This window comes from Georhizobium sp. MAB10 (genome assembly GCF_045012825.1).
Classification (GTDB): Bacteria; Pseudomonadota; Alphaproteobacteria; order Rhizobiales; family Rhizobiaceae; genus Georhizobium; species Georhizobium profundi.
This window is the reverse complement of record NZ_CP118314.1, coordinates 2,536,845-2,650,387: the sequence shown is the minus strand read 5'-3', so window position 1 is coordinate 2,650,387 and position 113,543 is coordinate 2,536,845. Positions and strand designations below refer to the sequence as shown.

General features: G+C 61.6%; 116 protein-coding genes and 1 tRNA gene (2 of these 117 cut by a window edge). 74 read left to right on the top strand and 43 right to left on the bottom strand.

Annotated features, from left to right (window positions below):
* The 5 genes in view from glp to PU133_RS12570 are tightly spaced (at most 34 nt apart) and all read right to left on the bottom strand, a layout consistent with a single transcriptional unit that may run on beyond the window.
* A protein-coding gene (gene glp, locus PU133_RS12590; protein ID WP_404861983.1) for a gephyrin-like molybdotransferase Glp crosses the window boundary here: on the bottom strand, positions 1-147 show its beginning. 1,071 nt of this gene lie to the left of the window's left edge; only the first 147 of its 1,218 coding nucleotides appear in the window; its start codon is at positions 145-147; its stop codon lies off the left edge, out of view.
* A 2-nt stretch (positions 148-149) separates the two neighbouring features.
* A complete protein-coding gene (gene moaC, locus PU133_RS12585; protein WP_404861982.1) occupies positions 150-653 on the bottom strand; it encodes a cyclic pyranopterin monophosphate synthase MoaC in 504 nt (167 codons plus the stop codon).
* Entirely contained in the window at positions 650-1,474 is an 825-nt protein-coding gene (gene trpC, locus PU133_RS12580; RefSeq protein ID WP_404861981.1) for an indole-3-glycerol phosphate synthase TrpC, read from the bottom strand. The genes moaC and trpC overlap by 4 nt, the downstream gene beginning before the upstream one ends.
* A gap of 34 nt (positions 1,475-1,508) precedes the next feature.
* Positions 1,509-2,534 carry an anthranilate phosphoribosyltransferase gene (gene trpD, locus PU133_RS12575; RefSeq protein WP_404861980.1) on the bottom strand — a complete coding sequence of 342 codons (1,026 nt, stop codon included), beginning with the start codon at positions 2,532-2,534 and terminating at the stop codon, positions 1,509-1,511.
* A 24-nt stretch (positions 2,535-2,558) separates the two neighbouring features.
* A complete protein-coding gene (locus tag PU133_RS12570; RefSeq protein WP_404861979.1) occupies positions 2,559-4,439 on the bottom strand; it encodes a SurA N-terminal domain-containing protein in 1,881 nt (626 codons plus the stop codon).
* Between the two features lie 171 nt (positions 4,440-4,610).
* On the opposite strand from PU133_RS12570, the gene tpiA reads away from it, so the two are divergent.
* The 8 genes from tpiA (at position 4,611) to PU133_RS12530 (ending at position 12,192) form a co-directional block, all read left to right on the top strand.
* Complete coding sequence (tpiA, locus tag PU133_RS12565) at positions 4,611-5,375, top strand: triose-phosphate isomerase (RefSeq protein ID WP_404861978.1); 765 nt, start codon at positions 4,611-4,613, stop codon at positions 5,373-5,375.
* 117 nt (positions 5,376-5,492) lie between these two features.
* On the top strand, positions 5,493-6,032 hold the full coding sequence (gene secG, locus PU133_RS12560) for a preprotein translocase subunit SecG (protein ID WP_404861977.1): 540 nt from the start codon (positions 5,493-5,495) through the stop codon (positions 6,030-6,032).
* A gap of 155 nt (positions 6,033-6,187) precedes the next feature.
* Positions 6,188-7,816, top strand: coding sequence for a CTP synthase (locus PU133_RS12555; RefSeq protein ID WP_404861976.1), 1,629 nt, complete (start codon positions 6,188-6,190; stop codon positions 7,814-7,816).
* Positions 7,817-7,890: 74 nt separating this feature from the next.
* Positions 7,891-8,784, top strand: a complete 894-nt coding sequence (locus tag PU133_RS12550; protein WP_404861975.1) for a VOC family protein — start codon at positions 7,891-7,893, stop codon at positions 8,782-8,784.
* Positions 8,785-8,787: 3 nt separating this feature from the next.
* Positions 8,788-9,627 (top strand): 3-deoxy-8-phosphooctulonate synthase, encoded by an 840-nt coding sequence (gene kdsA / locus PU133_RS12545; protein ID WP_404861974.1) that lies wholly within the window; start codon positions 8,788-8,790, stop codon positions 9,625-9,627.
* 210 nt (positions 9,628-9,837) lie between these two features.
* A complete protein-coding gene (locus PU133_RS12540; protein ID WP_404861973.1) occupies positions 9,838-10,374 on the top strand; it encodes a DUF992 domain-containing protein in 537 nt (178 codons plus the stop codon).
* A gap of 126 nt (positions 10,375-10,500) precedes the next feature.
* Positions 10,501-11,775, top strand: a complete 1,275-nt coding sequence (gene eno, locus PU133_RS12535) for a phosphopyruvate hydratase (RefSeq protein WP_404861972.1) — start codon at positions 10,501-10,503, stop codon at positions 11,773-11,775.
* Between the two features lie 108 nt (positions 11,776-11,883).
* The gene (locus PU133_RS12530) at positions 11,884-12,192 is read left to right on the top strand and encodes a septum formation initiator family protein (RefSeq protein ID WP_126010462.1); all 309 of its coding nucleotides are present in this window, start codon (positions 11,884-11,886) and stop codon (positions 12,190-12,192) included.
* A gap of 74 nt (positions 12,193-12,266) precedes the next feature.
* On the opposite strand, the gene PU133_RS12525 is transcribed toward PU133_RS12530, so the two are convergent.
* Positions 12,267-12,845 (bottom strand): transglycosylase SLT domain-containing protein, encoded by a 579-nt coding sequence (locus PU133_RS12525; protein WP_404861971.1) that lies wholly within the window; start codon positions 12,843-12,845, stop codon positions 12,267-12,269.
* A 272-nt stretch (positions 12,846-13,117) separates the two neighbouring features.
* Positions 13,118-14,299 (bottom strand): cystathionine beta-lyase, encoded by a 1,182-nt coding sequence (locus PU133_RS12520; protein WP_404861970.1) that lies wholly within the window; start codon positions 14,297-14,299, stop codon positions 13,118-13,120.
* A gap of 298 nt (positions 14,300-14,597) precedes the next feature.
* Between PU133_RS12520 and PU133_RS12515 the strand changes: the two genes are divergently transcribed.
* The 4 genes from PU133_RS12515 to PU133_RS12500 all read left to right on the top strand — a co-directional run bounded on the left by PU133_RS12515 (position 14,598) and on the right by PU133_RS12500 (position 19,020).
* Positions 14,598-15,617 carry an amino acid ABC transporter substrate-binding protein gene (locus tag PU133_RS12515; RefSeq protein WP_404861969.1) on the top strand — a complete coding sequence of 340 codons (1,020 nt, stop codon included), beginning with the start codon at positions 14,598-14,600 and terminating at the stop codon, positions 15,615-15,617.
* Positions 15,618-15,842: 225 nt separating this feature from the next.
* Positions 15,843-17,042, top strand: coding sequence for an amino acid ABC transporter permease (locus tag PU133_RS12510; protein WP_404861968.1), 1,200 nt, complete (start codon positions 15,843-15,845; stop codon positions 17,040-17,042).
* A 19-nt stretch (positions 17,043-17,061) separates the two neighbouring features.
* On the top strand, positions 17,062-18,213 hold the full coding sequence (locus PU133_RS12505; protein WP_404861967.1) for an amino acid ABC transporter permease: 1,152 nt from the start codon (positions 17,062-17,064) through the stop codon (positions 18,211-18,213).
* An 18-nt stretch (positions 18,214-18,231) separates the two neighbouring features.
* A complete protein-coding gene (locus tag PU133_RS12500; RefSeq protein WP_126010456.1) occupies positions 18,232-19,020 on the top strand; it encodes an amino acid ABC transporter ATP-binding protein in 789 nt (262 codons plus the stop codon).
* 66 nt (positions 19,021-19,086) lie between these two features.
* Here the strand turns inward: PU133_RS12500 and PU133_RS12495 are convergent, their stop codons facing one another.
* Positions 19,087-20,253, bottom strand: a complete 1,167-nt coding sequence (locus tag PU133_RS12495; RefSeq protein WP_404861966.1) for an FAD-dependent monooxygenase — start codon at positions 20,251-20,253, stop codon at positions 19,087-19,089.
* Between the two features lie 15 nt (positions 20,254-20,268).
* Entirely contained in the window at positions 20,269-20,514 is a 246-nt protein-coding gene (locus PU133_RS12490) for a zinc-finger domain-containing protein (protein ID WP_404861965.1), read from the bottom strand.
* Between the two features lie 159 nt (positions 20,515-20,673).
* Between PU133_RS12490 and PU133_RS12485 the strand changes: the two genes are divergently transcribed.
* From PU133_RS12485 to PU133_RS12470, 4 genes are all read left to right on the top strand, one after another.
* Entirely contained in the window at positions 20,674-21,456 is a 783-nt protein-coding gene (locus PU133_RS12485) for an alpha/beta fold hydrolase (protein ID WP_404861964.1), read from the top strand.
* The gene (locus PU133_RS12480; RefSeq protein ID WP_404861963.1) at positions 21,453-22,334 is read left to right on the top strand and encodes an alpha/beta fold hydrolase; all 882 of its coding nucleotides are present in this window, start codon (positions 21,453-21,455) and stop codon (positions 22,332-22,334) included. The genes PU133_RS12485 and PU133_RS12480 overlap by 4 nt, the downstream gene beginning before the upstream one ends.
* Positions 22,335-22,502: 168 nt before the next feature.
* Positions 22,503-23,324 (top strand): serine O-acetyltransferase, encoded by an 822-nt coding sequence (gene cysE / locus PU133_RS12475; protein WP_126010451.1) that lies wholly within the window; start codon positions 22,503-22,505, stop codon positions 23,322-23,324.
* A gap of 186 nt (positions 23,325-23,510) precedes the next feature.
* Positions 23,511-23,714 (top strand): DUF3126 family protein, encoded by a 204-nt coding sequence (locus tag PU133_RS12470; RefSeq protein WP_126010450.1) that lies wholly within the window; start codon positions 23,511-23,513, stop codon positions 23,712-23,714.
* Between the two features lie 52 nt (positions 23,715-23,766).
* On the opposite strand, the gene PU133_RS12465 is transcribed toward PU133_RS12470, so the two are convergent.
* The gene (locus PU133_RS12465; protein WP_404861962.1) at positions 23,767-24,507 is read right to left on the bottom strand and encodes a hypothetical protein; all 741 of its coding nucleotides are present in this window, start codon (positions 24,505-24,507) and stop codon (positions 23,767-23,769) included.
* 127 nt (positions 24,508-24,634) lie between these two features.
* Here PU133_RS12465 and PU133_RS12460 point away from each other — a divergent pair, with 127 nt between their 5' ends.
* Positions 24,635-25,162: a gamma carbonic anhydrase family protein gene (locus PU133_RS12460; RefSeq protein WP_404861961.1), complete on the top strand. Its 528-nt coding sequence runs from the start codon at positions 24,635-24,637 to the stop codon at positions 25,160-25,162.
* Positions 25,163-25,247: 85 nt separating this feature from the next.
* Here the strand turns inward: PU133_RS12460 and PU133_RS12455 are convergent, their stop codons facing one another.
* Complete coding sequence (locus PU133_RS12455; RefSeq protein ID WP_404861960.1) at positions 25,248-25,859, bottom strand: transglutaminase-like cysteine peptidase; 612 nt, start codon at positions 25,857-25,859, stop codon at positions 25,248-25,250.
* 290 nt (positions 25,860-26,149) lie between these two features.
* Positions 26,150-26,761: a PilZ domain-containing protein gene (locus PU133_RS12450; protein ID WP_404861959.1), complete on the bottom strand. Its 612-nt coding sequence runs from the start codon at positions 26,759-26,761 to the stop codon at positions 26,150-26,152.
* A 251-nt stretch (positions 26,762-27,012) separates the two neighbouring features.
* On the opposite strand from PU133_RS12450, the gene PU133_RS12445 reads away from it, so the two are divergent.
* Both PU133_RS12445 and PU133_RS12440 read left to right on the top strand, forming a co-directional pair.
* The gene (locus PU133_RS12445) at positions 27,013-27,759 is read left to right on the top strand and encodes a rhomboid family intramembrane serine protease (protein ID WP_404861958.1); all 747 of its coding nucleotides are present in this window, start codon (positions 27,013-27,015) and stop codon (positions 27,757-27,759) included.
* Positions 27,760-27,874: 115 nt separating this feature from the next.
* Entirely contained in the window at positions 27,875-28,303 is a 429-nt protein-coding gene (locus tag PU133_RS12440; RefSeq protein ID WP_404861957.1) for a CBS domain-containing protein, read from the top strand.
* Between the two features lie 4 nt (positions 28,304-28,307).
* Here PU133_RS12440 and PU133_RS12435 read toward each other — a convergent pair whose 3' ends face one another.
* The 3 genes from PU133_RS12435 to PU133_RS12425 are packed head-to-tail and all read right to left on the bottom strand — an operon-like array spanning position 28,308 to position 30,611.
* Entirely contained in the window at positions 28,308-29,651 is a 1,344-nt protein-coding gene (locus tag PU133_RS12435; protein WP_404861956.1) for a sensor histidine kinase, read from the bottom strand.
* A gap of 1 nt (position 29,652) precedes the next feature.
* Entirely contained in the window at positions 29,653-30,321 is a 669-nt protein-coding gene (locus PU133_RS12430) for a response regulator (protein ID WP_404861955.1), read from the bottom strand.
* Positions 30,318-30,611: a PepSY domain-containing protein gene (locus PU133_RS12425; RefSeq protein ID WP_404861954.1), complete on the bottom strand. Its 294-nt coding sequence runs from the start codon at positions 30,609-30,611 to the stop codon at positions 30,318-30,320. Before PU133_RS12425 ends, PU133_RS12430 begins: the two co-directional genes overlap by 4 nt.
* Here PU133_RS12425 and PU133_RS12420 point away from each other — a divergent pair.
* From PU133_RS12420 to PU133_RS12405, 4 genes are all read left to right on the top strand, one after another.
* The gene (locus PU133_RS12420; RefSeq protein ID WP_404861953.1) at positions 30,610-31,818 is read left to right on the top strand and encodes a hypothetical protein; all 1,209 of its coding nucleotides are present in this window, start codon (positions 30,610-30,612) and stop codon (positions 31,816-31,818) included. The two genes, PU133_RS12425 and PU133_RS12420, sit on opposite strands and share 2 nt — an antisense overlap.
* A 333-nt stretch (positions 31,819-32,151) precedes the next feature.
* Complete coding sequence (locus PU133_RS12415) at positions 32,152-33,108, top strand: TAXI family TRAP transporter solute-binding subunit (RefSeq protein ID WP_404861952.1); 957 nt, start codon at positions 32,152-32,154, stop codon at positions 33,106-33,108.
* Positions 33,109-33,244: 136 nt separating this feature from the next.
* Positions 33,245-35,377: a TRAP transporter permease gene (locus tag PU133_RS12410; RefSeq protein ID WP_404861951.1), complete on the top strand. Its 2,133-nt coding sequence runs from the start codon at positions 33,245-33,247 to the stop codon at positions 35,375-35,377.
* Complete coding sequence (locus PU133_RS12405) at positions 35,374-35,766, top strand: DUF1850 domain-containing protein (RefSeq protein WP_404861950.1); 393 nt, start codon at positions 35,374-35,376, stop codon at positions 35,764-35,766. The genes PU133_RS12410 and PU133_RS12405 overlap by 4 nt, the downstream gene beginning before the upstream one ends.
* On the opposite strand, the gene PU133_RS12400 is transcribed toward PU133_RS12405, so the two are convergent.
* Positions 35,745-35,966: a hypothetical protein gene (locus PU133_RS12400; protein ID WP_126010437.1), complete on the bottom strand. Its 222-nt coding sequence runs from the start codon at positions 35,964-35,966 to the stop codon at positions 35,745-35,747. The two genes, PU133_RS12405 and PU133_RS12400, sit on opposite strands and share 22 nt — an antisense overlap.
* Positions 35,967-36,500: 534 nt before the next feature.
* Between PU133_RS12400 and pdhA the strand changes: the two genes are divergently transcribed.
* The 8 genes from pdhA (at position 36,501) to PU133_RS12360 (ending at position 44,391) form a co-directional block, all read left to right on the top strand.
* The gene (pdhA, locus tag PU133_RS12395) at positions 36,501-37,421 is read left to right on the top strand and encodes a pyruvate dehydrogenase (acetyl-transferring) E1 component subunit alpha (RefSeq protein ID WP_404864528.1); all 921 of its coding nucleotides are present in this window, start codon (positions 36,501-36,503) and stop codon (positions 37,419-37,421) included.
* A gap of 15 nt (positions 37,422-37,436) precedes the next feature.
* The gene (locus PU133_RS12390; protein WP_404861949.1) at positions 37,437-38,846 is read left to right on the top strand and encodes a pyruvate dehydrogenase complex E1 component subunit beta; all 1,410 of its coding nucleotides are present in this window, start codon (positions 37,437-37,439) and stop codon (positions 38,844-38,846) included.
* Between the two features lie 14 nt (positions 38,847-38,860).
* The gene (locus tag PU133_RS12385; protein ID WP_404861948.1) at positions 38,861-40,231 is read left to right on the top strand and encodes a pyruvate dehydrogenase complex dihydrolipoamide acetyltransferase; all 1,371 of its coding nucleotides are present in this window, start codon (positions 38,861-38,863) and stop codon (positions 40,229-40,231) included.
* A 7-nt stretch (positions 40,232-40,238) separates the two neighbouring features.
* Entirely contained in the window at positions 40,239-40,880 is a 642-nt protein-coding gene (locus PU133_RS12380) for an SGNH/GDSL hydrolase family protein (protein WP_404861947.1), read from the top strand.
* Between the two features lie 33 nt (positions 40,881-40,913).
* Positions 40,914-42,359 (top strand): dihydrolipoyl dehydrogenase, encoded by a 1,446-nt coding sequence (gene lpdA, locus PU133_RS12375; protein WP_404861946.1) that lies wholly within the window; start codon positions 40,914-40,916, stop codon positions 42,357-42,359.
* A gap of 104 nt (positions 42,360-42,463) precedes the next feature.
* A complete protein-coding gene (locus PU133_RS12370; RefSeq protein WP_126010431.1) occupies positions 42,464-42,718 on the top strand; it encodes a GlsB/YeaQ/YmgE family stress response membrane protein in 255 nt (84 codons plus the stop codon).
* 124 nt (positions 42,719-42,842) lie between these two features.
* Positions 42,843-43,811: a lipoyl synthase gene (gene lipA / locus PU133_RS12365; RefSeq protein ID WP_404861945.1), complete on the top strand. Its 969-nt coding sequence runs from the start codon at positions 42,843-42,845 to the stop codon at positions 43,809-43,811.
* 112 nt (positions 43,812-43,923) lie between these two features.
* Positions 43,924-44,391, top strand: coding sequence for a type II toxin-antitoxin system RatA family toxin (locus tag PU133_RS12360; protein WP_404861944.1), 468 nt, complete (start codon positions 43,924-43,926; stop codon positions 44,389-44,391).
* A gap of 12 nt (positions 44,392-44,403) precedes the next feature.
* On the opposite strand, the gene PU133_RS12355 is transcribed toward PU133_RS12360, so the two are convergent.
* From PU133_RS12355 to PU133_RS12335, 5 genes are all read right to left on the bottom strand, one after another.
* Positions 44,404-44,832: an HIT family protein gene (locus PU133_RS12355; RefSeq protein ID WP_404861943.1), complete on the bottom strand. Its 429-nt coding sequence runs from the start codon at positions 44,830-44,832 to the stop codon at positions 44,404-44,406.
* 94 nt (positions 44,833-44,926) lie between these two features.
* Complete coding sequence (locus PU133_RS12350) at positions 44,927-45,256, bottom strand: SMR family transporter (RefSeq protein ID WP_126010427.1); 330 nt, start codon at positions 45,254-45,256, stop codon at positions 44,927-44,929.
* Positions 45,257-45,324: 68 nt separating this feature from the next.
* Entirely contained in the window at positions 45,325-46,467 is a 1,143-nt protein-coding gene (locus PU133_RS12345; RefSeq protein ID WP_404864527.1) for a GNAT family N-acetyltransferase, read from the bottom strand.
* Between the two features lie 129 nt (positions 46,468-46,596).
* A complete protein-coding gene (locus PU133_RS12340; RefSeq protein ID WP_404861942.1) occupies positions 46,597-47,328 on the bottom strand; it encodes a glycerophosphodiester phosphodiesterase in 732 nt (243 codons plus the stop codon).
* Between the two features lie 30 nt (positions 47,329-47,358).
* Complete coding sequence (locus PU133_RS12335) at positions 47,359-47,826, bottom strand: RidA family protein (protein ID WP_404861941.1); 468 nt, start codon at positions 47,824-47,826, stop codon at positions 47,359-47,361.
* Between the two features lie 115 nt (positions 47,827-47,941).
* Here PU133_RS12335 and PU133_RS12330 point away from each other — a divergent pair, with 115 nt between their 5' ends.
* The gene (locus PU133_RS12330; protein WP_404861940.1) at positions 47,942-48,790 is read left to right on the top strand and encodes a cell envelope integrity EipB family protein; all 849 of its coding nucleotides are present in this window, start codon (positions 47,942-47,944) and stop codon (positions 48,788-48,790) included.
* A gap of 3 nt (positions 48,791-48,793) precedes the next feature.
* On the opposite strand, the gene PU133_RS12325 is transcribed toward PU133_RS12330, so the two are convergent.
* From PU133_RS12325 to PU133_RS12300, 6 genes are all read right to left on the bottom strand, one after another.
* Positions 48,794-49,555, bottom strand: coding sequence for a molybdopterin-dependent oxidoreductase (locus tag PU133_RS12325; protein ID WP_404861939.1), 762 nt, complete (start codon positions 49,553-49,555; stop codon positions 48,794-48,796).
* On the bottom strand, positions 49,552-50,391 hold the full coding sequence (locus PU133_RS12320; protein ID WP_404861938.1) for a cytochrome b/b6 domain-containing protein: 840 nt from the start codon (positions 50,389-50,391) through the stop codon (positions 49,552-49,554). The genes PU133_RS12325 and PU133_RS12320 overlap by 4 nt, the downstream gene beginning before the upstream one ends.
* 73 nt (positions 50,392-50,464) lie before the next feature.
* A complete protein-coding gene (locus PU133_RS12315; protein ID WP_404861937.1) occupies positions 50,465-50,845 on the bottom strand; it encodes a hypothetical protein in 381 nt (126 codons plus the stop codon).
* 173 nt (positions 50,846-51,018) lie between these two features.
* A complete protein-coding gene (locus tag PU133_RS12310) occupies positions 51,019-52,047 on the bottom strand; it encodes a sensor histidine kinase (RefSeq protein WP_404864526.1) in 1,029 nt (342 codons plus the stop codon).
* Between the two features lie 2 nt (positions 52,048-52,049).
* The gene (locus PU133_RS12305; RefSeq protein WP_126010421.1) at positions 52,050-52,496 is read right to left on the bottom strand and encodes a response regulator; all 447 of its coding nucleotides are present in this window, start codon (positions 52,494-52,496) and stop codon (positions 52,050-52,052) included.
* Entirely contained in the window at positions 52,493-53,986 is a 1,494-nt protein-coding gene (locus PU133_RS12300; protein WP_404861936.1) for a CHASE3 domain-containing protein, read from the bottom strand. Before PU133_RS12300 ends, PU133_RS12305 begins: the two co-directional genes overlap by 4 nt.
* Positions 53,987-54,305: 319 nt before the next feature.
* Between PU133_RS12300 and rpsB the strand changes: the two genes are divergently transcribed.
* From rpsB to gyrA, 14 genes are all read left to right on the top strand, one after another.
* Positions 54,306-55,094, top strand: a complete 789-nt coding sequence (rpsB, locus tag PU133_RS12295; protein ID WP_126010419.1) for a 30S ribosomal protein S2 — start codon at positions 54,306-54,308, stop codon at positions 55,092-55,094.
* A gap of 233 nt (positions 55,095-55,327) precedes the next feature.
* The gene (gene tsf / locus PU133_RS12290; RefSeq protein ID WP_404861935.1) at positions 55,328-56,251 is read left to right on the top strand and encodes a translation elongation factor Ts; all 924 of its coding nucleotides are present in this window, start codon (positions 55,328-55,330) and stop codon (positions 56,249-56,251) included.
* Positions 56,252-56,360: 109 nt separating this feature from the next.
* On the top strand, positions 56,361-57,086 hold the full coding sequence (gene pyrH, locus PU133_RS12285; protein ID WP_126010417.1) for a UMP kinase: 726 nt from the start codon (positions 56,361-56,363) through the stop codon (positions 57,084-57,086).
* Positions 57,087-57,146: 60 nt separating this feature from the next.
* Complete coding sequence (gene frr, locus PU133_RS12280; RefSeq protein WP_126010416.1) at positions 57,147-57,707, top strand: ribosome recycling factor; 561 nt, start codon at positions 57,147-57,149, stop codon at positions 57,705-57,707.
* Positions 57,708-57,802: 95 nt separating this feature from the next.
* Positions 57,803-58,498, top strand: a complete 696-nt coding sequence (locus tag PU133_RS12275) for an isoprenyl transferase (protein WP_404864525.1) — start codon at positions 57,803-57,805, stop codon at positions 58,496-58,498.
* Positions 58,498-59,337, top strand: a complete 840-nt coding sequence (locus PU133_RS12270; RefSeq protein ID WP_404864524.1) for a phosphatidate cytidylyltransferase — start codon at positions 58,498-58,500, stop codon at positions 59,335-59,337. The genes PU133_RS12275 and PU133_RS12270 overlap by 1 nt, the downstream gene beginning before the upstream one ends.
* 74 nt (positions 59,338-59,411) lie before the next feature.
* Complete coding sequence (gene rseP / locus PU133_RS12265; protein ID WP_404861934.1) at positions 59,412-60,545, top strand: RIP metalloprotease RseP; 1,134 nt, start codon at positions 59,412-59,414, stop codon at positions 60,543-60,545.
* A 212-nt stretch (positions 60,546-60,757) separates the two neighbouring features.
* On the top strand, positions 60,758-63,100 hold the full coding sequence (gene bamA / locus PU133_RS12260; RefSeq protein ID WP_404861933.1) for an outer membrane protein assembly factor BamA: 2,343 nt from the start codon (positions 60,758-60,760) through the stop codon (positions 63,098-63,100).
* 71 nt (positions 63,101-63,171) lie between these two features.
* A complete protein-coding gene (lpxD, locus tag PU133_RS12255; RefSeq protein ID WP_126010413.1) occupies positions 63,172-64,239 on the top strand; it encodes a UDP-3-O-(3-hydroxymyristoyl)glucosamine N-acyltransferase in 1,068 nt (355 codons plus the stop codon).
* A gap of 1 nt (position 64,240) precedes the next feature.
* Entirely contained in the window at positions 64,241-64,708 is a 468-nt protein-coding gene (gene fabZ, locus PU133_RS12250) for a 3-hydroxyacyl-ACP dehydratase FabZ (RefSeq protein WP_245451555.1), read from the top strand.
* Positions 64,705-65,514 carry an acyl-ACP--UDP-N-acetylglucosamine O-acyltransferase gene (lpxA, locus tag PU133_RS12245; protein WP_126010411.1) on the top strand — a complete coding sequence of 270 codons (810 nt, stop codon included), beginning with the start codon at positions 64,705-64,707 and terminating at the stop codon, positions 65,512-65,514. The genes fabZ and lpxA overlap by 4 nt, the downstream gene beginning before the upstream one ends.
* 7 nt (positions 65,515-65,521) lie before the next feature.
* The gene (locus PU133_RS12240) at positions 65,522-66,388 is read left to right on the top strand and encodes an LpxI family protein (RefSeq protein WP_404861932.1); all 867 of its coding nucleotides are present in this window, start codon (positions 65,522-65,524) and stop codon (positions 66,386-66,388) included.
* A 14-nt stretch (positions 66,389-66,402) separates the two neighbouring features.
* Positions 66,403-67,596, top strand: coding sequence for a lipid-A-disaccharide synthase (gene lpxB / locus PU133_RS12235; RefSeq protein ID WP_404864523.1), 1,194 nt, complete (start codon positions 66,403-66,405; stop codon positions 67,594-67,596).
* Positions 67,597-67,718: 122 nt separating this feature from the next.
* Positions 67,719-70,550 carry a DNA gyrase subunit A gene (gene gyrA / locus PU133_RS12230; RefSeq protein WP_404861931.1) on the top strand — a complete coding sequence of 944 codons (2,832 nt, stop codon included), beginning with the start codon at positions 67,719-67,721 and terminating at the stop codon, positions 70,548-70,550.
* Between the two features lie 137 nt (positions 70,551-70,687).
* Here gyrA and PU133_RS12225 read toward each other — a convergent pair whose 3' ends face one another.
* Positions 70,688-70,822: a hypothetical protein gene (locus PU133_RS12225; RefSeq protein WP_404861930.1), complete on the bottom strand. Its 135-nt coding sequence runs from the start codon at positions 70,820-70,822 to the stop codon at positions 70,688-70,690.
* A gap of 351 nt (positions 70,823-71,173) precedes the next feature.
* Here PU133_RS12225 and coaD point away from each other — a divergent pair, with 351 nt between their 5' ends.
* From coaD to tgt, 6 genes are all read left to right on the top strand, one after another.
* Complete coding sequence (gene coaD, locus PU133_RS12220) at positions 71,174-71,680, top strand: pantetheine-phosphate adenylyltransferase (protein ID WP_404861929.1); 507 nt, start codon at positions 71,174-71,176, stop codon at positions 71,678-71,680.
* Positions 71,681-71,753: 73 nt separating this feature from the next.
* Complete coding sequence (locus tag PU133_RS12215) at positions 71,754-72,260, top strand: peptidylprolyl isomerase (protein ID WP_404861928.1); 507 nt, start codon at positions 71,754-71,756, stop codon at positions 72,258-72,260.
* Positions 72,261-72,292: 32 nt separating this feature from the next.
* Entirely contained in the window at positions 72,293-72,802 is a 510-nt protein-coding gene (locus tag PU133_RS12210) for a peptidylprolyl isomerase (RefSeq protein WP_126010406.1), read from the top strand.
* Positions 72,799-73,194: a hypothetical protein gene (locus PU133_RS12205; RefSeq protein ID WP_404861927.1), complete on the top strand. Its 396-nt coding sequence runs from the start codon at positions 72,799-72,801 to the stop codon at positions 73,192-73,194. Before PU133_RS12210 ends, PU133_RS12205 begins: the two co-directional genes overlap by 4 nt.
* A 3-nt stretch (positions 73,195-73,197) precedes the next feature.
* Positions 73,198-74,298, top strand: a complete 1,101-nt coding sequence (gene queA / locus PU133_RS12200; protein ID WP_404861926.1) for a tRNA preQ1(34) S-adenosylmethionine ribosyltransferase-isomerase QueA — start codon at positions 73,198-73,200, stop codon at positions 74,296-74,298.
* Positions 74,291-75,421, top strand: coding sequence for a tRNA guanosine(34) transglycosylase Tgt (gene tgt / locus PU133_RS12195; RefSeq protein WP_404861925.1), 1,131 nt, complete (start codon positions 74,291-74,293; stop codon positions 75,419-75,421). The genes queA and tgt overlap by 8 nt, the downstream gene beginning before the upstream one ends.
* Before the next feature lie 7 nt (positions 75,422-75,428).
* Here tgt and PU133_RS12190 read toward each other — a convergent pair whose 3' ends face one another.
* The gene (locus PU133_RS12190; RefSeq protein ID WP_404861924.1) at positions 75,429-76,109 is read right to left on the bottom strand and encodes a DUF4864 domain-containing protein; all 681 of its coding nucleotides are present in this window, start codon (positions 76,107-76,109) and stop codon (positions 75,429-75,431) included.
* 29 nt (positions 76,110-76,138) lie between these two features.
* On the opposite strand from PU133_RS12190, the gene cysG reads away from it, so the two are divergent.
* The 8 genes from cysG to mmsB all read left to right on the top strand — a co-directional run bounded on the left by cysG (position 76,139) and on the right by mmsB (position 83,684).
* Positions 76,139-77,566 (top strand): siroheme synthase CysG, encoded by a 1,428-nt coding sequence (gene cysG / locus PU133_RS12185; protein WP_404861923.1) that lies wholly within the window; start codon positions 76,139-76,141, stop codon positions 77,564-77,566.
* A gap of 22 nt (positions 77,567-77,588) precedes the next feature.
* The gene (locus PU133_RS12180; protein ID WP_126010400.1) at positions 77,589-77,915 is read left to right on the top strand and encodes a DUF2849 domain-containing protein; all 327 of its coding nucleotides are present in this window, start codon (positions 77,589-77,591) and stop codon (positions 77,913-77,915) included.
* Positions 77,916-77,927: 12 nt separating this feature from the next.
* A complete protein-coding gene (locus tag PU133_RS12175; RefSeq protein ID WP_404861922.1) occupies positions 77,928-79,598 on the top strand; it encodes a nitrite/sulfite reductase in 1,671 nt (556 codons plus the stop codon).
* 9 nt (positions 79,599-79,607) lie between these two features.
* Positions 79,608-80,144: a DUF934 domain-containing protein gene (locus tag PU133_RS12170; protein ID WP_404861921.1), complete on the top strand. Its 537-nt coding sequence runs from the start codon at positions 79,608-79,610 to the stop codon at positions 80,142-80,144.
* A 29-nt stretch (positions 80,145-80,173) separates the two neighbouring features.
* Positions 80,174-80,506 (top strand): 2Fe-2S iron-sulfur cluster-binding protein, encoded by a 333-nt coding sequence (locus tag PU133_RS12165; protein ID WP_404861920.1) that lies wholly within the window; start codon positions 80,174-80,176, stop codon positions 80,504-80,506.
* Positions 80,507-80,599: 93 nt separating this feature from the next.
* The gene (locus PU133_RS12160) at positions 80,600-81,748 is read left to right on the top strand and encodes an acyl-CoA dehydrogenase family protein (protein WP_404861918.1); all 1,149 of its coding nucleotides are present in this window, start codon (positions 80,600-80,602) and stop codon (positions 81,746-81,748) included.
* Positions 81,745-82,788 carry an enoyl-CoA hydratase/isomerase family protein gene (locus tag PU133_RS12155; RefSeq protein WP_404861917.1) on the top strand — a complete coding sequence of 348 codons (1,044 nt, stop codon included), beginning with the start codon at positions 81,745-81,747 and terminating at the stop codon, positions 82,786-82,788. Before PU133_RS12160 ends, PU133_RS12155 begins: the two co-directional genes overlap by 4 nt.
* Positions 82,789-82,814: 26 nt before the next feature.
* Entirely contained in the window at positions 82,815-83,684 is an 870-nt protein-coding gene (mmsB, locus tag PU133_RS12150; RefSeq protein ID WP_404861916.1) for a 3-hydroxyisobutyrate dehydrogenase, read from the top strand.
* 29 nt (positions 83,685-83,713) lie between these two features.
* Here mmsB and PU133_RS12145 read toward each other — a convergent pair whose 3' ends face one another.
* Positions 83,714-83,887 carry a hypothetical protein gene (locus PU133_RS12145; protein WP_164527888.1) on the bottom strand — a complete coding sequence of 58 codons (174 nt, stop codon included), beginning with the start codon at positions 83,885-83,887 and terminating at the stop codon, positions 83,714-83,716.
* Positions 83,888-84,144: 257 nt separating this feature from the next.
* Between PU133_RS12145 and purU the strand changes: the two genes are divergently transcribed.
* Entirely contained in the window at positions 84,145-84,996 is an 852-nt protein-coding gene (gene purU, locus PU133_RS12140) for a formyltetrahydrofolate deformylase (protein ID WP_404864522.1), read from the top strand.
* Between the two features lie 48 nt (positions 84,997-85,044).
* Here purU and PU133_RS12135 read toward each other — a convergent pair whose 3' ends face one another.
* Positions 85,045-86,544, bottom strand: coding sequence for a CoA-acylating methylmalonate-semialdehyde dehydrogenase (locus PU133_RS12135; protein ID WP_404861915.1), 1,500 nt, complete (start codon positions 86,542-86,544; stop codon positions 85,045-85,047).
* Positions 86,545-86,663: 119 nt separating this feature from the next.
* Between PU133_RS12135 and PU133_RS12130 the strand changes: the two genes are divergently transcribed.
* Positions 86,664-87,590 carry a LysR family transcriptional regulator gene (locus PU133_RS12130; RefSeq protein WP_404861914.1) on the top strand — a complete coding sequence of 309 codons (927 nt, stop codon included), beginning with the start codon at positions 86,664-86,666 and terminating at the stop codon, positions 87,588-87,590.
* A gap of 131 nt (positions 87,591-87,721) precedes the next feature.
* Complete coding sequence (locus tag PU133_RS12125) at positions 87,722-90,130, top strand: mechanosensitive ion channel domain-containing protein (protein ID WP_404861913.1); 2,409 nt, start codon at positions 87,722-87,724, stop codon at positions 90,128-90,130.
* Between the two features lie 30 nt (positions 90,131-90,160).
* Here the strand turns inward: PU133_RS12125 and PU133_RS12120 are convergent, their stop codons facing one another.
* Positions 90,161-90,397, bottom strand: a complete 237-nt coding sequence (locus tag PU133_RS12120; protein ID WP_151985828.1) for an Lrp/AsnC family transcriptional regulator — start codon at positions 90,395-90,397, stop codon at positions 90,161-90,163.
* A 152-nt stretch (positions 90,398-90,549) separates the two neighbouring features.
* Between PU133_RS12120 and PU133_RS12115 the strand changes: the two genes are divergently transcribed.
* From PU133_RS12115 to recQ, 3 genes are all read left to right on the top strand, one after another.
* Positions 90,550-91,110 carry a LemA family protein gene (locus PU133_RS12115; protein WP_404861912.1) on the top strand — a complete coding sequence of 187 codons (561 nt, stop codon included), beginning with the start codon at positions 90,550-90,552 and terminating at the stop codon, positions 91,108-91,110.
* 45 nt (positions 91,111-91,155) lie between these two features.
* Positions 91,156-93,084: a DUF2207 domain-containing protein gene (locus tag PU133_RS12110; protein WP_404864521.1), complete on the top strand. Its 1,929-nt coding sequence runs from the start codon at positions 91,156-91,158 to the stop codon at positions 93,082-93,084.
* Positions 93,085-93,183: 99 nt separating this feature from the next.
* On the top strand, positions 93,184-94,971 hold the full coding sequence (gene recQ / locus PU133_RS12105; RefSeq protein ID WP_404861911.1) for a DNA helicase RecQ: 1,788 nt from the start codon (positions 93,184-93,186) through the stop codon (positions 94,969-94,971).
* 24 nt (positions 94,972-94,995) lie between these two features.
* Here the strand turns inward: recQ and PU133_RS12100 are convergent, their stop codons facing one another.
* From PU133_RS12100 to uvrA, 6 genes are all read right to left on the bottom strand, one after another.
* Positions 94,996-95,241 (bottom strand): hypothetical protein, encoded by a 246-nt coding sequence (locus tag PU133_RS12100; protein WP_404861910.1) that lies wholly within the window; start codon positions 95,239-95,241, stop codon positions 94,996-94,998.
* A 269-nt stretch (positions 95,242-95,510) separates the two neighbouring features.
* The gene (gene glnA / locus PU133_RS12095; protein WP_404861909.1) at positions 95,511-96,917 is read right to left on the bottom strand and encodes a type I glutamate--ammonia ligase; all 1,407 of its coding nucleotides are present in this window, start codon (positions 96,915-96,917) and stop codon (positions 95,511-95,513) included.
* A 69-nt stretch (positions 96,918-96,986) separates the two neighbouring features.
* Entirely contained in the window at positions 96,987-97,325 is a 339-nt protein-coding gene (locus tag PU133_RS12090; protein ID WP_126010387.1) for a P-II family nitrogen regulator, read from the bottom strand.
* 295 nt (positions 97,326-97,620) lie between these two features.
* A complete protein-coding gene (locus tag PU133_RS12085) occupies positions 97,621-98,433 on the bottom strand; it encodes a DUF72 domain-containing protein (protein WP_404861908.1) in 813 nt (270 codons plus the stop codon).
* A gap of 9 nt (positions 98,434-98,442) precedes the next feature.
* Positions 98,443-99,069, bottom strand: coding sequence for a glutathione S-transferase family protein (locus PU133_RS12080; protein ID WP_404861907.1), 627 nt, complete (start codon positions 99,067-99,069; stop codon positions 98,443-98,445).
* A 42-nt stretch (positions 99,070-99,111) separates the two neighbouring features.
* Positions 99,112-102,033, bottom strand: a complete 2,922-nt coding sequence (uvrA, locus tag PU133_RS12075; protein WP_404861906.1) for an excinuclease ABC subunit UvrA — start codon at positions 102,031-102,033, stop codon at positions 99,112-99,114.
* Positions 102,034-102,390: 357 nt separating this feature from the next.
* Between uvrA and PU133_RS12070 the strand changes: the two genes are divergently transcribed.
* Positions 102,391-102,900, top strand: a complete 510-nt coding sequence (locus PU133_RS12070; protein WP_404861905.1) for a single-stranded DNA-binding protein — start codon at positions 102,391-102,393, stop codon at positions 102,898-102,900.
* Positions 102,901-102,957: 57 nt separating this feature from the next.
* Here the strand turns inward: PU133_RS12070 and PU133_RS12065 are convergent, their stop codons facing one another.
* The gene (locus PU133_RS12065; protein ID WP_404861904.1) at positions 102,958-103,731 is read right to left on the bottom strand and encodes an NAD kinase; all 774 of its coding nucleotides are present in this window, start codon (positions 103,729-103,731) and stop codon (positions 102,958-102,960) included.
* A 153-nt stretch (positions 103,732-103,884) separates the two neighbouring features.
* Here PU133_RS12065 and PU133_RS12060 point away from each other — a divergent pair.
* The 7 genes from PU133_RS12060 to hflX all read left to right on the top strand — a co-directional run bounded on the left by PU133_RS12060 (position 103,885) and on the right by hflX (position 110,581).
* Positions 103,885-103,960: transfer RNA gene (locus PU133_RS12060), tRNA-Thr, on the top strand.
* A gap of 207 nt (positions 103,961-104,167) precedes the next feature.
* A complete protein-coding gene (locus PU133_RS12055) occupies positions 104,168-104,935 on the top strand; it encodes an outer membrane protein (protein WP_404861903.1) in 768 nt (255 codons plus the stop codon).
* A gap of 125 nt (positions 104,936-105,060) precedes the next feature.
* Positions 105,061-106,437: a Trk system potassium transporter TrkA gene (gene trkA, locus PU133_RS12050; protein ID WP_404861902.1), complete on the top strand. Its 1,377-nt coding sequence runs from the start codon at positions 105,061-105,063 to the stop codon at positions 106,435-106,437.
* Positions 106,438-106,443: 6 nt separating this feature from the next.
* Positions 106,444-107,928 carry a potassium transporter TrkG gene (locus tag PU133_RS12045; RefSeq protein WP_404861901.1) on the top strand — a complete coding sequence of 495 codons (1,485 nt, stop codon included), beginning with the start codon at positions 106,444-106,446 and terminating at the stop codon, positions 107,926-107,928.
* Positions 107,929-107,961: 33 nt separating this feature from the next.
* Positions 107,962-108,825 carry a D-amino-acid transaminase gene (locus PU133_RS12040; RefSeq protein ID WP_404861900.1) on the top strand — a complete coding sequence of 288 codons (864 nt, stop codon included), beginning with the start codon at positions 107,962-107,964 and terminating at the stop codon, positions 108,823-108,825.
* 117 nt (positions 108,826-108,942) lie between these two features.
* Positions 108,943-109,194, top strand: coding sequence for an RNA chaperone Hfq (gene hfq, locus PU133_RS12035; protein WP_126010377.1), 252 nt, complete (start codon positions 108,943-108,945; stop codon positions 109,192-109,194).
* 10 nt (positions 109,195-109,204) lie between these two features.
* Positions 109,205-110,581 carry a GTPase HflX gene (gene hflX / locus PU133_RS12030; protein WP_404861899.1) on the top strand — a complete coding sequence of 459 codons (1,377 nt, stop codon included), beginning with the start codon at positions 109,205-109,207 and terminating at the stop codon, positions 110,579-110,581.
* 41 nt (positions 110,582-110,622) lie between these two features.
* Here the strand turns inward: hflX and mazG are convergent, their stop codons facing one another.
* The 4 genes from mazG to PU133_RS12010 form a co-directional block, all read right to left on the bottom strand.
* Positions 110,623-111,450 (bottom strand): nucleoside triphosphate pyrophosphohydrolase, encoded by an 828-nt coding sequence (mazG, locus tag PU133_RS12025; RefSeq protein WP_404864520.1) that lies wholly within the window; start codon positions 111,448-111,450, stop codon positions 110,623-110,625.
* 172 nt (positions 111,451-111,622) lie between these two features.
* Positions 111,623-112,135 (bottom strand): YbaK/EbsC family protein, encoded by a 513-nt coding sequence (locus PU133_RS12020; RefSeq protein WP_404861898.1) that lies wholly within the window; start codon positions 112,133-112,135, stop codon positions 111,623-111,625.
* On the bottom strand, positions 112,132-112,962 hold the full coding sequence (locus PU133_RS12015) for an MBL fold metallo-hydrolase (RefSeq protein ID WP_404861897.1): 831 nt from the start codon (positions 112,960-112,962) through the stop codon (positions 112,132-112,134). The genes PU133_RS12020 and PU133_RS12015 overlap by 4 nt, the downstream gene beginning before the upstream one ends.
* An 8-nt stretch (positions 112,963-112,970) precedes the next feature.
* A protein-coding gene (locus tag PU133_RS12010) for a TatD family hydrolase (RefSeq protein WP_404861896.1) crosses the window boundary here: on the bottom strand, positions 112,971-113,543 show its 3' portion. It continues 222 nt past the right edge of the window; only the last 573 of its 795 coding nucleotides appear in the window; its start codon lies off the right edge, out of view; it ends in the stop codon at positions 112,971-112,973.

Sequence of the window (113,543 nt, the reverse complement as noted above, 5' to 3'; positions counted from 1 at the left end):
AAAAGGCGGCTGGTCGCGCATGGCGATCAGAGGCTCGGCGACGATCCGACCCCATGCTTCATGGAGCGGAACGTGTTCGATATCGGCAATCGTTCGGGCGTCGGCGAGAATCAGTTCGAGTGCATCGTCGACGGGAAGCAGCGCCATGATCAGCGGGCCCCGCCGCTGCCCGGATGGTTCCAGTCGCCCGACTTGCCGCCGGTCTTGGAGAGCAGCCGGACCCCGGTGATTTCCATCGCCTTGTCAACGGCTTTTGCCATGTCGTAGAGGGTGAGGCAGGCGACCGAAACCGCCGTCAGTGCTTCCATCTCGACCCCTGTTTGGCCCTTGAGGCGCGCCATGGCCTCGACGCGCAGGCCGGGCAGGGTGTCGACCGCCTCGACGGTGACCGCAACCTTGGTCAGCATCAGCGGATGGCAAAGCGGAATGAGGTCGGCCGTCCGCTTCGCGGCCATGATACCGGCGATGCGCGCCGTGGCGATCACGTCGCCTTTTGCTGCGCCGCCCGACTGGATGAGCGCGAGCGTTTCCGGAGCCATCTTCACGAAGCCTTCGGCAATCGCGACGCGCTCGGTCTCTGCCTTGCCGCCGACATCCACCATCGTGGCGCGACCCTGGTCGTCGAGATGCGTAAGTCGCGCTTCGTCGCTCATCGCGCTGCTGCCTGATGCTTGCCCGTGAGCAGCTTGCCTGTAAGCAGCGTCTCCGTCGCGCTGGTGACATCGTCGATGCGCATCAGGCTTTCACCGACAAGGAACGTGCCGATGCCGGCGCGCTCGAGCCGCAGGCAATCCCCATGGGTGAAGATGCCGCTTTCGCCGACGAGGTGGCGGCCAGCGGCCATGGGTGCAAGACGCTCGCTGTTATCCAGCGACACCTCGAAGGTGCGCAGATTCCGATTGTTGACGCCGATGAGCGAGGAACTCAGCGAAAGCGCGCGCTCCATTTCCGCCTCGTCATGCACTTCGACCAGCACGTCCATCCCGAGATCGACCGCCGTATCGTGAAGCTCCAGCGCCATCGCATCATCGAGGCAGGCCATGATGACGAGGATGGCATCGGCGCCCATCGCGCGGGCTTCGTACACCTGGTACGGATCGAACAGAAAATCCTTGCGGATGACTGGCAGCGTGGTCGCAGAACGTGCGGCGACAAGAAATTCCGGTGCACCCATGAATGAGGGCGTGTCGGTCAGAATCGAAAGGCAAGCGGCGCCGCCTGCCTCATAGGCGCGCGCCAGTGCCGGCGGGTCGAAATCTGCACGAATGAGCCCCTTGGACGGGCTGGCCTTCTTGATCTCGGCGATCAGAGCGAAATCCCCACGGGCACGTTTGGCCTCGATCGCGGCCAGGAACCCGCGCGGCGCGTCTGCATCCGAAGCCGCTGCCTTCACCTCCGCGAGCGGCCGAGCGGCCTTGGCGGCGGCGATCTCCTCGCGCTTATAAGCTTCGATGCGGGTCAAAATATCGCTCAACGCCCCAAATCCTTCGTATCAAGCCGGTTCGTCATCATGCCGCGGCCGCGTGGCGCTGCGAGACCGCCACGAGGCGCTCCAGCACCGCAAGTGCCGCACCGTCGTCGATCGATTTCGCCGCAAGCTCCAGTCCTTCCGCCACCGTTTCGGCGCGGCCGGCCACCACCAGAGAGGCGCCGGCATTCAGAAGCGCAATCTCGCGATAGGCATCTTTCGATCCGCGCAGCACCGCCTGCAAGGCCTTGGCATTGTGTGCGCCGTCAGCGCCCTTCAGCGCGTCGATAGTCACGCGCTTCAGACCAAGCTCTTCAGGCTCGATCGAGAAACGCCGGATCGAACCGTTCTCGAGCGCAACGATATCCGTCAGACCGGTCGTCGTCATCTCGTCGAGACCGGCGCCATGAACGACCCAGACGCGCTCCGAGCCGAGATCCTTCAGCACCTCGGCAAGCGGCTCCAGCCATTCCGGGGCGAAGACGCCGAGCAACTGCCGCTTGGCGCCAGCGGGATTGGAGAGCGGGCCGAGCAGATTGAAGATCGTGCGGGTTCCGAGTTCCACGCGCGTCGGGCCCACATGGCGCATCGCTGCATGGTGGGCAGGGGCGAACATGAAGCCGATACCGGCTTCCTCGATACAGGCAGCAATGGCCGGCGCCTTGAGATCGATCGCTACGCCAAGCGCCATCAGCGCGTCCGCAGCGCCGGATTTCGACGAAAGGGCGCGGTTGCCGTGCTTGGCGACGGGAACTCCACATCCCGCGACGATGAAGGCCGCGCAGGTGGAGACATTGTAGGTGCCGGTGCCGTCTCCCCCGGTGCCGACGATATCGATCGCATCGGCCGGCGCCTCGACGGTCACCATCTTGCTGCGCATGGTCGTCACGGCGCCGACGATCTCGTCCACCGTTTCGCCGCGCACTCTGAGTGCCATCAGGAAACCACCGATCTGGCTCGGCGTGGCATCGCCCGACATCATGATGTCGAACGCGGCCTTTGCGTCGTCGCGCGAGAGCGAGACACCGGACGCAGCCTTGGCGAGGTAGCTCTTCATGTCTGCCATTACGGCACCCCCGATGTCGCGCCTTTAGAAACCGAGCGCCTGCGTGCCGAGCTGCTGGTTGATCCGCACCGGATATTCCGCCTGCAGGCGGGTCACGAGCTGATCGAGCAGGTCATCGCCGCCGCTGCGGGCAATGGCGGTCCGTTCCTGCTCGGAGATCGCGTTCGATGCGGAGATCGCCACTTCGTTGACGCGCATGACGATTTCGCCGGCGCCATTCGCGGCCGGCGCGGTTGCCACGTGCCCACCGGGGCCCGCAAAGGCTGCCGCGATTGCCTCCGGCCCGAAGGTGGCATTTTCGCTATCGCGCTGCAGATTGTATTCGGTGCGCACAGTCGCGCCGAGTTCCGTCGCTATCTCGGCAAGAGGCGTGCCGTCGGCTGCGGAAGCGCGCAGTTCTTCGGCGCGTGCAGCAAGCGCTGCGGCGCGCTGATCGGCTTGCCAGTCGGCGACCACGTCGTCTCGCACTTCGTCCAGCGTGCGGTCGCGGGCCTCTTCGACGTCCAGGACCTCGAAGAACAAATAGCCGTCGGAGCCGAGATTGATCGGCTGTGTCTCGATACCGATGTCGGTATCGAAGGCCTGAGCCAGAAGATCGCGCGACTGTGGCAGGTCGCTTAGCACATCGCCTTCGGGCGTGCGACCCGAGCGGTCGACCGCTTCGATCACAACCGGTGTCAGCTGTTGCTCGCGCGCGGCATCCTGCACCGACAGGCCGCCGGCGCGGGCGTCTTCATAGGCGTTGAAGACATCGAACAGCGTCTGCGCCGCTTCCGCCATGGCGAGATCCTCGCGGATCTGCGCTTCGACGTCTTCGAATGCCGTCTCCTCGCCACCCTCGATCGCGGCAACGCGCATAATGACCGGGCCAAAGGGACCGTCCACGACGTCGGTAACACCACCCGCTTCGTCCACGGCGAATGCCGCTTCCGCCAGCGCCTCGTTCGTCATCTGGTTCCGCGCGAACGTGCCGATGCGCACATCGGCGGCAGTGCGGCCGGCTTCGGCGACCACGTCATCGAATGAAGTCCCTTCTGCCAAGGACGTGGCTGCGGCTTCCGCAGCCTCGCGGTTCGGGAAGACGAGCTGATCCAGCGTGCGCCGCTCAACGCTCGTGTAGCGGTCGGCATTGTTGTCGAATTCGGCACGGACCACTTCGGCATCGATGCCGTCCGGGTCGGCGATGTCGCTCGCCGTCAGCGTCACATAGGCGATGCTGCGATATTCCGGCGCGGTAAACCGGCTGCCATTGTCTTCGAAATAGGCGGCAAGCTCTTCATCCGACGGTTCACCGATCGGATCGATCATGCTCTCGTCGACGATCAGGTAATCGACGGTACGAGTCTCGGCGCGATGGCGGCCGAAGGCGTCGAGCAATGTATCGGGCAGTTCGAAACCATCCGCCAGGGCTTCAACGACCTGCGTGCGGACGGCGACCTGCTGGCGATTGCGAATGTAGTCGTCCTCGCTCATGCCGACATTGCGCAGTACGGCGGCAAAGTTCTGGCGGCTGAACTGGCCATTGATGCCTTGAAAAGCCGGATCCGCCGCGATGAGACCAGCCAGTCGGTCCTCCGAAAGCCCGAGCTGCATGTTGCGCGCTTGCTCGTCCAGCGCTGCGCCGGCGACCAGCTGAGAATAGACCTGATTCTCGATGCCGAAGGCGCGTGCTTGTTCCGTCGTGATGCGGGTGCCGAACTGCTGCGACAGCAGGGAGAGCTGGCGATCATAGGCAAGCCGGAATTCAAGCGCCGACACTTCGGTCTCGCCGACCGAAACGACCGTGTCGCCACCGCCCGAAAACATCGATCCGCTGACGCCCCAGACCGCGAAGGACGCGACGAGCAGGAAGAACAGGCCTTTGGCGACCCAGGTCTGGGCGCCCCTTCGCAGCATTGTCAGCATGTCTTACCCGTTCGTCCTCTTGCTTTCACGCGGATGCGCGCTGTTCTAACCGCGTTGATGCGGCACGTAAATGCCGGATCGTGGGCACTTCTGCCCATGCGTTCGTTTGATTTTCGAGGCCAGTCTGGTAGCTACGTCCACCGATAAAGTTGAAGAGGGCGGACGCGCACAATGACACCCGGCATCAGGCCACTCGTGGCCGGCAATTGGAAGATGAACGGTCTTCGCGACAATCTCGGCGAGCTGAAGGCGATCATCGACGGCGTGGACACCCCTTCGCTGGAGATGATCGATACCCTCATCTGCCCGCCGGCGACGCTTGTCTACGTGGCCACTGCGCTTGCCGAAGACAGCGAACTTGCCATTGGCGCGCAGGATTGCCACTGGAATGCTGCCGGTGCGCACACCGGCGACATCTCCGCCGAAATGATTGCCGATTGCCTGGCGACGCATGTGATCGTCGGCCATTCGGAACGCCGTGCGGACCACGGCGAGGACGACGCAACGGTGGCGCGTAAGGCAGAAGCCGCCTGGGACGCCGGCCTCGTGGCCATCATTTGCATCGGTGAGACGGAAGCGGAGCGGAAGTCGGGCGAGACGCTGGCCGTGCTTGGCCGTCAACTGGTCGGTTCGGTGCCGGATGGGGCCGAGGCGGAGATGACGATCATCGCCTATGAGCCCGTCTGGGCCATTGGAACCGGGCTGACGCCGACGGCCGTCGATGTGGCGGAGGCGCACGCGTTCATTCGTGAGACGCTTGTCGGCCGCTTCGACGACGAGGGCGCCGCGATGCGCATTCTCTATGGCGGCTCAGTCAAACCATCGAACGCGCGTGAACTGATGGCCGTTCACAATGTCGATGGCGCGCTGGTCGGCGGCGCGAGCTTGAAAGCCGATGATTTCCTCGCCATCTGTGCCGCGTACAACGATATCTGACCGCGCATCATTGCGATGCGCTCGAAATGATGGCTTCGGGGTTGGAAATGCAGCAGCTCTCGTGTAGAGGGGCCGCTGATTTTCCGACCATTGCCGCCTTTTGGCAGGACCCCCAATATGCAGACCGTCTTGATCGTCATCCATCTCATGATCGTGCTCGCGCTCGTCGCGGTCGTGCTTGTCCAACGTTCCGAAGGGGGCGGCCTGGGGATCGGCGGCGGTGGCGGCAACATGATGGCGTCGCGGTCTTCAGGCAATGCGCTGACGCGGATCACCGGCATCCTGGCTTTGGCCTTCTTCGTCACATCGCTGACGCTCGGCATCCTTGCCCGCTACGAGCAGGGACCCTCGAGCATTCTCGATCGAATCGAAGGCCAGACCGAAGGCACCGGCCAGGGCATTCTCGATCAGCTTGGTGGCCCGGCGCCGCAGACCCAGACTGCACCGGATGGCGCGAGCGACATCCCGTCTCTGCCTTCCAGTGATCCCGCGCCGCAGACGCAGGCTCCGGCAACCGATGCACCTGCGACTGACGCACCGGCTGCCGTGGACGACGCACCGGCTGCAACCGACGCTGCACCGGCGGCTCCCGCAGCCAGCGACGCGCCGGCCGCTGAAGATGCGCCCGCACCGAATACGGTCCCGACAGGCCAGTAACAGCGGCCACGATATGCAGGATGCGGCGCCCGGTCTGGCGCCGCATTTTTTTGTGCGGAATGCTGTCCGTCGCAGGCAGCAGTCCACAGAAATTGGTTCCCGGTCTGCACTTTCGGCTGGTGGAATCGCAGGTGAGAGACTAACGAGGTAAGCCCATGGCGCGATATGTTTTCATCACAGGCGGCGTGGTCTCCTCCCTCGGCAAGGGCATCGCATCCGCAGCTCTCGGTGCACTCCTCCAGGCACGCGGCTACCGCGTGCGGCTGAAGAAGCTCGATCCCTATCTCAACGTCGATCCGGGCACGATGAGCCCGACGCAGCACGGCGAAGTGTTCGTGACGGACGATGGCGCCGAGACCGACCTCGATCTTGGGCACTACGAGCGCTTCACGGGCCGCTCCGCCATGCAGTCGGACAACATCACGACCGGGCGCATCTACAAGAACATCATCGATAAGGAACGGCGCGGCGACTATCTGGGCGCAACCGTCCAGGTCATTCCGCACGTCACCAACGAGATCAAGAACTTCGTGCTGGAAGGCAACGAGGACTATGATTTCGTGCTCTGCGAAATCGGCGGCACCGTCGGCGATATCGAGGCCATGCCTTTCGTCGAAGCGATCCGCCAGCTCGGCAACGACCTGCCGCGCGGCAATGCCATCTACGTCCACCTGACCTTGATGCCGTTCATCGCGGCCGCCGGCGAACTGAAAACAAAGCCGACGCAGCATTCGGTCAAGGAACTGCAGGCGCTCGGCATCGCTCCGGACATCCTGCTCGTGCGCGCCGACCGCGATATTCCGGTCGATGAGCGCCGCAAGCTGTCGCTCTTTTGCAATGTGCGGCCATCCGCCGTCATCCAGGCACTCGACGTTGCCTCGATTTACGACGTGCCGATGGCTTACCACAAGGAAGGCCTCGACAGCGAAGTGTTGGCGGCCTTCGGAATCGAGCCGGCTCCGAAGCCGCGCCTGGAGCGCTGGGAAGACGTCGCCCACCGCATCCGCACGCCGGAAGGCGAAGTGACGATCGCGGTGGTCGGCAAATACACCGGCTTGAAGGATGCCTATAAGTCGCTGATCGAAGCGCTTTATCACGGCGGCATCGCCAACCGCGTGAAGGTCAATCTCGAATGGATCGAATCGGAGATCTTCGAGAAGGAAGACCCGTCGCCCTGGCTCGAAAAAGTACATGGCATCCTCGTGCCCGGCGGCTTTGGCGAGCGCGGTTCGGAAGGCAAGATCCTCGCAGCGCGCTTCGCCCGCGAACGCAAGGTGCCGTATTTCGGCATCTGCTTCGGCATGCAGATGGCCGTTCTCGAGGCCGCCCGCTCGCTGGCCGGCATCGACAAGGCATCTTCGACCGAATTCGGACCCGCAAAAGAGCCGGTTGTCGGCCTGATGACCGAATGGCTGAAGGGCAACATGCTTGAGAAACGCTCCGCGGCGGGCGATCTCGGCGGCACTATGCGTCTCGGCGCCTATGTCGCGCATCTGAAGCCCGGCACGAAGATCGCCGAGATTTACGGCGCGAGCGCAATTTCGGAGCGTCACCGTCACCGCTACGAGGTCAATGTCGATTACAAGGACCAGCTCGAAAACTGCGGCCTGACATTCTCCGGCATGTCTCCGGACGGCGTTCTGCCGGAAACGATCGAATATGCGGATCATCCGTGGTTCATCGGCGTGCAGTACCATCCGGAGCTGAAGAGTCGTCCGCTGGAACCGCATCCGCTTTTCGCCAGCTTCATCGAAGCGGCCGTCGAGCAGAGCCGGCTGTTCTAGACGCGTGTGGGCGACGGCGGGACGCGCTGTCTTGACCGTTGCCACGATCGGGTCCGGGCGCTAGAAGCCCGGCCATGAACGCATCTTCGCAAACCACCCGTCCGCTCGACCATCTGGTCCTTCCCGTTTCCGATCTCGCAACGGCGCGCAGCCGCTACGAGGCGCTTGGCTTCACGGTCGCGCCGCGTGGTGAGCACCCTTTCGGCACCGAAAACGCCTGCGTCTTTTTCAAGGGCGGCACATTCCTCGAGCCTCTGGCAGTCGCCGACCGCGAGGTCGCCGAGCGTGAGGCGCGTGCCGGCAACGTCTTTGTCGGTCGCGACCAGGCCTACAGGTTCCGCCGCGGACAGGACGGCTTCTCCGCCATCGTGATGGGCAGCGAAGACGCCGATCGCGACGATGCCGCATTTGCCGAAGCCGGGCTGTCGGCCGGGCGGATGCTCAGCTTCTCGCGCAAGTTTAAGACACCGGCCGGTGAGGAAGGCGAGGCGGCGTTCAAGCTCTCCTTCGCGGCCGATCCGCGAGCGCCGGATGCTTATTTCTTCACCTGCCAGCGCATCAACGTGCCGGCCGTGGACCGCACGGCGCTGGAGAGCCATGCCAATGGCGTGGTCGGCATGCGGGAGATCATCGCGGTCGAGGAAAACCCCTCCGATTTTCAGTATCTGCTGCAGGAAATCGCCGGCACGCGCGACATCGATGCGCATTCCTTTGGAATTTCCGCCGATGCCGCCAATGCGCGGCTTTCCATTCTGACGCCGGCGGGACTCGAAGCCTATTTCGGCGCCAAAGTCGAAGGCCGCGAGCGCGGCATCCACCTCACCGCGATCATTTTCACGGTCGCGGATCTCTCCGCATGCCAGGCGCATATCGCTCGGTCCGGCATCGCAACCCGCACTTCCGGCAACCGGCTGATCGTCGACCGCGCGGCCGGGCAGGGTGCGATCTTCATCTTCGAGGAGGCGTAAGCCATGGCAACTCCCGCGAACATCGTGAATGCCGGCAAGATCGCGTTTGACAATTCCGGCCCGCTCAGCCTGATCGCCGGCCCATGCCAGATGGAAAGCCGCGACCATGCCTTCGAACTGGCCGGGCAGTTGAAGACGCTCTGCGCGGAGCTCGGAATCGGCCTCGTGTACAAATCGTCTTTCGACAAGGCGAACCGCACGTCGCTCAGCGGCAAGCGCGGCATCGGCCTGGAAAAGAGCCTCGAAGTCTTTGCCGACATCAAGCGGGAGTTCGATCTTCCGGTTTTGACCGACGTTCACACCGAAGAGCAGTGCGCCGTCGTCGGCGAAGTGGTCGATATCCTGCAGATCCCGGCCTTCCTGTGCCGCCAGACGGACCTGCTGATCGCGGCTGCCAACACCGGTCGTGTCGTCAACATCAAGAAGGGCCAGTTCCTCGCGCCCTGGGACATGAAGAATGTGCTCGCCAAGGTGACGGAGAGCGGCAATCCGAACGTCCTTTTGACCGAGCGCGGCGCTTCCTTCGGCTACAACACGCTTGTTTCCGATATGCGTTCACTGCCCATCATGGCCTCGCTCGGCGCGCCGGTCGTCTTTGACGCAACGCATTCGGTGCAGCAGCCGGGCGGGCAGGGTGGCTCATCGGGTGGCCAGCGCGAATTCGTGGAAACGCTCGCACGCGCCGCCGTCGCAGTCGGTGTCGCCGGCGTCTTCATCGAGACGCACGAAGACCCGGACAACGCCCCGTCCGACGGCCCGAACATGGTGCCGATCAAGGACATGCGGCGCCTTCTCGAGACCTTGATGGCCTTCGATGCCGTGGCCAAACGGGCACAGCATTAGAGCGTTTCCAGGTGAAGTGGATACCGGTTCACCGTTCGGAAACGCCACCAATCAAAAACCTGAAGGGATCGAGCGTCGCAGATAAGCGAAATCACTTTAGACGATCAAAATATTGCCGGGATCATAATCGTTAATTGTGCGTTTCGTGGTCAGGTGCCGGCCGGGAACTTCCCATTCCCTTGGCCGGCGCTGCCCATAAAGGAGACGTCAATGAAAAAAATAATCGCCAGCGCAGTGCTGGCATCAGTCGCGCTCGCAGGCGGCTCGATCGCTCATGCGGCCGACATCGCCCCGGTCTATCAGCCAGCTCCGGTCGTTTATCAGGATGCCGGCCCGCGTGATGGCGTCCGCGTCGGCTACCTCGATTGCGGCATCGGCAGCGGTGTGGGCTACGTGCTCGGTTCGGCCAAGTCGGTCGATTGCGTATTCCGCCCGGCTGCCGGTGCAGCCCCGACGGATGCCTATACAGGAACGATCCGCAAGCTCGGCGTCGATCTCGGTTTCACGACCAACCAGCGCATGATCTGGGCCGTCGTCGCCCCGACTGCCGGCTATCACCAGGGTTCGCTCGGTGGCCTCTATAAGGGTCTCACGGCCGAGGCCACGGTCGGCGCAGGCGTCGGCACCAACGTGCTCGTCGGCGGGACCTCCGGTTCCGTCCAGCTGCAGACCGTCAGCGTTACCGGCCAGCTCGGCCTCAACGTCTCCGCTGCTGGCACGTCGATGACGCTCAACCCGGTCAACTGACCAGATCACTGATAGGCCTTCGCGAGCACTGTTCGCGAAGGCCCGTCTCCATTGCCTTTTTCAACCCATCCATTAAGACGGCGCGCGGACACCCTCCTTTGGTCTTCCCTCTGAAAGGACGCCGCAATGACCGCCATCGTCGACATCATCGGACGTGAAATTCTCGACAGCCGGGGCAATCCCACCGTCGAGGTGGATGTGATCCTCGAGGATGGTTCGATGGGCCGGGCGGCGGTTCCCTCGGGCGCTTCCACGGGCGCCCACGAAGCCGTCGAACTGCGTGACGGCGGCGAGCGCTATCTCGGCAAGGGCGTCGAGCAGGCGGTCGAATCGGTCAACGGCGAGATCTTCGACGCGCTGTCCGGGCTTGAAGCCGAAAACCAGATTCACATCGACGAACTGATGATCGAGCTCGACGGCACGCCGAACAAGTCGCGCCTCGGCGCCAACGCGATTCTCGGTGTGTCGCTGGCCGTTGCCAAGGCCGCGGCAGAAGCCAACACGCTGCCGCTCTACCGCTATGTCGGCGGCGTTCATGCCCATGTGCTGCCGGTCCCGATGATGAACATCATCAATGGCGGCGAACACGCCGACAACCCGATCGATTTCCAGGAATTCATGATCATGCCCGTCGGCGCAGAATCGTTGCGCGACGCGGTGCGCATGGGCGCCGAAGTTTTCCACACGCTGAAGAAAGAGCTGTCTGCGAACGGCCACAACACCAATGTCGGTGATGAGGGTGGCTTTGCCCCCAATATCGAAAGTGCTCCGGCCGCCCTCGATTTCATCATGAAGTCGATCGAGAAGGCCGGCTATCGCCCGGGCGAGGACATGTACCTCGCGCTCGATTGCGCCTCGACCGAGTTCTTCAAGGACGGCAAATACGTGCTGGAAGGCGAAGGCCGGACGCTCGAGCCCGAGGCGATGGCCGATTATCTCGCCGAACTCGTCGGCAAATATCCGATCGCCTCGATCGAGGACGGCATGGCGGAAGACGACTGGGACGGCTGGAAGGCCCTGACCGACAAGGTCGGCAGCAAGTGCCAGCTCGTCGGCGACGATCTCTTCGTCACCAATTCGGCGCGCCTGCGCGACGGCATTAAGATGGGCGTTGCTAATTCGATCCTCGTCAAGGTCAACCAGATCGGCACGCTGACGGAAACCTTGAACGCCGTTTCGATGGCGCATCGTGCCAACTACACGGCCGTCATGTCGCACCGGTCGGGCGAAACGGAAGATTCCACCATTTCCGACTTGGCCGTTGCCACAAACTGCGGACAGATCAAGACCGGCTCGCTTGCCCGTTCCGACCGGCTTGCGAAATACAACCAGCTGATCCGCATCGAGGAAGAGCTGGGCGCGCAAGCGATTTATGCGGGCCGCGATATCCTGCGCGGCTGAGCCTCTGAATCACATGCTTAAGGGGCGGTGCTAACCGTCTCTTAAGCATGATCGTGCCAAGACTATGAACGTCGTCAGTTGCCCTGCGGGGCTATGGGTAGCGCGTTCATGTCGACACGACAGAAGAGAAATTCGAAGCTTTCACGGCTGATCATTCCAGCCGTTGCGGTCTCGTTCTTTGCCTATTTCGGCTTCCATGCGGTTCATGGTGCTTATGGCCTCAATGCCAAGATGCATCTGGAGCACCGCGCCATGGAGTTGCGGGCGCAGTTGACCGAGATCGTTGCCGAACGCGAGGCGCTGGAAAAGCGCGTCGCACTCCTCGACAACACGACGCTCGAGCGCGACATGCTCGACGAGCGCGCGCGGGATCTCCTGAACGTCGCGCGTCCGGACGAAATTGTCATCTACCGTTGATCCTCGAAGACTCAGCCGCACAAAAAAGGGCGCTCCATGAGCGCCCTTTTTTGTGCCGGTTATTTGGTATGGCGTCACGCGCGACCGCAGGCGCGCATCTGGTTGGCGTAGGTCTGTGCCATTTGCGCTGCACGGTCCGCACCGCGCAAAGCGATCGAACTATTGCGCCATGAGCCGCGGGAGTAGCCGCCATGGCCGGAATAATAGGCGAGATACAGGTTGCGCATGTCGTTGAGCGCGATGCCGTTCCGCTGGTGGCTCTGATGGTGGTACCAGGCAACGAACGTCACGGCGTCGCCGAAATTCGTCCGCCGTGCCGACCAGCGGCCGGTCTTGGCCTGATATTCCGCCCACGTGCCGTCAAGCGCCTGCGAATAGCCATAGGCGGTCGAGGCGCGTTTTCCTGGAATAATACCGAGATGCCATTTGCGCGGCGGGCGGGCACGGGCTCTGAAGCTTGATTCTGTGTTGATGGTGGCCATCAGGATCGGGACGGGGACACCATATTGCCGCCCGGCAGCCTTGGCCTGCCGGTACCAGTTTCCGACCAAGCCGTCGCGCTGGTCGAATACCGCACAAACATTGTTCGTCTGCGTTGGCGGGCTCGCGCAGCCGGCAAGAACCAGCATGGCGATGAGTAGCATGGCACGCATTACAATAACCTCATGCAATCAAGCACGAGTCATTGCTTAAAATTGTAAGGATCCCGTTAACGATGCCTGTTGAAGACGATTCACGCTACGACCGGGGACCCGGCCGCGCGCGCTTGCGCCGAAAATACTCGAGCGCCTTCTTGAAGATGAATGCGTAGATCAGTTTTTTCATAGGCCCGCTCCTTCAGCGCTCTGGTTGTCGCCGCTTAATGCAGGAAGGGCGCATGCAGTTCCGCTTAACAGGGCTTATTTGCGGTGATCTACGCAATGAATCATGCGCTAGCCGCTGCCGCCAAGCCCCGCTCGATGTCAGCCATCAAATCTGCGGTGTCTTCCAGGCCGATCTGCAGACGGATGACAGGCCCCTCCTTGGGCGCCTTCGCCACGGTGCGGTCGGATAGATTGGCGACGACGGCGAGGCTTTCGTAGCCACCCCAGGAATAGCCGAGGCCGAAGATCCGAAGCGCATCGAGAAATGCATGCGCCTTTGCCTTGTGCCGGTGTTCGTCGGGGCAATCGAGCACGAATGAGAAAAGCCCGCTCGCCCCACAGAAATCGCGCTTCCAGAGATCATGCCCGGGAAAACTCGGAAGCGCCGGATGCAGCACACGCGCGACGCCGGCCTTGCCCTCCAGGCCTTCCGCGAGGGCAAGGGCGGTTTTCTGGTGACGCTCGAGCCGCACGCCCATCGTGCGCAAACCGCGCAGGATGGTGTAGCAATCGTCCGGAGCGGCGCAGACGCCCATGGCGAACAGCGTGTCCTTCAGTTGCGGGAAGCAGCGCTCATTGGCGGAAACTGTGCCAAGCAGCACGTCGGAATGTCCGCTCGGATATTTGGTCGCCGCATGGATCGAGATATCAACGCCGAAATCCAGCGGCCGGAAGTAGAGGGGGGTCGCCCAGGTGTTGTCCATCATCACGATGGCGCCAGCGGCATGCGCTGCTTTGGCGATTGCCGGAATGTCCTGCATCTCGAAGGTGTTCGAACCGGGCGATTCCGTCAGAACCACTTTGGTGTTCGGTTTCATGACGGTCGCGATATCGGCGCCGAGCGACGGATCGTAATACTCCACCTCGATGCCGAGCCGCTTGAGCATCGTGTCGGCGAAATGCCGCGTTGGGAAATAGACGGAATCGACGATCAGGACGTGGTCGCCCGCCGAGAGGAATGCGAGCAGTGGAATGCTGACGGCGGCAAGCCCGGACGGCACGAGAATGGTACCCGCCGACCCTTCAAGCTCATCGATCGCGGCTGCCAGCGCCTCCGTGGTCGGCGTTCCCTTGGTTCCGTAAGTATATTGCTGGTCGCGGCGCTCCATGCGATCCGCGTTTGGGAACAGCACGGTGGAAGCGCGCACCACCGGTGGATTGACGAAGCCGAAGAAGTCTCTTGGGTCGTTGCCCATATGCGCCAGCCGGGTGTTGATGCCGTGGCTTTTGTCGTTGGTTGTCACGTCTTTATCCCTATCGCCGGTTGCCAGCCCAAATCGGGCGCCACACTATTCAGGCCGTGGCGGAAAACCAATCGCGAACTGGCGTTTGCACACAATCGCGCGAGTTGCTCCTAAAACAGGCGCCTAAAGAAAATCACTGCCTCCTATTTCTGCACAACGGGTCTTGACCCCTCCGCTGTTTCGGAATGTGATGGCATTCCCAAATTCGATCTGTGGCTGGGGTTAGCGATCAAAGCGCTTCGAATGGTCGGCAGTCGGGGTTGGGGAGTGCAGAGGGCAACAATCAAAAGGTATAACGATGACAAAGATCATTCTGTCGGCCGTGGCTGGCGCAGCCGCCCTGACCTTGGGCGCGCATGCAGCTTCGGCGCAGACGCTGGAGGCCGTGAAAGCCAAGGGCTACATCCAGTGCGGCGTTTCCACGGGTCTGGCTGGTTTCTCCAACACCGACGATGCTGGTGAATGGACCGGCCTCGACGTCGACTTCTGCCGCGCAATGGCCGCTGCGATTTTCGATGACCCGGAAGCCGTCCGCTTCTCGCCGCTGTCCGCCGTCGAGCGCTTCACGGCGCTGCAGTCGGGCGAAATCGACGTGCTTTCGCGCAATACGACCTGGACCATGAGCCGCGACACGGCTCTCGGCCTGAACTTCGTCGGCGTGACCTTCTACGACGGTCAGGGCTTCATGGTTCCTGCCGAACTCAATGTCGATTCCGCCCTGCAGCTGTCGGGCGCATCGGTCTGCGTTCAGTCCGGTACGACGACCGAGCTCAACCTCACCGACTACTTCAGCGCCAACAACATGGAATACAATCCGGTTGTCTTCGAAGGCCTGGAAGAGGTCAACGCCGCCTACAATGCAGGCCGTTGCGATGTCTACACGACCGACAGCTCGGGCCTCTATGCGATCCGTCTGACGCTCGACAATCCGGATGACCACGTCGTTCTGCCAGAGCTGATCTCGAAAGAGCCGCTCGGACCTGCCGTTCGTCGCGGTGACGACCAGTGGTTCGGTATTGCCAAGTGGGTCTATTACGGCCTGGTTTACGCTGAAGAGCTCGGCATCTCCTCCGAAAACCTCGAGGAAATGCTTGCTTCGGAAAACCCAGACGTTCGTCGCGCGCTTGGTGGTGACGGCACGTTCGGCGCCGACATGGGCCTCGAGAACGATTGGCTCGTCAAGATTGTCCGCCACGTCGGCAATTACGGGGAAGTCTTCGAGCGCAACGTCGGTGCGGACTCTCCGCTCCAGATCGAGCGTGGTCTGAACGCGCTCTACACGGATGGCGGCCTGCAGTACGGCATGCCGATCCGCTAAGACCGGAACCAGCTCAGCGGTTCCGCGGTATCAAAGCCGCGGAACCGCTTTTGGCATCAGGATAGGGTTGTGGGTCTGTACGATGAGAGTGCAGCCTGCTTCACGTCCTGTGTTTGTATTGGTGGATCAACCTGGCGACGATTGCGTCGAGCAAGGTCGAAACGCTGAAGAGTCGGTCTTCGGACAAACCTGTTGCCTCCGGCACGCAGCGGGAAGCGAGACACAATGACAATTGCGACTATCGATTCCAGTGCATCGCAGCCTGCACGCGCATCTCTGTTCTACGATCCTGTCATTCGCGGGGTCGTCTTTCAGGTGCTTTTGGCGCTGTTCATTATTTATCTGGTCTATTCTGGTGTCACCAACGCAGCCAACAACCTGGCGCGGGCTGGCATCGCCACGGGTTTCGGATTTCTCAACAATCGTGCGGGTTTCGATATCGGCCAGTCGCTGATTCCCTACACGGCAAATTCCACCTATCGGCAGGCCTTCTTCGTCGGCTTGACGAATACGATCTTCGTCGCCGCGATCGGCATTTTCTTCGCTACCATCCTCGGTTTCATCGTCGGTATTGCGCGGCTTTCCAAGAACTTCCTCGTCCGCAAGGTCGCTGAAGTCTATGTCGAGACGCTGCGCAACATACCGCTGCTGTTGCAACTGCTGTTCTGGTACAAGGCCGTTCTATCGGCGCTGCCGGCGCCGCGCGGCTCGATCGAAATGTTCAACAGTTCAGTTTTCCTGAACAATCGCGGCCTGATCATGCCGCAATATATCGCGGAAGCCGGCGCATCGATCTTTTACGCATCGATCGCCATCGGCATTGCGGTCGCAGTCGTGATCGCACGCTGGGCCAAGAAGCGCCAGATGGCCACCGGCCAGATTTTCCCGACGATCCGCGTTGCGCTGGGCCTGATCATCGGTGTGCCGCTCGTCGTGCTCTTCGTCTTGGGTGTTCCTTTCACGGCAGAATATCCCGAGCTGTCGGGCTTCAACTTCCGCGGCGGCACCACGATCCGTCCGGAATTCATGGCACTTCTTCTCGGTCTCTCGCTCTATACGGCGGCATTCATCGCCGAAATCGTGCGTGCTGGTATTCTCGCCGTGTCCAAGGGCCAGACCGAGGCGGCGTTTTCGCTGGGCCTGCGTCCCAACACCACGATGCGGCTCGTCATCATTCCGCAGGCGCTGCGCGTCATCATCCCACCGCTGACCAGCCAGTATCTCAACCTGACGAAGAATTCGTCGCTGGCCATTGCCGTCGGCTATCCCGACCTCGTCTCGGTCTTCTCGGGTACGGTCGCGAACCAGACGGGGCAGGCGGTGGAAGTGATTTCGATCACCATGATCGTCTACCTGACGCTGTCGTTGCTGACATCGGCCTTCATGAACTGGTTCAACTCGCGCGTCGCGCTGGTCGAACGCTGATTGGCGAGGGGGAAAAATCATGTCTGACACCCACGCAGAAACCGATGTCGCCACCACGAGGCTGGCTTTTGTTCGCAACGATTTTCTGAAGAGCGAGGCACCTCCGGTACGCGAAGGCGGGCTTGGCCACTGGCTCAAGGTCAATCTCTTCGCGACTCCGAAGGACACCATCCTGACGATCCTGATGGCCCTGTTCCTGGCCTGGATCCTGCCGCCGCTCCTCAACTGGGCTTTCTTCAGCGCGGTCTGGGATGGCTCGAACCGTGAGGCTTGCCTTGGCGAAGGACGGGGCGCCTGCTGGGCCTTCGTCGATGCCAAATTCGCGCAATTCATGTATGGCCGCTACCCGATCGGTGAGCGCTGGCGGGTGGATCTGACGGCAGTCTTGCTGGTTCTCGCTCTGGTTCCGATGGCAATTCCATCTGTGCCCTACAAGAAGTTCAATGCGATCTTCCTGCTGGTCGTCTTTCCGATCATCGCGTTCATCCTGCTCACCGGCCAGTTCGGTCTGCGGCCGGTTCGCACCGATCTCTGGGGCGGCCTGCTGGTCACGCTTGTCGTTGCCATCGTCGGCATCGTCGTGTCGCTGCCGCTCGGCGTGTTGCTCGCTCTTGGGCGCCGGTCGCATCTGCCCTTCGTCAAATATGCGTCGATCGTGTTCATCGAGTTCTGGCGCGGCGTACCGCTTATCACCATCTTGTTCATGTCGTCGGTGATGCTGCCTCTGTTCCTGCCCGATGGCGTGACGTTCGATAAGCTGTTGCGTGCCCTGGTGGGCGTTGCCTTCTTCGCATCCGCCTATATGGCCGAAGTCATTCGCGGCGGACTTCAGGCAATTCCCAAGGGTCAGTACGAGGCGGCCGATGCGATGGGCCTGTCCTATTGGCAGAAGATGCGCCTCATCATTCTGCCGCAGGCGTTGACCATGGTCATTCCAGGCATCGTCAACACGTTCATCGGCCTGTTCAAGGATACGAGCCTCGTTCTGATCATCGGCATTTTCGACCTGCTCGGTATCGTGCAGTTGAACTTTGCCGATCCCAATTGGGCCGCGCCGCAAACCGCGATCACGGGCTTTGCCTTTGCGGCACTCGTCTATTTCATTTTCTGTTTCGGCATGTCGAAATACTCGCTCTACATGGAGCGCCGCCTCGACACGAGCCACCGGTAACCTCGAAGGGCATTCATCATGGCTGAACCAGCTACCCAGGAATTCGACGCGAGCAAGTTGAAAGTCTCCGACACCGATGTCGCCATCGACATCGTCGGCATGAACAAGTGGTACGGCGATTTCCATGTCCTGCGCGATATCAATTTGCGCGTCATGCGTGGCGAGCGGATCGTCGTCGCCGGTCCTTCAGGATCGGGCAAGTCTACGATGATCCGCTGCATCAACCGTCTGGAAGAGCACCAGAAGGGCAAGATCGTCGTGGACGGCATCGAACTCACCAACGATTTGAAGAAGATCGATGAAGTTCGCCGCGAAGTCGGCATGGTGTTCCAGCACTTCAATCTCTTCCCGCACCTGACGATCCTCGAGAACTGCACGCTAGCGCCGATCTGGGTGCGCAAGATGCCGAAGAAGAAGGCCGAGGAGATCGCGATGCACTATCTCGAGCGCGTCAAGATTCCCGAGCAGGCAAACAAATATCCGGGCCAGCTTTCCGGCGGCCAGCAGCAGCGCGTTGCCATCGCACGCTCACTCTGCATGAACCCGCGCATCATGCTGTTCGATGAGCCGACTTCCGCGCTCGATCCGGAGATGATCAAGGAAGTGCTCGACACGATGGTGAGCCTTGCCGAAGAAGGCATGACCATGATCTGCGTCACGCACGAAATGGGCTTCGCCCGCCAGGTCGCCAACCGCGTGATCTTCATGGACCAGGGACAGATCGTCGAGCAGAACGCGCCGGCGGAGTTCTTCGACAATCCGCAGCACGAACGCACCAAGCTCTTCCTGAGCCAGATCCTGCACTAGTGAAAGTTGGCGCGCATTGTCCTTCGACGATGCGCGCCATTCATTCTGCCTGGACACCGACTGCCGTCACTCGATAGAGTGGTCGCCGTAGAGCCAGTCGAAATCGCCGGCGAGATCATCCGGCTTGCGCAGGGCCAGCACGATATCCCGCCCGAGCCTGATTGGACCCCGGGCATGGTAGGCAAAGCGATTGAAGGCAGCGCGCCGGGCGACCTTGTCGATGCGTGGACGCCGGGCGGCGATGAAAGCAGCGACACCGGCATCGATATCATCGCCTGCCACGTGGGAAGCTAGAGCGTAGGCATCCTCGATCGCCATGGCGGCCCCTTGCGCCGCATAGGGCGGCATGGCGTGCGCGGCATCGCCGATTAGCACGAGGCGCCCGGCGCCCCAGTACTGGCCCGACAATCCATGGATGGGCCAGCGGCCGTTCATCTCGGCGCGGTCGAAGAGCTCGGTCAGGCGTGGTGACCAGCGCCGGAAAGCATGGCTCAGTTCGTGGCGCGCGGCGTCTTTGCCCGACCAGTTAGCTTCCATCGCGGCGCCATGGGTGATGGCGACCAGATTGACCGTGCCGCGTGTCTTCAGCGGGTAGGCAACGAGATGCGTCTGCGGTGCTATGAAAGCGCTGAGCCTGTCCGGATCGAACAGAGAGCCGATCGCTTCGCGTGGCAAAGTCATGCGCCAGGCGATCTGCCCGGTGAACGGCGCCTTCGCCGGTCCGCCGGCGCTCGCGCGCGTCCTGGACCAGACACCGTCAGCGCCAACCACCAGATCGGGAATTCGACCGCTGCGTGCTTCGAGATCCCTTCTGACGGCCTCGACCCCCGCACCTTCGATCCGCACACCCGTATGAAGCTCGATCGATGGATGGTCCAGAACAGCCTGATGCAGAACCGATTGCAGATCTGCCCGGTGGATCACCGCATAGGGAGCGCCCCATCGCTGACGCGCCTTGGCGCCGGCCGGCACCTGCGCAACCTGACGACCGGTGAGGCCTGAGACGAGGTCGATCGACGCCGGCTCATGCCATTTGGCAGCCAGCTTTTCCAAAAGGCCAAGTCGATCCAGAAGCCGGGTGGCGTTTGGCGAAAGCTGAAGACCGGCGCCGACTTCGGCGAGTTCGGCCGCCTGCTCGTAAATCGAGACGGAGAATGCCTTGCGGGCAAGCGCCAGCGCGCAGGTCAGGCCGGCAATGCCGGCTCCGACGATGGCTGCATGGCGCTTGGTCACGAAAACGCCGCCGCCTCAGGCAGCCTGGCGGTCGTAGCTGCAGCCCGCGGGCTTCGTTTCGGCGGCGCCGAGAGACGGGTTGAACCGGTAGAGCGTAGAGCAATAGGGGCAGACCTTCTCGTTGTCGTCGCCCATGTCCAGGAACTCGTGCGGGTGATCGAAGGGCGGCGTCGCACCCACGCACATGAATTCCTTCACCCCGATTTCCACGACGGCATGTCCATCGTCGTTCTGAAAGTGGGGAATGCCGTGGCCAGCCATAGTCTGCTCCGTTTGTCGGTTCTTGCGCGCGCCGGACCATACAAAGGCCGACGGCGAAAGTGTAGCCGTTTCTCGCGGGAAAGCCCTGCTTGTCGTGGCACAGGGTCTTCCGATCGGTCGGGTCTGCCTCTAGTGTGCCGCGCAACAAAGAGGACCCGCATGAATCTCGACAAGAAGCAGATGCATCGCTTTCGATCGGGCGATATCGACATTGCCTATCTGGACGAAGGGCCGAGTGACGGTACGCCTATCCTCCTCATTCACGGCTTCGCATCCACCGCCCACGTGAACTGGGTCTATCCGGGATGGGTGAAGACCCTGACGCAGGCGGGCTATCGTACCATCGCGCTCGACAATCGTGGCCATGGCGAGAGCGACAAGCCGCATGATCCCGATGCCTATACCGCCTCGCTCATGGCCGGTGACGGGCTTGCTTTGCTCGATCACCTCGGTATCGAACAGGCCCATGTGTTCGGCTACTCCATGGGGGCGCGCAATTCGGCGTTTCTCGCCCACCATGCGCCGGAGAGGGTCAACCGGCTCGTTCTTGGCGGCCTTGCTGCGGGACTGGTCAAGGGCGTCGGCGACTGGACGCCGATTGCCGAGGCGCTCCTCGCCGACAGCATCGACGACGTGACACACGCGCGCGGGCGCATGTTCAGGGCGTTTGCCGAACAGACGAAAAGCGATCGAAAGGCCCTGGCCGCCTGCATCACCTCACGCGAGGAACTGAAGCCTAAGCAACTGTCACGCCTAACGATGCCGGTGCTGGTCGGCGTCGGCACCAAGGACGATATCGCAGGCTCGCCGGAGGAGCTTGTCGCCATGCTTCCCAATGCACGCGGCGTCGATATTCCGAACCGCGACCATATGCTCGCGGTGGGCGACAAGGTGTTCAAAGCCGCCGTTCTGAAGTTCCTCGCGGAAGAAGGCTCGGTTTGAAGACGATCGCGTTTGAAGGCGTCGAAGGCAATCGCATCGTCGCCGACCTTTACGAGCCTAGTGCCAAATCTGCTCATCCGCCCGTCCTTCTCGTTCATGGCGGCGGACAGACGCGGCACGCCTGGCGCGGCACGGCGCGCGCATTGGCCAACGCCGGCTTCACCGCTATCGCGATGGACCAGCGCGGCCATGGAGACAGCGCCTGGGTCGAATCCAAGGCCTACGCGTTTTATGATTTCGCCGCCGACCTCGCGACCGTGTGCCGGGACATGGAACGACAGTCTGGTCGGCGTCCGATCGTGGTCGGTGCATCGCTTGGCGGGCTTGCTTCGCTGCTGGCGGAGGGCAGGGCCGGAAACGACCTGCTCGGTGGCCTCGTCCTTGTCGACGTGACCCCGCGTATGGATCCCGACGGAATTCGACGCATCCACGGCTTCATGGGCGAGCGCATGAGCGAGGGGTTTGCCACGCTCGAGGAGGCGGCCGCCGCCATCAGCGCCTATCTGCCCGCACGGCGCAAACCGGCCTCCCTGTCCGGGCTCGCAAAGAACCTGCGGCGCGGCGACGATGGACGATATCGCTGGCATTGGGACCCGGCATTCATGGGCGGCCCGCGACCCGTGAATTTCGAACGTGCGTCCGTCGAGGCCGAACTGGATTCAATCGTGGCGAAGCTCAAGGTGCCGACGCTGCTCGTTCGCGGTCGCCAATCGGAGCTGGTTACGGAGGAGGCGGTCGCGGAATTCCTCAAGGCCGTGCCGCATGCGCGATATGTCGACGTTCTGGGAGCGGGACACATGGTTGCCGGCGACAGAAACGATGCGTTCACCGATGCGGTGATCGGCTTTTTGCTGGAAGAAACGGCGGTTGCGTCGTAATCTGCATCCAGCGGGCTCTGCGATAAGCGACATCTCCGAGATGCGTGCGCAGCTTTCAGCGAACGCAAAAATTTCATCTTGAATCTGCATAGTACCAACACCCCATTTAAGTCAGGCGATCAGTCCACTATGTTTGCGGCTGGAGCCACTTTGCGAGAGGAGCCGTCCATGGCTGCGCGCAGCGATGCGAAACTGACCGACAACCTCAAGGTCATGGACCCGATCTGGAACGCGATCCGCCAGGAAGCCGAAGAGGCCTCCGTCAACGAGCCCGTTCTTTCGGGCTTTCTCTACAGCACCATCCTCAATGCCCGCAGCCTCGAGGAGGCGGTGATCCATCGGATTTCCGAGCGCCTCGACCATGCGGACGTGCCAGCGAGCGTGATCCGGCAGGCATTTCTCGAAATGCGTGACGATTGGCGGGAGTGGGAATCCTGGCTGCGGGTCGACATCCAGGCCGTGTATGATCGCGATCCCGCCTGCGACCGGTTCATCGAACCCGTTCTTTACTTCAAAGGCTTCCATGCGATCCAGACGCACCGGCTGGCTCATTGGCTCTGGACCAAAGGACGCCGTGATTTTGCGCTTTATCTGCAAAGCCGCTCGTCCGCTGTCTTCCAGACTGACATCAATCCGGCTGCTCCGTTCGGCAAGGGCATCTTCTTGGATCATGCGACCGGTCTCGTCGTTGGCGCTACGGCTCGCGTCGGCGACAACGTCTCTATCCTGCAGGGCGTGACGCTTGGCGGTACCGGTAAGCAGGGCGGCGATCGCCACCCGAAGATCGAAAACGGCGTGCTCATCGGCGCCGGCGCGAAAATCCTCGGCAACATCGTCATCGGCCATTGCTCGCGCATCGCCGCCGGCTCGGTGGTTCTGAAGCCGGTTCCGGCAAACTCCACCGTCGCCGGCGTTCCGGCCCGCGTCATCGGAAGTGCTGGATGCGACGAGCCGTCACGCGCGATGGACCAGCTGCTCGGCTCCATCTAATAATGCTTTTCGGCCATCCGGGTTTACAGCCCGGCTTGCCGCATGCGACAAGCGCTCCGGTTCACGACCGGCACTGCAATGACGTGATTTGCAGCCGGTTCCATCATCTGTAAACTCTGGTCCGTATTGCGCCGCGCTTATTTGCGGGCGACGATATCGCACCGACCGCAAGCCACGGAGCCTCCATTGAAGCCCGACGAAATCCGCAAGCTAGAGGCTTATTTCAAGCGCACCTTCAACGACCGCATGCAGGTCAAGGCGCGTCCGCGAAAGGACGACTCCGCCGAGGTCTATATCGGTGACGAGTTCCTGGGCGTCGTTTTCCGCGACGACGAAGACGGCGATCTCTCCTTCAATTTCTCGATGGCGATCCTCGACGTCGATCTGTGATCAAGAACTGATCCGTGCTGGTCGCAAGACCGATCGTGCGGCTCATCCGATCTCAATCCTGCAGTGCGACATCCAGATATTGGCGCACTGCCTCCTCCACCGAATGCCATTCCGGCAGAAGTGCCGCTGGGAACCGGTAGAGTACCGATGTGTCGCTGCCGACCAGAATGTCGCGCTGGCAAGCCGTCGTGGTGAGGCCGAAGCTGGACGCATCCGTGTCGTCCAGGCAGCGAACGACATAAGGGGCGGCAGTCGCCTCGCTCTCTACGTACAATAGTTCGCCCGCATAACCGGTCACATGCGTCAGCCTGTGGACGGAAAGTCCCGACGGGCCGGGTTCTGCTGCTCCTTCGACCAGGTGGCTGTAGATCGGCGCATAGCGGCCGGACATGTCCTTCGACATGATCTGCGGTGTGAGCGACACGAAGATAACCGCGCTGGTTCCGTCGACCGCGTTGAAGTCATCGCGCGTCTCTGCTGAATAGCCCTGCATGTCCGGCCAGCGGAAGTAAAGATCAAGGCTCGCCTTGGGACCTGCGTGGCGCTGGTTTTCGAAACGGATGACGTTGGCCGGCAGATCGAAGACGTCTTCCCCGATCGTCGAGCGAAACAGCTCGGTCGACGTCGAGTGGCCGGCCATGGCGATGCGTTCGCCCACCCACCGCCCGCCGACAGCCGCCGCGGCCGACAGCGCCGCAAAGGCGGCGACGCCGAGCATCAACCGCGTCACGAGGCGCGACGTGATGATCGGCTCGAAGCGTCCGCCTTCATGTCTGGTCTGATCGTATGCCATGATGCCTCTCTGGCGCATCTGATCGCCGCAACGAATCGACGAAGAGAGATGCGAAGCTGCTTCAAGGCTTGCGCCAACAGGGTTAACCCGTTCTTAACGTGAAGAGCTGATTTGGGAGGACGATGGATTGGCGCTTTATCGACTGGACGACAGAGAACCAGTACTGCCCGGCGGCTTTCATTGGATCGCGGCTTCAGCGGAAGTCATGGGCGCCGTGGAGATCGGCGAGGATGTCGGTATTTGGTTCAACGCGGTTCTGCGCGGCGACAACGAGTTCATTCGCGTTGGCCGGGGCTCCAACATTCAGGAGAATTGCGTTCTCCACACCGACATGGGCTTTCCCTTGAGCATCGGGGAAGGCTGCACCATCGGCCATAAGGCGATGCTGCATGGCTGCACCATCGGCGACAACAGCCTGATCGGCATGGGCGCCACGGTCCTGAACGGCGCGGTAATCGGCAAGAACTGCCTCATCGGCGCCGGGGCACTCGTGACGGAACGCAAGATCATCCCGGACAATTCCATGGTGCTAGGCTCGCCCGGCAAGGTCGTGCGCGAACTGGATGACACCGCGATCACGATGCTTCGGCTTTCGGCTGCCCACTATATCGACAATGCCAAGCGCTTTGCTGCCGGTCTCGTGCGCATCGACTGAAAAGAAAAAAGCCGGCACTCCTTGTTGAAGCGCCGGCCAGAGAGACCCGTCCACGGGGAAGCGGGACGGATCTTAGGGATTTGAACTAGCGCACGGCGCCGACAGCCATCGGATTGCGGTTGTCGTCGATCTTGTTCCAGCGGCCGGCATGGTTGCCCGCCTGGCGCTTGAGATAGGTGTATTCCGTGTCGGACCAGAGCATGACGCGCTCACGCATATTGTCGAGAATGAAGTCGCCATGGTCGGTGGTGACCGTCAGCACGGCATGACCTGAACCGTCCGGCTGCAGGACAACGGTGATCAGCAGGTGTTCGGCGGAAAATCCGCGCTCGATCAGCATGCGGCGCTTGAGCAGGGCGTAGTCCTCGCAGTCGCCAACGCTGGTCGGGAAGTCCCAGTACTCCTCGACGCCGTAGATCTCCTGGTCCGTCAGCGGAATGATTGTCCGGTTCACTGTCGCGTTGACATGCAGTATGTCGGCCCAGGCCTGGCGGGTCAGCTGCGCCGGTGCGCCGGTGACGCCAGAAGTCGCCTGGCATTCGTGCGGCAGGCGCAGGCAGAATTCGTGATGGCCGATCGGCTGGCTCGTGGCGCCGGTGGTGACCATGTTGAGCGAGGCGGCGCCGGCACTGTTCTGTCCCAGAATGGCGCCCGTCAGAGCGATTGCCGCGAAGATTGCTTTTTGCATTTTGTTCATTGGTTGCTTCCCCGTGTTGGGAAGACATTGCCACGAACAATTTTAGATCACGCAAAATAGCATAGTAGAGTTAAGTACAAATGCGATCTTGTGCGTCAAGAAATCCGAAACTATACTATAGCGCATTTTATCGATTGGCGAACGACTTTTTTAACCATTGGAATCCCGGAGTTCGCGCGTTTGCAGCACGAAAAAGGCCGCCTGGCGTCGAGCGAGGCGGCCTTGTCTTGATTTGGTACAGCGACCGTTTTGGGAGAAAACCGGCTTGCGTTGAGCAAGCGGCTGGAAAATTATTCGAGATAATTTCGCAATGCTTCGGGCGGTTGAACTCGCACGAACTCCATGGCGACGCCTTCCTGGAAGTGGCGCACCACGCGGCCGCGCATCGTACCAAGTGTCAGCGGCGTGCCGAGGGCAGGGCGCACGTCGATCTCGATTGCGGCGCCGGAAAGCGACAAATCGATCACGCGGCATGCATAGCGCCGGCCGTCTTCCAGAAGGATTTCGGAACGCGCGCTGCGCGGCGTGTAGCGTTCATGGCGACGATCTTCCGGCAGGGCGAGCTCGTGCTTGTTGGCAAGCCATGTCAGCTGCGCCGCCAGCTTCTCCCGCTTGCGCTGCGTCGCGTTGAGCGCGATGGAAAATCCGCGCCCATCCGCTTCTACGACGCGGCCTTCGATACGGCCGATGTGATCGAGGTAAGCCACGATCCGCTCGTTGGTTTTCGGACGCGCGGTGCATTGAAACACCACATCACCCGGCGACATTTCCGCCGCAACACAATCGAACTCGGAAAAATCCGCGCACATGAGGCGACCGGGCAGGTTGACGGTCACGCTTTGGAAGCGTCGATCGCCGGATGCAGTCGGGGCGCTTGGCGCCTTTTCGAGGACGAATGACATGGTGCCCCTTGGCATAAGCAGGATCTTGTCCCCAAGGTTAGGCCATATCTGTTAACAACCGGTAATATTCGCCAGTCGTCGTCGTGTAAAAATGGCGCATTGCGCGTCCGGCGCGGGCTTTGTGCACGCTGTGCGTGCGAGGTGCCGTGGCCTCATTCGATTGACTTTGAGCCTCCACCGTCCCACCTCTGATCCGACGCCGATGCCGCAAAAGCGGCTCTGGCCGAACGCGGCGCAGGAGTGATAAATCCATGACCAACGACAATGGCAGTGAGGCGCCCGGAGAACCGTTTGGCGCAGCGCCCGAGCCTGAGCGGCGTTCCGAACCGGTCTTCAATCTGCCCCGTGTCGTGGTGGTGGCACTCGGATTGCTTTGGGCGATCCATCTGATCCGCGTCGGACTTCTGGGCCGTATTCAGGATCTGGGATTGCTGCTGGAAACGGCGTTCATTCCGCTGCGTTATGCCGTTCCTTTGACGGATCAGTCGCCCGCATGGCTGTGGTCACCCGTCACCTATTCGCTGCTCCATGGCAGCTTTGCCCATATCATCGTGAACTCTCTCTGGCTGGTGGCGTTCGGCGCGATCGTGGCGCGGCGGATCGGCACGACGCGCTTCGTCCTGTTCTGGGTCGCGTCGGCTGTGGCTGCCGTTGCGCTGCATCTCGCCCTTCATTGGGGAGACGACGTGCCCGTCATCGGCGCGTCCGGCGTCGTTTCCGGTCTTATGGGTGCGGCGGCGCGGTTCGCCTTTCCGCAGAGCGGCCGCTTCAGGCGTGAAAAGGCGCACTTCCTGCCGCGACTGTCGGTGGTGGAATCGCTGAGCAACCGGACTGTCCTCGTCTATGTGGGGCTCTGGTTCGGCATCAACGCCTTGGCCGCCTTCGGCTTCGGGTCGGACCCGACCGGCACGACCCAGATCGCCTGGGAAGCGCATATCGGCGGATTCCTGTTCGGCTTCCTCGGCTTCGCCTTCTTCGATCGTCGATCCTGGGCCTGACCGTCAGCACCCCAAGGTCCTGCTTGAAAAACTTCTGCCGCCGCCGCACGATGCGCCGCGAGGGTGCTCGGATGGGTGGGGAAATTGCGTCGAGCCGCGGCTTGTGGAGGAAGTGATGACAGTCAGAATCATATTGGAAGAGAAGGGACGTGATGTGACCACTGTCGGTCGCGAGACGACTCTTATGGAAGCCGCGCGCGTGCTGACGCAGCAGAAGATCGGCGCGGTCGTCGTCGTCGATCCAGATCGTCAAATTCTTGGCATTCTGTCCGAACGTGACATCGTTCGCGCCATCGCCGAACGGGGCAGAGACGTCATGGATCAGGACGTTGCAAGCGTCATGACGCGCAAAGTCGTCCAATGCCGCGAAGAGAGTTCCATCAACGAGGTCATGGAGATCATGACCAATGGCCGCTTCCGCCATCTGCCGGTCGCGGTCGACGGCAGGCTGGCCGGCATCATTTCCATCGGCGACGTCGTGCGCCGGCGCATTCAGGATGTCGAGCGTGAGGCGGAAGACATGAAGGCCTATATCGCCAGCTGATTGCTCACGCCTCGCTGGCCGGAAGCTCAAGCGTCGCCAGAAGGCCGCTTCCGGCGGCGCGTTCAAGCGTGAGCGTGCCGCCATAAAGACGCGCCAGATCGTCGACGATCGAAAGGCCAAGGCCGCTGCCGGGCTTGCTTTCGTCGAAGCGCACGCCACGCGACGTCGCAGCTTGAAGAGCATCTTCCGCAAGCCCCGGACCGTCATCCCGGATCGATATGGTGATGCGACCGCCATCTATCGGTCTGGCCGTCACCAAAACCGATTTCGATGCCCACTTGCAGGCATTGTCGATCAGGTTTCCGAGCATCTCGTCGAGATCCTGTCGCTCGCCAGCAAAGGTCGGTTGGCCATCGACGTCCACCTGCAGGGAAAGATGACGATCGGCGTGGATGCCGCGAAATACCGGAAAAAGATCGGAGATCGCTTCGCTGACCGAGACCTTCGCACCGAGCACGCCATGCGACGCCGCCGAACGCGCACGGCGAAGATGGTGGCCGATAAGCCGGTTCATCTGCTCCGTCGCATCCAGCAGGACTGCACCGTCGGCATTGCTTGCCGTCTGGAGCCGGTTGCTCAAGACCGACAGCGGTGTCTTCAGGCCATGGGCGAGATTGCCCACATGGGTGCGCGCGCGGTCGATCACCGTTTTGTTGTGGGCGAGCAGCGCGTTGATCTCGGACGCGACCGGCGCGATCTCGACATAGGGCTGATCGGGCAAACGTTCCTTGTCGCCACGCCGCACGGCCGCAAGGTCGCGCCCGAGCTTGGCGAGCGGCTGCAATCCGAAGTGCACCTGGAGCCCGATCGCGATCGCGATTCCGGCGGCAAGCAAAGCAAGCGACAGGACGAGCGGCTGAACGATGGTCGCCACTTCGTCCTCGATCAGGTCGGCAGGCATGGCGACCACGACCCTCAGCCGGCGCGTGCCACCGGGCGCCGTGAAATCGCGTTCCTGTTTGCGGATGATCGCCCCGTTGGGCCCTGGTTCCGTGCGGGTCGTGATCGTGCCATCCGGTTCGGCGACCGCGACGCCGAGCTCGACATCCCAGAGAGAACGGGAGCGCGACAGGACACCGTTTTCGTCATTGACCTGCCAGTACCAGCCGGAAAGCGGTCGATCGAAGCGCGGATCGACGACGGAATTGGCGATGACCACATTGCCCTGCTCGTCGAACTCGGTGCCGGACATGACGGCGATCATCGTCGCCTGCAACTGCGCGTCCGCATTGCGTTCGACGAACTGGCGCAGAAGTGCCGAAATGAAAAGCCCCGCGATCAGGATCGCGACAGTCGTCCAGACGAGCGCCAGCCCGACGAGGCGCAGTTTCAGCGACCGTCGCGCCATATCAGGCGTTCGTAGGTGCGGAGAGGCGATATCCCTGGCCGCGGATCGTCTCGATCATGTTGCGACCGATCTTGCGCCGCAGCCGACCGATGATCACTTCGATCGAATTGAAGTCGCGATCCGTATCGCGCTCATAGAGATGTTCGCTCAGTTCCGTGCGCGTGATCGGGCGTTCGGCGTGGTGGATCAGGTAAGACAGCATCCGCGTCTCAAATGCGGTGAGCTTCAGCGGCAGGCCATCGAGCGTGATGATGGCGAGCTGCGTGTCGAGCACCAGCGGACCGCAGGTCAGTTCGCTCGTGGCATGGCCGGCCGCGCGCCGCACAAGGCTGCGGCAGCGCACGACGACCTCTTCCATGCGGAAGGGTTTGACGACGTAGTCGTCGGCACCGGCGCGAAAACCGCGCACCTTCTCCGACCAGTCGTCGCGCGCCGTCAGGATTAGAACCGGCATCAACCGCTTGCCCCGCCGCCAGCTCGTCAGGACCGAGATGCCATCCATCTTGGGCAGTCCGAGATCCAGCACGACCACATCATAGGTTTCGGTCATACCGAGGAATTCGGCCGCTTCGCCATCATGCGACGTATCGACCGCAAAGCCGGCTGCGGTCAGCGCCTCGGCGAGCTGGGCAGCGATGCGCTCGTCGTCTTCCACCACAAGCGCTCTCATGGGCGTCGTCTCGCATCCACCAAACCGCGTCCGTCGGCCTCCAATATCGCACCGTCGCGTCCGTCGACACGGATGCGCAGAATGTCGCCGCGTGGGGTCAGCATGCGCAAGGCATAGACGATATCGGTTCGCTCATGCGGCCTTCCGGTATCGAGCACGGCTTCGATCACCGTTCCCTCAAACCGCTCCTGGGCGCGCTCCATGGCTTCGGCGATGGATATGCTCGCGCCTTGAGACTGGGCGAGGATCGTCGGCGCGATCGGGTTTGCCGCTACGGACTTGGTGCCCATGATCGCGATACCTGAGGCAACGACAAGTGCGAGCAAGACAGGTCGCTTGAGCCCTTTTAGAGAAGAAGGAATAACATCGGTCATCATGACCGCATGTATAGCGCTTCATCTTGAATGGAAGTTGAACCATGCGGTTGCGGTCTCGTTCAGGGCAGATGACCTAAAAGAAGGGCAAGTCGAAACGCAGTCTTTCAAACCGTTTGCGGCATCAGCAAAGGAACTGACCATGAAACGCATGCCGAACCCCATTCTTCCAATGCTCGTCGCAGCCGCGTCCCTCCCGTTCGCTGGCACTGTCGCGTTCGCGCAGACGGTGTCGATCGATCAGCTCGGCAACTCCGCTGGCATGAACATCCAAGGCGAGGTCAGCGACGTGTTCGGCAATCGTTTCGTGCTCGATGACGGCACGGGACGGGTCCTCGTCGAGATGGGGCCGGAGCGCGGTCAGGAATACGACATTCGTGCCGGCGAACGGCTTACTGTCTTTGGCGAACCGGATGGCGATGGTTTCGACGCGTTCCGAATCGTGCGCGAAGACGGTAGCGAGATCGAGGTACGCAGCGCCGATGGTCCGCCGCCATGGGGCAATGCCGAGCGTCGTCCTGCGTCAGACGGCGCGCCTGCAGGCCAGGAAGATGTTCAGCAGATTGTTTCCATGCTCGAGGCCGCGGGTCTGACAGACGTCCGTCTCGACGAGCGCAAAGGCCGCCACTATGAATTCGAGACCCGCGACGCGGACGGCCGGGAGGTCGACATTGATGTTTTCTTCGACGGGCAGATCAAGAAGATCGATGTCGAAAGCGACAGGGCGGCGCCAACCGTGGACCTGACGACGTTCTTGCCGGAGGCCATCCGCGCCGCAGTTGCCGAGCGCGGCATCGTCGACCTTCGGGAGTATGACGTGAAGCGCAACCATGCCGAAGTGGATGGTTATGATGCCGAAGGACGCGAGATCGAAATGGAGATCGCCGCCGACGGACGCATTCTCAAAGTCGAGATCGACGATGATCAGGTGCGCGCTCCACAACCAAGCGTCGATGAAAGCACTCTGCGGACGGCTGTCGAGGCCGGCGGCTATGCATGGGGCGGCGACGTTGAGCGCAAGCCGCGCCATTTCGAGGTGAGCGCCGTGAACCCGGAAGGTGAAACGGTCATGCTGCACGTCGATCTGAGCGGCGAAATCTACAAGGAACAGCTTCTGCGCTGAGCCCGACAGCAAGACAATCGAAGATCGAAGCTGGCGGTTCGTGATGGATCGCCGGCTTCTTTCGTTTGGGACGCAACCCGGGAAACGTCCCCGCTGGGCGCTGTGCAACTTGCCTGATGGGGAGGTGCCGTGTAGCTTTCGCGCCGTCGGGTGGCGCTTGCCCGTTCAAGAGAGCGCGATCAATCACGGCCCAAGCGGTCGCTGGCAGTCGGTTCGGCGCGGGGAGCGCGCTTGAGAGCGGCGGCATATGGAGGAATCGGGCGGCGGCGCGTCGCCTGTGTTTGCAGCAGAAAAACGCGGGCGAGAGACCCGTCATGTGGAGGAGATAAGACGATGTCGAAACTGATGAAGAAGGCTGTCCTTGGCGGGATGGTCCTGGCAATCGGTGCATTTCCGGGCGCCGCAAGCGCGCAGCAGTTCATCAATGTGCTGACCGGCGGCACGTCAGGGGTCTATTATCCCCTGGGCGTTGCGATGTCCGAGATCTATGGCGACAACATCGAAGGCGTCCGCACCCAGGTTCAGGCGACAAAGGCCTCGGTCGAGAACCTCAATCTCCTTGAACAGGGCAGGGGCGAGATCGGTTTCTCGCTCGGCGATTCCCTCGTGATGGGCTGGGAAGGCAACGAGGAGGCCGGTTTCCGCGCCCCGCTGCAGAAGCTGCGCCGGGTTGCTGCGATCTACCCGAACTATCTCCAGCTCGTCGCAACGGCCGATTCTGGCATCACGACGCTCGCAGATCTCGAAGGTCGTACCCTGTCGGTCGGCGCGCCCGCTTCGGGCACGGAGCTCAACACTCGCGCCATTCTGGCTGCTGCCGACATGACCTATGACGATCTCGGTCAGGTCCAGTACCTGCCGTTTGCCGAGTCCGTGGAGCTGATGAAGAACCGTCAGCTGGATGCGACGCTGCAGTCCGCTGGTCTCGGTGTCGCATCGATCCAGGATCTTTCTACGACCAACCCGACGACCATCGTCGAAATCCCTTCGGAACTGGTGGAATCGATCGGCGCGCCTTACGCGCCTGCGATCATTCCTGCCGGCACCTATGAGGGCCAGGATGAGGACGTGGAGACCGCATCGGTCATCAATTACCTCGTGACCCACGAAGATGTGGACGAGGAGACCGTCTACCAGATGACCAAGCTGCTCTACGAAAACCTCGATCGGATGGCGTCTGCGCATTCGGCAGCCGCGGAGATCGACATTCAGAATGCCGTCGATGAAAATCCTGTGCCGCTGCATCCGGGCGCCGAGCGCTACTATCGCGAGCAGGGCCTTATTGACTGACATGTCGGCCAAATAGCGATGACTGACATTCAGCGTCCCGGCTTCCCCGGGGCGCTGATTGCGTATCGACCTTAAGAACAGAACGGCGCTCGGCGGCGCTTTCGTCGCCTGGAAGACGCTCAGCGAGTAAAAGACAATGACATCTACCGATCGCGACTTGCCTTTGCAGGCCGAACTGCAGGCACCGGCTGAAGCATCGGAGGCCGAACACGGCCTGCCTGGAGGGTTCGGACAGGGGCTGGAGGGGCGCATTGTCTTCCTGATCGCCATTGCATTCTCGGTTTTCCAACTGTGGTTTGCCGCTTACCATTCGCTGCCCAGCCAGACGGTTCGCGCGCTGCATGTCGGCTTCGTGCTGCTGCTCGGCTTCTCCCTCATTGCCAGCCTCAAGGGTGGCCCACTACCGCTGCGCATCGCGCTGTGGAGTGCCGGCATCGTGGGCTTTCTGACCGGCGTCTATCACTACGTCTTCTACGAGGATCTCATTCTGCGCGAGGGCGGCTGGCTCATCACGCAGGACCTCGTCGTCGGCACGATCATGATCGTCCTCGTCTTCGAAGCGACGCGCCGTCTGATGGGGATCGCGCTGCCGATCATTGCCGGCATCTTTCTGCTCTATGGGCTCTTCGGCCAATATTTCCCTGGCGTGCTCGCCCACCGCGGGTACGGCTTCGACCAGATTATCGGCCATCTCGGCTTCGGCACGGAGGGCATCTACGGCACGCCGGTCTACGTCTCGGCGACCTACATTTTCCTTTTCATCCTCTTCGGCTCGTTCCTCGAGCGGGCGGGGATGATCAAGCTGTTCACCGATGTCTCGCTTGGCATGGTCGGGCACACGCGCGGCGGACCGGCGAAGGTGGCCGTCGTGTCCTCGGGCTTCATGGGCACGATTTCCGGCTCCGGCGTCGCCAACGTCGTCACCACCGGCCAGTTCACCATCCCGTTGATGAAACGCTTTGGTTACAAGCCGGCCTTTGCCGGCGGCGTCGAGGCCGTGTCGTCCATGGGCGGGCAGATCATGCCCCCGGTCATGGGCGCCGTCGCGTTCATCATGGCCGAAACGCTGAACATTCCCTACCGCGAAGTGGTGATCGCCGCGATCATCCCGGCGGTCCTCTATTTCTTCTCGGCCTTCTGGATGGTGCATCTGGAAGCCGGCAAGCGCGGCCTCGTCGGCATGCGTCGCGATCAGCTGCCAAGCGCCATCGGTGCGCTGCGCGCCGGCTGGTACCTGATCATCCCCTTGGCAGCGCTCGTCTACCTGCTGTTCACCGGCTATACGCCGCTCTTTGCCGGCACGATGGGTCTGGCCCTCACCGCAGTTCTCATCCTCGGCGGCGCCATCGCGCGCGGGCTGCCCGGTCAGGCTATCCGCTTTCTGTTCTGGATACTGCTCGGCCTGCTCTGCGCCGCGTTCTTCCAGTATGGCGTCAATGTCATCATCACCACGATCGCGGTGCTTATCGCCGTCAATGCCTTCGTCAAGGGCGGTCGGCAGACGCTCGCCGATTGCCGCGACGCGCTAGCGGACGGTGCCAAGAATGCCCTGCCGGTCGCGATCGCCTGCGCCATGGTCGGCGTCATCATCGGCATCCTCACCCTGACCGGTTCGGCCTCGACCTTTGCATCCTTCATCGTCCGCATCGGTGAGACGAACCTCTTCCTGTCGCTCGTTCTGACGATGATCACCTGCCTCATCCTCGGCATGGGCATCCCGACGATCCCGAACTACATCATCACGTCGTCGATCGCCGGCCCGGCGCTGCTGGAACTCGGGGTTCCGCTGCTCGTCAGCCACATGTTCGTGTTCTATTTCGGTATCCTTGCCGATCTGACGCCGCCGGTCGCACTCGCCGCCTTCGCCGCAGCTCCGATTGCCAAGGAGTCAGGCATGAAGATCGGCATGCAGGCGGTTAAGATCGCGCTCGCAGGCTTCGTCATCCCCTTCATGGCGGTCTACACCCCAGCGCTCATGATGCAGGACGGCGGCCCGCTCGCCGATGCGATCGGCTTCTGGCCGGCCGTCGCCTACATCGTCTTCAAGACCGTGATCTCGATTTCGCTCTGGGGGGCTGCCGCGATCGGCTTCATGTTTGCACCGCTTGCCTGGTGGGAACGGCTGCTGGCGACAGCCGCTGCCTTCTCACTCGTTCTGGCTATGCCGATCACCGATGAAGTGGGCTTCGCGCTTGCTGCCCTGTTCCTGGCTCTGCAATGGTGGCGCGGCCGCAGGAGCCGCGAGCAGGCCACGGTCGCCGGCGAATGAGCCTCTGCCTGAGCGCGGCGGGCAAAACCGTCGCGCTCGCGCTTGAAGCGTTTTCCCTCGTCTGGACGCACTCGGTGGAAAAGACCGAATGGCGCGAGGAGTGGCGCATCGCCGATGGTCTGTTGGTCATCGAGCGCGCGCATGTTCAGGGCACTGGTGCCGGAATGGAAATTCCAGCCGGTGCGCAGTTGATCGATAGGGCATGGGTCTACGAGCCCGACCTTTCACCCCGGCCGTCCGTGATCTTCTCGGATGCAGGGCAAGGCAGCGACTGGCAGATATGCGCCATGGACCGTTGCCGCGCGATGGGCACGCTTCTGCCTGTCTCCGGCACAATCCTGGAAATGAAGGCCTGCAATGGACCTGGTCAGCCGCTGTTTGAGGACTGACAGCCGACCCCGCGTTCGAGCGCCACGGCGCGTAGAACCTTCCTCAAGCGAAACCGCTCGAACGGCACCGGCGCACTGCGATAGCGTGCGGTGAGAAGGTCCTCGTCGAGCTCATCGATCGCGGCTCGAATATCGTCGTTGCTCACTGCCTGATCATCAACCAGAAAGCGCACCATCTTATCGAAGCTGTCCGACGTCATGTCGATCTCCAAAGGCATGAGGTTATGCCCCCGAACTCGCTAAAATGGCAGAACTCCAGCGCTTATAAAGCCGGCTTCCCCAACGCCCTCGCGAGACGGCTAACGAGTGCTTTTCGTCTGTACCATTTTCGGCCACCGGCAAGCCCGGGTAACGGCCTGGAATGCTCCCCGCATAGTGCGTCGCACCATCCCCTTGTGCGCCGCAATGACCGCAATGCAGCAATTAACACGAAACGGGTTAACTTAGAAAAACATTTGTCTTTTCAGTTACTTCCGCTGCATTGAAGCTATGCATTTGCGCTGTTGCTGGTCGTTTCGCTTTGGCATAGGTTCGGTGTAACGAAATGCGTCTCAGGGAGGAAATGCATGGCCACGCGCAAGCCCGCGTCAACGGCTGCACGCCGTACGTCATCTGCCCGCACATCCGCATCCGTTCGCCAGCAGACGAAGAAGTTGTCACCTGTCGGACAGATCATCGCGCCTCCGGCGCCGGAGGAGTTCACCAAGGAGCGTGAACTGCAGGCCTACAACGACATGCTGCTGATCCGGCGTTTCGAAGAGAAGGCCGGCCAGCTCTACGGCATGGGCTTCATCGGCGGCTTCTGCCACCTCTACATCGGTCAGGAAGCTGTCGTCATCGGCATGCAGATGGCGCTGAAAGTGGGCGACCAGGTCATCACGGGCTACCGTGACCATGGCCACATGCTCGCCACCGGCATGAGCCCGCGCGGCGTCATGGCCGAACTGACCGGCCGCAGGGATGGCTATTCCCGCGGCAAGGGCGGCTCCATGCACATGTTCTCCAAGGAGAAGGGCTTCTACGGCGGTCACGGCATCGTCGGTGGCCAAGTCTCGCTCGGCACCGGGCTTGCCTTTGCGAACAGCTACCGTGGCAACGACAACATCTCACTGACCTATTTCGGTGACGGCGCGGCCAACCAGGGCCAGGTCTACGAAAGCTTCAACATGGCGGCGCTCTGGAAGCTGCCCGTCGTCTACATCGTCGAAAACAACCGTTACGCCATGGGCACATCGGTATCGCGCGCTTCGGCCCAGACCGATTTCTCGCAGCGCGGCGCATCGTTCAACATCCCAGGTATTCAGGTGGACGGCATGGACGTGCGCGCGGTCAAGGCCGCCGGCGACCTCGCCGCCGAGCACTGCCGTTCGGGCAAGGGCCCGATCATTCTGGAAATGCTGACCTACCGGTACCGCGGCCACTCCATGTCGGACCCTGCGAAATACCGCACCAAGGACGAAGTGCAGAAAATGCGCTCTGAGCAGGACCCGATCGAGCAGGTGCGCAAGCGGATCCTCGACAATGCATGGGCGAGCGAAGACGAACTGAAGGCGATGGATAAGAAGATCCGCGACATCGTGGCCGATAGCGCCGATTTCGCGCAGTCAAATCCAGAGCCGGATCCGTCCGAGCTTTACACCGACATCCTCATCTAAGGTTGGGAGCCGCCCATGTCTGTTGAAATTCTGATGCCGGCGCTGTCCCCGACGATGGAAGAGGGCACGCTGTCGAAATGGTTGAAAAAGGAAGGCGATACGGTCACCGCCGGTGACGTCATCGCCGAGATCGAGACCGATAAGGCGACGATGGAAGTCGAAGCCGTCGATGAAGGTACGATCGCCAAGATCGTGGTTCCGGAGGGCACCGAGAACGTCAAGGTGAATGCCGTCATCGCGATCCTTGCCGAAGAGGGCGAAGACGCATCGGCCGCTGCGTCCGGTGGTGACAAGAAGGCAGAAGCCGAAGCGCCTGCCGAAGCGGAAGCTCCCAAGACGGAGCCGAAAGGCGAGGCCGAAGGCGCCAAGGAAAGCGGCAAGGTCCCGGCGCAGCCCAAGGTCGAAGCGCAGTCCGATCCGGATATTCCGGAAGGCACCGAAATGGTATCGACGACGGTGCGAGAAGCGCTCCGCGACGCCATGGCCGAGGAGATGCGCCGCGACAAGGACGTCTTCATCATGGGTGAAGAGGTCGCCGAATATCAGGGCGCCTACAAGATCACGCAGGGCCTGCTGGACGAGTTTGGCGCCAAGCGTGTGGTCGATACGCCGATCACCGAGCACGGCTTTGCCGGCGTAGGCGTCGGTGCCGCCATGTCTGGTCTGAAGCCGATCGTCGAATTCATGACGTTCAACTTCGCCATGCAGGCGATCGACCACATCGTCAATTCGGCGGCCAAGACCCTCTACATGGCCGGTGGCCAGATGGGTGCGCCGATCGTCTTCCGTGGACCGAACGGCGCCGCTGCCCGCGTCGGTGCACAGCACTCGCAGTGCTATGCCGCATGGTACGGCCACATCCCGGGTCTCAAGGTCGTCATGCCTTATACGGCAGCCGACGCCAAGGGCCTGCTCAAGGCTGCTATTCGCGATCCCAACCCGATCATCTTCCTCGAAAACGAAATCCTCTACGGCCAGAGCTTCGACGTCCCGAAGATGGACGATTTCGTCCTGCCGATCGGCAAGGCCCGGATCCACAAGCAGGGCACGGACGTTACGATCGTCTCCTTCGGCATCGGCATGACCTATGCGGTCAAGGCGATGGACGAATTGGCCGGCATGGGCATCGATGTCGAGCTCATCGATCTTCGTACGATCCGCCCGATGGACCTGCCGACCGTCATCGAGTCGGTGAAGAAGACCGGCCGTCTGGTCACCGTGGAAGAGGGGTTCCCACAATCGTCCGTCGGCACCGAGATCGCCACGCGCGTGATGCAGCAGGCATTCGATTATCTAGACGCGCCGATCATCACGATCGCCGGCAAGGACGTGCCGATGCCTTACGCCGCCAACCTGGAAAAGCTCGCTCTGCCGAATGTCCAGGAAGTCGTCGATGCTGTGAAAGCCGTGACTTACAAAGCCTGAGGGAGGGCAAAGAGATGCCGATCAACATCACGATGCCCGCGCTCTCTCCCACGATGGAAGAAGGCAATCTCGCAAAATGGCTGGTGAAGGAGGGCGACAAGGTCTCCTCCGGTGACGTCATCGCTGAGATCGAAACCGACAAGGCGACGATGGAAGTCGAAGCCGTCGAAGAAGGCACGGTCGCAAAGCTCGTCGTGCCGGCCGGCACCGAGGGCGTGAAGGTCAACGCCGTCATCGCCATTCTGGCCGAAGAGGGCGAAGACGCCGCTGCGGCCGCAAAGGGTGGTGGTTCTGAGGCAAAAGCCGAGGCAAAGTCACAACCCGAGGAGAAGCCGGAACAGCCGAAATCCGAGCAAGGGGCGGAGAAGCCAGCAGAAGCGGCAAAGCCGGTCGCCGACCAAGCAGCTGCGGCCGCTACTCCGGCACCGAAAAAGGACGGCGAGCGCATTTTCGCCTCGCCGCTCGCCCGTCGCCTTGCCAAGGAAAGCGGCCTTGACCTCACCGCTGTCTCGGGCTCCGGTCCGAAAGGCCGCATCGTGAAAGCCGATATCGAGGCAGCCGCCAAGGGTGACGCGCCGAAGGCAGCGGCAAGCGCGGCGCAGTCTCAGTCCACATCGGCCACCGCACCAGCGCCGATGGCGAAAGGCGCCAGCGACGAGCAGGTTCTCAAGAACTTCGCTGAAGGCTCCTACGAGCTCGTCCCGCATGACGGCATGCGCAAGACCATCGCCAAGCGGCTGGTCGAGTCCAAGCAGACCGTCCCGCACTTCTACGTATCGGTCGATTGCGAGCTTGATGCGCTTCTGGCGCTACGCAAGCAGTTGAACGACGCCGCACCGGTTCGGGACGACAAGCCCGCCTACAAGCTTTCGGTCAACGATCTGGTGATCAAGGCGCTCGCTCTGGCGCTCCGAGACGTGCCGGACGCGAACGTGTCCTGGACCGAAAGCGCGATGGTCAAGCACAAGCACGCCGATGTCGGCGTTGCCGTGTCGATCCCGGGTGGCCTGATCACGCCGATCATCCGCAAGGCCGAGGAGAAGTCGCTCTCCACGATCTCCAACGAGATGAAGGATCTCGGTAAGCGCGCCCGTGACCGCAAGCTGAAGCCGGAAGAGTACCAGGGCGGAACGTCGGCGGTCTCCAACATGGGCATGATGGGCGTCAAGAACTTCTCCGCCGTCATCAACCCGCCGCATGCCACCATCCTGGCGGTCGGCGCCGGCGAGAAGCGGCCGATCGTCAAGAACGGCGAACTGGCGATTGCAGAGGTCATGACGGTCACACTGTCGACTGACCATCGCTGCGTCGATGGCGCGCTCGGAGCCGAACTGATCGGTGCCTTCAAGCGCTACATCGAAAACCCGATGGGAATGCTGGTCTAGGGACGGTTTGATGAAAACCATCCTCTGCTTCGGCGATTCCCTCACCTGGGGCACCGATGCCGCCACGGGCGGTCGGCATGACTATGCCGATCGCTGGCCGTCTTCGTTGAAGGCGCATCTCGGGGGTGATGTCGATGTCATCGCGGAGGGTCTTGGCGGCCGCACGACGGCTTACGACGATCCGACGGCTCTTGCCGAACGGGCAGGGACCAAGATCCTGCCGACGCTTCTCTCGAGCCACGAGCCGATCGATCTCGTCATCATCATGCTCGGCACCAACGATCTGAAAGCGAAGGTCGCCGGCCGCGCCATCGATGCGATGCTCGGCATGGAGCGCCTGGTGGAGCAGGTGAAGCATCACACCTGGCGCCCACTCTACGATGCGCCGGAAGTCCTGATCGTCGCGCCGCCGATCATTTGCGAGACCGCCGATCCGATCTTCTCGGCGATGTACAGCGGCGCGATTGAACAGTCCGAGATGCTTGGGTCTTTCTACGCCGATCTCGCAGACGAAATGGGCTGCGGCTTTTTCGATGCATCGTCGGTCGCCGTGACGACCCCGATCGACGGCGTGCATCTCGATGCAGACAACACACGCGCCATAGGCAAGGGCATAGCGCCGATCGTCCGGGTCATGCTCGGGATCTAGAGCGTTTCCAGGTGAAGTGAAAAGGATAGGGACATGGCCGAAAGCTACGACGTCATCATCATCGGTTCGGGCCCCGGCGGCTACGTCACCGCGATCCGCGCTGCTCAGCTGGGCTTCAAGACGGCGATCGTCGAGCGCGAACATCTGGGCGGCATCTGCCTGAACTGGGGCTGCATCCCGACCAAGGCGCTTCTGCGCTCGGCCGAAATCCTCGATCACGCCAACCATGCCAAGGATTACGGCCTGACGCTGGAAGGCAAGATGACCGCCAAGGTGGAGGATGTGGTCAAGCGCTCCCGTGGCGTCTCGCTGCGTCTCAATGGCGGCGTCGGCTTCCTGATGAAGAAGAACAAGATCGACGTCATCTGGGGCGAAGCCGAACTGACAAAGCCCGGCGAGATCAAGGTCTCGGCGATGAAGAAGAAGCCAGTCGAGCCTCAGCCGCCGGTGCCCAAGGGCACGAAGGGTGAGGGGATCTACACCGCCAAGCACATCATCCTGGCGACCGGCGCACGGCCCCGCACGCTGCCCGGCATCGAGCCTGACGGCAAGCTGATCTGGACCTATTTCGAGGCCATGGTGCCGCAGGAGATGCCGAAATCGTTGTTGGTCATGGGCTCTGGCGCCATCGGCATCGAATTCGCATCATTCTACCGGTCGATGGGCGTCGACGTCACTGTCGTCGAATTGATGCCGAATATCATGCCGGTCGAGGATGCGGAGATTTCGGCCATCGCCCGCAAGGCGCTCGAAAAGCGCGGCATGAAGATCATCACAGAGGCGAAGGTCAGCAAGGTTGACAAGGCAGCCAACTCGGTCACGGCCCATATCGAGACCAAGGATGGCAAAACCCAGACGATCACCGCCGACCGTCTGATCTCGGCCGTTGGTGTTCAGGGCAACATCGAAAATCTCGGGCTCGAAAAGCTTGGCGTGAAGACCGACCGCGGCTGCGTGGTCACCGACGGCTACGGCAAGACCAATGTCGCCGGGCTATATGCGATCGGAGACGTTGCAGGGCCGCCGATGCTCGCCCACAAGGCCGAGCATGAAGGCGTGATCTGCATCGAGAAGATCGCGGGCGTCCCAGGCGTGCATGCCATGGACAAGAACAAGATCCCGGGCTGCACCTATTGCCACCCGCAGGTTGCGTCGGTCGGCCTGACGGAAGCCAAGGCAAAGGAAGCCGGTCGCGATGTCCGTGTCGGACGCTTCCAATTTGCCGCAAACGGCAAGGCGATCGCGCTCGGTGAAGACAACGGGCTGATCAAGACGATCTTCGACAAGAAGACCGGCGAACTTCTCGGCGCCCATATGGTCGGTGCGGAAGTGACGGAACTGATCCAGGGGTTCGTCGTCGCGATGAACCTCGAGACCACCGAAGAGGATCTCATGCACACGATCTTCCCGCATCCGACGCTATCGGAAATGATGAAGGAAAGCGTGCTCGACGCCTATGGCCGTGTTTTGAACGCTTGATCCACGTCTGCCGGTCCATCAGCAAATTCGAAGACACCGGGAACCGCGAGGCATTTGTAACGTTTTAAGGCCGACTTCTAATTGATGGAAAAGGAGATGGGGTCATGGATCTGAACGGCATGGGACTGCTGGGCGCAATTATCGTCGGCGGCATCGCGGGTTGGCTCGCGGAAAAGTTCATGAAGAGCAATCACGGCGTCTTCATGAATATCATTCTCGGCATCATCGGTGCCGCGCTGCTGAACTTCCTGCTGAGCGTACTCGGCATCTACACCGGCACCGGCGTTCTGATCTACTTGATCGTTGGCTTCATCGGCGCTTGCATCCTGATCGCTCTCGGTCGCGCCATCAGGCGATAATCGATCGCGAGCAATGCTTTGAGACAAGGCCGCCATGCAGATGGCGGCCTTACTTTTTTCTCGTCGACCGACTATAACCGCTCCATCTAATTCATCGCGCGCCAAACCGCGTTCTGGAGCATTCATGGTTACAGTGCTGGACACCATCGCCGAAGCAAAGCAACGTCCGCGGCACCCGGAAAAGGCGCATCGGCCGGATACGGAAATCGCCCGCAAGCCGGAATGGATCCGCGTCAAGGCGCCCACATCCCAAGGCTATCGCGACACGCGCGAACTGGTGAAGTCGCACAACCTCGTCACGGTTTGCGAAGAGGCCGGCTGCCCCAATATCGGCGAGTGCTGGGAAAAGAAGCACGCCACTTTCATGATCATGGGCGAGATCTGCACCCGTGCCTGCGCGTTCTGCAACGTCGCGACCGGGATGCCAAATGCGCTCGATCCCCATGAGCCGGAAAATGTCGGTCTCGCCGTCGCGAAGATGGGCCTGAACCATGTTGTGATCACGTCGGTCGACCGCGACGATCTTGCGGATGGCGGCGCCCAGCATTTCGTCGAGGTGATCCACGCAATCCGGCGCCACGCGCCGGGTACGACGATCGAGATTCTCACGCCCGATTTCCTGCGCAAGCCGGGTGCCCTAGAAGCCGTGGTCGCGGCGCGGCCGGATGTCTTCAACCACAATCTGGAGACCGTTGCGTCGAACTATCTCACGGTCAGACCCGGCGCTCGATATTTCCACTCGATCCGCCTGCTGCAACGGGTGAAGGAACTCGATCCAACGATCTTCACCAAGTCCGGCATCATGGTGGGTCTCGGCGAAGAACGGAACGAAGTGCTGCAGCTGATGGACGATCTGCGCACCGCCGATGTCGATTTCATCACCATCGGCCAGTATCTGCAGCCGAGCCGAAAGCATCACCGGGTCGTCAGTTTCGTGACGCCGGACGAATTCAAGTCCTATGAGACCGTCGCCTATTCAAAGGGCTTCCTGATGGTGTCGGCCAGCCCGCTGACCCGTTCCTCGCATCATGCGGGCGACGATTTCGCCCGGCTTCGTGCAGCGCGCGAAAAGAAGCTCGCGCTGGCATCCTGAACGCGCTCTCGACGCCGTGTCGGCCTTTCCGGGTCGACATGGCGCGATCAGCTCTTATCTATGGGAAAATCGTCTTTTCCTGAAGCGGCACTGCCGCCAACCGCCGTGATTTATGCCTCAGTTCGAAACAACCCGCCACGTGAACCACTCCGCAAGCGACATGTTCGCACTCGTTGCCGATGTGCAGCGCTATCCCGAGTTCCTGCCGCTTTGCGAAAGCCTCACGGTGCGCTCGCGCAAGGAGGGCGAGGACGGCAAGGAGCTGCTCGTTGCCGACATGGCGGTAGGCTACAAGGCCATACGCGAGACGTTTGCGAGCCAGGTCGTCCTGCGCCCGACCGAGAATCGCATCGATGTGAAGTATATCGACGGCCCGTTCCGGTATCTCGACAACCGCTGGACGTTTGAGGACAAGGGCAAGGACAGCTGCGCCGTGCACTTCTTCATCGACTACCAGTTCCGCAACCGCATGCTGGGCATGCTGATGGGAACGATGTTCGATCGCGCCTTCCGCACATTTGCAGAAGCATTCGAGCGCCGGGCCGACGAGATCTACGGCCGGCGCAAGCAGACGGGCTGATCTTTCGAGAGATCAGAGCGCTGCGCGGATTTTCTCCGCATTGGCCTTCAGGACGTCCGGATCTTCCATGGTGCCCGTGTGCGGCTTCAGCGCGACGCCGTCGAAGCGTGGGATCACGTGAACATGCAGATGGAAAACCACCTGGCCGCCCGCGCTCTCGTTGAACTGCTGAATGGTCACGCCATCCGCATCAAAAGCCGCCTTCACGGCGCGGGCCAGCTTTTGAACGGTGACCATCACATGCGCGAGATCGTCGGGCTCGACATCCAGCATGTTGCGTGACGGAGTCTTGGGCAGGACGAGGCAGTGGCCGTCACCGCGCGGCATGATGTCCATGAAGGCAAGCGTGTGCTCGTCCTCGTAGACGCGATGGGCCGGCAGTTCGCCGCGCAGGATCTTGGCGAAAATGTTGGCGTCGTCATAAGCCGCAGGCGTGGTCATTGTCAGGTCTCCATGAGTTGCGTCCATGTGCGGAATTGTCGACCGGCCCGTCAAGTCTCAGCCTTTGCAGCGCCCGGAAATGCCAATCTTGACCTCAGTGCCCGACCGTCCGCGAAAAGAGATTGACGATCAGAACGCCGGCGATGATCAGCGCGAGTCCGATGACGGCCGGAAGATCGAGCCGCTGCCCGAACGCGAAATAGCCGATCGCTGCGATGAGCACGATGCCTGTGCCTGACCAGAGCGCATAGACGATCCCGACGGGCATCGTCTTCAGCGTCAGCGACAGGAAGAAGAACGCGATGCTGTAACCGCCGATGGTCACGAGCGAAGGCCACAGCCGCGTGAAGCCTTCCGACAGTTTGAGCGCGGACGTGGCGATCACCTCGAAGATGACGGCGACGACGAGGTAGACGTAAACCATGGGGCTGCTTTCGGGCGCGTGGGGCGACGGGTCTCCCGTCTAGCCCGTCGGGCGGGCGAAAGCGAGCGTCATGCCTTCTTGAACGGCCCGTGTTCGGTGAGGATTGCGCCGATCTGGTCGACTTCGCGGCGTTCCCGCTCGAGATAGTCAGCAACCGCGCGCTTCAGCCCCGGATGAGCAATGTAATGGGCAGAGTGGGTCGTGACCGGCAGATAGCCGCGCGCGAGCTTGTGTTCCCCTTGAGCGCCGGCCTCGACGCGGGGCAGGCCACGCTCGATCGCGAAATCGATGGCCTGATGGTAGCAAACCTCGAAATGCAGAAAGGCATGATCTTCGATGCAACCCCAGTGCCTGCCGAAGACGCAGTCGCCGCCGATGAAATTGATCGCACCGGCGATGTAGCGTCCTTCCCGCTTGGCCATGACTAGCAGGATGTCGTCTGCCATCGTCTCGCCGATCAGACTGAAGAAGGCACGGTTGAGATAGGGTCGACCCCATTTGCGCGCACCGGTATCGATATAGAATGCGTAGAACGCGTCCCAGTGCTCTTCGGTGATCGATGCGCCCGTCAGGCGCTCGATGGAAATACCGTTTTCCACCGCCTGCTGCCGTTCTCGCCTGAGCGCTTTGCGTTTGCGTGAGGCCAGCGTGGCGAGGAAATCGTCGTAGCTGGCATAGGATTCGTTGTGGAAATGAAACTGCTGGTCGGTCCGATGAAGAAAGCCGGTCTCTTCTAAGGTCGGCATCTCGCCCTCTGGGATGAATGTGATGTGTGCCGACGAGATGCCGAGCCGGTCCGTTAGCGCGATGAGGCCTTGCGCCAGCGCAGTCTGCACGACGGGCCGACGTGTATCGGCAGGCGCCAGAAGACGAGGACCAGTCGCTGGCGTGAAGGGGATCGAAGCCTGCAGCTTGGGATAATATTCGCCACCGGCACGCTCGAATGCATCCGCCCAGCCGTGATCGAAGACATATTCGCCCTGGCTGTGGCTCTTGAGATAAGCCGGAACGGCGCCGCAAAGTGCGCCGTCCGGGTCCTTCAGCATCAAATGGCGCGGCAGCCAGCCCGTTTTCGCGGCGACCGAGCCGGATTGTTCGAGCGCGGACAGGAAGTCGTAAGAGAGAAACGGATTGTAGGGTATTTCCGCTGTCGCGCCGGTCCGCGTCGTTCCGACGAGCTTATCCCAGCTTGAGCGCTCGATGTCGGCCATCGACGACGCCACCTCGATCGTGAACTCGATCTGGCCGCGATCTTCAGCAGCGTCTCCGGCAGTCATCGCATTCCCCATATCCGCACGTGCGAGAAAGGTAGTGCGCCGCCTGACGATTTTAAGGCCCGCCTAGCTTGGCGATGACGCCACGCCGCGCGGATCGAAACCCTCGAAGGTGATCTGATCCGCATGGCGCATGCTGTGATGAAGCGCCGCTTCGTCGCGCACCGTCCAGGTGATGACCGGCTTGCCGCTTTCCCGCACGCCATCGATGAACGGGTTCGGTAGATGGAACGCGCAATAGGACACGAAATCGAGCCCGAGCCGCATCGCATCCTCGTGCCGCTGCAGGTCTTCGGTCCGCTGACCTTCGGCTGTCAGGCCAAGCGGGTAGGGGCATTCGAGCGCCTTCAGATCCCGGATGAGCCAGTGGTCGAACGACATAAGCGCAACTGGTCCGTCGTAGCCGTCGAGGTCTTCGAGAACCGCTCCGGCGAAATCGTCGTCGTCACCTTCGCAGCCTTTCAGCTCCACGACGAGCGGAACACGCCCGGCGACCAGCGCAAGCAGCTGCTTGAACGTCGGGATCCGCTCCCTGGTGCCACCCACGGTCAAGAGAGCAAGCTCCGTCGAAAGCCTGTCGCGGGTCCGCCCGGGCAGGCTGCAAAGCCGCTCCAGCGTATCGTCATGAAAAACGACCGGAACGCCGTCTGCTGCAAGATGGAGGTCGCACTCGATGGCGAAGCCGGCCTCCACCGCCCGCTCGAATGCGGCAAGCGTATTTTCCCAGATGGTGCGGTTGAGGTCATGATAGCCGCGATGGGCGATGGGATGTTCAGTCAGCCAGGCAAGCGTCTGCATCGGTGTTCTGCGGCTCGTCGTTGAGAGAAATCAGGCGATCTGGAAGATGGCGTCAACCTCGACGGCCGCATTGAGCGGCAGCGAGGCCGTGCCGACCGCGGCACGCGCATGCTTGCCCTTGTCGCCGAGGATTGCCGCAAAAAGATCGGACGCGCCGTTGACGACGAGGTGCTGCTCGACGAAGTCCGGCGTCGACGCGACATAGCCCGTGATCCGAACCAGCTGCACGATCCGCTCCAGATCACCACCAAGCGCCGACTTTGCCTGTGCCAGAACGTTGATGGCGCAAAGCTCGGCTGCCGCCTGGCCCGCCAGCACCTTGTGATCGTGGCCGAGATGGCCCGTATAGGCGAGATGCCCGTTTTCCAGGGGCAGCTGGCCGGAAATGTAGAGCATGTCTCCAGCGATCACCCAAGCAACATAATTGGCAGCTGGAGCAGCCGCCTGCGGAAGATCGATCCCGCGTTCGGCAAGTCGTTCGGCAATCGTGTTGTCCATGAAGATACACCCGTTTTTTTGCGCCTAAGATGTCTTATGGGGGCACGGCGTCAAGCGCCTCGCTTTTGCCCCGAGGCATCCTGTAACATGTGTCAGGTTTTGCTAGGAGACATGAATGTTGGGATTTGCCGGTCGTATTGCATTTGGATCAGCTGCGGCACTGGCGGGGCTGCTTTCGACCACTGCGCTCAGCATTGCGCAGCCGGCAGGTGCCGCAGCGCTCGTTCCGCATCGCGCCGTCTATGATCTGGAACTCGCCAATTCGGAAGAGAGATCCGGCATTTCAGGCGTCTATGGCCGCATGGTCTACGAGATGAACGGCTCGGCCTGCGACGGCTTTACCGTGAACTTTCGATTCGTGACGCGAATCGACACCGAGGAATTTTCCCGGGTCACCGACCAGCAGACGACGACTTACGAGGATCTGCGCGCCGGCACCTTCGAATTCGTCAATCGCTCCTTCGTGGACGATACGCTCGACAGCGAGACGCGGGGCTCGGCCCGCCGCACGGATGATGCCATCGATGTCGAGATGGAAGCTCCCCAGCAGATATCGCTGGCGCTCGATCGTGCGCTGTTTCCGACCGATCACATGATCGAGCTGATCGCTAAAGCGAAAGCCGGCGAGCGCTTCTACCAGTCGCACATCTATGATGGGTCGGACGATGGCGACAAGATCATGTTGACGACGACGGTCATCGGTGAACCACGGGAGCCGAGCGCCCAGGATGCCGAAGCGAAGCAGGCTGGCCCCTTCGCCAACGACACCGCCTGGCCAGTAACGATCGCCTATTTCAACGAAGCGGAAAGCGGTGATGAAGTGCCGGAGTATCAGATCTCGTTCAAGCTTTACGAGAACGGACTGACCCGCGACCTGGAAATGGACTACGGCGACTTCGCGCTGCGCGGTACGCTCGCCGGCCTGGAAGTGTTCGACGCCAAGGAATGCGCCGAACAACCCTAGTCGTCAGATGCCCGCATACCATTCGTAAGCGCCGGCATCTTCCCAGTAACCGCCACGACCCTGGCCGATCCGTTCGAGGCTCTCCACGGCTTCGATGCGCATGACGAACTTCGCGTGCTTGTAACCGAGTTGACGTTCCACCCGCAGACGCAGCGGCGCACCGTGGCCCAAGGGTAAGTCGCCGTCATTCATGTCGTAGGCAAGAATCGTCTGCGGATGAAAGGCTTCGACGAGGTCGATGCTCTCGTAATAGGGCGTCCCGCGAAAGTCATCCGCACAGTGGAAGACGATGTAGCGGGCGTTGGGCGCGAGCCCCGCACGCTCGAGCAACGGGCCAAGCTGCGCGCCCGTCCATTTGCCGATCGCGCTCCAGCCTTCCACGCAGTCATGTCGGGTGATCTGGGTGCGGGCGGGCAGGGCGCGAAGCTCGGTGAGCGAAATGGATTGCGGCCGCGCCACGAGCCCATCGATGCGGAGGCGATAGTCTGAAAAACCCGAAGCTGCGTGGCGCTCCCATTCCGCGCTTTCCGGCCGCGTATTGCCGTTCATGCGGAATGTCGGCGACAGCGCCTCGGGCGGATACTCACGCGCCAGGGCGTCACCGACGATAAATCGCTGGATGCGGTAGCTCAGCCATTCGCCGCCCGAGAGAAACTGGCGGAACGCCGGGCTTTGGCCGAGTGCATCGCAGCCTGATAACGCCATTGCAGAGCCGGTGAGCGCAGCACCCGTGATCAGCCGGCGCCTGGAAAGAAGAGTGGTCATCGTGTTTTCTCCTGGGGCAGGCGATAGCGACCGGTGATCATGGAGCGGACCTCGTTGATAGGCCCTGCCAGCGCGACCATGGCGAGATGGACGAGGATGAACGCCACCATGGCGAATGCCGCGATGAAATGGATGGAGCGTGCGGATTGTCGGCCGCCAAAGAGATCGGTCAGCCATGGCCATGCGGCGACCATCGTCGGCGACATCGTGAGGCCGGTGAGCACGAGAACGGGCAAGAGCACGGCCAGTACAGACAGATAGGCGAGCTTCTGCAGCACGTTGTAATGGCGCGCGGCTTCGCCCGTCGGGAACTTGAGCCTTGCATGGGCTGCGATGTCACCAAGAAGATGCGAGGGCGCCAGTTCGGCACGCTTGGGCAGCAGATCGCGCCGCAAATGGCCGTTCACGAGACTGATCAGCGCGTAAAGCGCAAGACCGCCTGCGAAAAGCCAGCCGAAGGTCAGATGCCAGCGCCGTGAAAGCGCGAGATTGTAGCTGGACGGGATCGTGACCCAATGCGGGAAGGCCCGGTTCTGCCAGGCGCCTTCGGCATTCTGCCAGCGACCCAGAACGCCCGTCGTGTCGACCTGAAGGGTGCCGACGCGCAGATAGCCGCGCTCCTGCTCCGCGCCGATCTGCAGCCATGCGGGGTCGGGATTCGCAACGTAATCGCCCCAGTAGAGGCGGGGATGAGCGTTGAAGATCATCAATCCGCTCATCAGCATGACAAGAAAGACGACCACATTCGTCCAATGCCACAGCCGCGTCGAAAGCCGGTGACGGCGAACGACGATCGGCCCATCTGCGATCGGCGGTGAAAACTCGTTTGCAGACATGGCGGCGCTCCGGGCGGGTTGCGCCGGGTGACGCCTGTCGCGGGTCACCCGGCTCCAAGGCATGCGGCGATGCTTACATCGTCTCCGAAATCATGCTGTCGGGTGCGTCGGCGCAGGCGGTCGTGACACTGGCAACGGTTGCGTCTGCAGCCATGTCGTCAGCGGCCATATCGTCGGACGCCATGTCATCGGCAGCCATGTCATCGGCAGCCATGTCGTCAGCAGCCATGTCATCTGCGGCCATGTCATCGGCAGCCATATCGTCAGCGGCCATGTCATCAGAAGCCATGTCGTCGGCCATCATGTCGTCGCTGTGAAGCGCCTCGACGGCAGCCATCTGTCCCGCCTCGTCGAGCGCAAGGAAATCGGCGCAGGTGAGATCCGAACCGCTCTGTGCGAAGGCCGGCATGGCAAGCATGAGGGTGAGGGCAGTCGTTGTCAGGATCGTCTTCATGGTGGTGGCTCCCAGGGGTTGCCGCCTCAGCGGGCGGTGAGGGCCAATCCACACGAGTTGCCGATCACTGTCGAAACAACACTGCGCGCGTTTTTGTCGCGCACAACTCACGCCAATGAAGTCTCTGCGTGAGATCAGCGTGATCGTTTCTGGCAAAGTTGAGGTAGACGGGGCTAAATCCCCAAAGTCACCTTGGCGCGGGTGCCGGGATGCTGCAGCTCGTAAGTCAGCGTCGCACCGAGATTGGCGGCCATGGAATTGACCAGGCGCGTGCCGAGCCCTGTGCCCTTGGTGCTCTGGCTGGTCCCGTCCCAGCCCACGCCGTCGTCTTCTACGACGAGCACGGCGCCATCCGGGATGGCGTCGAGGAACACGCGCACTTCGCCCTTCACGCCCTCGGCATAGGCATATTTCAGCGCGTTGGTCACGAGCTCTGCAGTCATGATGCCGATGGAGATCGCCATGTCGGTCGGCACCCGCACAGCATCTATACGGATCCTGAGCCGGGCGCTCGAGGCGAGCGACATGTCCAGTTCCTTGACCAGCGTCGTCAGGTACTCGCCGATATCGACGAAGCGAACATCGTCGGACGTGTAGAGGCGTTTGTGTACGCCGGCGATGGCGGAGATGCGCGCCTGGGTCTCGATCAGCGCATTCTTGGCGGCGGGCTCGCTCAGGCTGTTGGCCTGCATGCGGATCAGCGCCCCGACGATTGCGAGACTGTTCGCCACGCGGTGGTTCACTTCGCTGAGCAGCAGCTCCGCGCGCTCCTTGGCCTCGCGCAGTTCAGCTTCGACGCGCTCCTTGGCGCGCATCAGCCGTGCGCGCTCGACCGCCTGATCGATCGCGCTTGCAAGGAGCTCGGGGAAGTCTTCCGACACGCTTTTGGTGACGTAGTCGAAGGCGCCCGCCTTCAGCGCCGCGACGGCGATCGCAGTTTCCGCCGAGCCCGTGACGTAGACGACCGGCGGCGCGTGTTCGATGCTGGCGAGTTCCGCGAGCACGTCCAGACCCGTTCCACTATCGAGATAGTGGTCGAGACCGATGACATCGATGCCGCCGGCACGGATTCGCTCCAGGCCGGCACTGGCCTTGTCGGCACGCTCCACTTCATAGCCTCGGCGCTCCAGATTCTTCTGAATCAGACGCGCCAGTCCGGGATCGTCATCGATGTAGAGAACGCGCGTCGGCCGGGAAGCCATCATCAGGCACTTTCGGGGATCTGCATCACCGAGAAGAACAACCCAAGCTGGCGGATCGCATTGGCGAAGCCTTCATAGTTGACGGGTTTGGTAATGTAGACGTTAGCACCGAGATCGTAGCAGCGCTGGATCTCGCGCTCGTCGTCCGTCGTCGTCAACACCACGACCGGTGCCCGCTTGGTGTTCGGGTTTGCCTTGACCTTCTCGAGGATCGAGACGCCGCTCATGTCCGGCAGATTGAGATCGAGCAGGATGAGGAGATGGCGGCTTGCGCTGACATCGCCCGAGCCATCGGAGCCGAAGAGATGGGCAAGCGCGCTCGTTCCGTCGGTGAACGGAATGATCTCGTTGCTGACGCCGGCGCGCCGGATGTTCTTCTCGATCAGCCTGGCATGTCCTTCGTCGTCTTCGATCATCACGATCGTGACGGGCTTCGCTTCACTGCTCATTGCATGCTCCCGATAAATCTACGCATATCGCGGGCCAGAACGACCCTGAATGTCGACCCTTTGCCGAGCTCGGAGGTGACAGTGATGTCGCCACCCAGATTTCGAACGAGGGTCCTCACATGGGCAAGGCCGATGCCTTCACCCGGTTTGCTTTGCTCTCCGGACCGGCGAAACAGTTCGAAGACGCGTTCGTGGTCGTCGGCCGCAATCCCCCGGCCATTGTCGGCGACATCGATCGCGATGCGGTTGCCGATCAGCTTCTCGCCCGAGATCTTTATGCGCAACGGTCGGCTCGCGTCTGCGTACTTTACCGCATTGTCGAGCAGATTGCCGAATATCTGATCGAGAGACATGCGGTCGGACAGAATGGTCGGCAGGTCGTCGGCAACTTCGATGACGCCGTCGAGCTCGCCGACCTGATGCTGGATCGCGTTCGCGCTGGCCTGAAGCATGTTCGTCAGATCGATCGATTCGGCCCTGATTGGTCTGCGCCCGTCGCGGGAGATCTTAAGAATGGCGTTGATTAGCCCATCCATCTTCCGGGTCGACGAGCGAATGAAGCCGACCGCTTCCGGCAAATCTTCCGTCGCCGCCAGCCGCGCGTCGCTGGCAAGCTGGTCGTCACCGGCGACGTCGCTCCGCTCCATGTAGTCGCGGATAGGCTTGATGCTGGCTTCGAGTTCGCTCGTGAAGCCCATAATGTTGACCAGTGGCGCCCTGAGATCGTGCGTCACGATGTAGGCGAAGCGCTGGACCTCTTCGTTCGCTCGTGCAAGTTCGGCGGTACGTTCTGCGACGCGCTCCTCGAGCGTGATGTTCGTCGTCGAAAGAAGTCTGCGCGCCTCGGCGATCTCGCGCGTGTAGAGAATAACGACCCAGGCGCTGCCGCCGACGACGGCAATGATGACGAGCGCGCCAATCAGGCTGGTCCAATAGAGAGCCGAAGCACTGCCCCTTTGCTGGGCTACGCTTTCGGCGAGCCGCTGGTCGGCGTCCTGAACGATACCGGTAAGGAGCTCCCGCAGCTCGCTCATCGCTATCTGGCCCGTGTCGGCCTGGACGAGCGCCAGAGCTGCCTCGCGGTCGCCGGAGCGAGCAAGACGGATCGTCTCTTCCAGTTCGGTGAGTTTGACGGCAGCCGCATCGTCGATCGCCGCTGAGATGCCATCGCCATTCGGGCGAGACTGAAGAAGAGTCGTCAAACGCTGCCGATGCGATTCAAGCTCCTGCCGGGCCTGGTTGTAGGGCGCGAGATAGACTTCGTCTTGTGTCAGCAGAAAGCCACGCTGACCCGTCTCGGCATCCTGCAGCGCGGTGCGGAAGTCGAGTGTTGCTGCACGCAGATCGCGAGCGGCCAGAACCTCATTGAAATGGTCCTGGCTTCGATTGCCGAGCCAAAGGCTCATGCCGACGATGACGAGCAACGCGGCAAGTCCGGCCAGCATGAGAGCTGCCGTCGTACGGACGAGGGTCGAACTTGAAATGGGCATGGGGCGCGATCTTGTGGAAACGATGTTTGATGACCGAAAAGCAGGCCTTGTGCAAGCGAGTTGTCAAATGACGGAAACTCTTCCCGACACCGTGCATATTTGGCATCAGGAGCGCGGATGCACGGCTCGGGGCTGTGGCTGGGGGAGCCCATGACAGGCTTGCGGAGGGCAGTGGGTTGCCATTCTTCGACGAGTTCTATATGGCAGCGACCATTCCACACGCGCGGTTTGGGATTGGCCGGGAGAAATCCGGTCCGTTCCGCCGGTGGCCGAAAGGCTGTTGCTGCGCGGAGGTTCAACCGGAAAGGATACACAAGGCATGTCACTGCCCGATTTTTCCATGCGCCAATTGCTTGAAGCTGGCGTTCACTTTGGTCACCAGACCCACCGTTGGAACCCCAAGATGAAGCCTTTCATCTTCGGTGACCGCAACAACGTCCACATCATCGATCTCGCTCAGACCGTTCCGCTCCTGCACCAGGCGCTGAAGGTCGTGTCTGACACCGTCGCCGGTGGCGGCCGCGTGCTCTTCGTCGGCACCAAGCGCCAGGCGTCCGAGATCATTGCCGATGCCGCAAAGCGTTCGGCTCAGTATTACGTCAACGCCCGCTGGCTCGGCGGCATGCTGACGAACTGGAAGACGATCTCCAACTCGATCCAGCGCCTGCGCAAGCTCGACGAGCTGCTCGCCGGCGACGCCCAGGGCCTGACCAAGAAAGAGCGTCTCAATCTCGATCGCGAGCGCGAGAAGCTTGAGCGTGCGCTTGGCGGTATCCGCGATATGGGCGGCACACCGGACCTGATCTTCATCATCGACACCAACAAGGAAGCGATCGCGATCGACGAAGCCAAGCGCCTCGGCATTCCGGTCGTTGCCGTTGTCGATTCGAACTGTGATCCCGACCGCGTCGACTACCCGATTCCGGGCAATGACGACGCCGCCCGTGCGATCTCGCTCTATTGCGAACTGATCTCGCGTGCCGCTCTCGACGGCATTGCGCGCCAGCAGGGTGCTTCTGGCGTTGACGTCGGCGCATCCGCCGAGACGCCTGTCGAGCCTGCGCTTGACGACGCCGGCAGTGTCGAGGGCGAAGGCGCCACCGCCTAAGCTCCGATCGTCCTGCATTCAGACGGCCGGCGCCGCGAACAATCGCTTCGCCGGCCGTCATGCTTATGAAGACGATGTCGGCTTATTTTGTCGCGTTTTCCAGACGGTGAACCGGTATCCACTTCACCTGGAAACGCTCTAACGTGCCGAAGAATTCGACAGGGCGCGGTCTCCACGCCCCAACCAGGTCCCGCCCAAGCCGGCCGGACCATGACAGACGACAAGAGGCTAGAATGAACATTACCGCTCAGATGGTGAAAGAACTGCGCGAAAAGTCCGGCGCAGGCATGATGGACTGCAAGAAGGCGCTGGCCGAAACCAATGGCGACATGGAAGCAGCGATCGACTGGCTGCGCGCCAAGGGCATCGCCAAGGCTGACAAGAAGGCCAGCCGCACGGCTGCCGAAGGCCTGGTCGGCGTAGCCAGCGAAGGCACGAAGGCTGTCGTCGTCGAGCTGAACTCGGAAACTGACTTCGTTGCGCGCAACGACAAGTTCCAGGATCTCGTCTCAGGTGTCGCCAAGGTCGCGCTTACCACGGACGGTTCCGTCGAGGCCGTTTCGGCAGCTACCTACCCGGCAACGTCCAAGCCCGTCGGCGACACCATCAAGGATGCAGTCGCGACGATCGGCGAGAACATGGCGCTGCGCCGCACCGCTCTTCTGACCGTGTCGGACGGCGTCGTCGCAACCTACATGCATAACGCCGTTGCCACCGATCTCGGCAAGCTCGGCGTGCTCGTTGCGCTGGAATCGACCGGTGACAAGGACAAGCTCAACGCCATCGGTCGCCAGGTTGCCATGCATGTGGCAGCGACCAACCCGCTCGCTCTGACCTCGCAGGACGTGGATGCGACGGTCGCCGAGCGCGAGCGTCAGATCTTCATCGAGCAGGCGCGCGAGTCCGGCAAGCCGGAAAACATCATCGAGAAGATGGTGGAAGGCCGCATGCGCAAGTTCTACGAAGAAGTTGCTCTGCTGTCGCAGGCCTTCGTCATGAACCCCGACCACACGGTCGGCGACGCCGTGAAGGCAGCCGAAGCTGAAGTCGGCGCACCGATCAAGGTCACGGGCTTCGTCCGCTTTGCTCTCGGTGAGGGCATCGAGCGCGAAGAAACCGACTTCGCAGCCGAAGTCGCGGCGGTCGCCAAGGGCTGATTGCCCGATCGATTGTCCACGGCCGTGAACACCGCAAGGGCACTGCGTGACAACGTGGTGCCCTTCGTGTATGCGGCTTGTCCAGCTTCAGAAAAAGACGAGTGAACGCATGAAAACCGATGCCCCGCGCTACAAGCGCATCCTGCTGAAGGCCTCGGGTGAGGCGTTGATGGGCAGTCAGGGCTTCGGGATCGACGTCGAAGTGGCCGACCGCATCGCCAGTGACATCGCCGAAGTGCGCGCCATGGGCGTCGAGGTCGGCGTGGTTGTCGGAGGCGGCAACATCTTCCGCGGCGTGGCCGTTGCCTCCAAGGGCGGCGATCGCGTGACGGGCGACCACATGGGCATGCTCGCAACGGTCATCAACGCCCTGGCGCTGGCAACTTCGCTGCGCAAGCTCGGCATCGACACCGAGGTTCTCTCGGCCATTGCCATGCCGGAGATCTGCCAGAGCTTCTCGCAGCGCGCAGCCCTGCATCACCTCGACAAGGGCCGGGTCGTGATCTTTGCCGGTGGGACGGGCAACCCGTTCTTCACGACCGATTCCGCCGCTGCGCTCCGCGCTGCCGAAATGGGCGCCGAAGCGATCCTTAAGGGCACTCAGGTCGACGGAATTTACTCGGCCGATCCGAAGAAGGACCCGACGGCGACCCGCTTCGACAGCCTGACCCACGCCGAAGTGCTCGACAAGGGCCTGGCGGTCATGGATGTCGCCGCCGTTTCGCTCGCGCGCGAAAACGCGATCCCGATCATCGTATTCTCAATCCACGAAAAAGGCGGCCTGGCCGCCATCGTAACAGGCGGCGGCCGCGGTACGGTCGTCACCGACAGATAGAATGAGGTGGCTGGCGAGCGTTGTCGCGCCGCCGATCACCCGCGCATGGGAGCATGAATCATGGCTGATGGAACGAACTTTTCCGAGCTGAAGCGGCGCATGGAAGGTGCCGTCACGGCATTCAAGAACGACGTCAACGGTTTGCGCACGGGCCGCGCATCGGCAAACGTACTCGATCCGGTGATGGTCGAGGCCTATGGCTCGCGCATGCCGCTCAACCAGGTCGCGAATGTCGGTGTCGCGGAAGCGCGCATGTTGTCCGTGCAGGTTTGGGACAAGCAGATGGTCGGCGCCGTCGATCGCGGCATCCGTGAAGCCAATCTCGGCCTCAACCCGATCGTCGACGGCCAGACGCTGCGCATTCCGCTGCCGGACCTCAACGAAGAACGCCGCCGCGAGCTGGTCAAAGTGGCACATAACTATGCAGAGACCGCGCGAGTCGCTGCGCGCCATGTGCGCCGCGACGGCATGGACGAGTTGAAGAAGAACGAAAAGGCGGGCGTCATCAGCCAGGACGACAGCCGCCAGCAGTCCGATCGGGTTCAAAAGATGACCGATGAGACCATTGCCGAGATCGACCGCTTGCTCGTCGATAAGGAAAAGGAAATCATGCAGGTCTAGATTGGCGCCTGCATGACCGGGCGACCAAGTCGTTCTCGGTGCGAAGCCTTAGCGGAGTTTTGCCTTTGACCACGCCGCATCACGTCGCGATCATCATGGACGGCAATGGCCGGTGGGCCAAGCGGCGCGGCCTTCCACGGACCATGGGACACCGCAAGGGTGTCGAAGCCGTGCGCGAAACGGTGCAGGCAGCAGGCGAGGCGGGTGTCCGCTATCTCACGCTGTTTGCATTCTCGTCGGAGAACTGGAACCGCCCGGAAGAAGAGATCACCGATCTCATGGGGCTGCTGAAGCTCTTCATCCGGCGCGACCTGGCGGAACTCCACAAGGAGAACATTCGCATCCGTGTGATCGGAGATCGGGCGCGGCTGGATCGCGAGATCCTGGGCCTCCTGGTCGAAGCGGAAGAGCTGACCCGCAACAACAGCGCGATGCACCTCGTGATCGCGTTCAACTATGGCGGGCGGGACGAGATCGTGCGTGCCGCCAAGCGTCTGGCCGAAGCGGTCGGGCGAGGCGAGTTGTCGCCGGCCAACGTCAACGAGCACACGCTGTCGGCCTTTCTGGATACGGCGGGCATTCCCGACCCGGATGTCATCATTCGCACGAGCGGCGAGCAGCGGTTGTCGAATTTTCTCCTGTGGCAGGCGGCCTACACGGAATTCGTCTTTGTGCCGGTGCTCTGGCCGGACTTCGACAAATCGGCCTTTCACCGCGCGCTGGATGAATACGCTTCGCGGGAGCGCCGCTTCGGGGCCGTTCCCGAACGCGATGTCGCGCTCGGTTCGTGATGCAGCTGGAATTGAAGCAGCGGGTCGTTTCCGCAGTCATCCTCGGCATTGCAGTCCTGCTTCTGGCCTGGTTCGGCGGCCTTCCGTTCCGCATCTTCTGCGCCATCCTCGCCGCGCTGATCTACTATGAGTGGACCACGATGGTGCAGGCCGAACGCCGGTCCCGCCCAGCCTTTCTCGTCGGCTGGGCGAGCATGGGCGCCATCATGTGGTTCATTGTCGGCAATGCCTTTGCCTATTCCACCGGCGCAATCCTAATCGGTGCGGGCGCGGTTGCTCTCGCCGCCCGGACAAGCGGCCGTGGCCCGTGGATGGGCCTCGGCGTTCTCTATGCCGGCTTTTCCGGCTTGGCCCTTGCGGCGTTACGCGATGACACAGCACTGGGTCTCATCGGAATGGCGTTCGTCTTCGCCGTCGTCTGGGCGACCGACATTCTCGCTTATTTCTGTGGCCGGGCTTTGGGCGGACGCAAGCTCGCCCCGAAAATTTCGCCCGGCAAAACCTGGTCCGGCGCGATTTTCGGCATGTTCGGGGGGATCGCCGCAGGCACGGCGGTTGCGCTTTTGACACTGGACAGGGGAGGGATCTGGATTCCGATCCTCTGCGCGGTCCTGTCGGTCGCCAGCCAGGTGGGCGATCTGTTCGAATCCTGGATGAAGCGGCGTTACGCGGTCAAGGATTCCGGCAGGCTCATTCCGGGCCACGGCGGCGTCATGGACAGGGTCGACGGTCTCGTATTTGCCGCTTTTGCAGCCTTTCTCATAGCGCTGGTGATCGCGGGCGGGATTCCCAGCTCGTCCAGCGGTTCACCGATTGCCTGGGCGCTGTTGGGCGGATAGGACCCAGCAGTCGTCACTCACATGAATTCCAGGCGCATCTCAAGGTGCGCCGCTCTTGAGCAGGGACACGTCCGATGGATGCGCTGGCATCGACCTTCGCCTTTCTGACCGGCTACATTCTGCCATTCCTCGTGGTTTTGACGATCGTCGTCTTTGTCCATGAAATGGGCCACTACTTGGTTGGACGGTGGTGCGGCATCCGCGTGATGGCATTTTCGGTCGGCTTTGGACCTGAAATCTTTGGGTTCAATGACAAGCACGGCACTCGCTGGAAGCTCTCCGCTATCCCGCTCGGCGGCTATGTGAAGTTCTTTGGCGATGAGAACGCCGCGAGCGTGCCCGACAATGATGGCTACGCAGCCATGAGCGAGGCCGACCGCCGGAGCTCTTTCCAGGGGGCGGCCCTGTGGCGCCGTGCCTTGACGGTCGCGGCAGGGCCGATCGCCAACTTCATCCTGGCGATCGCGATCTTCGCCACTGTCTTCACGCTGTATGGTCGACCGGTCTCCGATCCAGTCGTCGCCGAAGTGCAACCGGGCAGTGCGGCAGAAACCGCTGGCATCGCGCCTGGCGACATCTTCGTCGCCATCGACGGTAACCCGATCGAGACCTTCGATGATGTGCGCCGTTACGTATCGAGCCGCCCGGAAGTCGAGATCACCGTCACCATGCAGCGGGATGGCGTCGAGCGCGACTTCACGTTGGTTCCGGCCCGCGAGCAGATCGAGGACAATTTCGGAAATCGCCTGGAAGTCGGCCTGATCGGCGTCGTCACCAACCAGGACACCGGCAATTTCCGGACAGTCGAGATGGGGCCGTTGGAAGCGACGGGACAGGCGGTTGCCGAGACGAGCTATATCGTCACCCGCACTTTCGGCTACATCCGCAACATTATCATTGGCCAGGAGAAGGCTGATCAGCTCGGCGGGCCGATCCGGGTGGCTCAGGTTTCCGGCCAGATGGCGACGCTTGGCATCCTTGCGGTGATCCAGCTCGCCGCGGTGCTGTCGGTTTCCATTGGACTGTTGAACCTTATGCCGGTACCGATGCTGGACGGCGGCCATCTGGTCTTCTATGCGATTGAGGCGATCCGGGGGCGACCTCTTGGCGAGAATGCGCAGGAGATGGCATTCAGGATCGGTTTGGGGATGGTGCTGGCACTGATGGTCTTTGCGACCTGGAACGATGTCAACATGCTGTTGGGTTAGTCGCTGAAACGCTGCTATCCACCCGAAAATAAAGGGATTGTTTACGACGTTTGAAGGCTGGAGTGGCCTTTGGGCCACGCCTTGAAATGAAGTAAACAGAAATTAACCGCCAGCCTTGCTTGTAGGGCAAAAGCGGGTAAAAAACGACGGACTATTCGGAATCGGGGCATCCGTCTGGTGTGGTGGTTCGGGCAAAAAGGTTAGAGTTCATAATGAGAGCCGGTTCGAAGTTCATGGGTGCGGTGTCTGCCGTCGCCCTAGCCACGGGAATTGCATCCAGCGGAGCGGGTATTGCTTTCCTGAGTGCAACGACCGCCGCACAGGCCGCAGTCGTCAACAGCATCCAGGTGCAGGGCAACAGCCGCATCGATGCCGAGACCGTTCGCGGCAACATCACCATTCGCCCAGGTCAGGACTTCACGAACGCCGATATCGACGAATCCGTCCGTCGCCTGTTCGCCACCGGCCTGTTCTCCGACATCCGCATTGCCCAGCAGGGTGGGGCGCTCGTCGTTACGGTTTCCGAAAACCAGATCCTCAATCAGGTGGTCTTCAACGGCAACAGCCGCATCCGCGACCGCCAGCTTGAGGGCATCGTCCAGACCAAGCCGCTCGGACCCTACAGCGAGCCGCTCGTTCAGGCTGACATTCAGGCGATCCGCGACGCTTACGCCGCGATCGGCCGAAACGATGCCACGGTAACGACCAATACGGTCACGCTCGCCGATGGCCGCATCAACCTCGCTTTCGAAGTCAACGAAGGCGACCGTACGCGTATCTCGACCGTCAATTTCGTCGGCAACCAGGCCTTCAATGATGGCCGCCTTCGCGAAGTGATCACGACGAAGCGCTCGAACTTTCTGTCGTTCCTGACGCGCCGTGACGTTTACGCCGAAGACAAGCTGCGCGCGGACGAAGAACTGCTGCGCCGCTTCTATTACAACCGTGGCTACGCGGACTTCCAGGTCGTATCGTCCTTCGCTGAGCTCGATCCGGCAACCAACGAGTACACGGTCACGATCACCGTCCAGGAAGGCGAGCGTTACAACTTCGGCGCAGTCAATGTCGAAAGCTCCGTTGCCGACGTGAACACCGAAGAGCTTCAGGCACTCGTTCAAAGTCGTGCAGGCGCGACCTACAGCGCGGAAGACGTCGAAGACACGATCGTTGCGATTTCCGAGCGCGTTGCTGACTCCGGCTTCCCATTCGCTCAGGTCACGCCGCGTGGCGATCGCGATTTCGCAAACCGCACGATTTCGGTCAGCTACCTCATCGACCAGGGCCCGCGCGCCTATGTCGAGCGCATTGAAATCCGCGGTAACACCCGGACTCGCGACTACGTCATCCGCCGCGAATTCGACCTGTCGGAAGGCGATGCCTTCAACCAGGCCATGGTTCGCCGTGCACGTGAGCGCCTCCAGCGTCTCGGCTATTTCGGCTCGGTCGAAATTTCGACGGCGCCCGGTTCGCAGCCCGACCGCATCATCATCATTGTGGATGTTCAGGACCAGCCGACCGGTGAGTTCTCGATCGGTGCCGGTTATTCGACGGGCAGCGATGGCGGTGCATCGATCGAAGCCTCTGTAACGGAGCGCAACTTCCTCGGTCGTGGCCAGTTCATCCGCGTTGCCGCCGGTGGTGGCGAGAATTCGCGCAGCTACCGCGTCAGCTTCACCGAGCCTTATTTCCTCGGCTACCGTCTCGCCGCGGGCTTCGACGTGTTCCGCGTCGAAGACGACCGCCCGGACAACTACAGCTACGAGCAGACCGGTGTGACGTTGCGCGTCGCAGCACCCATCACCAACAACCTGACGGCTGGCCTGGCCTACAACTTCGCCGAAACCCGCTACACGGGAACAGACTCGTCGCTGTCGCTCGCCTATCAGCAGGGCATCGCCAGCAGCCCGTGGATCAAGTCGTCGATCTCGCCGACGCTTACCTTCAACACGCTGGATGACCGCCAGCTGCCACGTGACGGCATCTTCGCCGAAGCCGGCATGGAAGTCGCTGGCCTCGGTGGCGATGCGGAGTTCATCAAGTTCACGGGTCGGGCAAACTACTTCCAGCTGCTGTCTGAGTCTCAGGACATCATCGGCTCGGTTGCCGTTGGTGCGGGCCACATGGTTTCGCTCGGCGACAATGCGCGCGTGTTCGACCAGTTCCTGCAGGGCGGCGAGACCATTCGTGGTTTCGATGCGCGTGGCTTCGGTCCGCGGTCTGAGCTTCTGGCCGATGGCGATCGTGATGCGCTGGGCGGCACGACCTACTTCAACGCGTCCGCTGAAGCATCCATGCCGATGCCGGTCGTCCCGCGTGACTTCGGTCTTCGCGTTGCAGCCTTTGCCGATGCCGGTACGCTCTATGGGACTGATCTTGATCCGTCCGTCACCGTCGGTGGCGTCGGCTTCGACCAGACCTGGCGCGCCTCGGTTGGTGCGTCGCTCATCTGGGCTTCTCCCTTCGGGCCGCTGCGTCTCGACTACGCCGTGCCGGTCGCCAAGGAAGAGTTCGACGATGTTCAGGAATTCCGCTTCGGCGCATCGTCGCGGTTCTAACCGCTTCTCGACGCGAGCACGCAATCCAAAGCCGGGCATGATGCCCGGCTCATTCATTCTGTAAGCTGCCGATGGATCGTCCAATTTTCTTCCCGCCGCATACCGGCATCCCGCTTGGGCAGCTCGCGGCGGAGATCGGCGCAGAATTGCACGATCCGCGTCTCTCTGACCGTCTGATCACATCGGTCGCACCTCTTTCTCGCGCAGCCGTTCAGGATCTGACATTCATCACGTCACGGCGTCATGCCGAGATGCTGGTCGGGTTGAAGGCCGGAGCCATCGTCTGCCACAAGGACATGGCGCCGTCCGTTCCGGATAATGTCGCCGCGCTACTTGCGCCGGCACCCCAGTCTGCCTTTGCGCGCGCTGCAGCGCTGCTTTACCCCTCATCCATGCGTCCGCTGACGCTGACGAACGAAAGCGGCATTTCGCCTAAAGCCTTTGTGCATCCGGGTGCACAGCTTGAGCCAGGCGTGGTCGTGGATGTCAGCGCCGTCGTCGGAGATGGGGCTGAGATTGGCGCCGGCACCATCATCGGCGCTGCTGCCGTGATTGGACCCGGCTGCAAGATCGGTCGCAACTGCTCCATCGGCCCCAACAGCACCGTGCAGTGCTCGCTCATCGGCAATGATGTGATCATCCATCCAGGCGCACGGATCGGGCAGGACGGTTTCGGCTATGCGCCGTCGCCCGCCGGCATGCTCAAGATCCCGCAGCTCGGCCGCGTCATCATCCAGGATCGCGTCGAGATCGGCGCGAACACGGCCGTCGACCGCGGCGCCATGGACGACACGGTGATCGGCGAGGGCACGAAGATCGATAATCTCGTCCAAGTTGGTCACAATGTCCGCGTTGGTCGCCACTGCGTGATCGTAGGTCAGGTTGCGATCGCCGGCAGCGTGACGATCGGCGATCAGGTCATGATCGGCGGCGGCACCACCATCGCGGGACACCTTCAGATCGGCGCAGGCGCGCAGATTGCCGGTATGAGCGCCGTTGCCGCCGATGTGCCCGGCGCGGCCCGCTGGGGCGGCATTCCGGCTCGACCCATGCGTGCCTTTCTGCGCGACATGGCCGAAATCCGCGCCCGCGCATTTAACAGAAGCTCGAAGAACGTAGGAGTTGAGCCGGATGAATGACATGACCGGCACCGAGACCATGGATGAGCTGGATGTGCGGGCCATCATGCGTCTGCTGCCCCATCGCTATCCATTTCTGCTGATCGACCGGATCATCGGCATCGTGCGGGATGAACGGGCGATCGGCATCAAGAACGTGACGGCCAACGAGCCTCATTTCACCGGGCATTTTCCTGAAAATCCCATCATGCCTGGCGTTCTCATCGTCGAAGGCATGGCGCAGACTGCCGGCGCGATTTGCGCACGCCATCAGGCGAAAAGCTCGACGCTCGTCTACTTCATGACCATCGACAATGCCCGCTTCCGCAAGCCGGTTGTTCCTGGCGACCGGGTGGAGTATCACGTTGCCAAGATCAAACAGCGCGGCAATGTCTGGAAGTTCCACTGCGAAGCGCTCGTCGGCGGCATCAAGGTGGCCGAAGCCGATATCGGTGCCATGCTTGCGCAGCAGGAAAGCGAGAACGAATGACCTCTGCCTCAGCGCGGGTTCACCCTTCCTCGGTCATCGAGGAAGGTGCAGTCATTGGCGAGAATGTTTCGATTGGCCCTTTCTGCCATATCGGCCCGAATGTCGTGCTGGGCGATGATTGCCAGATCCTTAGTCATGTCGCGATTACCGGCTTCACTGTTCTCGGCAAAGGCTGCCGCGTATTTCCCGGCGCCATGCTGGGGTTCGAACCGCAAAACCTGGCCTATAAGGGCGAGCAGACGCGTCTCGAAATCGGCGAAGGCTGCACGATGCGCGAAGGCGTCACCATGCATCCGGGCATGCCGAACGCCGGTGGGCTGACTTCGGTCGGCAAGAACTGCCTGTTCCTCGCTTATAGCCACGTCGCCCATGACTGCCATGTCGGCGATAACGTCGTTCTCTCCAACAACGTCATGTTGGCCGGTCACGTGACGGTCGGCGATCGGGTCATCATCGGCGGCGGCGCTGCCGTCCACCAGTTTGCCCGTATCGGCCATCGCGCCTTCATCGGCGGTCTGTCGGCCGTCAATTTCGACGTCATCCCCTACGGCATGCTCAACGGCAATCCGGGCGTGCTCGGCGGCCTCAATATCATCGGTATGCAGCGCGCCGGTATGGACAAGGCCAGCATCCACGAAGTGCGCCGCGCTTTCCGTCACATCTTCCAGGGTCCGGGCTCCGTGCGCCAGAACGCAGCGGAAGCACGTGCGCTCTATTCGAGCAACGAGACCGTCGGGCAAATCATCGATTTCATCGAGGCCGAGAGCGAACGCGCGCTGTCGTCGCCGGCCCGGGCTCATCGGTAGGCCTTCCATGGCGGCGGTCAGCCGAGAGCCGGGCAGGGGTCGCGTCGCGATCCTCGCCGGTGCCGGCAATCTGCCGACCCATGTCGCCCGCGCCATTCGTTCCGCGGGCGAAGATCCCTTCATCATTGCCTTGAGCGCAGAGGCCGATGGTGACTGGACCAGCTTTCAGCACGAACGCATCGGCACAGGCGATTTCGCCGCCGTGGAGCGTATCGTCAGGGTCAACGGCATCGACCGCCTGATCCTGTCGGGAAGCGTCAAGCGGCGCCCAGAATGGCGCGAGATCCGTCCGACCTGGAAGACGCTCGCACGCATGCCGGGTGTCGTCCGAACATTGTTGCGCGGCGGAGACGACCAGGTCCTGCGCATGGTCATCGCCTTGATCGAAGGCGCTGGTGCCCGTGTCATCGGCGCCCATGAAGTGGCGCCCGATCTAGTCGCAACTCTTGGTGCTCTGACCTCGATCGAGCCTGATGCCGCCAGCAAACGTGACATAGTCGCCGGCAGAGAAGCCGCTTTGGCCCTCGGCCTGCTCGATGTCGGTCAGGCAGCTGTTGCAATCGGCGGCCGGGTCATTGCGCTAGAGGGCGTCGAGGGCACCGACGAAATGCTCGCACGCGTCGCCGATCTGCGCCGCCGCGGCCGGCTTTCCACCTCACGCAAAGGCGTACTGGTCAAATTCTGCAAGCCCGGTCAAGATGAACGCGCAGACCTGCCGACGATCGGTGCCGGCACGGTGAGGGGTCTGATCGAGGCTGGCCTTGCCGGCGTTGCCGTCGAAGCCGGACGATCCTTGCTGCTGGAACGCGAAGCCGCAATCTCGGCTGCCAATGAAGCAGGCATATTCATCGCCGGCGTCACGCGGGAAGATTGATGATCGACCGGGCCATGACATCGCGCCGCGTCAAAGTCGCGATTATCGCCGGCGAACCATCTGGCGATCGCTTGGGGGCGGATTTGATCGCAGCCATGAAGATGCAGGCGGGCGACCGTTCGATCGACCTCGTCGGCATTGGCGGCGAGGAAATGCAGGGCGAGGGTCTGGTCTCGCTCTTCGACTACTCGGAGCTCTCCATCGTCGGGGTGAGCGCCGTCGTCGCGAAGCTCCCCAAGCTCTTGTGGCGCATCCGTCAGGCAGCCGATGCGATCGTCGAGGCCAAGCCCGACGTCCTGATCATCATCGATAGCCCGGATTTCACGCACCGCGTCGCCCGTCGCGTGAAGGCGCGGCTTCCCGATCTGCCGGTCATCGACTATGTGTGCCCGACCGTCTGGGCGTGGAAGCCGGAGCGCGCGCCTGCGATGCGCGGCTATGTCGACCACGTGCTGTCGGTTTTTCCTTTCGAGCCCCAAGTTGTCGCGGCTCTTGGTGGCCCACCAACCACCTATGTCGGCCACCGATTGGTGTTCGACATGGGACTGCTGTCCGCGCGGGCCGAGCAGCTGGACCGCCGGCGCAAACAGCAGCTGACCGGTCTCTGCATGCTGCTTCCCGGTTCGCGCAAATCGGAACTCACACGCCTGCTACCCGTCTTCGCCGAGGCCGCAGCCGAGCTCTCGGCTTTGCGTCCGGGCGTGCGGTTCGTCCTTCCGACGATTGCGCGCCACCAAGCATTTGTTGCCGAGCAGGTCGCGACCTGGCCAGTCAAGGTTGAGGTTGTCGTGGGCGCGAAATGGGGCGCTTTCGCGCAATCCGACGCCGCGCTTGCCGCCTCCGGCACCGTGCTTTTGGAACTGGCACTGGCCGGCGTTCCTTGCGTCTCGGCCTATAAGCTCGACCCTCTGGCCAAACTGCTGATCTCGAAGATCACCGGCTGGAGCGCGGCGCTGCCGAACCTCATCGCTGATTATCCGGTCATACGCGAGTTCTTCAACGATCAGGCCCGTGGCAATCGGCTGGCCCGCGAAACCTTGCGTCTGATGGATCACACGATCGAGCGCAAGGCCATGCTGGAGGGTTTTGATACCGTCCGCAGGGCCATGTCGGTGACCCGCACCCCAAGCGAGCACGCAGCCGAAATCGTGCTTCGTTTCATCGATCGTCCAAACGTGACCGGCGATCCTTCCGCAATTGCGCATTGAATGCGCAATTCCTACATAAAGGCCGGGAAAAGCACCGTTCGAGAGCCCTCGAAATTGGCTTTGACCGCACCGTTTCGCTATAAACGGCAAGCCGAATCTGACCTTAGAGAACGTGATCCATTTTGACTGAGATAGTTCCCCCCGGCGGGCCGCAGGGCCCATCTGGCATAGAGCCGGTTTCGATCGTCGATGAGATGCAGCGCTCCTATCTCGATTACGCCATGAGCGTGATCGTGTCGCGTGCGCTGCCCGACGTGCGCGACGGCCTGAAGCCGGTGCATCGGCGCATCCTCTATGCGATGCACGAGAGCGGTTATCACTGGAACAGGAAATACGTGAAGTCGTCGCGCATCGTCGGCGACGTCATGGGTAAGTATCACCCGCACGGCGACAGCGCGATCTACGACGCCATGGTGCGCATGGCGCAGCCCTGGTCGCTGCGCGCGATGCTCATCGACGGGCAGGGCAATTTCGGCTCGATCGACGGCGATCCGCCGGCGGCCATGCGCTACACCGAAGCGCGGCTGGCCAAGCTTGCGCATGAGCTTCTTGAAGACATCGACAAGGATACGGTCGATTTTCAGGAAACCTACGACAGCTCCGGCTCCGAGCCGAAGGTGCTGCCGGCACGGTTTCCGAACCTGCTCGCCAACGGCGCGGGCGGCATCGCCGTCGGCATGGCGACGAACATTCCGCCACACAATCTCGGTGAACTGGTCGATGGCTGCATCGCGCTGATCGACGATCCGTCGCTCGACCTGATCCAGCTCATGGAATTCATTCCCGGTCCCGATTTCCCCACGGGCGGCATCATCCTTGGACGCTCCGGCATCCGCAGCGCGTTCGAAACCGGCCGTGGCTCGGTCGTCATGCGCGGCAAAGTGCATTTCGAGCAGATCCGAGGCGACCGCGAAGCCATCATCATCACCGAAGTTCCCTATCAGGTGAACAAGGCGACGATGATCGAGAAGATGGCCGAGCTGGTGCGCGACAAGCGCATCGAGGGCATCTCGGACCTTCGCGACGAGTCGGACCGGCAGGGTTACCGCGTCGTCGTCGAGCTCAAGCGCGACGCCAATGCCGACGTGATCCTCAACCAGCTTTATCGCTACACGCCCCTGCAGACCTCGTTCGGCTGCAACATGGTGGCGCTCAACGGCGGCAAGCCGGAGCTGATGAACCTGATGGACATGCTGAGGGCGTTCATCGCCTTCCGCGAGACCGTCATCTCCCGGCGCACCAAGTTTCTGCTGCGCAAGGCGCGCGACCGCGCCCACGTGCTTGTCGGCATGGCGATCGCCGTCGCCAACATCGATGAAGTCATCCACCTGATCCGCAATGCGCCGGACCCGCAGGCTGCACGCGAGCAGTTGATGGAGCGCCGCTGGCCGGCAAAGGACGTTGCGCCGCTCATCCGGCTCATCGACGATCCGCGCCATCGCATCAACGAGGACGGCACCTACAATCTTTCCGAGGAACAGGCGCGCGCCATCCTCGAGCTGCGTCTGCAGCGCCTCACCGCACTCGGCCGGGAGGAAATCGACGACGAGCTCAACAAGATCGGCGAGGAGATCAAGGATTACCTCGATATCCTTTCTTCGCGCGTCCGCATTCGTGAGATCATCAAGCAGGAATTGCGCGACGTCAAAGACGAATTCGGCACGCCGCGGCGGACCGAGCTCGGCGATGGCGGCCCCGACATGGACGATGAGGACCTCATCGCCCGCGAGGACATGGTCGTTACCGTCTCGCACTCGGGCTACATCAAGCGCGTGCCGCTTGCGACCTATCGGGCGCAGCGCCGTGGCGGCAAGGGTCGTTCAGGCATGGCGACGCGCGACGAGGATTTCGTCACGCGCCTCTTCGTTGCCAATACGCACACGCCGGTGCTGTTCTTCTCCTCGCGGGGCATCGTCTACAAGGAAAAGGTCTGGCGCCTGCCGATCGGCACGCCCCAGTCTCGCGGCAAGGCGCTGATCAACCTTCTGCCCATCGAGCATGGCGACCGCATTACTGCGATCATGCCGCTGCCCGAGGATGAGGAAAGCTGGGCCAATCTCGACGTCATGTTCTCCACGACGCGGGGAACGGTCCGTCGCAACAAGCTGTCGGATTTCGTTCAGGTGAACCGCAATGGCAAGATCGCCATGAAGTTCGACGACGAGAGCGATCAAATCCTGAACGTTGAGACCTGCACCGAGCACGACGACGTCGTTCTCACGACCGCGCTCGGACAGTCGATCCGTTTCCCGACGACGGATGTGCGTGTTTTCGCAGGCCGCAATTCGATCGGTGTTCGCGGCATCTCGCTGGCTGACAGCGATCACGTGATCTCCATGGCGATCCTGTCGCATGTGGATGCGGATCCGGCCGAACGCGCTGCCTTCCTGAAGCGGGCAACGGCAGAGCGGCGCTCGGCGAATGGTGATGAAGAAGAAGTCACGCTGGTGGGAGAAGACGTCGTCGAAGCCGTCGACCTCAACAATGAGCGGTTCGAGGAGCTGAAGGCCCGCGAACAGTTCGTTCTGACCGTCAGCGCCAAGGGCTATGGCAAGCTTTCATCGTCCTATGATTTCCGCATCTCCGGACGTGGCGGCAAGGGCATCCGGGCAACCGACATCGCCAAGATCGGGGAAATCGGTGAACTCGTGGCCTTCTTCCCGGTCGAGCGCGGCGATCAGATCATGCTGGTCTCCAATGGCGGCCAGTTGATTCGGGTACCCGTCAGTGGCATCCGCATCGCCAGCCGTGCGACCAAGGGCGTCACGATCTTCTCGACCTCGAAGGACGAACGCGTGGTTTCGGTCGAGCGCATCAGCGAACCGGAGCCGGAAGCCGTCGACGAAGTGCTTGAGGAAGCCGCCGAGGCGGACGCACTCGAAGAAATCGCGCGCGAGAGCGACGCCGACGATGCGAGCGGGAATAACGAAGAGACGGGCAGCAGCGAAGAATAAGCTGCTGTATCTGTCATCGGAATACAAAAAAACCGGTCGCGGAGGGAACGCGACCGGTTTTTGATTTGTCCTCGTCGGGGCAGGGAAACCCAAACTTCGGACTGGAGGTCAGTCAGTCGTTTTGCCGTGAGGCAAATCTAAAAGCGGCGCGTGGTCCGCGCTCTTGCTCTTGCTTGTTTTGCTTCTCGTCTCATCTGCGTCAGCATGGCCGCCACATCTGTAATCAATACGCACGCAATAAAAGCGGCAAAAATGGTCAGGGTCGTCAGCATGGCGTGCTCTTTTAAGCTTGAGCTCAATAGTATTGGTGACGAACCGGGTTACGCACAGACTTGGACTGCCGGTTTTCGCTGCTCAGCGCCACTGCAGTGGCAACTGTCATAGCGATGAACATGACGATAGCGAGGATCAGAAGAGGCATGGTTCCAGTCTCCGTTATGCTCAATGAACGCAGGCGTCCAAAAAAGGTTTCACTCGATACTTGGATTTTAAGCAGTGTATCGCTGAGCCAGACTTGAACGGGCCATTCATTTCGCGTTCATCGGCCATTGAAGGTCGAGGCGCCGTTGCTTGCGCGACGACCGACGGCGTGACACAAGGCAGCCGATGCCGAGGAACCACCAATGACCACTGCCTTCTATCCCGGGTCCTTCGACCCATTGACCAACGGCCATCTCGATGTGCTGCTGCAGGCATTGTCACTCGGCGAAAAACTGGTCGTCGGCATTGGTATCCACCCGGGCAAGAAGCCGCTCTTCAGCTTCGAAGAACGCGCAGATCTCATTCGCGCGTCCCTGAAGGAAGTCCTGCCGGACGCTTTGTCCCGCGTCACGGTTGTCGCGTTTGGCAATCTCGTTGTGGATGCGGCGCGTGATAATAGCGCCTCGATCCTGATCCGCGGCCTGCGCGACGGGACCGACCTCGATTACGAGATGCAGATGGCCGGTATGAACCGCCAGATGGCGCCCGACATTCAGACTGTGTTTCTGCCGGCCGGAGCCTCGTCCCGGCCGATTACGGCCACATTGGTGCGCCAGATCGCTTCGATGGGTGGCGATGTCAGTGCTTTCGTTCCGGGTTCGGTTCGATCGGCTTTGGCGGCGCGTTTCCCTGCACAAGACCAAAATTGACCCAATTGGAGATTGCCTGATGAAATTCGTGCTGGCCGCGACAACCGCACTTATGTTGGGAGGCCTTTCGGCCATGGCACAAGAGGCAGCTGGTGATCTCGTCATCGAATTGAAGGACGGCATCGTGCGCGTCGACCTGCTCGACGATGTGGCACCTCAACACGCGCAGCGCCTGCGCGAGCTCGCCGCTGCCGGCGAGTACGACAATGTCGCCTTTCACCGCGTGATCGACGGCTTCATGGCCCAGACGGGCGATGTGGAGTTCGGTGACCTGACCGATGGCTATATGGCGCCTCGCGCCGGCACCGGCGGCTCCGACCTGCCGAACCTTCCCGCTGAATTTTCCGATGTGCCTTTCGAGCGTGGGGTTGTCGGCATGGCGCGCTCGCAGGATGCGAACTCGGCCAATTCCCAGTTCTTCATCATGTTCGACGAAGGCTCGTTCCTGAACGGCCAGTACACGGTCGTCGGCCGCGTGAAGGAAGGGATGGACTATGTGGACGCGATCAAGAAGGGCGATCAGGCAGCCAATGGCTCCGTCGACAGCCCGGACCGCATGATCAGCGTGCGCGTCGAATAATCCAAAATACGAATCGAAAACAGGAGAGACCCATGGCCGAGATCAAGGATCCGGAAAACGCACTCGTGATGGAAACGACCAAGGGCAGGGTCGTGATCGAACTCATGCCGGACCTCGCGCCCGAGCACGTCAAGCGCATCAAGGAACTTGCCCGCGAGACTGCCTATGATGGCGTCGTCTTCCACCGCGTCATCGATGGCTTCATGGCACAGACTGGCGACGTGAAATTCGGAAAGAGCGGCGGCAAGGACTTCAACCCGGGCCGTGCCGGTATGGGTGGTTCCGACAAGCCGGACCTGAAGGCGGAATTCTCCAATGTCAGCCATGTGCGCGGCACATGCTCGATGGCCCGCTCGCAGAGCCCGAATTCGGCCAACTCGCAGTTCTTTATCTGCTTGGCCGACGCTCCTTGGCTCAACAAGCAGTATTCCGTCTGGGGTCAGGTGCTGGAAGGCATGGATGTCATCGACCTGATCAAGAAGGGCGAGCCCGTTCGCGACCCCGACCAAATCGTTTCGCTGCGGGTTGCCGCAGACGCATGATGCTTCCGCGCTTCGCTCTCCTGGTCCTCGCACTCTCGGCGATTGCGCAGGCCGCCAACGCGACCGGCACGATCACCTGCGCCGATCAGGACGACCGCGTGGCGCTGGAGCTTTCGATCGGCTCCTTGCCGGTCCTCAAGGTGGTCGGCGGCTCCATTGCCGTCGACGACCGGATGATTTCGATCGGCGATGAAGGCGCGGACGCCTTTGCCGTCGGTCAGGCCTTCCGCGCAGACGGGCGGCTGATGGTGGATTTCACCGACACGAATGTCGAGGCCGTGACGGCGCGATTGCGCCTCGAAGAGACCGGAGAGGCACGCGATTTCGCGACTGCCGGAACGTTCCAACTTGTCGGTACGGGCGCCTACGCCGTGACCTGCGTCGGACCTTGATCCATGCGCGTCGATCTCTTCGATTTCGATCTGCCCGATGAGCGGATCGCGCTCAGACCTGCCGTGCCACGCGACAGTGCTAGGCTTCTGGGAGTCGATCCGCATGCTCAGGCACCGCTGAGCGACCATATCGTCAGCGATCTTCCATTGTTGCTCGAGCCGGGCGATGCGCTCGTCTTCAACGACACCAAGGTCATCCCCGCGCAATTTGAGGGTCTGCGTCGTCGACCGGGTCCGGAAGGCGCCGATGTCACCGTCGGCGTCTCAGCGACCTTGCACATGCGCGCCGCATCCAACCAGTGGTGGGCATTCCTGAAACCCGGAAAGCGCGTGAAGCAGGGCGACCGGATCGAATTCGGCGGCTCCACCGAAACTTGCCTTGTCGGCCGCCTCGATGGGACCGTGATCGAGAAGGGCGAGGGCGGCGAAGTCTTGCTCGCTTTCGATCTCGACGGGCCGGCGCTCGACGAAGCGATCATGTCCGTCGGCCACGTGCCTCTGCCGCCCTATATCGCCTCCAAACGTCCCGAAGATGCGCAGGACCGCGCCGATTATCAGACAATCTATGCGCGTGAAGACGGAGCCGTCGCTGCGCCGACCGCCGGTCTGCATTTCACCGATGCCTTGTTGAGCGCCTTGGAAAGCCGCGGGATTGAACGTCACTTCGTGACCTTGCATGTCGGGGCCGGGACATTTCTTCCCGTAAAAGCTGAAACGACCGAAGATCATCGCATGCACTCTGAAATCGGTCATGTATCCGTGGCGACCGCCGATGCCTTGAACGCGGTGCGCGCCCGCGGCGGGCGGGTCGTTTCGGTGGGCACGACCTCGCTGCGGCTTCTGGAAAGTGCCGCCAGCGAAGATGGAAAAATCCAGCCTTGGTCGGGTGCGACCGACATCTTCATCACGCCCGGCTATCGCTTCCGTGCCGTCGACATGCTGATGACGAATTTCCACCTGCCGCGCTCGACGCTCTTCATGCTGGTATCTGCCTTTGCCGGGCTGGATACGATGCAAGCGGCTTACGCGCATGCCATCGCCAACGAGTACCGTTTCTATTCCTACGGCGATTCCTCACTGCTCAAGAAAGCCGACCATGAGTGACGTCTTCCGCTTCGATATCGCTGCGACCGATGGGGCGGCGCGCACAGGCGCGATATCGATGCCGCGCGGCACGGTCCGCACGCCCGCCTTCATGCCGGTCGGCACCGCCGGCACCGTCAAGGCGATGTATCTCGACCAAGTGCGCGACCTTGGCGCAGACATCATTCTTGGCAACACCTACCATTTGATGCTGCGGCCGGGTGCCGAGCGTGTCGCAAGGCTTGGCGGCATGCACGACCTGATCCGTTGGCCGCACCCGATCCTGACGGATTCGGGCGGGTTCCAGGTGATGTCGCTCTCCGGCCTGCGCAAGCTGGATGAACAGGGTGTCACGTTCCAATCGCATGTCGATGGCAGCCGCCACCACATGAGCCCGGAGCGATCGATCGAAATCCAGGGTCTGCTCGGATCGGACATCCAGATGCAGCTCGACGAATGTGTGGCTCTTCCTGCCAAGCGTTCCGAGGTCGAGCGTGCTATGGAAATGTCCGTGCGTTGGGCGGAGCGCTGCAAGACGGCATTCGGCGATCAACCCGGCAAGGCGATGTTCGGCATCGTGCAGGGTGGCGACCAGCCTGATCTGCGCGTCAAATCGGCGGAGGCGCTGAAGGCGCTCGACCTCAAGGGTTATGCCGTCGGCGGTCTTGCTGTGGGTGAACCGCAAGACGTGATGCTGGCCATGCTGGAGACGACGTGCCCCGTTTTGCCCAGCGAGAAGCCGCGCTATCTCATGGGTGTCGGCACGCCCGACGACATCATCAAGTCGGTCGCCCGCGGCATCGACATGTTCGACTGCGTGATGCCGACGCGCGCCGGCCGTCATGGCTTGGCGTTCACCAGAAGGGGCCGGATCAATCTGCGCAACGCCCGCCATGCGGAAGACACGCGGCCGCTGGACGAGGAGTCGGCATGCCCGGCGAGCCGAGACTACTCGCGGGCCTATCTGCACCATCTCGTGCGCGCCAACGAAGCACTGGGCGGCATGCTGCTTACCTGGAACAACCTTGCTTATTACCAGGACCTGATGCGCGGAATTCGCCAGGCGATCGCCGAGGGCCGTTTCGCGGACTTCATGGCCGAGACGCAGGACGAATGGGCGCGCGGAGATATCGCGCCGCGCTGATCAAGCGTCAGGTCTGCGGCGCGGCGGACTTCACCATCTGCACGCCGTTGATTTTGAAGACGCCATCCTCCTGCTTCTTGAGGATGTAAAGCGCCGTCCAGTCATCCCCGTCGGGCCCGGCAATCAGCACCTCCTGCGCGATGCGATCGCCTGCGAGCGGACGTGAGCGGCCAAAGGCGAAATTGTTGGGTCGATAAACCGGCGCATAGCTGCTCTGGACCATCTGGAAGAAGCGATCCTTGTCGACAAACATCGTCTGGATCTCGGGCGCAGCGTGGAAATAGGCGGCATCGGCGTCGTCGTCGAGGAATGCCGTAATCTGGCTTTCGATGACCGCTTGAGCCTCCTCGACATCGTCCGCCAAAGCCGGAAGAGGAGCGAAAGGCAAGGCGGCAAGCAGCAGGCCAATAAATGCAGTCTTGATGCGCATGGTGACCTCCAGCATGGGCTGATGATGGAAGGATAGGCGAGTCTCAGCGCGGGGGAAGTGCCCGGCAGACATATTCGAGCGCACCGTATGGCCAACGTGCAGCGGCTCTCCGAAACCTCTTTGATTTCCCGGTGGTTTTGCGGCGTGTGCGGTTCGGGAAGAAATCGTTCGCTTTTCCCGACGGAGATGAAAAGCGCATCCGGCAAGACTTTTGCGAACGCATTCCTGTTTCTTCATTGAGGCGCCGCGCTCCGGCACAATGCACGCTAGATCAACAGGAGTGCATCGTGGCCGACCGCGAACAACAGCTCAGCGTCTTTCCGGCCTTTTTCAAGGTCGATGACCGCGTTGTCGCGATCTTCGGAAACGGCGCCGAAGCTTTCGCCAAGACGCGGCTGGTGCTGAACACCCGCGCCGACATCCGCGTTTACGCAGACGCTCCGGAAGATGATTTCGCGCGTTTCATCCGCGAAAACGCCATCTTCCACATCCCCGCCGGCTTTTCGCGCGACGCGATCGAGAACGCGGTTCTCGTCTTCGCCGCGACGGGCGATGCTGCCGAGGATCGGCGGATCGTTGCGGAAGCGCGCGCGCTGCGCATCCCGGCAAACGCCGTCGATCAGCCGGAAGAATGCGACTTCTACACGCCGGCTCTGGTCAACCGCGCGCCGGTGGCTGTGGCGATCGGCACCGAAGGGGCTGGGCCGGTTCTCGGCCAGATGATCCGCTCGCGCATCGATCAGATGCTGTCACCGTCTCTGGGGTCTCTGGCACGTCTTGCAGCGAGCTACCGTATCGCGGTCGACCGGCTGATGCCTCGCGGCGTCGCCCGACGCATTTTTTGGCGCCGGTTCTTCGAAGGCGGCGTTGCCGACCGAGTCGCTCGCGGCGATCTCTCCCAGGCACGGCGCGAGGCGACACGCATGCTGCGCCAGCGCGAGGATGTCGAAGGCCATGTCTGGCTGGTTGGCGCTGGTCCTGGTGCGGTCGATCTCCTGACGCTGCGCGCCCAGCGCGTGTTGATGGAAGCCGATGTCATCGTCTACGACGCGCTTGTTCCCCAGGAGATCGTGGACATGGGCCGTCGCGATGCCGACCGGTTTTCCGTGGGCAAGCGCAAGGGCTGCCATTCCAAGTCGCAGAACGAGATCAATGCGCTTCTGGTCGAACTCGCTTCCACCGGCAAGCGCGTGGTTCGGCTGAAATCCGGCGATCCGCTGGTCTACGGGCGCGCTGCTGAGGAAATGGCCGCATTGCGTGATGCCGGGATCGGTTATGAAATCGTTCCGGGCATCACATCCGCATTCGCTGCAGCGGCAGACTTTGAACTTCCGCTGACGCTGCGCGGCGTCGCATCCTCAATGGTTTTCACGACCGGCCATGATCTTCAGGGTGAGACGCTGCCCGACTGGGCGAGCCTGGCATGCTCGGGTGCGACGATTGCCGTCTATATGGGCCGGACCGTGGCCGCCGACGTGGCGCGCCGCCTGGTCGCAGCCGGCATGTCGCCCGATACGACGGTCGCCGTGATCGAGAATGCCAGCCGCTCGGATCGGCGGCTCTTCCACGGCGTCCTGGCCGATCTCCCGGCGATCCAGGATCGCAGCGATCTGACCGGTCCTGTCATGGTCATCATCGGCGACGCTGTTGCCGGCGCCAATTTTGCAAATTCAACGCTGCTGGAGCCGCTCATGGCGGCCAGCGAAGCGGCTTAAAGATAAGAAAAGGAGTTCACGCATGGCTCTCAAGGTTCTCACCGCCAATCGGCTCAGCGACGGCATCGCCGTCTGGCTCGGTGCCGATGGTTCCTGGCAGGAAACGATCGACGAGGCTTTCGTCGCGCGCCACGAGGCAGCGCTGACGGGCCTTCAGGATGCCGAGAAAGTGGCGGCATTCGACATCCAGGTCGTCGATGTGACGCTGGTCGATGTCGAGGAGCGTGACGGACACCTTTATCCGCTTCGCTTGCGTGAGCGCATTCGCGCGACAGGCCCGACCGTACGCCTCGATCTTGGCAAGCAGGCCGAAACGCTTGCAGATGATGCCGCTGCAATCGCAGCCTGAAGGACGCTTCGCATGTACCGTTACGATGAATTCGACCACGCCTTCGTGCGCGAGCGGGTCGAGCAGTATCGCGACCAGGTCGACCGTCGCGTCTCCGGCGAGATCACCGAGGATCAATTCAAGCCGCTGCGGCTGATGAACGGCGTCTATCTGCAGCTGCATGCCTACATGCTGCGCGTGGCGGTTCCTTACGGAACCCTCTCGTCGACGCAGATGCGCAGGCTCGCCCATATCGCGCGCGTGTACGACCGTGGTTACGGCCATTTCACCACGCGCCAGAACATCCAGTACAACTGGCCGAAATTGGTCGACACGCCCAAGATTCTGGAAGAGCTGGCCGAAGTTGAGATGCACGCCATCCAGACCTCGGGCAACTGCATCCGCAATGTCACGGCCGATCACTTCGCCGGCGTCGCCGCCGACGAGGTCGCCGATCCGCGGCCCTACGCAGAGATTCTACGGCAGTGGTCGTCGGTCCATCCGGAATTTTCGTTCCTGCCGCGCAAGTTCAAGATCGCGGTCACGGGCGCCGAGCGCGATCGCGCTGCGATCCAGACACACGATATCGGCCTGCACCTGAAGAAGAACGATGCAGGCGAGCTCGGTTTTGCGGTCTATATCGGCGGCGGTCAGGGCCGTACGCCCATGGTTGCGAAGCTGATCCGCGAATTCCTGCCGGAGAGCGAATTGCTGTCCTACACGACGGCGATCTTGCGCGTTTACAACCTCTTCGGTCGCCGCGACAACAAGTACAAGGCGCGCATCAAGATCCTCGTCCACGAGACCGGGACCGAGGAACTGACGGCGCAGATCGAAGCGGAGTGGGAAAAGTTGCGCGCTGGCGAGCTTGCCTTGCCGGATGCCGATATCGCGGCGATCACAAGCTACTTTGCCATGCCCGATCTGCCGGAGCGTTCCGAAGGGTGGGCTCTGCTGGCAGCCGAGAAGAAGCGTGACGCACAGTTTGCCGCCTGGGTGCAGCAGAACGTGACGGCCCACAAGAACCCGGATTACGGCGTCGTGACCATTTCGCTGAAGCCGATCGGTGGCATTCCTGGCGATGCGTCCGACGTGCAGATGGACCTGATCGCCGATATCGCCGAAGCCTACAGCCAGGATGAGATCCGCGTGACACACGAGCAGAACCTCGTTCTGCCTCACGTTGCCCTTGCCGACCTGAAGGCTGTCTACGACCAGCTGGCCGGTGCGGAGCTTGCAACCGCCAACAACAACCTGATCACCGACATCATTGCGTGCCCGGGCCTCGACTATTGCGCGTTGGCAAACGCCCGCTCGATCCCGGTTGCCCAAGAAATCTCCAACCGTTTCGGCAGTGCCGAGCGGCAGCTGGAAATCGGCGAGCTGAAGATCAAGATTTCTGGCTGCATCAACGCCTGCGGCCACCACCATGTGGGCCACATCGGTATTCTCGGCGTTGAGAAAAAGGGCGCGGAGCTCTACCAGATCACGCTTGGCGGCTCGGCAGACAACGAGACGTCGATCGGTGAGATCGTCGGTCGCGGCTTCGAGCCAGAAAAGATCACCGATGCGATCGAGACGGTCGTCGACACCTATCTCGGCCTGCGCACCTCGCCGGAGGAGACCTTCATCCAGGCGTACCGCCGCGTCGGCGCGCAGCCCTTCAAGACAGCGCTCTATGGCGAGCCGGCCAAGGCGGCGTGAGGACAGGTGATGACCGAATCAAAAGTCTGGACGGAGCAGGGCTTCGTCGCCAACGATCCCTGGCAGATCGTCGAGTTTCAGGACGAGTTGCCGGAGGGCGACGTGATCGTTCCTCTGGAGGCATTCGTTGCGCTCTCCGACGAGCAGCGCCACGGCGTTGGCTTGGAACCCGGCCGCAACACGCGCCGCATCGGCGTGTTGATTTCACCCGATGACGAGCCGGAGACGATCGCCGACATGCTCGGCCAGATCGCTCTGGTCGCGATCGATTTTCCAAAGTTCTCCGATGGCCGCGGCTTCTCGCATGCCGCGATGCTGCGCGAGCAATTGGGCTATGGCGGCGAGATCCGCGCCGTGGGCGACGTGCTCATCGATCAGATACCGCTCATGCGTCGCGTCGGCTTCGACAGCTTTTCGGTCAAGAGCGCTACGACCCTGAAGCGTCTTGAGGAAGGCCGTCCCGGCGGTATATCTCTCCACTATCAACCGACTGCGAAGGATGCGCAGGCCGGACAAGGCTACAGCTGGCGGCGTCGCTCCGCCTGATTCCCGTTCCGTTCCGTAAAGGCGATCCGATGCACATCAATGTCACCGATCAGGACGGCGTCCAGCACCGTCTCGAGGCTCTCGAAGGCTTCCGGGTGATGGAAATCATCCGCGACTGGGGCTTGAACATCAACGCCGAGTGCGGCGGCGCCTGCGCCTGTGCGACCTGCCACGTCTATGTCGCCGACGAATGGCTCGATCGTCTCCACCCGCAGGAAGACGAGGAAGTCGACATGCTCGACGCCGCATTCATGGTGGAAAACAATTCGCGCCTGTCCTGTCAGATCATCATGAGCGAAGCTCTCGACGGGCTCGCAGTTACGCTTGCGCCTGGCACCGAGAAGGAAAAGGCGGCAGCCTGATCTGGTGCGCGGCGGTCGCTCCTAGCCACTGCTGGCAATTGTCATTCCATCGCGATAGTGCAACCTTCCGGCAACGATCGGGAGGGTCATGCGATGGATTTTGCGCTGAGCGAGGAACAGCTCGCGATATTCGAAATGGCGCGCGATTTCGGCTCCGAGCGGATCGCGCCCCATGCCTCCGCCTGGGAAGAGGCGGGCACCATCCCGAAGGATGTGCTGAAGGACGCCGCTGCCCTTGGGCTTGCGGCGATCTACGTCCGTGAAGAGAATGGTGGCTCCGGCCTCACGCGGCTTGACGCTGCGCTGATATTCGAGGCGCTGTCGATGGCCTGTCCGTCCGTCGCCGCCTTTCTGTCCATCCACAACATGTGCGCCTGGATGATCGATCGATTCGGTGACGAGGCGACGCGGGAGCGTTGGCTGGCGCCGCTCGCCCGCATGGACGTGATCGCCTCTTATTGCCTGACGGAACCGAACTCCGGATCCGATGCCGCCGCACTCGCTACGCGGGCCGAGCGCATGGCTGACACACTGCGCCTCAACGGTACCAAGTCTTTCATCTCGGGCGGCTCCTATTCCGATCTCTATATCGTCATGGCACGCACCGGCCAAATCGGACCTTTCGGCATTTCCGCTGTCATCGTGGAAGATGGAACGCCTGGGCTTTCCTTCGGCGCTCTGGAAAAGAAGATGGGATGGCGAGCACAGCCAACGAGCGAAGTGCGGTTCGATGATTGTGAGGTTCCGGCTCACAATCTCATCGGCAAAGAAGGCGAAGGCTTCAAGTATGCGATGGCCGGTCTGGACGGCGGGCGGCTGAACATCGCTGCCTGTGCCTTGGGAGCGGCCCAGACGGCGCTCGACAAGGCGCTGGCCTATACCGGCGAACGCAAGGCTTTTGGCCAGACGCTGGATCAATTCCAGGGTTTGCAGTTTCGTCTGGCGGATATGGAAACTGAGTTGCAGGCCGCGCGAATCTTCTTGCGCCAGGCCGCATGGAAACTGGATCAGGGTGCGCCGGACGCAACGAAATTCTGTGCAATGGCCAAGCGATTCGTGACGGACACGGCATTCGAGGTCGCCAACCAGGCGCTGCAGCTGCATGGAGGCTATGGCTATTTAGCCGACTATGGAATCGAGAAGATAGTCCGCGATCTCCGGGTCCATCAGATTCTGGAAGGCACCAATGAGATCATGCGCCTCATCACCGCTCGCGCGCTCTTGAAGGAACGCGGACATTGAGCGAAGCGCCTGAAGTCATCGTCCGCAAGCAGGGGCGGGCAGGGCGCATTACGCTCAATCGCCCGCATGCTCTCAATGCGCTGACCCACGCCATGGCGCTCGCCATCGAACATGCGCTGCTGATCTGGCGAGAAGACCCGGATGTGGCGCTGGTGATCGTCGACGCCGCCGGCGACAAGGCCTTTTGCGCCGGTGGCGACATCCAGGATCTGTATCGATCCGGCATGGCCGGGGACTTCGAGCACGGCCGACGCTTCTGGAGCGACGAATATCGCCTCAATGCGCTCATCGCCCATTACTCGAAGCCATATGTCGCGTTGATGGATGGCATCACGCTCGGCGGTGGCGTCGGTATCGGCGCCCATGGCTCGCATCGGATCGTCACCGAGCGCACGATGCTTGCCATGCCCGAATGTGGCATCGGGCTCGTCCCGGATGTCGGCGGGTCTTTCATTCTCGGCCATGCGCCCGGCCGGATGGGCTTCTATCTCGGGCTCACCGGCATGCGTCTAAAAGCCGATGGCGCGATCTACACGGGCTTTGCAGATCATCTTGTCCCGCACGACCGCATTGCAGATCTGGTTGCTGCGCTTTGTGAGAATGGCGACATATCCGTGATCGGTGACCATTGCGCTGATCCGGATGCCGGCAATCTGCGCTCCATAGCGCATGAGGTTGACGAAGCATTCGAGGGCACCGATCCAGTCGTGCATCTGCAGCGCCTCGACGCAGCATCGGCGGACGGAAACTGGCAGCAGGACGCTGCGAAGGCGATCAGGCGGGCAAGCCCACTATCGGTCCAGTGCACGACCCGTATCCTTGCAGCCGCCGCCGGCTTTTCAGACGTCGGTGATGCTCTGCGCCACGAATACCGGTTCGTGTGGCGCTGCATGGAGCAGGGAGACTTTCTCGAAGGCGTGCGCGCCCAACTGATCGACAAGGATCGCAATCCGCAATGGCGCCATGCGAGCCTTGAGGAAGCGGCCGGCGACGCTGCCGCGATGTTGGCGCCGCTCGGCAACGAAGAAATGGTAATTTGACTGCAGAAGATGAGGGAGGGTTGACGATGCGCGTCGGTTTTATCGGACTTGGCAACATGGGTGCGCCGATGGCCACCAATCTGGTCAAGGCTGGCCACGAAGTCACCGGCTTCGACGTGGCCGGCGTTCAGATCGATGGCGTGCGGTCAGCCACCTCCGCTGCGGAGGCTGCGCGTGACCAGGACGTGGTAATCACGATGCTGCCGAGCGGCAGCATCCTTCAGTCCGTCTACGGCGAAATCGTTCCGGCTGCCCGCAAGGGGGCGTGTCTCATCGACTGCTCGACGGTGGATGTGGAGAGCGCGCGGGCAGCTCACGCCGCCGCCGAGGCTGCCGGGCTCCTCAGCGTCGACGCGCCCGTCTCAGGCGGTGTGGGCGGTGCAGCTGCGGGCACGCTCACCTTCATGGCAGGCGGAACGGACGAGGCGTTTGCCGTGGCACAGCCGCTCTTCGAGATCATGGGCAAGAAGGCGGTGCATTGCGGTGCAGCCGGGGCCGGCCAGGCCGCGAAGATCTGCAACAACATGATCCTCGGCATTTCGATGATCGGCGTGTGCGAGGCCTTTGTTTTGGCGGACAAGCTCGGCCTGTCGCGCCAGAGCGTGTTTGACGTGGTGTCCACCTCGTCCGGCTCCTGCTGGTCGATGAACACCTATTGCCCGGCACCGGGCATAGGCCCGCAAAGTCCTGCCGATAACGACTACCGACCCGGCTTTGCGGCAGAACTCATGCTGAAGGATCTGAAATTGTCCCAGGCGGCGGCAGAGGGCGTCGATGCGGCAACGCCCATGGGCGAACGGGCAACGGAGCTGTATGAGGCCTTCGTTGCTGGAGGCGGCAAGGGCCGGGACTTTTCTGCGATGATCGAAGCGCTGGCGAGCCAATCTCGCCGTTGATCGGCGAGATTGAAATCAGGCTGCGGCGATCAGGCCGCGCGCAGCACCGCATTCAGGGCGTCCAAGTCGACGACGGCCTCACGCACGACGAGCCGGTGAATTTCGTCGGGTTCGCACCCGTCCTGTCTCAGGCGCTGGACAATGGCCTGCAGGGTCTTGTCATCCGTGACGCGTGGTTTGTGGCCAATCGGCTTGCTGCGCATTCCTGATCATCCTCATCCATTTCGAGTGGTCCCGGGGGTAGGAATCAATCGAGTCCGAACTGTGTCGAGAGTCTCATCATCCACAGGTCAGTTGAACCTGTGAATTCTTGAGCTAGACAACCGAGGGAGAAGGCGCGCGATGTCGTGAATCAGACATGGCGTGTCCATGTGAAGCAGTGCAGCTGGCTTGTGCTCGGCTAAAGGCCATGAACAAGCACAATTTCTTGGCAACGAGCCCGACAACATACGAGATCGCGATGACCCATCCTTACGTCCTGACCCTTTCCTGCACCGATCGCCCCGGCATCGTGGCGGCCGTGACGACGGAACTCGCGGCGAGCGGCTCGAACATCGCGGAAAGCGCTCAGTTTTGGGATCGCGTGACCGGCAGGTTCTTCATGCGCATTGCCTTCCATGCGCCGGATGCCATGACGAAGGACGAGATCGAGCGCGCTCTAAAGCCGGCTGTCGATCGCTTCGATATGAAGACCACGATCAGCGACCAGGCGCGCCGACCGAAGATGATGGTGATGGTCTCGAAATTCGACCATGCGCTTTTGCATCTGCTCTACCAGATCCGCGTCGGTTGGCTGGATGCGGAAGTGGTTGCCGTCGTTTCGAATCACGAAACCTCACGCCGCACCGCGGAGCTCGAAAACATCCCCTATCACCACTGGCCGGTGAATAAAGAGAACAAGACCGAGCAGGAAGAGAAGCTGATTGCGCTGGTGAAGGAATCGGGCGCCGACCTCGTCGTGCTTGCCCGCTACATGCAGGTGCTGTCGGACAATCTCTCAAAGCGGTTGTTCGGCAAGGTGATCAACATTCACCACTCTTTCCTGCCGTCCTTCAAGGGTGCCAAGCCCTATCACCAGGCGCATGAGCGCGGCGTGAAGCTGATCGGCGCGACGGCGCATTATGTGACACCGGATCTGGATGAAGGCCCGATCATCGAGCAGGAAACCGAGCGCGTCACCCATGCGATGAGCGCCGATGATTTCGTGGCGACAGGGCGAGATATCGAAAGCCGCGTGCTCGCCCGCGCGGTCAAGATGCATCTGGAAAGCCGTGTCATGCTGAACGGGCACAAGACGGTCGTCTTCGGTTGAAGAGAAAAGAACGCCGGACGAGCTGCCCGGCGTTCTTCTTGAGGTCTGTCAGCCCATCGTCGGGATGACGAATTCAGCGCCATCCTTGATGCCCGAGGGCCAGCGCTGCGTCACCGTCTTGGTGCGCGTATAGAAGCGGAACGCGTCCGGTCCGTGCTGGTTGAGATCGCCGAAGCCCGAACGTTTCCAGCCACCGAAGGTGTGGTAGGCGAGCGGCACGGGGATCGGGACGTTGACACCCACCATGCCCACATTGATGCGGCTGACGAAATCGCGCGCCGCATCGCCGTCGCGGGTGAAGATCGCAACGCCGTTGCCATATTCATGCTCCATGGGCAGACGGATCGCGTCCTCGTAGTTCTTGGCGCGGACGACCGAGAGCACGGGACCGAAGATTTCCTGGCGATAAATGTCCATGTCCGTCGTGACGTGGTCGAACAGGCAGCCGCCGATGAAATTGCCGTTTTCATAGCCCTGAAGCTTGAAGTCGCGGCCATCGACGACGAGCTTCGCACCCGCGTCCACGCCCGAATTGACGAGGCCGAGCACGCGGTCGCGCGCTTCCTTGGTCACGAGCGGCCCGAAATCGACATCGTCGCCACCGGTGTAGGGACCGATCTTCAGCGCTTCGACCATCGGCGTGAGCTTCTCGATCAGACGGTCTGCCGTTTCCTGGCCGACGGGAACGGCCACCGAGACGGCCATGCAGCGCTCGCCCGCCGCACCGTATCCCGCCCCTATCAGGGCGTTCGCCGCCTGGTCGAGATCGGCATCGGGCATGATAATCATGTGGTTCTTGGCGCCGCCGAAGCACTGGACGCGTTTGCCGTTGGAGCAGCCGCGGCTATAGATGTATTCGGCGATTGGCGTGGAGCCGACGAAGCCGATCGCCATGATGTCCGGATGATCGAGAATCGCGTCGACAGCTTCCTTGTCGCCATTGACGACGTTGAGGATGCCGGCGGGGAGACCGGCTTCCAGCATGAGTTCGGCAAGCATCATCGGAACAGACGGATCGCGCTCGGAGGGCTTGAGAATGAAAGCGTTGCCTGCTGCGATGGCCGGGCAGAACTTCCACATCGGAATCATTGCGGGAAAATTGAACGGTGTGATGCCGGCCACAACGCCGAGCGGCTGGCGCATCGAATAGAGATCGATGCCCGGTCCGGCGCCTTCCGTGTACTCGCCCTTCAGAAGATGCGGCGCGCCGATGCAGAATTCGGCCACTTCCAGCCCGCGGATGATATCGCCCTTGGCATCCGGGATCGTCTTGCCATGCTCGCGCGACAGCATTTCAGCAAGCTTGTCCATGTCGCGGTGGAGCAGGTCGACGAACTTCATCAGAACGCGGGCGCGCCGCTGTGGGTTTGTCGCAGCCCAGGCCGGCTGCGCCTTCTTGGCGTTCTCGACCGCGCTTGCGAGATCCTCTTTTGAGGCGAGCGCCACAGTCGCATCGACTTCGCCCGTTGCCGGGTTGAAGACCTGACCGCTGCGGCCGCCGGATGCGCCGAAGTGCTCGCCGCCGATGAAATGACCGATTTCCCGCATGTGTTCCTCCACTATCGCCATTGAACTGGTGAATTCTGCGAGCATTAGTGCACTATAAATTCGGCATAACAACAGCGCTGAAACCGGATCGGTTGTGCAATATTCGAAGGAGGCTTCCCGTGAACTGGGACGACGTGCGTATATTCCTGGCGGTCGCGCGCCGCGGCCAGATCTTGTCGGCCGCCCGCACGCTCGGAATCAATCACGCCACCGTCAGCCGCCGGTTGACGGCGCTTGAGAAGGCGCTGGGAGCACGGTTGGTCCTGCGCCGAACCAATGGCTGTGAACTCACGGGCGAGGGTGAAGCCTTCGTCGAAGCCGCAGAACGCATGGAGGCCGCCATGCTCACCGCACAGGCGGGCTTCTCGGGCCAGGATGCGGCATTGTCCGGAACCGTCCGCATCGGAGCGCCGGATGGCTTCGGCATTTCATTCCTGGCCCCGCGCCTCGGTCGGCTGTTGACGCGCTATCGGGGACTGCATGTGCAACTCGTGCCAGTGCCTCGCGTGTTCTCCTTGTCCCGCCGTGAAGCCGATATCGCGATCACTGTCGAGCGACCCGACCAGGGCAGGGTCGTCGCGCGCAAGCTCGTCGATTATTCCCTCGGCTTCTACGCCTCCCGCGGATACGTCACCGAGCACGGCATACCCCAAGCGATCGAGGAGCTGAGACAGCATCGGCTGATCGGATATGTGGAGGACCTGGTCTTTTCGCGTGTGCTGAACTTTGCCGAAGAGCTGCCGCGCGACGTGCGGGCGACTTTCGAGATATCGAGCGCCGTCGGTCAGGCGGAAGCGGTGCGCTCGGGCGCCGGCATCGGCATCCTGCATGATTTCACCGCCAGGCATGATCCCGATTTTGTTCACGTCTTGCGCGGGCACATCTTCAAGCGAGCCTACTGGATCGTCTACCATGAGAACGCGCGCGGCGTGGCGCGCGTCAAGGCCGTCAGCGATTTCGTCATGGAGGAGGTGGCAGCCGCCAGAGATGTTTTTCTGCCCGATCCAGGCGTGCCGAACGGCGATGTGCTGTCCGCGACGGGTTGATGTCATGGCCTCGTCTGGTAGAACCTGACCCGTGGAGCGCTTCGGGCAGCGCGATGAACCGTCGAACCAAGGATTGCGCGTGGGGTGATCCGTGGTGAGCGCCGGACAACAAGAATAAGAGCGACGTCTCGATGTTTGAGCCTAGAACCACTGTCTTCCAATCCTTCCGATTTCTGAAAACCTGCCTTTCTGTTCTTCTTCTCGTCGTGACATTGGGCGCGGCGGGTCTGTTGCCCGTTGCCGCGCAGGATGCCGAGCCCGCGACTGAGGAAACGACCCAGGGTGCGTCTCCCGAACTCCTGCTTCTGATCGAAGCGCTGCGCAACGACGAGAGCCGAAATCGACTTCTGGAAGAACTGGAAGCGGTCGCCGGAGAAATCGAACCCGGTCCGGTCGAGACGATCGACGAAGCCCTGTTCGGCACATCGGAAACGTCGCTCGGGCGGCGAATCGCGGAGACAACGCGGTTCTTTGCAGAAAGCGCTGCCGGCTCTGCCGCGGCCTTTGCCAATCAATTGTCCGCGGCACCGCGCATGTTCTCCGCGCTCGATCCCGATCAGATCGACGTTTTGTGGCAGGCGCTGCGCGATCTTGCTCTGGTGATCATCGCAACCTACGCGATCTTCGTCGCGCTGCGCAGTTTCGCAAAGGGCTACTATCGATCCATGGGGATGAAATCGACCTCTGCGACGTTGTTGCAGCGGATCGTGTTCATCGTCGTGTCGGCCTTGCTGGATGCGTTCGTCGTCATCGTCGCCTGGGCGGCTGGCTACATCATCGCGCTCACCTTCTTCGGGGAAATGGGGACGATCGGTCTGCGTCAGACGCTCTATCTCAACGCGTTCCTGATCGTCGAACTCGCGAAAGTGATCCTGCGCATCGTGCTGTCCCCATCCGCACCGCAATTGCGGCTGCTGCCGGTGTCCGACGATGCCGCAAAGCGTATGAACCGCGGCTTCACATGGATCATCTCGATCCTCGGCTACGGCCAGCTGCTGCTTTTGCCGATCTTCAACCAGAGTGTTTCCCTGGCGGCCGGCCAGGCGATTTCCGCGCTGGTAGCGCTGATCGCGGTGCTCATCGCCATCGGCATGACCCTGTCGAACCGTCTGCGCGTATCCCGCTGGCTGCTTGACACACCTGAGGATCAGCCGCGCAGCCGCCACGTGCGGTTCCTGGCGCATCGCTGGCACTGGCCGGTTCTGCTCTACCTTGCATTTCTGTTCGTGATCGTGCTGGCGAGCCCGGCCGGTGTTCTGCTGAACGTGCTTGCGGCCAGCGGCCAGATCCTTCTCGCAGTGATCATCGGCTTCATGGTGTCGAACTGGATCGCGCGGGCGATCGCGCGCGGCATCAGCCTGCCGGAGCGCCTCAATCAGCGCCTGCCGCTCCTCGAGCGACGCCTAAACGCCTTCGTGCCGAAATTCCTGACCGTGATCCGGGGCCTGATCTTCCTCACGGTTCTTCTGTTCGTCCTCGACACGATCAATTTCTTCGATCTTCAGGGATGGATGCAAAGCCAGGTCGGCGTGCGCACGACCGCGGCGATCATCTCCGTGTTCTTCATCCTGATCTTCGCGTTTGCCGCCTGGCTCGCGTTAAACTCCTGGGTCGATTATCGCCTCAACCCCGATTACGGCCGGCCAGCCACGACACGCGAGCAGACGCTGCTCAGCCTGCTGCGCAACGCTGCGACGATTGCGATCCTCGTTATTGCTGTGATGTTCGCGCTCTCGGAGATCGGCATCAACATCGCGCCGTTGATCGCGTCGGCCGGTGTGCTGGGCCTCGCCATCGGTTTCGGCGCGCAGAAGCTGGTGCAGGACATTATCACCGGCGTCTTCATCCAGCTTGAGAACGCCATCAACGTCGGCGACGTCATCACGGTCGGCGGCACTACGGGTACCGTGGAACGCTTGACGATCCGCTCCGTCAGCCTGCGCGACCTGGAGGCCGGGTACCATATCATCCCGTTCTCCTCGGTCGACATGGTCACCAACTTCGTTCGTGACTACGGCTATCATGTTGCCAATATCGGCATCGCCTACCGCGAGGATGTCGAGGATGCACACCGGGCGATGGAAGAGGCGTTTGCGCTCATCAAGCAAGATCCTGCCATCGCCGCCAACATCATCGGTGATCTGGAATGGTTCGGCGTGACGCTGCTGGGCGACAGCGCCGTTACGGTGCGTGCCCGCATCAAGACGAAGCCCGGCACGCAGTGGGGTGTCGGCCGCGCCTACAATGCAGCCGTCAAGCGCGTCTTCGACAAACACGACATCGAAATCCCGTTCCCCCATCAGACACTCTTCTTCGGCGTCGACAAGCACGGCAAGGCGCCGGCGGCGCACATTCAGGTCGATGGAGCAGCCTCGACAGGGCAGGAAGTGCTCGCCGCGGCGGCGCAGCCGGCAGAAGAGCGCATCGTCGATCCGGGGAGCGAGGCGGCATTGCCTGCGTCAACCACCTCCGCGCCCGCGAAACGTCGACGCCGGCGGGTTATCCGCGACGACGTCCCTGATAATGACGAGGAAACTTGACGGTGCGAATGCAGGCAATCGGCGTTGCGGCTAGAAAGCCTTGAAGGTCAGCACCGTGTGGGTGCGCTGCACGCCTTCGATCGTGTGCAGGTTTTCTGCCACGAAATGCCCGATATCAACGGAATCCTCGACATAAAATTTGACGAGAAGATCGTACTGGCCGCTGACGGAATAGATCTCGGACGCGATTTCGCGCGCGGCGATTTCCGCCGCCACCTGATAGGCCTTGCCGAGCTGGCATTGGAATTCAACGAAAAAACAGCGCATCACAGGTCTCCGCTCGATCGATCCAAGCGATCAGGCCTAGCCGGTTTGCGACGGCATTTGAAGCGCCCATTGCCATTGACTTTGTCCATCATGACAAGTCGGCACGAAGCGGCTAGGGTCCGGCATTCGAAACGGGAAAGGCTGCAATGGGCATGACTGGCATCGTCATCGGCGTGATCGTCGTCGCGCTGATCCTCTACGGCATCGTCGTCTATAACGGGCTGGTCCGGGCGAGACAGCTCGTTCAGGAGGCGTGGAGCGGCATCGACGTCCAGCTGAAGCGCCGGGCCGATCTCATTCCGAACTTGGTCGAAACGGTCCGTGGCTACACCGATCACGAAGCCAACACGTTGCGCGAAGTTACTGAAATGCGTGCGCGCGCCAAAGCGGTGCCAGCCGACGACGTCAAGGGCAGGGCGGCTGCCGAAGGATTGCTGAGCCAGGCACTCGGCCGCCTGATCGCCGTTGCCGAATCCTATCCGGACCTGAAGGCCAGCACGAATTTCGGCCAGTTGCAGACCTCGCTCGAAACACTCGAAGGCGAGATCCAGATGTCCCGGCGCTATTACAATGGCGCCGCGCGGGACTTGAACATCAAGGTCGAGAGCGTACCGTCCAACATCGTGGCGAACATGTTCGGTTTTGAAAAGACCGAGTATTTCGAGATCGACGATCCGGCCGATCGGATCGTTCCCAAGGTCGCCTTTTCCTGAAATAGCCAGCGAGCCAACGACAGCATGATCGCGAAGCTCTTCCATCTGCATCGGCTGGTTGCCGCTTTCTGCGTAGCGCTCACGCTGGCCATGATGCCGCTTGCCGCCAGTGCGCGCGAGGAAATCATCGCCTTCGATGCCGAGATTGACGTGGCGGCGGACGGTGTTCTCTTCGTCGTCGAGACCATCCGGGTCCGCGCGGAAGGCGATCTGATCCGCCGGGGCATCTACCGGGATTTTCCCCTGCGTATGGAAGATACTTCCGGCCGGCTCCGCGATGTCGGCTTCGATGTTTCAAGCGTCACGCGCGACGGCGCCGACGAGCCATACCGGGTCGAAGAAAGCAGCGGCATCGCCCGCGTCTATATCGGCGACGCCGATAGCATCGTGCCTCCCGGCATCCATACCTATGAAATCCGCTACGAGACCGACCGCCAGATCCGCTATTTCGACACGCATGACGAGGTCTACTGGAACGTCACCGGCAATGGCTGGCTGTTTCCGATCCTGTCGGCATCGGCCGAGGTCAGTTTGCCGAGCGGCGCCACGATTGAAGACCTTGCGGTCTTCACCGGTCGCTATGGTGAGACGGGCAGCGCGGCAACGTCGCAACAGCTGGCTGACAACCGGGCGGTCTTCGCCACCACGGAGGTTCTGCAGCCGCAAGAGGGGCTGACAATTGCGGTCAAGATTTCCAAGGGAGCCATAGCAGCACCAAGCGGCGCTCAGGAGCGCGCCTGGTTCTGGCGCGACAATGCGGGCAGCATCTTGGCTGTGCTCTTTCTCGTCCTGATCGGCGTCTACTATCTGTGGGCGTGGAACCGCGTCGGCCGCGATCCTCCGGCCGGGGTCGTGGTTCCGCGCTGGGATCCACCTGAAAACGCCTCGCCGGCAATGGTGAACTACATTGCAAATCGCGGCCTGTCGGGTGGCGGCTTCACCGCCATCGCCGCTGCCATCCTCAACCTCGCCGTCAAGGGCTTCGTGACGCTGCGCGATCTCGACGGAGATCTCATCGTCACGCGCACCGAGCAGCGCGACGATGGCAGGCTCCCAGTCGGGGAAAGGGCGGTTTTGGTCGGCCTGGGCGAGCCGGGAAGTTTTCTTCCGATGAACCGCGCCAATGGCCCTGCCGTCCAGAGCCTGTCGCGCAAGTTCGTCAGCGCCATCGAAAGCGAGCACCGGGGCAAGTTCTATCGCCACAACTGGGCGTATGTCGCGGGCGGCATCGCGCTGACCGTGCTCGGCCTGTTCACCATCCTCCTGTTCGGTGGGATGAATCAGGAAGCCATTGTTGCGCTCGTCATGGCGTCCATTCCCGGCATCATCCTTGCCAGCGTCATGGTGCGCATGGGCAAGGCTTTCCGTTCGTCGCGCAGTCTCGCACAGCGCATCCTGTCCATCATCGTCCTCGGCTTCATAGCATCGACGGCGCTGACGATCGGAAGCGGGCTTGTCGGGGCGCTCTTCTTCACCGAGTTCAACGGTTTTCTCGTCGGGGCAATTGTAGCGATCTTTCTCGTCAACGGCGTCTTCTTCTTCCTGATGGGCGCTCCAACGACCATCGGCGCACGCATGCAGGACAGCATCGCCGGTCTGAAGCAATATCTGACGCTTGCCGAAGCGGAGCGCATGAACATGCAGGGTGCACCCACCATGTCGCCGCGCCATTTCGAAACGCTCTTGCCCTATGCGGTGGCGCTCGGCGTGGAGAAGCCCTGGAGCCAGGCGTTTGAGCGCTGGCTTGCAACGGCTGCCGGTGCGGCTGCGGCGAGCCAGGCTGTGCCTTACTGGTTCTCCGGGCGGGATTTCTCCCCCGGCTCATTCGCCGATTCCATCGGCGATGTCGGGCATGACATTTCGCGCAGCCTTTCCGCAGCAATACCGCCGGCCAAGTCATCGTCCTCGGGATTTTCCGGTGGCGGCGGCTTTTCGGGCGGCGGTGGCGGCGGTGGTGGCGGGGGTGGCTGGTAGAAGCTTGTGGATGGCTGACCTCTGCGTTGACTTGACCGGCTTGGCGGGTTTGTCTCCGCTCGCGTGATTTGCCCGCCGGATCAATCCAGAGGTTCCAAAGTGTACGACAGCCCGAACTCCGTGCTGCGTGAAGTCTTCGGCTATCGAGATTTCAGGCCCGGCCAGCGCGACGTCATCGACCGGATCATAGCCGGTCGCAACGTGCTGGCCGTGATGCCGACGGGGGCGGGCAAGTCGATCTGCTTCCAGGTTCCGGCCCTGATGAGCCCGCGTCTGACGATCGTGATCTCGCCACTGGTTGCCCTGATGGACGATCAGACGGCGGCTTTGCGTGCCAACGGCGTTCCCGTTGCGGCGATCCATTCCGGCCATGACCGCCAGGTGAATGTCGACGCATGGCGCGACGTTTCCTCAGGCCGTGCGAAGCTTCTCTATCTGTCGCCGGAACGGCTGATGACCGACCGGATGCTGGACGCGATCGGACGGCTCGACCCGGGACTGTTCGTCATCGATGAAGCGCACTGCATCTCCAAATGGGGAGCGAACTTCCGCCCGGAATACGAGCGTCTCTCGGAGCTGAAGACACGCTTTCCGAAAGCGCGGATCGCGGCGTTCACGGCGACGGCAGACAGTGCGACGCGGGGAGACATCGCCGAGAAGCTGTTCGGTGGAAACGGCGAGATCGCACTCCAGGGGTTCGATCGGCCCAACCTGTTCCTGGCGGTTGAACCGAAGCGCGACTGGAAGCGCCAGCTCGTCGCATTTCTCGAAGAGCGAGCCGACCAGTCAGGTGTTGTCTATTGCCTGTCGCGGCAATCGACCGACGATGTCGCGGCCTATCTGGTGGAGAAGGGCTTCAATGCCATTGCCTACCACGCCGGCCATCCGCCGGAGGTGCGCCGGGAGCGGCAAGGGCGCTTCATGCGCGAATCCGCCATCATGGTGGCGACCATCGCTTTCGGCATGGGCATCGACAAGCCGGATATCCGCTTCGTCTGCCACATGAACCTTCCAAGCAGCATGGAGGCATACTACCAGGAGATCGGCCGCGCAGGCCGTGACGGTCTGCCCGCAGATACGCAGCTCTTCTTCGGCCTGGACGATGTGCGCATGCGGCGGCAGTTCATCGAGAATGATGGCGAAGATCGCGACCATATTCTGCGCGAGCACAAGCGGCTTGATGCGCTGCTCGCCTATGCGGAAACCGCCGGCTGCCGCCGCGTCGCGCTGCTTGCCTATTTCGACGAGGAAGGCCAGCCTTGCGGCAACTGCGACAACTGCACCGATCCGCCAGAGGTGATCGACGGCACCGGCGAAGCGCTGAAGCTTTTCGGAGTCATTGCCGCCACAGGCCAGAGTTTCGGCGCGTCACACCTCATCGACGTGTTGCGTGGCGGGCGCACGGCTAAGATCGAGGAACGCCAGCACCACGATTTGCCGCTCTTCGGCAGCGGAGCAACACGCTCCAAGGCATACTGGCAGGCCTTCGTGCGCCAGGCGGTGGCGAACCGCTATCTGTCCATCAACATCCAGCGTTACGGAGCCCTGGAGCTCACGCCGCTGGCGGATCAGACCCTGGCGGGCAAGTCGCGCTTCGAACTGCGCGAGATCGTCGAGCAGGCCCAGTCGAGCCGTCCCGCTCCTCGCAAGACCGTCACCATCGATCCGGACGCCGAGCCGTTGTTTGCGCGTCTCAAGGCGCTGCGGCTGGAATTCGCACGCGAGCGTTCCGTGCCAGCCTATGTGGTTTTTCCGGATGCCACACTGATCGACATGGCCCAGCTTCGCCCGCGCACCATGGATGAACTCGCCACGGTCAACGGCGTCGGGCCCAAAAAGCTCGGTGACTATGGGGAAGCATTCCTGAAAGTCATGCGCGAGGCCTGAGCCGCGCCGCAGCGGACCTCTCAATCAGGTGACGATGGCCACGATCGAGAGCGCGATCAGCACGATCGAGCAGAAGAGCAGCGAGCCGAAGATGCGGGGGCGGTCGAATACCACCGCGAAGGACGATCCCCATACGACGACGGCGGCGCCGAGGGCGTACATGAAGGCCGGCTTGTCCTGCGAAGCGATTCCGAACGCCATCAAACCGCAGATGACGATCGCACCGAAGATCACCATGATGGCGAAGCCAAGCTGCTCGAAGTGATCCATTCGGCTCGTCCGTTCCGTCCGTTACGCTACAGGTTTCCAGGGCATTGCGCCTTGCAAACCGGAGGCAGGTGATCAGCGCCCACAGTGGGTGTCGCAGTTGAATCGGCCTCTGGTCCGTGCGGCGCCATCATATCCATCCGCATTCGCGACGCTAGACCGCAAACGACTTTTTCAGTTGCCCAGGTTTCAGCCCACAACGAAAAACCCCCGCGGCATGCCGCGGGGGTTCGAAGGTCGCCGATCGTCCGGATCGCCCGGAACGAACGGGCTTAGACCGAGTAGTACATGTCGAATTCGACCGGGTGCGGCGTCATTTCGAAACGCATCACTTCAGCCATCTTCAGGTCGATGAAGGCATCGATCTGGTCGTCGTCGAACACGCCGCCGGCCGTCAGGAACTTACGGTCGCGATCGAGGCTCTGGAGCGCTTCACGCAGGCTGCCGCAGACGGTCGGGATCTTCTTCAGTTCCTTCGGCGGCAGGTCGTAAAGGTCCTTGTCCATGGCCTTGCCCGGGTGGATCTTGTTCTTGATGCCGTCGAGGCCTGCCATCAGCATGGCTGCGAAGGCGAGGTACGGGTTCGCCGTCGGATCCGGGAAGCGGACTTCGACGCGCTTCGACTTCGGCGAGGAGCCGAACGGAATGCGGCACGATGCCGAACGGTTACGGGCCGAGTAGGCGAGCAGAACCGGGGCTTCATAGCCCGGAACCAGACGCTTGTAGGAGTTGGTCGACGGGTTGGTGAAGGCGTTCAGTGCCTTGGCGTGACGGATGATACCGCCGATGTAGTAGAGGCAGTTTTCCGAAAGGCCGGCATACTCATCACCAGCAAACGTTGGCTTGCCGTCTTTCCAGATCGACTGGTGCACGTGCATGCCCGAGCCGTTGTCGCCATAGATCGGCTTCGGCATGAAGGTAGCCGTCTTGCCGTAGGCGTTTGCGACCTGATGGATCACGTACTTGTAGATCTGCATCTTGTCGGCGTTGCGGGTCAGCGTGTCGAACATGATGCCGAGCTCGTGCTGGGCAGCAGCCACTTCGTGGTGGTGCTTCTCGACCTTCACGCCCATTTCGGCCATGACCGTCAGCATTTCAGAACGCATGTCCTGGCAGCTGTCGATCGGGGGAACCGGGAAATAGCCGCCCTTGACGCGCGGACGGTGACCGAGGTTGCCCGTGTCGTAATCGGAATCGTCGTTCGACGGCAGTTCGGTCGAATCGAGCTTGAAGCCCGTGTTGTACGGGTCGGCCTTGTACTTGACGTCGTCGAAGACGAAGAACTCTGCTTCCGGGCCGACGAAGCAGGTATCGCCGATGCCGGATGCCTTCATGTAGGCTTCAGCCTTTTTGGCCGTGCCGCGCGGGTCGCGGTTGTAGGGCTCGCCCGTGACCGGATCGAGAATGTCGCAGATCACGACCATCGTGGACTGGGCAAAGAACGGATCGACGTGGGCCGTTTCGGTGTCCGGCATCAGCACCATGTCGGACTCGTTGATGGCTTTCCAGCCAGCGATCGAAGAGCCGTCGAACATCACGCCGTCGGCGAACATGTCGTCGTCGACCATCGACGCATCCATCGTGACGTGCTGCATCTTGCCCTTGGGGTCGGTAAAGCGCAGGTCGACGAACTTAACGTCGTTGTCCTTGATCTGTTTCAGGATGTCCTTGGCACTCATCAGCAAATTTCCCTGTTTGAGATATTAAAATAAACGATGGAGCGCCGGAAAGCCGGCGCGCCGGGCAACTCAGATGGCGTCGACGCCGGTCTCACCGGTACGGATGCGGATCACCTCTTCCACATTCGACACGAAGATCTTGCCGTCTCCGATACGTCCGGTCTGAGCCGCGTTGCGGATGGCTTCGATGGCGGCATCCGCCGTCTCGTCCGACAAGACGATCTCCACCTTCACCTTCGGCAGGAAGTCGACCACATATTCGGCGCCGCGGTAGAGTTCGGTGTGACCCTTCTGGCGTCCGAAGCCCTTTGCCTCGGTGACCGTAATGCCCTGCAAGCCGACTTCCTGAAGCGCTTCTTTCACTTCGTCGAGCTTGAAGGGTTTGATGATCGCCTCGATCTTTTTCATGAGAAAACCTGCTCTCCGCTTTTCCCGGAACGCGTGGTATCGCGCCCGCTCCCAGACGTATGCACGGTCCGTGCCACATCGCGCGAATTCGAGCCGTATTTCGCCGAATACGCAAGGGCAGACCTCGAATATGCTGCAAGATCAGACGAAACGCCGCATCGAGGACTGGTATCTCGTGAAAATCCGATCATTTCGACGAAAATTCTCACACGCAATCATTGGCGTGATAATGGCAGGTGTCGCCTAAATAATAGGCAGACAGAGCATTATTTAATCAGAGTCAGATCGATAGCGCCTACCGGGCGGTCCCAGTTCGCTCAGCAAGCGCCATCGCACCCTGAGGTGCCCGAATTTTCCCCTCGTGAATGATGTAGAGAAAGACATCGCGGGCCTGCTTTTCTGGCGCAGCGCTTGGATCCGCCAACGGCAGGTCTGATGGCTGGCCACCTTTAGACCAGATCGCCGCCCGCTTCGCCCAGGCATCCAGCTCATCGCCAGGGTAGGCGGTCTCGACGTCGTCGCTGCCGCGTTGCAGGCGGGCATAGATGAAGTCAGCCGTCACGTCGGCGATTTCGGGGTAGTCGTGATGGTGTGCGTAGCAGATGGCGACCGCGTGCTTGCGTGCGAGCGCGACGAACGCTGGATCGATGAAACTTGCATGACGCACCTCCAGCACATGCCGAAATGTCATGCTGCCATCCTTCTTCGGCAGCAACTGCAGAAAGGCCTCGAAATCGTCGGGCTCGAACTTCTTGGTCGGCGCAAACTGCCACACGATCGGTCCCAGCCGGTCGCCCAGTTCGACGACGCCCGTGTCGAAGAACTTTCGCATCGACTCGCCGGCTTCGGCGAGCACCTTCTTGTTTGTGACAAAGCGGTTGCCCTTGACCGAGAAGACAAACCCCTCAGGCGTATCGGCTGCCCATTTGGCAAACGTCTCGGGCGTCTGCCCCCGATAGTAGGTGCCGTTGATCTCGATCGTCCGCAATTGCCGTGACGCGAAATGCAACTGCTGCTTCTTCGGCAGCTTGTCCGGGTAAAACGTGCCCTCCCAAGGCGCAAAGGTCCATCCGCCGATGCCGCATCGAATGGTTCCAGCGTCTGCCATGGGCGCTCCTCAAGCCGGTGGGATGAATGGTTGGTAGATCGACTGGAAAACCGGCATGGCCCGCAGCGTCTCGCCGTGGCGCTGCAGTGCAGGATAGTCGTCCAGATCAATAAGATCGGGATGGGAGGCGATCAAATGGTCGAGCATGGCGCCGATGGCGATATCCGCATGACCGATCCGCTCACCGTTCCAGAACGCCGTGGTGCGGCGGGATCCCTCCAATTCCAGCGCAGACAGCGCTGCCGCAATCTGCCGTTTGCAGCGCTCGATCCACTGGGCGGAGGGGTGATTATGCAGCACATTTTCATAAAAGAGGCTGACCGCCTTGTCGGAGATGCCCGTGGCGAGCGACACGGACTTCATCGCGCGACGACGTTCAGGCTCGTTCACCGGCAATAGTCGCGCGTCCGGAGAAGCGAGGCCATCCACATGGTCGATGATGCTGTGACTGTCGAGCAGGATATCCCCGTCATCGGTGACGAGCACCGGGACACGCAGCAGCGGATTGTAGGCGATGAGCCGATCCGCATCGCCAAAGGTCGACCACGGCCAGTGCTCGAAGGGCAGATCGTAGAGCGTCAGCGCAATACCGACGCGACGCACGAAGGGAGAATCATACTGACCGATCAAGATCATGTCCGCCTCCAGTGATACGATGAGGCCACGTTAGCCGAATGCCTACTCCGCCGCTTGAGATTTTGCTTGTGGGCGTCGCTCCAGAAGTTCCTTCAGGAACCGCCCCGTGTGCGACCGCTCGACCTTGACCACATCCTCCGGCGTTCCGCTTGCGACGATCTCGCCACCGCCATCGCCGCCCTCCGGGCCAACATCGATCAGCCAGTCGGCTGTCTTGATGACCTCGAGATTGTGCTCGATCACCACGACCGAATTGCCCTGATCGACCAGTTCGTGCAGCACCTCGAGCAGTTTCGCGACGTCGTGGAAATGCAAGCCGGTCGTCGGCTCGTCGAGAATGTAAAGCGTGCGTCCGGTCGAACGCTTGGCGAGTTCCTTGGCCAGTTTGACGCGCTGCGCCTCGCCACCCGAAAGCGTCGTCGCCTGCTGACCAATCTTGACGTAACCGAGACCGACGCGGTTGAGCGTGATCAGCTTGTCGCGCACCGCTGGCACGGCTGCGAAGAATTCGACGCCTTCCTCGACGGTCGTGTCGAGCACGTCGGCGATCGACTTGCCCTTGAAGGTAACGTCCAGCGTTTCGCGATTGTAGCGCTTGCCGTGACAGACGTCGCAGGTGACGTAGACATCCGGCAGGAAGTGCATCTCAATCTTGATGACGCCGTCGCCCTGGCAGGCTTCGCAGCGGCCACCCTTCACGTTGAAGGAGAACCGCCCGGGCTGATAACCGCGCGCCTTGGACTCCGGCAAGCCCGCGAACCAGTCGCGGATGGGGGTGAACGCGCCGGTATAGGTGGCGGGGTTGGAGCGCGGTGTCCGGCCAATCGGCGACTGGTCGATATCGATGACCTTGTCGATGAATTCCAGTCCGTCGATCCGATCGTGATCGGCAGGATTTTCGCGAGCGCCCATGATGCGGCGTGACGCCGCCTTGTAGAGCGTTTCGATGAGGAAGGTGGATTTCCCGCCGCCCGAGACGCCGGTGACCGCCGTAAACAAACCGAGCGGAATCGACGCCGTCACGTTCTTCAAATTGTTGCCGCGGGCTCCCACGACTTTCAGTTCCTTGCGCTTCACCGGCTTGCGGCGCTGCGCCGGCACCGCGACGGAGAGGGCACCCGACAGATATTTCCCCGTCAGCGACTTCGGATTGGCCATGATGTCGGCTGGCGTTCCCTCGGCGATGACTTCGCCGCCATGGATCCCCGCCGCCGGGCCGATATCCACGACGTGATCCGCCGTCAGGATCGCATCCTCGTCGTGCTCGACGACGATCACCGTGTTGCCGATGTCGCGCAGGTGCTTCAGCGTGTCCAGAAGCCGGGCGTTGTCACGCTGGTGTAGGCCAATCGAGGGCTCGTCGAGGACGTAGAGCACGCCTGTCAGGCCCGAACCGATCTGTGAGGCAAGGCGAATGCGCTGGCTTTCGCCACCGGACAAGCTGCCCGAGTTGCGCGACAGCGTCAGGTAGTCGAGCCCGACATCGTTCAGGAAGTTCAACCGGTCGCGGATTTCCTTCAGGATGCGAACGGCGATCTCGTTCTGCTTGTCGTTCATCGCGGTCGGCAGATCCTGGAACCAGGTACCCGCCTGCCGGATCGACATCTGCGAGACTTCGCCGATGTGGCGTCCATCGATTTTGACGGCGAGCGCCTCGGGCTTCAGGCGATAGCCGTTACAAGCCGGGCAGGGGGCCGCCGACATGTAGCGCTCGATCTCCTCGCGGGCCCAGGCGCTGTCGGTTTCTTTCCAGCGCCTCTCCAGATTCGGCACGATGCCTTCGAAGGTCTTCGCCGTTTTGTAGGAGCGCAGGCCGTCGTCATAATTGAAGACGATCTTGTCCTCCGTACCGTGCAGGATTGCGTTCTGCGCATCTGCCGACAGGTCGGTCCATTTATCCGAGATCTTGAAGCCGAAATGCTTGCCGAGCGCCTCGAGCGTCTGGCGATAATAGGGCGACGAGGATTTTGCCCATGGCGCAATGGCGCCGTCACGCAGCGTGCGCGCCGTCTCCGGAACGATCAGTGCTGGATCGATCTTCTGCTGGGTGCCCAGGCCGTCGCAGGTCGGGCATGCGCCTGATGGGTTGTTGAACGAAAAGAGCCGCGGCTCGACCTCCGAAATCGTGAAACCCGAGACGGGGCAGGCGAACTTCTCCGAAAAGAGTATTCGCTCATGGGTCGCGTTCTTGGACTTGTTCGCGCCGCCGCCTTCCGCCGTTTCGCCCGCCGGCAATGGCTTGTCGGCAAACTCGGCAACCGCCAGGCCGTCCGCCAGTCGAAGGCAAGTCTCAAGGCTGTCGGCAAGCCGCGCGCCGATGTCATCACGAACGACAATGCGATCCACCACGATATCAATGTCGTGCTTGTATTTCTTGTCGAGGGTCGGCGCTTCGGCAATCTCATAGAATTCGCCGTCGATCTTGACGCGCTGAAATCCCTTCTTCAGCAACTCAGCAAGTTCCTTGCGGTACTCGCCCTTGCGTCCGCGCACGATCGGCGCAAGCACGTAAAGCCGCGTCCCTTCCTCGAGAGCCATCACCCGGTCGACCATCTGGCTGACCGTCTGGCTTTCGATCGGCAACCCCGTGGCCGGCGAATAGGGCACGCCGACGCGGGCAAACAGAAGCCGCATATAATCGTAGATTTCGGTGACGGTACCGACCGTCGAGCGCGGGTTCTTCGATGTCGTCTTTTGCTCGATGGAGATGGCCGGGCTCAGGCCGTCGATCTGGTCGACATCCGGCTTCTGCATCATTTCCAGGAATTGGCGCGCATAGGCCGAAAGGCTTTCGACATAGCGCCGCTGGCCCTCCGCATAAATCGTATCGAAGGCGAGCGATGATTTGCCCGATCCGGAAAGCCCGGTCATGACGATCAGGCTGTTGCGCGGAAGATCGAGATCGATCCCCTTCAGATTGTGCTCACGTGCACCGCGAATGGAAATGGTCTTGAGTTCGCTCATGAGATCGCCAGATGACACGTCGGTAAGATGGGGAGGTTCGAGGCTGCGCATCCACCCTCGTCGAACTGCGCAGTTGCCGTCAAATCATGTAGGTTCTCGCAAGACAATGTCGAGGGCAACTTGCCCGCCGCCGACCGACTCGGTTGACAAGCAAGCAAGAGGCTTTTAGAACAAAAAAAGAACAAAACATAGCCTGCCTTGCAAACGCCCAACTGCCCTGTGGAAATGCGGCGTATGGGGCGCAGGTTCCTGCGAGTTCCGATAAGATGCCGCCTTTCAACAATGATCGCGCGGCAGCGGCTTAAAGGCTGTTTGGCCGGATATCATTCAACCGGCGACTACAAGAAGGCAATCACCATGGCAGGAAGCGTCAACAAGGTCATTCTCGTCGGAAATCTGGGTGCCGACCCGGAAATCCGTCGCACACAGGACGGCCGCCCGATTGCCAATCTGTCCGTCGCGACTTCGGAAACCTGGCGCGATCGTAACTCCGGCGAACGCAAGGAGAAGACCGAGTGGCACCGCGTCGTCATTTTCAATGAGGGCCTGTGCAAGGTTGCGGAAAGCTACCTGAAGAAGGGCGCCAAGGTGTATATCGAGGGCCAGCTCCAGACCCGCAAATGGCAGGATCAGAGCGGCCAGGACAAATACTCCACCGAGATCGTTCTGCAGGGGTTCAACTCGACACTGACCATGCTCGATGGACGCGGCGAGGGCGGTGGCATGGGGCAGGGTGGCGGCGGCGGTGGTCGCGGCGGCTCGGATTATTCGGGCGGGGGCGTTGGCGGCAACGACTACAACCGACAGTCGCCGGCATCGCGCAACGACGATTTCTCCCGCGACATGGACGACGAAATTCCGTTCTGATTGGCGCGGACCAAGAGCTATGAAAGCGATGCGGGAAAACCCGCATCGCAGATCGCATCAATAAAGAAACTGCTCGGCTATGATGCGGTCATCCCAGGAATGATCGGGATCCGACAAGAGGCGCGCGGTCGTCTGTTTTGACTGAACGATGCGGACGAGCCGAATGGATTTGACCTCCGTGTTGTCGGCGACTGCGTTGACCGGCCGCTTTTCGCGCTCCAGCACCTCGATCGTCACCTCCGCCTTGTTGGAGAGCAGCGCACCTCTCCACCGCCGCGGGCGGAATGCGCTGACCGGCGTCAGTGCGAGCAATGGCGCGACGAGCGGCAGGATCGGGCCGTGGGCAGAAAGATTATAGGCCGTCGAGCCCGCAGGCGTCGCCACCATCAGCCCGTCACAGACGAGCTCTTCGAGCCTGACCTTGCCATCGACGCTGACGCGCAGCTTGGCGGCCTGATACGACTGGCGAAGAACCGACACTTCATTGATCGCAAAGGCGTGCGTTTCAGCGCCATCCTCGTCGGTCGCGACCATTTCCAGCGGATTGATCTCGCTTTCCACCGCCCGCTCGATGCGCTCGCGCAGTCCATCGGTGGCGTACTCGTTCATCAGGAAGCCGATCGAGCCCCGGTTCATGCCGTAAAGCACTTTGTTGGAATTCATCATGCGATGCAGCGTCTGCAGCATGAAGCCGTCGCCACCGAGTGCAATGATGACGTCGGCATCTTCCGGGGTATATGCACCGTAAAGCGCTTCCAGTTCGAATCGCGCCGCTTGCGCGTCCGGAGCGTTGCTCGAAATGAAACTCAATTTTTCCGTAGCACGCGCCATCCAGTCTCATCTCCCATTGCTGCGGCACATTGGCGAGGGATGGCGGATCGGGCAAGCGCGAAGGAGCCGGTCGCCGCGCTAATTTTTACCGCGACGCCGCCCAGTGCATTTCTCGTTTTACAGCGCCGGCAATTATGCTAATCACCCGCCCGTGCCCTTGTAGCTCAGTTGGTAGAGCATCTGATTTGTAATCAGAGGGTCGGGAGTTCGAGTCTCTCCGGGGGCACCATTTTCGGCAGCGCGGAATGCCTGGCCGCTCATCTCTCCAGAATTTGCTCATTTCCCAACGGATTTCCCGGTCCGAGCGCACATAGTGACATTCTGGCACCACCACCTGGCGCACCACCGTTTCGCCGCATTCTCAGCTTGCGGATGCATCGCACGCGACCAATAGTGCTCGGGGCCGGACAGCCCCACACTTCTGGAGATTCGGAACATGAAGAGACTGATTTTGACCGCGTCCATCCTGGCCGCGGCCGCACCGGCCTTTGCTGCTGATGCGGTAATGTATAACGATCCGGCACCTGCCGCCGCAGCGCCGATGGCTGCTGCGCCGAACTGGTCCGGCTTTTACGTCGGTGGCCAGCTGGGCGGCGTCTTCGGCGAAACGGGTACGTTTGGCCTGTCTCCGTTCACTCCGGCCCTTCAGACGGCTTTCGCACCCGGCTTTTCGGGTGATTTCGATTCCGGCCTGATCGGCGGCGTCCATGCCGGTTACGACACCCAGTCCGGCAACTTCGTCTTCGGCGGCATTATCGATATTTCGGCCACGGACGTTTCGGACACGCAGAACGGCTTCTCCGTCACGCCTGCGCGCTACACGGTCACCCGTGAACTCGACTACCTCGCAACTCTGCGCGGCCGAATCGGCTATGCGATCGGCAGCAGCTTCCTCGTCTACGGCACGGCTGGTCTCGCCTATGGCCAGGTCGACTTCTCCTACGAGCAGCCCGGCTCAGGTGCCACGACGACGACTTCTGGCGGTCAGGATGATGACTTCGGCTACACCGTCGGTGCTGGCGTGGAAGCCATGGTCACGTCGAACATCTCGGTCGGTCTCGAGTACCTCTACACGGATCTCGGCGACAACGATTTCAATGCCAACCTCGTAGGCGGCCCGTTCGGCGCCGGCACCACGGGCTTTGGAACGGATCGTTCGTTCGACTTCCACACGGTCCAGGCGAAGGTCTCCTTCCGCTTCTAAGCCACTCAGGAAGGCGGTCGGATACCGACCGCCTTCCATCTCGCCGAACCCCTATGGCTCTGCCCGACGCGGCGCATTATGGTGCGGCGCATTGAAGCGAATCCTCGCGACCGAACGGGCAGGGCATGCGGATCATTATTTGTGGGGCGGGGCGCGTCGGCTTCGGCATCGCTGAAAAGCTGGCCCAGGAGCAAAACGACGTCTCCGTCATCGACACGTCGGCCACGCTCATCAACGCGATACGCGACACGCTCGACGTGCGCGGCTATGTCGGCCATGGCGCCCATCCCGAAGTGCTGGCGCAAGCCGGGGCGGAGGAGGCGGACATGATCATCGCCGTCACGCTCTCGGATGAAGTGAACATGGTCGCCTGCCAGGTGGCGCATTCTCTCTTCAACGTCCCGACAAAGATTGCCCGCATCCGCGCCCAGAATTATCTGGCGCCGCATTATCTCGATCTCTTTTCCCGCGAACACATGCCGATCGACGTCATCATCTCGCCTGAGGTGGAGGTCGGCAAGATGGTGCTGCGCCGCATTGCTTTGCCGGGCGCGACCGATGCCGTCCGCTTCGCCAATGACGCGATCGTGCTCGTCGCCATCGAGTGCCTGGAAGACTGCCCGGTCGTGAACACACCGCTGGAACAGCTCTCGGAGTTGTTTCCCGACCTGACGGCAACCGTGGTCGGCGTGGTTCGCGACGGCCAGCTGATGGTGCCCCATTCGACCGATCAGCTCAGCACCGGGGATCTGGCCTATGTGATCTGCGACAAGGATCACGTCCGCCGCACGCTTGGCCTTTTCGGGCATGAAGAGCCAGAGGCCATCCGCATCGTCATCGCCGGCGGCGGCAATGTCGGCTATTTCGTCGCCAAGGCGATCGAGGAACGGCAGCCGAACATCAAGGTCAAGATCATCGAGCACGATCGCAGCCGCGCCATTGCGATCGCGGATCAGCTGCGCCGCGCGGTGGTGCTGAACGGCTCTTCGCTCGACCAGTCGATTCTGACGGAAGCCGATATCCACGATGCCGATCTGATCGTATCGCTGACCAACGACGACCAGGTGAACATTCTCACCAGCGTCATGGCCAAGCGTCTGGGCTGCAAGGCAAGCCTTGCATTGATCAATGAACCATCGTTCCAGGAATTCACCAAGCCGATGGGGATCGACGCTTACATCAATCCCCGCGCCGTCACCATTTCGCGCATCCTGCAGCATGTGCGCCGCGGCCGCATCCGCGCTGTCTACAGCGTGGAGAAGGGCCAGGCCGAGGTGATCGAGGCGGAAGCGATGGACACGTCGCCGCTCGTCGGCAAGCCCTTGCGGGATCTCGATCTGCCGGATGGCGTGCGCATCGGTGCCATCTACCGCGACAAGCAGGTGGTGCAGCCGATCGGCTCGACCAAGATCAAGTCGAAGGACCGGGTCGTGATGTTCGCGCGCTCGCGCGATGTCCGCCATGTCGAACAGATGTTCCGCGTCAGCCTCGAATTCTTCTGACCGCCGATGCTCGGCGCGATCTACCTCCTTACCCTTGCCTCCGGTGGCGTTCTCGCACTTCTCATACCCGCGGTGTTGATTGCGCTTGCCGGAGGCGATTTCGCGCTGGCGGAGGATATGGCGCTCGTCACCGCGTTCGGTGCCTGCATCTGCACCATGGTGCTCGCCTCGCTGTCTGAACGGATCGGACCACTCGAACGGGAGTTGAACTTCGTTTCGCTGGTCCTTGTCTGGCTTGTCACGCCCATCACGGCCGCACTTTGCCTGATGGCACTGGTCGGCCTCGGTCCCATGCAGGCGTGGTTCGAAGGCGTGTCAGCGCTGACAACCGCTGGGGCGACCGTGCTGCAGCGGCAGACCGTACCAACCGCGCTGCTCTTCTGGCGCTCGGCTCTCGAATGGTACGGCGGCTTTCTGATCCTCGTCTCCATCATCCACGTCCTCGCACCGGCGGGCTTCGGCGGGCTGAAGGCGAGCGGGAGGCGGCGCGGAACCGGTGGCAAGGTCGATGGACATTGGGGCGCCATCGGCGCGTATTCCTCGATTTTTTGGCAGTACGGCGCGTTGACGATTGCCATCGCGCTGCTGCTCATCATTGCGCGAGTCGATCCTGCCAACGCCGTTATGCTCGCCATGATGAGCATTTCAACTGGGGGATTTCTTCCCTTCGAAGGCACGCTCGACGAGCATATCGGTCTCGGGGCGATCTTCGTTCTTGCGATCGGCCTCTGTTTCGGCACGCTCAGCGTCTTCTGGCGGCGCAATATCCTGCGCAATCCAAGGCGGGTGCTGGCTGAAAATCGGGAGGCACGGATCGTGATCCTTGCGATCCTTGGGCTTGGCATCATCTACGCGGCGCGCATCTCCGAAGCGTCCGGCTCCTTCTCGGCGGTGGGGGTGCTGACAGCACTCGTGGAAGGCTTTTTCACCGCATCATCGCTCATCGCCACCAGCGGCGCCGAAACGCGACCCGGCGTTTTCGCGCTTTTGCCTTCCTTCCTCGTCCTGTGCGTCGTGTTCGTGGGTGCGAGCGTCTATTCCACTTCAGGCGGCATCAAGGTCTATCGCCTCGCGACCATGTGGATCTTTGCCAAGGCTGAGCTCAACCGCCTGATCTATCCGACCGCGGTCGCGCCATCGAAATTCGGCCGCGACCAGATCGATGATGACGCCATTCGCGCCGTCTGGTCCTATTTCGTGCTGGCGCTGCTATGCGTTGCCACCGGAACCGTCCTGATCACCGCAACGGCGGCGAATTTCGAAGGTGGGCTGGCCATGGCGGTGACCTTTTTCGCCGGCGCGAGCCCGGCCTATGAATCACTGATGCCGATCGAGGCGCAAGGGTCACAGGCAATCGCCGAAGCGTGGCCTGCCTTCGAGGCGCTGCCGACGACGGCGCTTCTTCCAGCGATCGTGCTCATGACGATCGGCAGGCTTGAAGTGCTCGTCGTCTTCGCCGTAATCAACATCAAATACTGGCTGCAGCGCTGAACCATCTGCAGCGACTGGAAAAGGACGTCGATCATGTCGCGCATTGCCTATGTGAATGGACGCTATCTGCCCCATGGCGCGGCGGCCGTGCATGTGGAAGATCGCGGCTACCAGTTTGCCGACGGCGTCTATGAGGTCTGCGAGGTTCGCCAAGGCTTTATCGTCGACATGACGCGTCATCTCGATCGCCTGGCGCGCTCTCTGAGCGAGTTGCAGATGGGCTGGCCGCTGAGCCGGGACGCGTTCAAGATGGTGCTGCGTGAGGTGGTGCGTCGCAACCGCGTGCGCAACGGGCTCGTCTACCTGCAGGTTACCCGCGGCGTCTCCCGTCGCGACCATGTGTTTCCAAGCGCTGCCACCATGCCGTCGCTCGTGGTGACGGCGAAAAAGACCGATCCGCGCGTCGTGCGCGCCAAGGTCGAGAAGGGGATCAGCGTCATCACGGTGCCCGAGAACCGTTGGGACCGTGTCGACATCAAGACTGTCGGCCTCCTGCCCAACGTGCTGGCCCGCCAGAAAGCCAAAGCCGAGGGCGCGCAGGAGGCGATATTCGTGGATGTCGACGGCACCATCAAGGAAGGTGCGGCCACCAATGTCTGGATTGTCAGCGAAGACGGTGTGCTCATGACCCGGCCGGCCGACCACGGCATCCTGCGCGGCATCACCCGGGCCACGGTCATGGATGTGGCGGCAAAGCTCGATCTCAAGGTGGAAGAGCGCGCCTTCACTGTCGAGGAAGCCAAGCGGGCGCGCGAAATGTTCCTGACGGCTGCAACCTCCGTCGTTATACCGATCGTGTCGCTGGATGGCACCACCATTGCCAATGGCCACCCCGGCACCATGTCTGCTGAAATGCGGGACGCCTTTTTTGACGTTGCAGAAAAGACACCAACCTGATACCACCAAGGGAATAGGGGACCTTCACACTTCTCTTTTTTAGCATATTTTCAAAGGGTTACAGTGTGACGATTATCCGGCCCGGTCGAGGTCGGCAAAAAAGAAAGATGCGACGCCATGGCGGAACGTTCTCAAAATTTGCAGGACCTGTTTCTCAACACCGTCCGCAAGCAGAAGATTTCCCTGACGATCTTTTTGATCAATGGGGTCAAGCTGACCGGTGTCGTGACGTCCTTCGATAATTTCTGCGTACTCTTGCGCCGGGACGGGCATTCGCAGCTCGTCTACAAACATGCGATTTCAACGATCATGCCGGGCCAGCCGCTTCAGATGTTCGAGAGCGACGACAGTGCCGGCAGTGGATCGTGACCAAGGCTGATTGATCATCAGACAGCGTGATAAAGACGAGAAGGCCGACGATACGCCGAAGCGGAAGCTTCGTGACGATAAGCGCGCCTTCGTGCTCGTACCAATCCTGAAACGTGACACGCGGGGCGATAAGTCCGGCTCGGTCGAACGCTCTGACGAGGCGCGGCTGGAGGAAGCCATTGGCCTCACGCGTGCGATCGATCTTGAAATCGCCCACGCCACCGTTGTGTCGGTCGCCAAGCCACAGCCGGCGACGCTGCTCGGCAGCGGCAAGGTCGAGGAGATCGGCGGCCTTCTGGAGACGCTGAATGCCGGTCTCGTGATCGTCGATCATCCGCTGACGCCGGTCCAGCAGCGCAATCTCGAGCGCGAATGGCATGCGAAGGTCATCGACCGTACGGGTCTCATTCTCGAAATCTTCGGCAGCCGCGCTTCGACACGTGAAGGCGTGCTGCAGGTCGAACTCGCGCATCTGAACTACCAGAAGGGCCGGCTGGTTCGCAGCTGGACCCACCTGGAGCGTCAGCGCGGTTCGACGAGCTTCATCGGCGGCCCCGGCGAGACGCAGATCGAAGCCGACCGCCGCATCCTTCAGGACAAGATCATCAAGCTCGAGCGTGAGCTCGAGCAGGTGCGCCGCACCCGCCAGCTGCACCGTGCCAAGCGCAAGAAGGTGCCGCATCCGATCGTTGCGCTTGTCGGCTATACCAATGCCGGCAAATCGACGCTCTTCAATAGCATCACGGGCGCCTCGGTGATGGCGCAGGACATGTTGTTCGCGACGCTGGACCCGACGCTTCGGCGTATGAAGCTGCCCAAGGGCAGGGCGGTGATCCTGTCCGATACGGTGGGCTTCATCTCCAACCTGCCGACGCATCTCGTGGCCGCCTTCCGTGCGACGCTGGAAGAGGTGCTGGAAGCCGATCTCGTTCTTCACGTGCGCGACATCGCCGACCCGGATACGGGCGCCCAGGCAGAAGACGTGCGCGCTATCCTCGAACAGCTCGGCCTCGGTGGCGAAGACGCGATCTCTCGCGCACCGATCATCGAGGTCTGGAACAAGATCGACCGGCTCGCACCCGAAGCGGCAACGGCTATCACCGAGAAAGCCGCCACCATGGCCGATACGGTGGTCGTGTCCGCCATCACGGGCGAGGGCGTCGATCGCCTGCTGTCGAAGGTGGAAGAGGCGTTGTCGGGCCAGACAGTCGAACGCCAGGTGGTCATCGGAACCGACGATCAGGCGACGCTTTCTTGGCTCTACGAGCACGCAAACATCCGCCATCGCGTGGATAACGACGACGGCACGGTCTCACTCGACGTCGAGATCACCGAACACGATTTTCGCGATTTCGAGATTCGCCTCGGCAACCATTCGGAAGAATGACGTCCTGATCGGCATCAGCTGAGCGGCGAGCGCATTCGCCGTCAGCTGCGCTCGATCTGTTTTGCCTGCTGCCAAAGCGCTTCCATGCGTTCCAGCCCGGCGTCTTCAAGCGGAACGCCATCGGCCCTGAGCGTCCGTTCGATATGGCCGAAACGGCGCCGGAACTTCCCATTGGTGTTACGCAATGCCTGCTCGGGATCCACATCGAGCTGGCGTGCGAGATTGGCCATCGCAAAGATCAGGTCGCCGATTTCGTCCTTCACGGCTTCAACGCGTCCGCCGGCAAGCGCCTCACGCAGCTCGGCGATTTCTTCCTCGATCTTGTCGAGCACGGGTTCAGGATCGGCCCAGTCGAAGCCGACCTTCGAGGCCTTCTGCTGGAGTTTCAGGCCTTCGGTCAATGCGGGCAGGGCGCGGGGCACACCATCCAGCAGCCCTTCCCGATCCGTCGCCGGCAGTCCTCGGGCTTCCCGGCTTTTCGCCTTCGCAGCCTGTTCGGCAGCCTTTATCTCATCCCAGTTTGCCTTGACGGCCGCAGCGTCGGAAGCCTCACGATCTGCAAAGATATGAGGATGGCGCCGGATCATCTTCGCCGTGATGGCGCGCACGACTTCGCCGAAATCAAAGGATTGCTCTTCCTCGGCCATGCGGGCGTGGAAGACCACCTGCAGGAGAAGATCGCCCAGTTCGTCGCAGAGATCGTCACGATCGCCACGCTCGATAGCATCGGCCACCTCGTAAGCTTCCTCGATCGTATAGGGCTTGATCGTCTCGAAGGATTGCTTGATGTCCCAGGGACAGCCTGTCTCCGGATCCCGAAGCCTGGCCATGATGTCGAGAAGGGTGGCGATGTCACGTGAGGGCTGCATGAGAGATGTGTAGCGCAGCATCTCCGCCGGGACACGACACGATCTTCGTCGGGCGCAAATTTCCACAGGCGGACGATGCCAACGACAGACAAATCGAAATCGCATAAGATATATTATGGAACTATGCGATGTGGCATACTCAAGGAGCTTGCGGTAAAATTAGATTTCCCGATCAACCTGATGCGGCGCTTTCCTGATTCACGTCGACAACTTCTGCACCGATGGCCTGCCGTAGCTTGGCCGGATCGACGGCAAAGACGCTGTCCGGCCTGCCTGCCGCGGCATAGACAATCTCAAAGCCATCGAGCACGCGATCCATCCAGATGGTCGGCTTCGCCAGATGACCGATCGGCGCTACGCCTCCGATCGCAAATCCCGTTTCGTCACGCACTCGGCGCGGATCGCAGCGACGCAGGTCGAGGCCATGTCGGCTGCGCAGGAAATCGAGATCCACATTGTGACGACCTGATACGAGCAGCAGGACGATCTTGCCGGTGCCGCTGTCTTCGAAGACGAGCGATTTGACGATCTGAGCGACGTCACAGCCGCATGCCGAAGCGGCTTCTTCCGCCGTGCGGGTCGAAGCGTCGAGCGTGCGGATTTCGATCTCCAGCCCCAATTTGGCAGCGTCTGCCGCAACCCGGTCGATGCTTGCCATCTTGGTCGAGAAAGCTTCGCTGCTCACTTGGTCCAATCCTCCAAAATGATGTCCCGTTCAAATCGCAGCAGATCGAAAGCCGGTGTCACATTGTCCGGCGTCTCTCTGTCCACCGTCGCGTAGTCCATCGGAATATGCATGTGCGTCAGATAGGTCTGACGAGGCTTTAGCCGCTCGATCCAGGACATCGCTTGGCCCAGCGACAGATGGCTCGGGTGCTCGCGGTACTGAAGTGCATCGATAATCAGAACATCAAGGCCTTGAAGTTTCGCAACGGTGTCATCCGGAAAGTCACTGATATCACAGCAATATGCGATATCACCGATCCGAAACCCCAGGGACTGTATCGACCCGTGGACCTGCCTCAACGGCTGGAACTCGATCTCCCCACCGGCGCCTGAAATGACGATCGGACGGTCATCATTCTCGATCAGAACAGGCATGACGATCGGCGGATAATCGCTGCCTTCCGGCGTCTCTATGCAGTAGGCAAAGCCTTCCTGAATGCGCTGGAGGGTAAACGCGTCGGCATGGATCGGCATGCGGCGCCGTGCCGACAGCGCGAAGATGCGCAGGTCGTCGATGCCATGGATGTGATCGGCATGCGGGTGCGTGTAGACGACGGCGTCAAGCGATCGCACCTCCGCTGCGATCATCTGCGCCCGGAAATCTGGACCGGTATCGATGACCACGGTCGTGCGGCCGCCATCCTCTGCGATCTGTTCGATCAGGAATGACGCACGTGTGCGCCGGTTCTTCTGCTCGCTGGGATCGCATGCGCCCCAGTCGCCATCGATGCGCGGCGTTCCTGGCGAAGAGCCGCATCCGAGAATGGTGAACCGCCTGCGCACCATGCGGTCTGTCATTCGCTGTTAGCGGCAATGGCGGGCATGCGGGAAAACACTTTCAACACGTTACCCGTCGTCTGTTTGGCCAGGGCTTCGGCGCTGATGCCCTTCACCTCTGCGAGCACGCGCGCTGTCTCGACGACATAGGCCGGCTCATTGCGTTTTCCACGATAAGGCTGAGGCGCAAGATAAGGTGCGTCCGTCTCGACGAGCAACCGGTCGAGCGGCACTGTTTCAGCGATGGCACGCAGCGCGTCCGACTTTTTGAAAGTGACAATGCCCGAGAACGACACATAGCCGCCAAGCGCCACGCCGACGTCCGCCAGGCGCGCGCCGGACGAGAAGCAATGCAGGATGAACGGGAAGGCGCCCTTCCCGCTTTCTTCCTCGAGGATCGCGATCATGTCGTCGTCGGCATCGCGGGAATGGATCACGAGCGGCAGCCCGGTGTCGCGCGACGCGGCGATGTGTCGGAGAAAGCCTTGGGCCTGAAGGCCCCGTGGCGCCTTGTCGTAGAAATAGTCGAGGCCGGCTTCGCCGATCGCGACGACCTTGGGATGCCGCGACAGTTCGATCAGTTCTTTGGT

Bases quoted from the DNA above. Each gene is read 5' to 3' on its own strand.
- lpxD (WP_126010413.1), top strand. From the start codon at position 63,172: ATGGATCGTCCAATTTTCTTCCCGCCGCATACCGGCATCCCGCTTGGG.
- tgt (WP_404861925.1), top strand. From the start codon at position 74,291: ATGAGTGACGTCTTCCGCTTCGATATCGCTGCGACCGATGGGGCGGCG.
- PU133_RS12515 (WP_404861969.1), top strand. From the start codon at position 14,598: ATGACAAAGATCATTCTGTCGGCCGTGGCTGGCGCAGCCGCCCTGACC.
- PU133_RS12530 (WP_126010462.1), top strand. From the start codon at position 11,884: ATGTCGACACGACAGAAGAGAAATTCGAAGCTTTCACGGCTGATCATT.
- hfq (WP_126010377.1), top strand. From the start codon at position 108,943: ATGGCGGAACGTTCTCAAAATTTGCAGGACCTGTTTCTCAACACCGTC.
- PU133_RS12180 (WP_126010400.1), top strand. From the start codon at position 77,589: ATGGCTCTCAAGGTTCTCACCGCCAATCGGCTCAGCGACGGCATCGCC.
- PU133_RS12455 (WP_404861960.1), bottom strand. From the start codon at position 25,859: ATGAACAAAATGCAAAAAGCAATCTTCGCGGCAATCGCTCTGACGGGC.
- PU133_RS12340 (WP_404861942.1), bottom strand. From the start codon at position 47,328: ATGCAGACGCTTGCCTGGCTGACTGAACATCCCATCGCCCATCGCGGC.
- PU133_RS12305 (WP_126010421.1), bottom strand. From the start codon at position 52,496: ATGAGCAGTGAAGCGAAGCCCGTCACGATCGTGATGATCGAAGACGAC.
- PU133_RS12490 (WP_404861965.1), bottom strand. From the start codon at position 20,514: ATGGCTGGCCACGGCATTCCCCACTTTCAGAACGACGATGGACATGCC.
- PU133_RS12335 (WP_404861941.1), bottom strand. From the start codon at position 47,826: ATGGACAACACGATTGCCGAACGACTTGCCGAACGCGGGATCGATCTT.
- PU133_RS12170 (WP_404861921.1), top strand. From the start codon at position 79,608: ATGACCGAATCAAAAGTCTGGACGGAGCAGGGCTTCGTCGCCAACGAT.
- PU133_RS12315 (WP_404861937.1), bottom strand. From the start codon at position 50,845: ATGAAGACGATCCTGACAACGACTGCCCTCACCCTCATGCTTGCCATG.
- PU133_RS12505 (WP_404861967.1), top strand. From the start codon at position 17,062: ATGTCTGACACCCACGCAGAAACCGATGTCGCCACCACGAGGCTGGCT.
- PU133_RS12570 (WP_404861979.1), bottom strand. From the start codon at position 4,439: ATGCTGACAATGCTGCGAAGGGGCGCCCAGACCTGGGTCGCCAAAGGC.
- coaD (WP_404861929.1), top strand. From the start codon at position 71,174: ATGACCACTGCCTTCTATCCCGGGTCCTTCGACCCATTGACCAACGGC.
- PU133_RS12525 (WP_404861971.1), bottom strand. From the start codon at position 12,845: ATGCGTGCCATGCTACTCATCGCCATGCTGGTTCTTGCCGGCTGCGCG.
- PU133_RS12485 (WP_404861964.1), top strand. From the start codon at position 20,674: ATGAATCTCGACAAGAAGCAGATGCATCGCTTTCGATCGGGCGATATC.
- PU133_RS12065 (WP_404861904.1), bottom strand. From the start codon at position 103,731: ATGGCGCGTGCTACGGAAAAATTGAGTTTCATTTCGAGCAACGCTCCG.
- PU133_RS12165 (WP_404861920.1), top strand. From the start codon at position 80,174: ATGCACATCAATGTCACCGATCAGGACGGCGTCCAGCACCGTCTCGAG.
- PU133_RS12040 (WP_404861900.1), top strand. From the start codon at position 107,962: ATGTCGCGCATTGCCTATGTGAATGGACGCTATCTGCCCCATGGCGCG.
- PU133_RS12320 (WP_404861938.1), bottom strand. From the start codon at position 50,391: ATGTCTGCAAACGAGTTTTCACCGCCGATCGCAGATGGGCCGATCGTC.
- PU133_RS12080 (WP_404861907.1), bottom strand. From the start codon at position 99,069: ATGATCTTGATCGGTCAGTATGATTCTCCCTTCGTGCGTCGCGTCGGT.
- cysE (WP_126010451.1), top strand. From the start codon at position 22,503: ATGGCTGCGCGCAGCGATGCGAAACTGACCGACAACCTCAAGGTCATG.
- PU133_RS12405 (WP_404861950.1), top strand. From the start codon at position 35,374: ATGAGCCTCTGCCTGAGCGCGGCGGGCAAAACCGTCGCGCTCGCGCTT.
- secG (WP_404861977.1), top strand. From the start codon at position 5,493: ATGCAGACCGTCTTGATCGTCATCCATCTCATGATCGTGCTCGCGCTC.
- PU133_RS12175 (WP_404861922.1), top strand. From the start codon at position 77,928: ATGTACCGTTACGATGAATTCGACCACGCCTTCGTGCGCGAGCGGGTC.
- pyrH (WP_126010417.1), top strand. From the start codon at position 56,361: ATGAAAACCGATGCCCCGCGCTACAAGCGCATCCTGCTGAAGGCCTCG.
- PU133_RS12420 (WP_404861953.1), top strand. From the start codon at position 30,610: ATGATCGCGATACCTGAGGCAACGACAAGTGCGAGCAAGACAGGTCGC.
- tpiA (WP_404861978.1), top strand. From the start codon at position 4,611: ATGACACCCGGCATCAGGCCACTCGTGGCCGGCAATTGGAAGATGAAC.
- lpxB (WP_404864523.1), top strand. From the start codon at position 66,403: ATGACATCGCGCCGCGTCAAAGTCGCGATTATCGCCGGCGAACCATCT.
- PU133_RS12090 (WP_126010387.1), bottom strand. From the start codon at position 97,325: ATGAAAAAGATCGAGGCGATCATCAAACCCTTCAAGCTCGACGAAGTG.
- PU133_RS12160 (WP_404861918.1), top strand. From the start codon at position 80,600: ATGGATTTTGCGCTGAGCGAGGAACAGCTCGCGATATTCGAAATGGCG.
- pdhA (WP_404864528.1), top strand. From the start codon at position 36,501: ATGCTGCTGATCCGGCGTTTCGAAGAGAAGGCCGGCCAGCTCTACGGC.
- PU133_RS12450 (WP_404861959.1), bottom strand. From the start codon at position 26,761: ATGTCATTCGTCCTCGAAAAGGCGCCAAGCGCCCCGACTGCATCCGGC.
- bamA (WP_404861933.1), top strand. From the start codon at position 60,758: ATGAGAGCCGGTTCGAAGTTCATGGGTGCGGTGTCTGCCGTCGCCCTA.
- PU133_RS12390 (WP_404861949.1), top strand. From the start codon at position 37,437: ATGTCTGTTGAAATTCTGATGCCGGCGCTGTCCCCGACGATGGAAGAG.
- trkA (WP_404861902.1), top strand. From the start codon at position 105,061: ATGCGGATCATTATTTGTGGGGCGGGGCGCGTCGGCTTCGGCATCGCT.
- fabZ (WP_245451555.1), top strand. From the start codon at position 64,241: ATGACCGGCACCGAGACCATGGATGAGCTGGATGTGCGGGCCATCATG.
- PU133_RS12015 (WP_404861897.1), bottom strand. From the start codon at position 112,962: ATGGTGCGCAGGCGGTTCACCATTCTCGGATGCGGCTCTTCGCCAGGA.
- PU133_RS12550 (WP_404861975.1), top strand. From the start codon at position 7,891: ATGAACGCATCTTCGCAAACCACCCGTCCGCTCGACCATCTGGTCCTT.
- PU133_RS12055 (WP_404861903.1), top strand. From the start codon at position 104,168: ATGAAGAGACTGATTTTGACCGCGTCCATCCTGGCCGCGGCCGCACCG.
- PU133_RS12385 (WP_404861948.1), top strand. From the start codon at position 38,861: ATGCCGATCAACATCACGATGCCCGCGCTCTCTCCCACGATGGAAGAA.
- PU133_RS12100 (WP_404861910.1), bottom strand. From the start codon at position 95,241: ATGGATCACTTCGAGCAGCTTGGCTTCGCCATCATGGTGATCTTCGGT.
- PU133_RS12205 (WP_404861927.1), top strand. From the start codon at position 72,799: ATGATGCTTCCGCGCTTCGCTCTCCTGGTCCTCGCACTCTCGGCGATT.
- mmsB (WP_404861916.1), top strand. From the start codon at position 82,815: ATGCGCGTCGGTTTTATCGGACTTGGCAACATGGGTGCGCCGATGGCC.
- PU133_RS12145 (WP_164527888.1), bottom strand. From the start codon at position 83,887: ATGCGCAGCAAGCCGATTGGCCACAAACCACGCGTCACGGATGACAAG.
- PU133_RS12045 (WP_404861901.1), top strand. From the start codon at position 106,444: ATGCTCGGCGCGATCTACCTCCTTACCCTTGCCTCCGGTGGCGTTCTC.
- kdsA (WP_404861974.1), top strand. From the start codon at position 8,788: ATGGCAACTCCCGCGAACATCGTGAATGCCGGCAAGATCGCGTTTGAC.
- PU133_RS12500 (WP_126010456.1), top strand. From the start codon at position 18,232: ATGGCTGAACCAGCTACCCAGGAATTCGACGCGAGCAAGTTGAAAGTC.
- mazG (WP_404864520.1), bottom strand. From the start codon at position 111,450: ATGCAGCCCTCACGTGACATCGCCACCCTTCTCGACATCATGGCCAGG.
- PU133_RS12400 (WP_126010437.1), bottom strand. From the start codon at position 35,966: ATGACGTCGGACAGCTTCGATAAGATGGTGCGCTTTCTGGTTGATGAT.
- PU133_RS12410 (WP_404861951.1), top strand. From the start codon at position 33,245: ATGACATCTACCGATCGCGACTTGCCTTTGCAGGCCGAACTGCAGGCA.
- PU133_RS12210 (WP_126010406.1), top strand. From the start codon at position 72,293: ATGGCCGAGATCAAGGATCCGGAAAACGCACTCGTGATGGAAACGACC.
- PU133_RS12240 (WP_404861932.1), top strand. From the start codon at position 65,522: ATGGCGGCGGTCAGCCGAGAGCCGGGCAGGGGTCGCGTCGCGATCCTC.
- PU133_RS12225 (WP_404861930.1), bottom strand. From the start codon at position 70,822: ATGCTGACGACCCTGACCATTTTTGCCGCTTTTATTGCGTGCGTATTG.
- PU133_RS12115 (WP_404861912.1), top strand. From the start codon at position 90,550: ATGACTGGCATCGTCATCGGCGTGATCGTCGTCGCGCTGATCCTCTAC.
- PU133_RS12325 (WP_404861939.1), bottom strand. From the start codon at position 49,555: ATGACCACTCTTCTTTCCAGGCGCCGGCTGATCACGGGTGCTGCGCTC.
- PU133_RS12330 (WP_404861940.1), top strand. From the start codon at position 47,942: ATGTTGGGATTTGCCGGTCGTATTGCATTTGGATCAGCTGCGGCACTG.
- queA (WP_404861926.1), top strand. From the start codon at position 73,198: ATGCGCGTCGATCTCTTCGATTTCGATCTGCCCGATGAGCGGATCGCG.
- PU133_RS12430 (WP_404861955.1), bottom strand. From the start codon at position 30,321: ATGAGAGCGCTTGTGGTGGAAGACGACGAGCGCATCGCTGCCCAGCTC.
- purU (WP_404864522.1), top strand. From the start codon at position 84,145: ATGACCCATCCTTACGTCCTGACCCTTTCCTGCACCGATCGCCCCGGC.
- PU133_RS12275 (WP_404864525.1), top strand. From the start codon at position 57,803: ATGGACGGCAATGGCCGGTGGGCCAAGCGGCGCGGCCTTCCACGGACC.
- PU133_RS12555 (WP_404861976.1), top strand. From the start codon at position 6,188: ATGGCGCGATATGTTTTCATCACAGGCGGCGTGGTCTCCTCCCTCGGC.
- frr (WP_126010416.1), top strand. From the start codon at position 57,147: ATGGCTGATGGAACGAACTTTTCCGAGCTGAAGCGGCGCATGGAAGGT.
- PU133_RS12270 (WP_404864524.1), top strand. From the start codon at position 58,498: ATGCAGCTGGAATTGAAGCAGCGGGTCGTTTCCGCAGTCATCCTCGGC.
- PU133_RS12360 (WP_404861944.1), top strand. From the start codon at position 43,924: ATGCCTCAGTTCGAAACAACCCGCCACGTGAACCACTCCGCAAGCGAC.
- rpsB (WP_126010419.1), top strand. From the start codon at position 54,306: ATGTCACTGCCCGATTTTTCCATGCGCCAATTGCTTGAAGCTGGCGTT.
- tsf (WP_404861935.1), top strand. From the start codon at position 55,328: ATGAACATTACCGCTCAGATGGTGAAAGAACTGCGCGAAAAGTCCGGC.
- PU133_RS12425 (WP_404861954.1), bottom strand. From the start codon at position 30,611: ATGGGCACCAAGTCCGTAGCGGCAAACCCGATCGCGCCGACGATCCTC.
- PU133_RS12415 (WP_404861952.1), top strand. From the start codon at position 32,152: ATGTCGAAACTGATGAAGAAGGCTGTCCTTGGCGGGATGGTCCTGGCA.
- lipA (WP_404861945.1), top strand. From the start codon at position 42,843: ATGGTTACAGTGCTGGACACCATCGCCGAAGCAAAGCAACGTCCGCGG.
- PU133_RS12070 (WP_404861905.1), top strand. From the start codon at position 102,391: ATGGCAGGAAGCGTCAACAAGGTCATTCTCGTCGGAAATCTGGGTGCC.
- PU133_RS12300 (WP_404861936.1), bottom strand. From the start codon at position 53,986: ATGCCCATTTCAAGTTCGACCCTCGTCCGTACGACGGCAGCTCTCATG.
- PU133_RS12345 (WP_404864527.1), bottom strand. From the start codon at position 46,467: ATGGCCGACATCGAGCGCTCAAGCTGGGATAAGCTCGTCGGAACGACG.
- PU133_RS12085 (WP_404861908.1), bottom strand. From the start codon at position 98,433: ATGGCAGACGCTGGAACCATTCGATGCGGCATCGGCGGATGGACCTTT.
- PU133_RS12370 (WP_126010431.1), top strand. From the start codon at position 42,464: ATGGATCTGAACGGCATGGGACTGCTGGGCGCAATTATCGTCGGCGGC.
- PU133_RS12135 (WP_404861915.1), bottom strand. From the start codon at position 86,544: ATGCGGGAAATCGGTCATTTCATCGGCGGCGAGCACTTCGGCGCATCC.
- glnA (WP_404861909.1), bottom strand. From the start codon at position 96,917: ATGAGTGCCAAGGACATCCTGAAACAGATCAAGGACAACGACGTTAAG.
- uvrA (WP_404861906.1), bottom strand. From the start codon at position 102,033: ATGAGCGAACTCAAGACCATTTCCATTCGCGGTGCACGTGAGCACAAT.
- PU133_RS12440 (WP_404861957.1), top strand. From the start codon at position 27,875: ATGACAGTCAGAATCATATTGGAAGAGAAGGGACGTGATGTGACCACT.
- PU133_RS12465 (WP_404861962.1), bottom strand. From the start codon at position 24,507: ATGGCATACGATCAGACCAGACATGAAGGCGGACGCTTCGAGCCGATC.
- moaC (WP_404861982.1), bottom strand. From the start codon at position 653: ATGAGCGACGAAGCGCGACTTACGCATCTCGACGACCAGGGTCGCGCC.
- trpD (WP_404861980.1), bottom strand. From the start codon at position 2,534: ATGGCAGACATGAAGAGCTACCTCGCCAAGGCTGCGTCCGGTGTCTCG.
- PU133_RS12215 (WP_404861928.1), top strand. From the start codon at position 71,754: ATGGCACAAGAGGCAGCTGGTGATCTCGTCATCGAATTGAAGGACGGC.
- PU133_RS12350 (WP_126010427.1), bottom strand. From the start codon at position 45,256: ATGGTTTACGTCTACCTCGTCGTCGCCGTCATCTTCGAGGTGATCGCC.
- PU133_RS12120 (WP_151985828.1), bottom strand. From the start codon at position 90,397: ATGCGCTGTTTTTTCGTTGAATTCCAATGCCAGCTCGGCAAGGCCTAT.
- PU133_RS12510 (WP_404861968.1), top strand. From the start codon at position 15,843: ATGACAATTGCGACTATCGATTCCAGTGCATCGCAGCCTGCACGCGCA.
- PU133_RS12445 (WP_404861958.1), top strand. From the start codon at position 27,013: ATGACCAACGACAATGGCAGTGAGGCGCCCGGAGAACCGTTTGGCGCA.
- lpdA (WP_404861946.1), top strand. From the start codon at position 40,914: ATGGCCGAAAGCTACGACGTCATCATCATCGGTTCGGGCCCCGGCGGC.
- PU133_RS12125 (WP_404861913.1), top strand. From the start codon at position 87,722: ATGTTTGAGCCTAGAACCACTGTCTTCCAATCCTTCCGATTTCTGAAA.
- lpxA (WP_126010411.1), top strand. From the start codon at position 64,705: ATGACCTCTGCCTCAGCGCGGGTTCACCCTTCCTCGGTCATCGAGGAA.
- PU133_RS12540 (WP_404861973.1), top strand. From the start codon at position 9,838: ATGAAAAAAATAATCGCCAGCGCAGTGCTGGCATCAGTCGCGCTCGCA.
- eno (WP_404861972.1), top strand. From the start codon at position 10,501: ATGACCGCCATCGTCGACATCATCGGACGTGAAATTCTCGACAGCCGG.
- rseP (WP_404861934.1), top strand. From the start codon at position 59,412: ATGGATGCGCTGGCATCGACCTTCGCCTTTCTGACCGGCTACATTCTG.
- PU133_RS12435 (WP_404861956.1), bottom strand. From the start codon at position 29,651: ATGGCGCGACGGTCGCTGAAACTGCGCCTCGTCGGGCTGGCGCTCGTC.
- PU133_RS12310 (WP_404864526.1), bottom strand. From the start codon at position 52,047: ATGGCTTCCCGGCCGACGCGCGTTCTCTACATCGATGACGATCCCGGA.
- PU133_RS12355 (WP_404861943.1), bottom strand. From the start codon at position 44,832: ATGACCACGCCTGCGGCTTATGACGACGCCAACATTTTCGCCAAGATC.